This window comes from Levilactobacillus lanxiensis (genome assembly GCF_016861655.1).
Classification (GTDB): Bacteria; Bacillota; Bacilli; order Lactobacillales; family Lactobacillaceae; genus Levilactobacillus; species Levilactobacillus lanxiensis.
The window spans coordinates 1-115,343 of record NZ_BOLN01000007.1; the positions used below are offsets into that span (position 1 = coordinate 1).

87 protein-coding genes, 13 tRNA genes and 1 riboswitch (1 of these 101 running past the window's edge) are annotated in these 115,343 nt (G+C 50.8%); of the genes, 78 read left to right on the forward strand and 22 right to left on the reverse strand.

All coding sequences use genetic code 11. The annotated features are described in order from the left end of the window. Window positions 1–4: 4 nt before the first annotated feature. The 13 genes from JUF22_RS09105 (at window position 5) to JUF22_RS09165 (ending at window position 3,359) form a co-directional block, all read left to right on the forward strand. Window positions 5–77, forward strand: a tRNA-Asn gene (locus JUF22_RS09105). Between the two features lie 9 nt (window positions 78–86). After that, a tRNA-Ser gene (locus JUF22_RS09110) sits at window positions 87–177 on the forward strand. Window positions 178–189: 12 nt separating this feature from the next. Further along, a tRNA-Glu gene (locus JUF22_RS09115) sits at window positions 190–262 on the forward strand. A gap of 5 nt (window positions 263–267) precedes the next feature. Continuing rightward, a tRNA-Val gene (locus tag JUF22_RS09120) sits at window positions 268–340 on the forward strand. 25 nt (window positions 341–365) lie between these two features. Then, window positions 366–439, forward strand: a tRNA-Asp gene (locus JUF22_RS09125). Window positions 440–493: 54 nt separating this feature from the next. Continuing rightward, window positions 494–566 (forward strand) — tRNA-Phe (locus JUF22_RS09130). Window positions 567–571: 5 nt separating this feature from the next. Further along, window positions 572–654, forward strand: a tRNA-Tyr gene (locus tag JUF22_RS09135). Between the two features lie 4 nt (window positions 655–658). Continuing rightward, window positions 659–729, forward strand: a tRNA-Trp gene (locus tag JUF22_RS09140). A gap of 14 nt (window positions 730–743) precedes the next feature. Next, window positions 744–816 (forward strand) — tRNA-His (locus JUF22_RS09145). Window positions 817–874: 58 nt separating this feature from the next. Beyond that, a tRNA-Cys gene (locus tag JUF22_RS09150) sits at window positions 875–945 on the forward strand. A gap of 31 nt (window positions 946–976) precedes the next feature. Continuing rightward, a tRNA-Leu gene (locus JUF22_RS09155) sits at window positions 977–1,061 on the forward strand. Between the two features lie 154 nt (window positions 1,062–1,215). Next, window positions 1,216–2,148, forward strand: a complete 933-nt coding sequence (locus JUF22_RS09160) for a C40 family peptidase (RefSeq protein ID WP_203645838.1) — start codon at window positions 1,216–1,218, stop codon at window positions 2,146–2,148. Between the two features lie 185 nt (window positions 2,149–2,333). Next, entirely contained in the window at window positions 2,334–3,359 is a 1,026-nt protein-coding gene (locus JUF22_RS09165; RefSeq protein ID WP_236000753.1) for a matrixin family metalloprotease, read from the forward strand. A gap of 201 nt (window positions 3,360–3,560) precedes the next feature. Here the strand turns inward: JUF22_RS09165 and JUF22_RS09170 are convergent, their stop codons facing one another. Together JUF22_RS09170 and JUF22_RS09175 are read right to left on the reverse strand one after the other, a co-directional pair. Then, window positions 3,561–4,133 carry a matrixin family metalloprotease gene (locus JUF22_RS09170; RefSeq protein ID WP_203645846.1) on the reverse strand — a complete coding sequence of 191 codons (573 nt, stop codon included), beginning with the start codon at window positions 4,131–4,133 and terminating at the stop codon, window positions 3,561–3,563. 390 nt (window positions 4,134–4,523) lie between these two features. Beyond that, the gene (locus JUF22_RS09175) at window positions 4,524–4,847 is read right to left on the reverse strand and encodes a heavy metal-binding domain-containing protein (RefSeq protein WP_203640171.1); all 324 of its coding nucleotides are present in this window, start codon (window positions 4,845–4,847) and stop codon (window positions 4,524–4,526) included. 317 nt (window positions 4,848–5,164) lie between these two features. Between JUF22_RS09175 and JUF22_RS09180 the strand changes: the two genes are divergently transcribed. After that, entirely contained in the window at window positions 5,165–5,773 is a 609-nt protein-coding gene (locus JUF22_RS09180) for a hypothetical protein (protein WP_203645847.1), read from the forward strand. 89 nt (window positions 5,774–5,862) lie between these two features. Here the strand turns inward: JUF22_RS09180 and JUF22_RS09185 are convergent, their stop codons facing one another. Beyond that, a complete protein-coding gene (locus tag JUF22_RS09185; protein WP_203645849.1) occupies window positions 5,863–6,207 on the reverse strand; it encodes a hypothetical protein in 345 nt (114 codons plus the stop codon). Between the two features lie 125 nt (window positions 6,208–6,332). Further along, window positions 6,333–7,040: a hypothetical protein gene (locus tag JUF22_RS09190; RefSeq protein WP_203645851.1), complete on the reverse strand. Its 708-nt coding sequence runs from the start codon at window positions 7,038–7,040 to the stop codon at window positions 6,333–6,335. 129 nt (window positions 7,041–7,169) lie between these two features. Continuing rightward, a riboswitch (SMK box riboswitch) is annotated at window positions 7,170–7,289 on the forward strand. Here JUF22_RS09190 and metK point away from each other — a divergent pair. From metK to JUF22_RS09205, 3 genes are all read left to right on the forward strand, one after another. Beyond that, complete coding sequence (gene metK, locus JUF22_RS09195; protein ID WP_203645853.1) at window positions 7,287–8,474, forward strand: methionine adenosyltransferase; 1,188 nt, start codon at window positions 7,287–7,289, stop codon at window positions 8,472–8,474. (Overlaps the previous riboswitch by 3 nt.) 217 nt (window positions 8,475–8,691) lie before the next feature. Next, window positions 8,692–10,173, forward strand: a complete 1,482-nt coding sequence (locus JUF22_RS09200) for an MDR family MFS transporter (protein ID WP_203645855.1) — start codon at window positions 8,692–8,694, stop codon at window positions 10,171–10,173. A gap of 66 nt (window positions 10,174–10,239) precedes the next feature. Further along, complete coding sequence (locus tag JUF22_RS09205; RefSeq protein ID WP_125766184.1) at window positions 10,240–10,563, forward strand: DUF960 domain-containing protein; 324 nt, start codon at window positions 10,240–10,242, stop codon at window positions 10,561–10,563. Window positions 10,564–11,065: 502 nt separating this feature from the next. Here the strand turns inward: JUF22_RS09205 and JUF22_RS09210 are convergent. Beyond that, window positions 11,066–11,836 (reverse strand): Cof-type HAD-IIB family hydrolase, encoded by a 771-nt coding sequence (locus tag JUF22_RS09210; protein WP_203645857.1) that lies wholly within the window; start codon window positions 11,834–11,836, stop codon window positions 11,066–11,068. A gap of 153 nt (window positions 11,837–11,989) precedes the next feature. Here JUF22_RS09210 and JUF22_RS09215 point away from each other — a divergent pair, with 153 nt between their 5' ends. Next, complete coding sequence (locus tag JUF22_RS09215) at window positions 11,990–12,637, forward strand: deoxynucleoside kinase (RefSeq protein WP_125766186.1); 648 nt, start codon at window positions 11,990–11,992, stop codon at window positions 12,635–12,637. 429 nt (window positions 12,638–13,066) lie between these two features. Here JUF22_RS09215 and pgmB read toward each other — a convergent pair whose 3' ends face one another. From pgmB to JUF22_RS09230, 3 genes are all read right to left on the reverse strand, one after another. Next, complete coding sequence (gene pgmB, locus JUF22_RS09220) at window positions 13,067–13,738, reverse strand: beta-phosphoglucomutase (protein WP_125766188.1); 672 nt, start codon at window positions 13,736–13,738, stop codon at window positions 13,067–13,069. Window positions 13,739–13,751: 13 nt separating this feature from the next. Next, window positions 13,752–16,466, reverse strand: a complete 2,715-nt coding sequence (locus JUF22_RS09225) for a glycoside hydrolase family 65 protein (RefSeq protein WP_203645859.1) — start codon at window positions 16,464–16,466, stop codon at window positions 13,752–13,754. Between the two features lie 588 nt (window positions 16,467–17,054). Continuing rightward, window positions 17,055–18,014: a 2-hydroxyacid dehydrogenase family protein gene (locus tag JUF22_RS09230; protein ID WP_203645861.1), complete on the reverse strand. Its 960-nt coding sequence runs from the start codon at window positions 18,012–18,014 to the stop codon at window positions 17,055–17,057. 150 nt (window positions 18,015–18,164) lie between these two features. On the opposite strand from JUF22_RS09230, the gene JUF22_RS09235 reads away from it, so the two are divergent. Further along, window positions 18,165–18,371: a hypothetical protein gene (locus tag JUF22_RS09235; protein WP_203645863.1), complete on the forward strand. Its 207-nt coding sequence runs from the start codon at window positions 18,165–18,167 to the stop codon at window positions 18,369–18,371. Window positions 18,372–19,419: 1,048 nt separating this feature from the next. Continuing rightward, window positions 19,420–20,100 carry a type II CAAX endopeptidase family protein gene (locus tag JUF22_RS09240; RefSeq protein ID WP_203645865.1) on the forward strand — a complete coding sequence of 227 codons (681 nt, stop codon included), beginning with the start codon at window positions 19,420–19,422 and terminating at the stop codon, window positions 20,098–20,100. A gap of 151 nt (window positions 20,101–20,251) precedes the next feature. On the opposite strand, the gene JUF22_RS09245 is transcribed toward JUF22_RS09240, so the two are convergent. Further along, a complete protein-coding gene (locus JUF22_RS09245) occupies window positions 20,252–20,731 on the reverse strand; it encodes a MarR family winged helix-turn-helix transcriptional regulator (protein WP_125766193.1) in 480 nt (159 codons plus the stop codon). 812 nt (window positions 20,732–21,543) lie between these two features. On the opposite strand from JUF22_RS09245, the gene JUF22_RS09250 reads away from it, so the two are divergent. From JUF22_RS09250 to JUF22_RS09300, 11 genes are all read left to right on the forward strand, one after another. Continuing rightward, entirely contained in the window at window positions 21,544–23,940 is a 2,397-nt protein-coding gene (locus JUF22_RS09250; protein ID WP_203645867.1) for a MucBP domain-containing protein, read from the forward strand. 331 nt (window positions 23,941–24,271) lie between these two features. Next, a complete protein-coding gene (locus JUF22_RS09255) occupies window positions 24,272–24,775 on the forward strand; it encodes a VanZ family protein (protein ID WP_203645869.1) in 504 nt (167 codons plus the stop codon). A 19-nt stretch (window positions 24,776–24,794) separates the two neighbouring features. Further along, on the forward strand, window positions 24,795–25,082 hold the full coding sequence (locus JUF22_RS09260) for a heavy metal-binding domain-containing protein (protein WP_373306111.1): 288 nt from the start codon (window positions 24,795–24,797) through the stop codon (window positions 25,080–25,082). A 52-nt stretch (window positions 25,083–25,134) separates the two neighbouring features. Beyond that, window positions 25,135–25,218: transfer RNA gene (locus JUF22_RS09265), tRNA-Leu, on the forward strand. A 258-nt stretch (window positions 25,219–25,476) separates the two neighbouring features. Then, window positions 25,477–27,168, forward strand: coding sequence for an arginine--tRNA ligase (argS, locus tag JUF22_RS09270; protein WP_203645874.1), 1,692 nt, complete (start codon window positions 25,477–25,479; stop codon window positions 27,166–27,168). 622 nt (window positions 27,169–27,790) lie between these two features. Further along, the gene (gene arcA / locus JUF22_RS09275; RefSeq protein ID WP_125763242.1) at window positions 27,791–29,029 is read left to right on the forward strand and encodes an arginine deiminase; all 1,239 of its coding nucleotides are present in this window, start codon (window positions 27,791–27,793) and stop codon (window positions 29,027–29,029) included. 37 nt (window positions 29,030–29,066) lie between these two features. Beyond that, entirely contained in the window at window positions 29,067–30,098 is a 1,032-nt protein-coding gene (gene argF, locus JUF22_RS09280; RefSeq protein WP_203637196.1) for an ornithine carbamoyltransferase, read from the forward strand. Window positions 30,099–30,172: 74 nt separating this feature from the next. Then, window positions 30,173–31,585, forward strand: a complete 1,413-nt coding sequence (gene arcD / locus JUF22_RS09285) for an arginine-ornithine antiporter (RefSeq protein WP_203645876.1) — start codon at window positions 30,173–30,175, stop codon at window positions 31,583–31,585. A 12-nt stretch (window positions 31,586–31,597) separates the two neighbouring features. After that, window positions 31,598–32,704 carry an aminotransferase gene (locus JUF22_RS09290; RefSeq protein ID WP_203645877.1) on the forward strand — a complete coding sequence of 369 codons (1,107 nt, stop codon included), beginning with the start codon at window positions 31,598–31,600 and terminating at the stop codon, window positions 32,702–32,704. A gap of 22 nt (window positions 32,705–32,726) precedes the next feature. Then, on the forward strand, window positions 32,727–33,671 hold the full coding sequence (gene arcC, locus JUF22_RS09295; RefSeq protein WP_125763234.1) for a carbamate kinase: 945 nt from the start codon (window positions 32,727–32,729) through the stop codon (window positions 33,669–33,671). 108 nt (window positions 33,672–33,779) lie between these two features. Continuing rightward, window positions 33,780–34,463, forward strand: a complete 684-nt coding sequence (locus JUF22_RS09300) for a Crp/Fnr family transcriptional regulator (RefSeq protein WP_236000754.1) — start codon at window positions 33,780–33,782, stop codon at window positions 34,461–34,463. 98 nt (window positions 34,464–34,561) lie between these two features. Here the strand turns inward: JUF22_RS09300 and arcD (JUF22_RS09305) are convergent, their stop codons facing one another. After that, the gene (gene arcD / locus JUF22_RS09305) at window positions 34,562–36,025 is read right to left on the reverse strand and encodes an arginine-ornithine antiporter (RefSeq protein WP_373306113.1); all 1,464 of its coding nucleotides are present in this window, start codon (window positions 36,023–36,025) and stop codon (window positions 34,562–34,564) included. Between the two features lie 140 nt (window positions 36,026–36,165). After that, window positions 36,166–36,879, reverse strand: coding sequence for a B3/B4 domain-containing protein (locus JUF22_RS09310; RefSeq protein WP_203645881.1), 714 nt, complete (start codon window positions 36,877–36,879; stop codon window positions 36,166–36,168). Between the two features lie 281 nt (window positions 36,880–37,160). Here JUF22_RS09310 and argR point away from each other — a divergent pair, with 281 nt between their 5' ends. Both argR and JUF22_RS09320 read left to right on the forward strand, forming a co-directional pair. Further along, complete coding sequence (argR, locus tag JUF22_RS09315) at window positions 37,161–37,634, forward strand: arginine repressor (protein WP_203645883.1); 474 nt, start codon at window positions 37,161–37,163, stop codon at window positions 37,632–37,634. A gap of 103 nt (window positions 37,635–37,737) precedes the next feature. Then, entirely contained in the window at window positions 37,738–40,242 is a 2,505-nt protein-coding gene (locus tag JUF22_RS09320) for an excinuclease ABC subunit UvrA (RefSeq protein ID WP_203645884.1), read from the forward strand. 53 nt (window positions 40,243–40,295) lie between these two features. On the opposite strand, the gene JUF22_RS09325 is transcribed toward JUF22_RS09320, so the two are convergent. Further along, window positions 40,296–40,532 carry a hypothetical protein gene (locus tag JUF22_RS09325; protein WP_125763224.1) on the reverse strand — a complete coding sequence of 79 codons (237 nt, stop codon included), beginning with the start codon at window positions 40,530–40,532 and terminating at the stop codon, window positions 40,296–40,298. A 68-nt stretch (window positions 40,533–40,600) separates the two neighbouring features. Continuing rightward, complete coding sequence (locus JUF22_RS09330) at window positions 40,601–42,010, reverse strand: C69 family dipeptidase (RefSeq protein ID WP_203645893.1); 1,410 nt, start codon at window positions 42,008–42,010, stop codon at window positions 40,601–40,603. Window positions 42,011–43,152: 1,142 nt separating this feature from the next. Here JUF22_RS09330 and JUF22_RS09335 point away from each other — a divergent pair. The 4 genes from JUF22_RS09335 to JUF22_RS09350 all read left to right on the forward strand — a co-directional run bounded on the left by JUF22_RS09335 (window position 43,153) and on the right by JUF22_RS09350 (window position 48,412). Beyond that, window positions 43,153–43,851: a Crp/Fnr family transcriptional regulator gene (locus JUF22_RS09335; RefSeq protein WP_203645895.1), complete on the forward strand. Its 699-nt coding sequence runs from the start codon at window positions 43,153–43,155 to the stop codon at window positions 43,849–43,851. Between the two features lie 146 nt (window positions 43,852–43,997). Further along, window positions 43,998–45,881 carry an asparagine synthase (glutamine-hydrolyzing) gene (asnB, locus tag JUF22_RS09340; RefSeq protein ID WP_203645897.1) on the forward strand — a complete coding sequence of 628 codons (1,884 nt, stop codon included), beginning with the start codon at window positions 43,998–44,000 and terminating at the stop codon, window positions 45,879–45,881. Window positions 45,882–46,433: 552 nt separating this feature from the next. Next, complete coding sequence (locus JUF22_RS09345; protein ID WP_203645899.1) at window positions 46,434–47,690, forward strand: carboxylate--amine ligase; 1,257 nt, start codon at window positions 46,434–46,436, stop codon at window positions 47,688–47,690. Window positions 47,691–47,695: 5 nt separating this feature from the next. After that, the gene (locus JUF22_RS09350) at window positions 47,696–48,412 is read left to right on the forward strand and encodes an aspartate/glutamate racemase family protein (RefSeq protein ID WP_203645905.1); all 717 of its coding nucleotides are present in this window, start codon (window positions 47,696–47,698) and stop codon (window positions 48,410–48,412) included. A gap of 138 nt (window positions 48,413–48,550) precedes the next feature. On the opposite strand, the gene JUF22_RS09355 is transcribed toward JUF22_RS09350, so the two are convergent. From JUF22_RS09355 to JUF22_RS09365, 3 genes are all read right to left on the reverse strand, one after another. Then, window positions 48,551–48,892: a YisL family protein gene (locus JUF22_RS09355; protein ID WP_203645907.1), complete on the reverse strand. Its 342-nt coding sequence runs from the start codon at window positions 48,890–48,892 to the stop codon at window positions 48,551–48,553. A 62-nt stretch (window positions 48,893–48,954) separates the two neighbouring features. Continuing rightward, the gene (locus JUF22_RS09360; protein ID WP_203645909.1) at window positions 48,955–49,485 is read right to left on the reverse strand and encodes a dihydrofolate reductase family protein; all 531 of its coding nucleotides are present in this window, start codon (window positions 49,483–49,485) and stop codon (window positions 48,955–48,957) included. Window positions 49,486–49,542: 57 nt separating this feature from the next. Further along, window positions 49,543–50,799 (reverse strand): peptidoglycan recognition protein family protein, encoded by a 1,257-nt coding sequence (locus JUF22_RS09365; RefSeq protein WP_203645911.1) that lies wholly within the window; start codon window positions 50,797–50,799, stop codon window positions 49,543–49,545. A gap of 385 nt (window positions 50,800–51,184) precedes the next feature. Here JUF22_RS09365 and JUF22_RS09370 point away from each other — a divergent pair, with 385 nt between their 5' ends. The 19 genes from JUF22_RS09370 (at window position 51,185) to JUF22_RS09460 (ending at window position 71,888) form a co-directional block, all read left to right on the forward strand. Beyond that, on the forward strand, window positions 51,185–51,415 hold the full coding sequence (locus JUF22_RS09370) for a DUF2187 domain-containing protein (protein WP_203645913.1): 231 nt from the start codon (window positions 51,185–51,187) through the stop codon (window positions 51,413–51,415). Window positions 51,416–51,493: 78 nt separating this feature from the next. After that, window positions 51,494–51,564, forward strand: a tRNA-Gly gene (locus tag JUF22_RS09375). 306 nt (window positions 51,565–51,870) lie between these two features. Beyond that, window positions 51,871–53,562 carry an arginine--tRNA ligase gene (gene argS, locus JUF22_RS09380; protein WP_203645916.1) on the forward strand — a complete coding sequence of 564 codons (1,692 nt, stop codon included), beginning with the start codon at window positions 51,871–51,873 and terminating at the stop codon, window positions 53,560–53,562. 257 nt (window positions 53,563–53,819) lie between these two features. Then, window positions 53,820–54,302 carry a 5-(carboxyamino)imidazole ribonucleotide mutase gene (gene purE, locus JUF22_RS09385; protein ID WP_203645917.1) on the forward strand — a complete coding sequence of 161 codons (483 nt, stop codon included), beginning with the start codon at window positions 53,820–53,822 and terminating at the stop codon, window positions 54,300–54,302. Further along, window positions 54,286–55,416: a 5-(carboxyamino)imidazole ribonucleotide synthase gene (gene purK, locus JUF22_RS09390; RefSeq protein WP_203645918.1), complete on the forward strand. Its 1,131-nt coding sequence runs from the start codon at window positions 54,286–54,288 to the stop codon at window positions 55,414–55,416. Before purE ends, purK begins: the two co-directional genes overlap by 17 nt. A 3-nt stretch (window positions 55,417–55,419) precedes the next feature. Next, complete coding sequence (gene purC / locus JUF22_RS09395; RefSeq protein WP_203645919.1) at window positions 55,420–56,160, forward strand: phosphoribosylaminoimidazolesuccinocarboxamide synthase; 741 nt, start codon at window positions 55,420–55,422, stop codon at window positions 56,158–56,160. After that, window positions 56,151–56,402, forward strand: a complete 252-nt coding sequence (purS, locus tag JUF22_RS09400) for a phosphoribosylformylglycinamidine synthase subunit PurS (RefSeq protein ID WP_203645928.1) — start codon at window positions 56,151–56,153, stop codon at window positions 56,400–56,402. The genes purC and purS overlap by 10 nt, the downstream gene beginning before the upstream one ends. 3 nt (window positions 56,403–56,405) lie before the next feature. After that, entirely contained in the window at window positions 56,406–57,095 is a 690-nt protein-coding gene (gene purQ, locus JUF22_RS09405) for a phosphoribosylformylglycinamidine synthase subunit PurQ (protein WP_203645929.1), read from the forward strand. Continuing rightward, window positions 57,079–59,298, forward strand: coding sequence for a phosphoribosylformylglycinamidine synthase subunit PurL (purL, locus tag JUF22_RS09410; protein WP_203645936.1), 2,220 nt, complete (start codon window positions 57,079–57,081; stop codon window positions 59,296–59,298). The genes purQ and purL overlap by 17 nt, the downstream gene beginning before the upstream one ends. Then, on the forward strand, window positions 59,283–60,716 hold the full coding sequence (gene purF / locus JUF22_RS09415; RefSeq protein ID WP_203645938.1) for an amidophosphoribosyltransferase: 1,434 nt from the start codon (window positions 59,283–59,285) through the stop codon (window positions 60,714–60,716). The genes purL and purF overlap by 16 nt, the downstream gene beginning before the upstream one ends. Window positions 60,717–60,729: 13 nt before the next feature. Further along, window positions 60,730–61,755: a phosphoribosylformylglycinamidine cyclo-ligase gene (purM, locus tag JUF22_RS09420; RefSeq protein ID WP_203645940.1), complete on the forward strand. Its 1,026-nt coding sequence runs from the start codon at window positions 60,730–60,732 to the stop codon at window positions 61,753–61,755. Beyond that, window positions 61,748–62,326 carry a phosphoribosylglycinamide formyltransferase gene (gene purN / locus JUF22_RS09425; RefSeq protein ID WP_203645942.1) on the forward strand — a complete coding sequence of 193 codons (579 nt, stop codon included), beginning with the start codon at window positions 61,748–61,750 and terminating at the stop codon, window positions 62,324–62,326. Before purM ends, purN begins: the two co-directional genes overlap by 8 nt. Window positions 62,327–62,349: 23 nt before the next feature. Next, window positions 62,350–63,588, forward strand: coding sequence for a phosphoribosylamine--glycine ligase (purD, locus tag JUF22_RS09430; RefSeq protein WP_203645944.1), 1,239 nt, complete (start codon window positions 62,350–62,352; stop codon window positions 63,586–63,588). 218 nt (window positions 63,589–63,806) lie between these two features. Continuing rightward, complete coding sequence (locus tag JUF22_RS09435; protein WP_125763180.1) at window positions 63,807–64,274, forward strand: arginine repressor; 468 nt, start codon at window positions 63,807–63,809, stop codon at window positions 64,272–64,274. 176 nt (window positions 64,275–64,450) lie between these two features. Then, entirely contained in the window at window positions 64,451–66,544 is a 2,094-nt protein-coding gene (locus tag JUF22_RS09440; RefSeq protein ID WP_203645946.1) for a PBP1A family penicillin-binding protein, read from the forward strand. An 88-nt stretch (window positions 66,545–66,632) separates the two neighbouring features. Next, window positions 66,633–66,977: a YlbF family regulator gene (locus JUF22_RS09445; protein ID WP_203645954.1), complete on the forward strand. Its 345-nt coding sequence runs from the start codon at window positions 66,633–66,635 to the stop codon at window positions 66,975–66,977. A 90-nt stretch (window positions 66,978–67,067) separates the two neighbouring features. Further along, window positions 67,068–68,282, forward strand: a complete 1,215-nt coding sequence (locus JUF22_RS09450) for a metallophosphoesterase family protein (protein WP_203645956.1) — start codon at window positions 67,068–67,070, stop codon at window positions 68,280–68,282. Next, on the forward strand, window positions 68,272–70,899 hold the full coding sequence (locus JUF22_RS09455; protein WP_203645958.1) for an ATP-binding protein: 2,628 nt from the start codon (window positions 68,272–68,274) through the stop codon (window positions 70,897–70,899). Before JUF22_RS09450 ends, JUF22_RS09455 begins: the two co-directional genes overlap by 11 nt. An 11-nt stretch (window positions 70,900–70,910) precedes the next feature. After that, complete coding sequence (locus tag JUF22_RS09460; RefSeq protein WP_203645965.1) at window positions 70,911–71,888, forward strand: 3'-5' exoribonuclease YhaM family protein; 978 nt, start codon at window positions 70,911–70,913, stop codon at window positions 71,886–71,888. Window positions 71,889–72,005: 117 nt separating this feature from the next. On the opposite strand, the gene JUF22_RS09465 is transcribed toward JUF22_RS09460, so the two are convergent. The 3 genes from JUF22_RS09465 to JUF22_RS09475 form a co-directional block, all read right to left on the reverse strand. Further along, window positions 72,006–72,929, reverse strand: coding sequence for a peptidylprolyl isomerase PrsA (locus JUF22_RS09465; protein WP_203645967.1), 924 nt, complete (start codon window positions 72,927–72,929; stop codon window positions 72,006–72,008). A 112-nt stretch (window positions 72,930–73,041) separates the two neighbouring features. Continuing rightward, a complete protein-coding gene (locus tag JUF22_RS09470; protein WP_125763167.1) occupies window positions 73,042–73,362 on the reverse strand; it encodes a hypothetical protein in 321 nt (106 codons plus the stop codon). A 2-nt stretch (window positions 73,363–73,364) separates the two neighbouring features. Then, window positions 73,365–73,823 carry an HIT family protein gene (locus tag JUF22_RS09475; RefSeq protein WP_203637228.1) on the reverse strand — a complete coding sequence of 153 codons (459 nt, stop codon included), beginning with the start codon at window positions 73,821–73,823 and terminating at the stop codon, window positions 73,365–73,367. 1,058 nt (window positions 73,824–74,881) lie between these two features. On the opposite strand from JUF22_RS09475, the gene JUF22_RS09480 reads away from it, so the two are divergent. From JUF22_RS09480 to pepF, 6 genes are all read left to right on the forward strand, one after another. Next, window positions 74,882–75,616, forward strand: a complete 735-nt coding sequence (locus JUF22_RS09480) for an ABC transporter ATP-binding protein (RefSeq protein WP_203645969.1) — start codon at window positions 74,882–74,884, stop codon at window positions 75,614–75,616. Further along, window positions 75,613–76,839, forward strand: coding sequence for an ABC transporter permease (locus tag JUF22_RS09485; protein ID WP_203645971.1), 1,227 nt, complete (start codon window positions 75,613–75,615; stop codon window positions 76,837–76,839). The genes JUF22_RS09480 and JUF22_RS09485 overlap by 4 nt, the downstream gene beginning before the upstream one ends. A 61-nt stretch (window positions 76,840–76,900) precedes the next feature. Continuing rightward, window positions 76,901–77,692 (forward strand): phosphotransferase family protein, encoded by a 792-nt coding sequence (locus JUF22_RS09490; protein WP_125763159.1) that lies wholly within the window; start codon window positions 76,901–76,903, stop codon window positions 77,690–77,692. Between the two features lie 65 nt (window positions 77,693–77,757). Then, window positions 77,758–78,405 carry a tRNA (guanosine(46)-N7)-methyltransferase TrmB gene (trmB, locus tag JUF22_RS09495; RefSeq protein WP_203645973.1) on the forward strand — a complete coding sequence of 216 codons (648 nt, stop codon included), beginning with the start codon at window positions 77,758–77,760 and terminating at the stop codon, window positions 78,403–78,405. A 642-nt stretch (window positions 78,406–79,047) separates the two neighbouring features. Continuing rightward, on the forward strand, window positions 79,048–80,142 hold the full coding sequence (locus JUF22_RS09500) for a competence protein CoiA (protein ID WP_203645975.1): 1,095 nt from the start codon (window positions 79,048–79,050) through the stop codon (window positions 80,140–80,142). A gap of 56 nt (window positions 80,143–80,198) precedes the next feature. Continuing rightward, complete coding sequence (pepF, locus tag JUF22_RS09505; RefSeq protein WP_203645983.1) at window positions 80,199–82,016, forward strand: oligoendopeptidase F; 1,818 nt, start codon at window positions 80,199–80,201, stop codon at window positions 82,014–82,016. A gap of 76 nt (window positions 82,017–82,092) precedes the next feature. Here pepF and JUF22_RS09510 read toward each other — a convergent pair whose 3' ends face one another. Further along, the gene (locus JUF22_RS09510; protein WP_203645985.1) at window positions 82,093–82,953 is read right to left on the reverse strand and encodes a DegV family protein; all 861 of its coding nucleotides are present in this window, start codon (window positions 82,951–82,953) and stop codon (window positions 82,093–82,095) included. 250 nt (window positions 82,954–83,203) lie between these two features. Continuing rightward, window positions 83,204–83,854: a DsbA family protein gene (locus tag JUF22_RS09515; RefSeq protein ID WP_203645987.1), complete on the reverse strand. Its 651-nt coding sequence runs from the start codon at window positions 83,852–83,854 to the stop codon at window positions 83,204–83,206. Window positions 83,855–84,212: 358 nt separating this feature from the next. Here JUF22_RS09515 and yjbM point away from each other — a divergent pair, with 358 nt between their 5' ends. The 15 genes from yjbM to JUF22_RS09590 all read left to right on the forward strand — a co-directional run bounded on the left by yjbM (window position 84,213) and on the right by JUF22_RS09590 (window position 112,751). After that, complete coding sequence (yjbM, locus tag JUF22_RS09520) at window positions 84,213–84,869, forward strand: GTP diphosphokinase (protein WP_125763147.1); 657 nt, start codon at window positions 84,213–84,215, stop codon at window positions 84,867–84,869. Window positions 84,870–84,871: 2 nt separating this feature from the next. Next, a complete protein-coding gene (locus tag JUF22_RS09525; RefSeq protein ID WP_203645989.1) occupies window positions 84,872–85,675 on the forward strand; it encodes an NAD kinase in 804 nt (267 codons plus the stop codon). Further along, entirely contained in the window at window positions 85,672–86,571 is a 900-nt protein-coding gene (locus JUF22_RS09530) for an RluA family pseudouridine synthase (RefSeq protein WP_203645991.1), read from the forward strand. The genes JUF22_RS09525 and JUF22_RS09530 overlap by 4 nt, the downstream gene beginning before the upstream one ends. 858 nt (window positions 86,572–87,429) lie before the next feature. Beyond that, the gene (locus tag JUF22_RS09535; RefSeq protein ID WP_308439806.1) at window positions 87,430–98,136 is read left to right on the forward strand and encodes a KxYKxGKxW signal peptide domain-containing protein; all 10,707 of its coding nucleotides are present in this window, start codon (window positions 87,430–87,432) and stop codon (window positions 98,134–98,136) included. Between the two features lie 519 nt (window positions 98,137–98,655). Further along, the gene (locus JUF22_RS09540; RefSeq protein WP_203645993.1) at window positions 98,656–100,296 is read left to right on the forward strand and encodes a glycosyl transferase family 1; all 1,641 of its coding nucleotides are present in this window, start codon (window positions 98,656–98,658) and stop codon (window positions 100,294–100,296) included. 15 nt (window positions 100,297–100,311) lie between these two features. Next, window positions 100,312–100,518 (forward strand): hypothetical protein, encoded by a 207-nt coding sequence (locus tag JUF22_RS09545; protein WP_236000756.1) that lies wholly within the window; start codon window positions 100,312–100,314, stop codon window positions 100,516–100,518. A 31-nt stretch (window positions 100,519–100,549) separates the two neighbouring features. Then, window positions 100,550–102,022, forward strand: a complete 1,473-nt coding sequence (locus JUF22_RS09550; protein WP_203645995.1) for a Mur ligase family protein — start codon at window positions 100,550–100,552, stop codon at window positions 102,020–102,022. A gap of 53 nt (window positions 102,023–102,075) precedes the next feature. Beyond that, on the forward strand, window positions 102,076–103,872 hold the full coding sequence (locus tag JUF22_RS09555; RefSeq protein WP_203645997.1) for a hypothetical protein: 1,797 nt from the start codon (window positions 102,076–102,078) through the stop codon (window positions 103,870–103,872). A 156-nt stretch (window positions 103,873–104,028) separates the two neighbouring features. Then, window positions 104,029–105,546: an accessory Sec system glycosyltransferase Asp1 gene (asp1, locus tag JUF22_RS09560; protein ID WP_203645999.1), complete on the forward strand. Its 1,518-nt coding sequence runs from the start codon at window positions 104,029–104,031 to the stop codon at window positions 105,544–105,546. Between the two features lie 12 nt (window positions 105,547–105,558). Then, window positions 105,559–107,091 (forward strand): glycosyltransferase family 4 protein, encoded by a 1,533-nt coding sequence (locus JUF22_RS09565; protein WP_203646001.1) that lies wholly within the window; start codon window positions 105,559–105,561, stop codon window positions 107,089–107,091. Between the two features lie 20 nt (window positions 107,092–107,111). Then, window positions 107,112–107,507 carry an HAD family hydrolase gene (locus tag JUF22_RS09570; RefSeq protein WP_125763131.1) on the forward strand — a complete coding sequence of 132 codons (396 nt, stop codon included), beginning with the start codon at window positions 107,112–107,114 and terminating at the stop codon, window positions 107,505–107,507. Further along, window positions 107,504–109,147 carry an aminoglycoside phosphotransferase family protein gene (locus JUF22_RS09575; RefSeq protein ID WP_203646003.1) on the forward strand — a complete coding sequence of 548 codons (1,644 nt, stop codon included), beginning with the start codon at window positions 107,504–107,506 and terminating at the stop codon, window positions 109,145–109,147. The genes JUF22_RS09570 and JUF22_RS09575 overlap by 4 nt, the downstream gene beginning before the upstream one ends. Window positions 109,148–109,158: 11 nt before the next feature. Then, window positions 109,159–109,878, forward strand: coding sequence for a glycosyltransferase family 2 protein (locus JUF22_RS09580; protein ID WP_236000758.1), 720 nt, complete (start codon window positions 109,159–109,161; stop codon window positions 109,876–109,878). Window positions 109,879–110,006: 128 nt separating this feature from the next. Continuing rightward, window positions 110,007–111,857, forward strand: a complete 1,851-nt coding sequence (locus tag JUF22_RS09585) for a hypothetical protein (protein ID WP_203646007.1) — start codon at window positions 110,007–110,009, stop codon at window positions 111,855–111,857. 21 nt (window positions 111,858–111,878) lie between these two features. Then, window positions 111,879–112,751 carry a zinc metalloprotease gene (locus JUF22_RS09590; RefSeq protein ID WP_203646009.1) on the forward strand — a complete coding sequence of 291 codons (873 nt, stop codon included), beginning with the start codon at window positions 111,879–111,881 and terminating at the stop codon, window positions 112,749–112,751. Between the two features lie 188 nt (window positions 112,752–112,939). Here JUF22_RS09590 and JUF22_RS09595 read toward each other — a convergent pair whose 3' ends face one another. Beyond that, on the reverse strand, window positions 112,940–113,575 hold the full coding sequence (locus tag JUF22_RS09595) for a copper homeostasis protein CutC (protein ID WP_236000757.1): 636 nt from the start codon (window positions 113,573–113,575) through the stop codon (window positions 112,940–112,942). 710 nt (window positions 113,576–114,285) lie between these two features. Between JUF22_RS09595 and JUF22_RS09600 the strand changes: the two genes are divergently transcribed. After that, on the forward strand, window positions 114,286–115,343 hold the 5' portion of the coding sequence (locus JUF22_RS09600) for an AI-2E family transporter (protein ID WP_203646011.1). The gene runs 127 nt beyond the window's last position; the window shows 1,058 of its 1,185 coding nt (coding positions 1–1,058); the start codon lies at window positions 114,286–114,288; its stop codon lies beyond the right edge, outside the window.

Below are 115,343 nucleotides of genomic sequence, written 5' to 3' on the forward strand. Positions count from 1 at the left end.
TTATTCCGGCATAGCTCAGTTGGTAGAGCACCTGACTGTTAATCAGGTTGTCGACGGTTCGAGCCCGCCTGCCGGAGCTTTATAATGGAGAGTTGTCCGAGTGGCTGAAGGAGCAGCATTGGAAATGCTGTAAACGGGTACTAACCTGTTTCGAGGGTTCGAATCCCTCACTCTCCGTTTAAATAGTATGACCCGTTGGTCAAGTGGTTTAAGACACCGCCCTTTCACGGCGGTAACATGGGTTCGAATCCCGTACGGGTCATTTTTGGAGGATTAGCTCAGTTGGGAGAGCGTCTGCCTTACAAGCAGAGGGTCACAGGTTCGAGCCCTGTATCCTCCATTAGATAACATAACACTTTAATTATGGTCCGTTGGTCCAGTTGGTTAGGACGCCTCCCTGTCACGGAGGAGATCACGAGTTCGAGTCTCGTACGGACCGTTGTTATGTTATTAACAATTTAATACACAGCAAACATATATTACATGATGGTATGGCTCGGTAGCTCAGTTGGTAGAGCAATGGATTGAAGCTCCATGTGTCGGCGGTTCGATTCCGTCCCGCGCCATTCATGGTGGGGTAGCGAAGTCTGGCTAAACGCGGCGGACTGTAAATCCGCTCCTTCGGGTTCGGTGGTTCGAATCCACTCCCCACCATCATAGGGATATAGTTCAATGGTAGAACAACGGTCTCCAAAACCGTCGATGTGGGTTCAACTCCTACTATCCCTGTTTGTAATGTAATGGCGGTATTGGTGAAGTGGTTAACACACCGGATTGTGGTTCCGGCACGCGTGGGTTCGATTCCCACATACCGCCCTAGATTGGGGCATCTTGATTTATTCAGCTGGTCCAATCAGATTGGATAGGCGATTATGGTGGTATAGCCAAGTGGTAAGGCAGAGGTCTGCAAAACCTTCATCGTCGGTTCAAATCCGATTACCACCTTTGACTGGGTGTATCCAATCAGCATTTTTTTGCCGGAGTGGCGGAACTGGCAGACGCGCTGGACTCAAAATCCAGTGACCGTTGAGGTCGTGTGGGTTCGAACCCCACCTCCGGTATAAGAAGATTCATCTCGGGAGTCATCGCATTAGGCGATGGCTTTTTTTGTGCAGTTTTTAAGGCGTTTTGCAAGGCATTCTCTGTTTGTTCCCACTTTTGATTGGCAATATCCTTAAACCTGAAGTCAAAATTCAGATGTTAGGGATGTTAGTTGTGCAAAAAAGATGGTGGCAAGCGGCCTTGGTTCTTGCAGGGTGTTTCGTTGGTTGGCAATTGGCTCAGGTGGGGGCTCAGGCGAGCTACAACTCCATGTTTGCCCGGGAAGGGTACTTCTCAACGCATGAGCGGTTAGATGCGACCAAGACCTATGACCGGAAGATTAGCCGCTACAAGTCCGTTTACGTGACGCAAACAGCTAAGGGTAAGATTCGTAATGCGAGCTTGATGTTCTATGCTAAACCACAAGGGAAGCATTTTACGCATTATGCGAGTCACTGGATCAATGTCCGGACCTTACGCAATGGAAAACTTTATGCGTACAATGATCAGACCGTTTATGGCAACTACTTGGTTGCCTATCATGAGTTTGGTCGGGGACATGGGACGACAATCTATGCCGGTAAGCGGCCAGTGAAGCTGCATTACTCCAAGAAGGGGAATCTGCTCTTTACTTATCAGAAGCAGACGCTGACGGTTCATATGAGCTCGGGTCAGGTAAATCTGAACGGTAAGGCAACGAGTGCGAAGGCTAACCGGACGTTTAAACGGGCTGTACCCACTAAGGGGAAGCGAACTAGTCGTCTGATTGCGGATGCTAAGCGCTATCTCGGGGTACCTTACCGGTATGCTGGTCGTGATGCCTTCGGTGGCTTAGATTGTGCGTCATTCGTTGATCAGGTCTACCTGGATGTTGAGCACCGTGACATTGGTGGCATGACTGGTGTGCAGCAGAAGTTAGGTAAACACGTTGCTGTTCGGCATGCTAAGAAGGGTGATTTGTTGTTCTGGCAGATTGCTGGGCAGAAATATACGTATCACGTTGCCATGGCCATTGGCAAGGGCAAGCTGATTGAAGAGGCTGGCAAGTCCGTTCACGTTTCAAAGATTGCGAACCGGCACCCACAGTTTGCAATTCATATGAAGTAAATAGCTAAGGGAACCACGTCCGTGTCTGTTGGACGTGGTTTTTGCTTGTCTGAAAGTAGTAGACAGGTGTGATTGAGGTGACTATCGCACAAAATAATTTAGATGTATAATTTAAATGACGGTTTATTATTAATCGAGGAAATAAAATGATGTGCCGTTAAACTAATGAATTGGGGTTAAGTCTATTGAATATACATAAGTTAAAGCCAGTCGTATTGCTAACCTTGTTGTTGGCAGCGACTACGGTTGGCAATAGTACGGCTAGGGCGGCCAAGCGTCAGTCGGTTGCAAGTAAGGCTAAGATTAGTCGGTTGATTAAGCAGTCGCCGGATTTAAAACCGACTGGGAAAATTCTGCGTCAGAATCACCGGACCTATCTTAAGCGTGAAGATATGATTTCCAAAAATTATAATTTGGAAAATTTTGCGGATAGTGGCGTGTTTAACCACAAGCACCAAGCAAGAATCTATGTCGCTTCGCCAGTGCTGAAATCTTACGTACGGACGGCCGTTAAGCGTTGGAACACTGCGTTGGGGCGGCAGGTCTTTAAGGTGACGACAAAACGGTCACGAGGGACGCTGCGAGTAAGTCTAAAGACTAGTGATGCTCAATGGGACGGTCTCTTTGATGGAAATCGAATCTACGTCAATCGGGCAGATTTTAATACGCCGAATACAGCACGTTATTTAGAGGACAGCCAGTACCAGGCTTATATTCAACACATGACAGACTTACAAAACGAAGCTGCTAAGAAAGTGCAAAAATTAGCAGCTGATCATGCTGTCCGACATGAGACGTTGGAAGATTCACGGGCCAGTAAAAATGGTGATGAACAGGGTGCTATTCAGGCAGAAGTAGATGCTGAGATGACACAGTACTTTCAGTCAGAGCATCAGATTCAAGATAGCTATCGGGCCAAGCTTAAAGCGTACCGGCAGAGCAAACACACTTGGCTCGTTAAATTAAAGGCGCGGTACCAGCGGATGTACTGGAACTCAGTGGTTGAACATGAGTTGGGACATGGTTTGGGGTTAGATCATACGCCTTATCTGGCCGACGTGATGTTTGCGGCATCTAACGATGAGGGCGAGTACAAGAGCTTAAACGTTAAGTATCCCTGGGTCAAGGATATCGCGGTCGCGACCCGTGATAAATTATCCGCACGGGACATTGACCGGGCAAAATTAGCGCGGAAATTAAACTATTGGTGAGTTTGAAGCAGATAAACGAAATAAGCGGGCTAGGATTGCGTGTTGGCAATCTTGGCTCGCTTTTCGTCTACGGATTAAGCTGGGACGTAGGGCGCTTAGACGGGCGCCTAGTGCCTTAATTTTAGTCAAAAGAAAAACCCTAGCTGGACCGGCGGCTAGGGTTTTGCAGGTATTCGTCAATGTTAAGATAGTTGCGAATGATTAATCGTTGTAAGCGTCTTGTAAACCGACCTTGTCTTGGTGGTCGATGGAGGCGTAACGATCGGAAGCGTACATCACGCTGGCTTTACTTGCAGAGTGGCTTAAGCCAAGTGCATGGCCAATTTCGTGGGTGGCAACGTTCGTTCGTTGGTTCTTGGTGTAACCGTACTTGGTTAATAAGCTACGGTTCAAAGTAGACTTAGCGGAAACGATTTTGTTATCGTCGTTACCCTTGTTTAAGTAAGAGTAGTTGGTGTAACCGGCTAACTTGCCGCTCTTAGTGCTTAAGGATTGGGAAGAGGTCAAGGTGATGTCGGCCTTTTCGTCGCCCTTAGCAGCTTTTAATTGAACAACGCCAACTTTGTTCCAACGCTTAACGGCGTTCTTCCAAACACTCTTGTAGTAAGAAGACGTGTTGCTCGTTTTGTATGTAATAGTGGTTTGGTCCCAACTACCCCAAGAAGGTGTTGGTTCGCTGGTAGCTGCGGCGAAGATGGTTGAGCTGCAAGTGGCTAAGGTGACAACCAGAGTGGCGATAACTAAGACGGTCCATTTAACAATTTTCTTTAACATTTTGAATACCTGCTTTCTTTTAAATCCGAATGATTTGCATTTCAATTGCTTACTATCTTATTGACTATGGTTAGTATAGAACGAGAACCAAAAGAGTTGGACGGACACATCTGGTGGGGTGGACAGTTTCTAGGGGACAATATTGTTAATGTGGCTAGGACTTGTACCATTTAGGCCATTGTGTGGCGACAAATGGTTACACAATGGGCTTTGTGGCCACAAACGCTATTGCGATTTGGTTGGTCATTGACCGAATTGCGCGCAAAAAAAGAGCCCGGTAGAAGCAATCGTTTTCAACGACTGTTCTACCGGGCTTTGTTGGATATCTCAACAAAAATATGGAAGTGTAACGAACATTGCGTACAAGATAACCGTTATACTAGTCAGAAATCACAAATATTTGACCGCCGTACCGTATGCTGCGACTGATTGCATATCGGTGCCAATGGACCCAGAATCAAACCGCATCATGACCACCGCATCTGCCCCCATGTTGGCGGCATTTTGCTTTAACCGATCAACCGCGACGTTCCGTGCTTCGTCCAACATCTTCGTGTAGTCCTTGATTTCACCACCGACCACGTTCTTCAGGGATGCCCCAATGTTACGAATTACGTTCTTGGACTGCGTGGTTAACCCAAAGACTTCGCCGATGACCTGGTACTCCTGGCCAGGGATGCGTTCCGTTGTTGTAACTAAAATATCTGCCATAATAAATTCCTCCTCTGTGACTGCTTTCACTATACCTAGCGGGGCACGAAAAGGCAAGGTCGATTGCTTGGATGATCTAGATGGTGGTTTGCGAGAATAAACAACTAGGTCCGGGTAAACGTGAAATAGCTAAAAACGACTGGACTCACTGGTACGACTAGTGTTTAGACTGTTTTTCATTAAATGACAAGTCAAATTTCGAAGGATTTGGCTTAAATTACGGCTTATTAATAATAAAGACTGTTAATCTGGAAACGCACGTGTTACATTAATAGGCGTGGAAAGCCTGTGTCTAGAGGTGCCACGGGGAGAGTAATGATATGCAATTGTTCGATGAAAATAAAGCGTCACAAAAGTACCAAGAAATTTGTGACCTCGGTAATGCCGAATTAGATTGGCCGTTGGACAACGCTAAACGTGACCTCGTTGAAACATTCTTTGTAGCACAGCACGCCTACCAGGCAATTTCCAAGCAAATCGACAAAACCTTTCACGTTTCATTAGCCTTTTATCAACAGCATCATAGGTTCTATGTTGATATCAGCGACCTAACCCACTACCGCATGGATTTCCTGAGCACGACGGGGCGGTTCCTCCGAGACGCGGTCGATGCGACCTACCAGTTAGAAATTTGGGACCGTGAGTCTCACAGAAAGCACGCCTATTCTAGCGACGAACTGACGCGGATGGATTGCGAAGACCTTAAAAAGGGGACCGTCGTGGAGACATTGACGTATGGTCGCTTGGATTGCCGGGTGCGACGGACGTTTAGCCTGCAAAACGGCCACCTCTTCTGGGATAAGGAGCAGTTCTACGTGGCGGGTAAGCCGGTTGAGTTGACCGATGGCCTCATGACGTTGCAGAAACGCTTGGAAGAGGAAACGGTTTGGTTTAGTCAAAAATTATTCAGGATTCGCGACTTTACCTAATCATCAGAGCTCTGGAGAAACTTCCAGGCGCTTACATAGTAGTAGAAAGGCAACAAAAAATGCCCAATCACAGGTTGTGGTTGGACAAGCTAGTTTGCGGTCGAGTGTAGTGACAAACGATTGGTGAGTGCTTGCTGTGTCGCCGCGATTTGGCCCCGTAAGAGGTCCTTATGGGCGACGGCAATCACATTATTCAGGCCCCGGAGATGCGTGGTGACGGCTAAGATTTGGTCGTCAACCAGGTAGATGGGTTCTGGCGCAATCGTGAGGTCCCAATGGTGTTCTGCGTGCACGGCAGTCTGGGACAGGCCCAAAGCCACCGCTAAGTTTTGACAAAAGTGATCAATCAGAGCTGCATCCACGATTCGGTTACCGGTGAGGGCGGGTTGAAACTTGCCACTCAGGATGTCGCCAATCACTTTGATTTCTGTCATTTTGGTTCCTCCATTACTAGATGATGCCTCATTCTAGCACGGTTTAATCGGCAAACGGTAGTGTGTTTGCTTGGGTTTAGCGAAACTTTAAAACTCTGTGGCTAAACAGTCAAGTCAACAAACAGTTAACGAAGAATCAAAATGCCGGCGAGCAACTGACACAGTCCCGAGAAGACTAGCCGGTAACGTACGCTGAGGCGGGGCTGTAGCCACCAATGGGCAGCCACGATAAGAATAAGGGGCACTAGGCGCCAGGTGAAGCCGAGAACCACTAGTGAGAGCACAAAAATCACCGGTGTAATCAGGGTCAACCGCCAATCCCGTTCGCCCGTTAAATAATAAGGCTCGAAGAAGGTCAAGTAACTGGCCATCAGGGGGATCAGTGGGGTGAGAAATTGCACGGCGAGGTAGTGGTTACGCAGGAAGAAGAGCAGAACGGGCACCCCGTAGCCGGCGAGAACACTGAAGACAATCAGGCCGTACGTCGATTGCAGGCCCAACTGGGGGATGCAGGCGAGGACTAGGAAGACGCACAACAAGAGAGCGAAGGCCTGGACCAAGTGATCGTTAGGTGCCGCTAAGATGCCCAGGGTCGCCGCGGCGACCACCAGAATTGGACCGATGTGTGACTGAAAGTGGCGTTTCAATAATAGGAAGATACCCGCAGCGACCAGAATCCCGTAGCCGGCAAGATAGAGCTTAACATCCGTGCCCAAAGGCGTGCCGGTACTGGTGGTTGCGCCGGCTAACCACCAAAGAATATTTTGACAAATTGTGAAGCAGAACAGCTGTTGGACCGTTCGGTTTTTGAAGAAGGCCATGAGAGTGGTCATGGAATCGCTCCGTTTCGACTGGTTATAGTATTGCCTTTTATCTTAGTGATAAATGGGCCGTTGGTCAACGATTGTTTACGGATTTTTTGGCGGCTTCCTTTTAAGTCGGCCGGATTTGTGTTAAAATTCTTGAGTTATGAGTCAATTCCCGATAGGATTCACGGACCTTGTGAAGCTGCCTTGTAACCGAATGGCGTCGAGATTATCGGTCAACTCGCCGTCAACACTATCTAGGGGGAATATCAATTGCAAGAAAGACATTTATTTACTTCGGAATCCGTTTCTGAGGGCCATCCCGACAAAATCGCCGATCAAATCAGTGACGCTATCTTAGATGCGATGCTGCAACAAGATCCAGATTCACGGGTTGCCTGCGAAACGTCCGTCACGACTGGCCTCGTCCTGGTCTTTGGTGAAATTTCAACCAAGGCCTACGTTGATATCCAAAAGGTGGTTCGTCAAACCATCAAGGAAATCGGCTACACGGACGGTCAATACGGGTTTGACGGCGATAACTGTGCCGTCCTCGTGGCCATCGATGAACAATCACCTGACATTGCGCAAGGGGTCGATGACTCTTTGGAAACGCGTGAAGGTGACGAAGATCCATTAGACAAGATTGGTGCCGGTGACCAGGGGTTAATGTTCGGCTATGCCGTTAACGAAACGCCTGAATTGATGCCTTTACCAATTGAACTGAGTCATGCGTTGATGCGGCGGATTGCCATGCTGCGGAAGACCAACGTCATTGACTACCTGCGGCCAGATGCCAAGGCTGAAGTGACGGTTGAATACGATGACAACGAACGCCCACTGCGGGTCGACACCGTTGTGCTGAGTACCCAACACGATCCTGACGTGACCTTGGACCAAATTCGCCAAGACGTTATCGACCAAGTCATCAAGCCAGTGATTCCAGCTGAGTTGTTGGATGACAAGACGAAGTACTTCATCAACCCAACCGGTCGTTTCGTTATCGGGGGTCCTCAAGGGGATGCCGGGTTGACGGGTCGGAAGATCATCGTTGATACCTATGGTGGGGCTGCTCATCATGGTGGTGGGGCTTTCTCTGGGAAGGATGCCACCAAGGTTGACCGTTCAGCTAGTTACGCTGCACGGTACATTGCCAAGAACATCGTGGCTGCTGACCTAGCGACTAAGTGTGAAGTCCAGATTGCCTACGCCATTGGGGTAGCGGAACCCGTTTCCGTTTACATCAACACGTTTGGCACCGGGACCGTTGCTGAAAGCAAGCTGAACGCTGCGGTGCGTGACTTGTTTGACCTGCGTCCAGCCGGTATCATTCGGATGCTCGACTTGAAGCGGCCAATCTACAAGCAAACCGCTGCGTACGGTCACTTTGGTCGGACGGACATTGACTTGCCATGGGAACACCTTGACAAGGTCGACGCCTTGAAGGCTGCCGTTAAATAAACCACTGAAGGGCTTGGGATAACTTCCTAGGCTCTTTTTTTGCGCAAATTTATGGGTGGCCAGTACCTGAGCTTTTTCGTTATTTTGAGTCGTGCCCCTTGTATTTTCAAGACGAACCCGCGATAATTGGTGTATTACTGAAAAATCAGAAATTGGGCAGTAGCAGCAATTGGCTACGTAAAACCGTTGGTGGTGGGGCCAGCGTTAGGAGGAAATTATGAATAAGAAACAAACGAACGTTGCCGTTGTGACGGGGGCTGTCTTCGTGGCAACCTTCATGTCCGCCATTGAGGGGACCATCGTCTCCACCGCAATGCCCACCATTGTCGGTGATTTACACGGGGTGGCCCTGATGAACTGGGTCTTCTCGATTTTCCTGTTGACCAGTGCACTGGCGACGCCCATCTATGGCAAATTGGCCGATACGGTTGGCCGAAAATTGGTGTTCCTGGTCGGCCTGTTTATCTTTGTCCTGGGCTCAACGCTGTCGGGGATGTCCCACAGCATGGAAACGCTGATTGCCTGGCGCGCCTTACAGGGTATCGGGGCCGGGGCGATTATGCCCGTCTCCTTTACGATTCTAGCCGATATCTATCCCGTCGAACAACGGGCCCGGGTGATGGGCTTAAACGGCTCAGCGTGGGGCATAGCGGCCGTGGTGGCACCCCTGTTGGGTGGGTTCATCGTTGACCAGTTGAGTTGGCACTGGATTTTCTTCATTAACATCCCAATCGGTATCATCACCATGGGACTCATTTGGTTCTACTTAAATGAATCGACCGAGCGCAAGGCCTTCTCAATGGACTGGTTTGGCTCACTCTGGCTGTCCGTTGGCTTGTTAGCGATGATGCTGACGTTCCAGCTGTTAGGTGAGGGTGAAATCAACGTTCTGTGGGTCATCACCGGTTTTGTGGTAGCGGTCGTGGCCTTCTGGCTGTTTATTCGCCAGGAAAAGCGCACGGCCGACCCGCTGATTCCCATGACGCTGTTTGCCAATCGGACCTTTGTCATCCAAAACCTGATTGCGGCGCTGTTGAGTGGCTTCATCATGGGTTTTGAAGTGTATCTGCCAACCTGGACACAAGGGTTGTTAGGCCTGTTGGCGTCCCAAGCCGGGTTTGCCATCACGCCCAGTTCACTGATGTGGATTGTGGGGTCATTTATTGCGGGTAAACTCCTATTGAACCGTTCCCCCTATAATATCGTTAATATTGCGTTGACGCTGGTTCTGATTGGAGCGGTCACCATGGCCCTGATTCCTGCTAGCACGCCATTCTGGTGCTTCTTCGTGATTGCCGCCATCTGTGGGACCGGCTTTGGGATTACCATTACCACCACGACCGTCACGGTGCAAAGTAAAGTGGCCGTTGACGAGGTGGGGGTCGCAACCTCATTTAACACGCTATCCCGGACGCTGGGTCAGACCATCATGGTTTCCGTCTTCGGTATCATCATGAACCTGGAAATGGCACGTGGGGTGGCGAGTCATCCCGGCACGACCATGGGGATGATGAATAAGTTAATTAACCCCCAAACGGCTAAAGCGTTGCCAGCGCACCTGCTGCCAACGCTACATGGTATCCTGTACCAAGGCCTCCACGTGATCTTTATCGCGGGTGCTATTCTGATTCTCGTGTCCTTTGCCGTGAACTTTTTCGACCGCAAAGACACAGAACAGGTTACCGGTCACCAGGGGTAATTAGTCCCGTTTTTAATTAATTTACGGTATAATAATGCTAAACGACCAAAAAGTGGAGGCGATAAGATGTTTGAAAGTAATCACGCGCGGTATGCCAGTTATGGCACAGTTGCGGCCTTGCCAGGCGATATGATCGACGCTGTCTGGCAGATTATTGATCACGACCTCCAGGGGTTATTTCCGTTAGATAATCTGTTAACGTTTAGACTGCATAATAATCAGGGCAACACGACCTTTGAGTACGTCCAAACGGATGATGACGATGTCACGTTGCGGGCCGGGTTCGACACGCAGTTTGGCTATACGCCGGAGTTGCCGGAGACGGTTCTGGCTTACGATGACGGCGACAGCCAAATCATTCTGTTACCATCCGAAACAAACGAACATTAGGGCTTGGGCCAAACGAGTCGTTGTCAGCGCCTCCGGGCTGGTGAAAACTGGGCCTGGTCGCGTCCGTTCCCGGCGGCGCGCTCAAGGCGCCCTGCTGTGGGGCCGGTTCCAGCCGAAGGGCGGGCTTCCGCCTCAACTTTGAGCCAAAAAGCGGTCTCAAAGGTTGTCCCGTGCTCTAAGCTGAGAAAAATCGCTCAGCTAAGACCATCGACACAGCCGGGCACCTTGGCTCGCCTCTGGTCACTCCCACGACCGGCCCATTTTCACCAGCCCTGCGGCTGACACGGGTTTAGCCCGCGTAATATTCGTTGATTGTTCGTTGGTTCCGTCAGTTAGTTGGCGGCTTGGTTAGACTGTCATAAATGTCTATCGAATTTTCATTGAATCTGTGGCGTTTTGCTGCAGATTCTATTTTTTTGCCATGCAGATGGCAACTGTCCGACGACAAAAAACACCAACACGTGTCGGCTGGCCGACGGTGCTGGTGAAGAGTTAAATGACGTTATTGAATTAAACCGAAGTGGCGTAGGCCGTGGACGATGCCGTCCGTAGTGTTGCTGGTGGTGACGTAGGCTGCCTTGGCTTTTGCTTCGGGGACGCCGTTGCCCATGGAGATGGGGACGTCGACCTCGTCAAACATTTGCAGGTCGTTGTAGCCGTCACCAAACGCGTACGTTTTAACGCCCTGTAAGCCGGCCTCGGTGATTAGTTGTTGAATCCCGGATTGCTTGCTGACGCCGTGGACCATGGTGTCTAGGCAGCGGGGATTGTTCCGAACCAAGTCGAGCTGGTTGGCAAATTTTTCTTGATACGCCTGATCCTTATCGCGGTTAAAGACGTTAATGAAGTTAATGTCTTGGTGTTGGTACCAATCGGCGTCGACGACTGGATTCAGTCGTAACAACTGAAAGTTTTCGACCGTGTCAGCGTTGGCCTGGCTCAACCGAAAGCCTTGGCTGGTGTAGTAGGCCAGGGGGTCACCCTGAGCCTTAGCGAAGGCTGTGATGGCTGCCAGCGTGGGTTGGTCAATGACCGAAGCTGTCAGTCGCCTGCCTTCGAATTGGACGTAACTCCCGTTGGCACCGACGACGGAATCGATTCCCGTGGCGTCCAACACATATTGAATCTCAAAAATGTTTCTTCCTGTCGCAATAACTGGTAAAATATGATGTTGTTGCATTTCGTGAATGGCAGCGATACTTGCCGGCAAAACATTCTTGTGATCGTCAAATAACGTGCTATCCAAGTCAAAAAAGACGATTGCTTGATACATATTTAGCCTCCTAAATGCTGATTCTCTACGGTTCTATTATACAGCAAGAGCCAAAGTTAGCGAAATGAGGGAAATTTTTTTGCCGCATAAATGTAGTAGTCGCCATTTTTATGTTACACTATATCTTGTATTTTTAATTAAAGAGGGGCTATCATGGTGATAATTACAGCTGGAATGATCGGTGTCGGTAAAACGACCCTTACTGGAAAGATTGCGTCGCACTTGGAAACTCAAGCATTTTTTGAACCGGTTGGTGATAACCCGGTTTTACCACTTTACTACCGGGATCCAAAGCAATACGGATTTTTATTGCAAATTTACTTTTTAAACAAACGGTTTAGCATGATTAAGCGGGCCCTAGCCGACGATAACAACGTCCTGGACCGTTCCATCTACGAAGATGCCCTATTTACGCGGGAAAACAACGCGGAAGGCAACATCACGGATACTGAGCTCGAAGTTTACTTGAACTTGCTCGACAACATGATGAATGAACTGAGCGAATTGCCAAAGAAGGCCCCAGATCTGTTGGTCTACGCCGACGCTGACTTCGATACGATTTTACACCGGATCAAGAAGCGTGGTCGTGACTACGAACAATTCGATGACAACCCAGAGTTGGAATCTTACTACAAGAAGATGTGGACTGCTTACCAAGGCTGGTTCGCCGACTACGATGTTAGTCCTAAGATCAAAATTGACTTACAAAAATATGACTTGGACGTTCCGGGCAACACGGAATTAGTTCTGGGCCAAATCGATGACGCCTTGAAGGAAATTCGGAGCGACGCCACGGTTTAATGATTAATTGAACGTAATGCCAACTCGTTAGGAGTGGGTGTTGCGTTTTTTTCGTCGCAAAAATTGCGGGTAATAAAAAAATCCAATCATCCGTAATGAAAGGGGATGATTGGATCTGAGTTTCTAGTATTAACGTATCACTAGCTGTTTTTGCCGATTGCCAGAATCCTTGGCAACAAAAACGAGCAAATCTCAATTATAGATAGGACTAGCGAAAGGGAACTGGCAAGGTCAGTGTGAGTGACCAGAGGCGGATCAACCTGACCAGCTGTGTCGGTGGTCTTAACTGAGTGATTTGCTCAGTTTAGACCATGGGACAACCTTTGAGACCGTTTCTCAGGCTCAAAGTTGAGGTGGAAGACCGAACTTTGTCTGGAACCGGCCCCACAGCAGGGCAGGTTGAATCCGCCGCCGGGAACGGCAGTGACTTTAGCCCAGCTTCTTTTCAATGTTGGCTAAGGTGACTTCTGCCGTGTCTGCGAAGACCATGTCAGCGGCACCCAGTTCAGTTGAATCACCGATACCCAGTGAAACTTCGCCGGCAGCGTTGATGGCTTGGACCCCAGCAGCGGCGTCTTCAACCCCGATACACTGGTTAGCTGGCAAGTTCAGTAATTCCGCACCCTTGGTGTAGATTTCTGGGTCTGGCTTGCCGTGGGTCAAGCTGGCTGGGTCAACGATCTTAGGGAAGTAGTCGGCCAGTTCCAATTTGCCCAAGACACGAGGAGCGTTCTTGGAGGCAGAAGCTAAGGAAAGTTGGTAGCCCTTGGCGCGTAAGTCATCCAGGAAGGCCTTCATGCCGGGTAAAATGTTAGCGGGCGTCATCTTGTCCACTTCGGCCACGTAGTTCGTGTTCTTTTGGGCGGCCAATTTTTCCTTTTCGGCTTCGGTGTAGTCATTTTCCTTGCCACCGGCCTTTAAAATCATTTCCAGGGAATCCATCCGGCTAATGCCCTTTAAGCCGTTACCCAGTTCTTCGCTCCAAGCAACGCCCAGTGAGTCGGCGAGTTGGTGCCAAGCGGTCCCGTGCAAGATAGAGGTGTCGGTGATGACACCATCGAGGTCAAAGACGAATCCTTTAATATCAGCAAACTTTGTCATGAAAAAACACTCCTTAATCGGTTATGGTTTGTGAAACGTTAGGTTTTAGTGAAACTGTTTGTTGCCCAATTTGAATGGTAGCGGCGTGGTCGGCTTGCACGGTGACGTGATGATGATCGATGTCAAAGGTGTAGCGCGTGCCACGTAACAGGTGTTGGAACTTAACGGCTTGCCAGGCCTCGGGGAGGTGCGGGTTGACCGTTAAATGGTCGCCCAGGGCATCGACCCCGGCATAGTAGCGCGTGGACATCAGGGTCACGGCGCCCATGACGCCAAGGTGAATGCCCTCGGCCGTGGTGCCGCCCTGAATGTCAAAGTAGTCGGAGAACAAGGCCTGCGAGAACAATTGCCAGGATTGGTCCATGTTGCCGGCCATGGCGGTCAGCGCCGCGTACACGATGCGTGACAGGGTGGAGCCGTGAGTGGTCCGGTCGAGGTAGAATTGCAGGTTCTTCTGCAGCGCCTGTTGGGGCAACTCGTAACCCAGTTGCTTGAGTAACCCCAGTACTTGTGGGGCATCCAAGTTGTAAAAGGCCATGAGCGCGTCGGCTTGCTTGGCAACCTGGTAGGCGTCAGGCGTCTTGCCCTCGGCCTTTAAAATGCGGTCCATCCGCGAGATATCGCCGTACTTAGCCCGGTACTTGGTAAAGTCGAGCTTCGGCAGCTTGAAGTATCCCTCGAACTGACCGATGATACCCTCCGAGTTGATATCCAGCTTAAGGTGGTGGCTCACATCGTTAAATTGTTGTCGGACAGCCGCGGTGACGCCCGTCTTGGCATCCACTGTTTTCAGGGTGGCGGCTGGTAAGTCTTGCCGTAACTGGTCGAGCTGGTTAAATAACCAGGTCACCATTAAATTGGTGTAGGCATTATTTGCCAGTCCAGTCGTATCGGCATTGGGATAGTTCTCGTGGAATTCATCGGGACCCATCACACGGTCGATGGTGTAGCGGTGGTCGGCGTTATCCAACTTAGTTTTGCTGAGCCAGAATTGCGCAATTTCTTGTAGCATTTCCAGCCCGTATTTCGCCATGAAATCCGTGTCACCCGTGATGCGATGATACATGATGACATTGTACGCGATGGCCAGGGACACGTGCCGTTGCAGAGACGAGTAGTCCGGGTCCCAGGTGTTGGTCAACGGGTTAAGGTGGGTGACTTGCGATTGCTCGTCGCCGACCTCACCGGATTGCCACGGGTACATGGCGCCAGCATAGCCCGCGTCCTTGGCGTTTTGCTTAGCGGCTGGTAGCCGACGGTAGCGGTACATCAGTAGTTGCCGTGCCAGTTGCGGGTCGTGTAAGGCAAAGACGGGGAGGTCGAACATCTCATCCCAGAAGACGTGGCCGCGGTAGGCTTCACCGTCGAGGCCCCGGGCGTTGATTGATGCGTCAATTTGACCGGAGCGAATGGCCTGGACCGCCGAGAAGAGGTGGTAGAGGTTGACCCGCGTCAATTTTTGCGACGTGATATCGCCAGTAATCTGGAAGTCGGCGTCCGCCCAGCGCTTTTGCCAGTAGGCCGTGCTGCTAGCCAGGGTATCGGCGAAGCTGGCCCGTTGGAGGTCAGCCATCGCCGCCTGGAGCACGTTGCCGGTGGTTTCTCGGCTGGTGAACAGCACGATATTTTTCTCAAAGGTATAGGTCTGTTGCGGTTGCACGTCGACCGACCGCATCTGCCGAACCTGTTGCTCAGCGTTGGGCCGGCCGTCGCTTGGCGTGGCTAGCGCCTGACCGGGACCTGTGAGGTGCGACCCCAGGGCGAGGTCAACGTGACTAGCCCGTGTCTGGGCCTCGAGAAAAATGCTGTCGGGCTGTTGACTGGTGCCGGTCACACGCAGGTGGTGCTGATCAAAGGCGTTGTAGCGCGACACGTTGCCGTTGACGACGCTCCCGTCGATGGTGGAGTAGACCTGCAGGCTGCCCGCAAAGTTTAACGGGGTGATGCTGTAGCGAATCGCCAGGCGGTGCCAGTCCTTAAAGTTGGCGAGCTTGGTTGTCTTGATTTGCAGACTGTGACCGGTGGACAGTTGAACCAGCATGGTGGTCGTCAGCGTCCCGGTGTGGAGGTCCAGGCTCCGGTAGATGTCCTGGATGTCAGCGGCCTTAATTTGAAACGGATTCTGGTGGTCGACGCCAAAGGAGAGGGCCTGCGCATTGGGCAGGTTGACCAAATCTTCATTGGTGACGGCGCGGCCGTTTAAATTGGTCGTCAGCTGGTCATACAACCCGGCCGTATACATGCCAGGATAGTTGTCGGCATCGGCATGGGCTTCGGTATAGGCACCCCGCAGGCCAACAAACCCGTTACCGACCGTCAGCATGGCTTCTTGCCCGTAATTGCGTTTGCCTTGATACTGGCCGTAGTAATCCAGGTGCCAGCTGAGGTAGTCGCGCTTGGCCTGTAGGGCGGCGGTCAATCCCTGTTGGGCAATCGCTTGATTGCTGACGACGGGGATGTTCAGCATGTTGGTAATGGCCAGGCCAATATCAATGCGCTGATGGTTGATGCCGACGACGGTGTCGGAGAAGGGGTAACTCAGAGCGTTATCCACGACCGCGGCGTCCACGTCGAGTCCCGCCAGCTTGAGGCGCAGGTTCTCCAGATTTTCCCCAATGGTCTGGTCAGAGTTGTAGGCAATAATAAACTGCCGCTCGCCAGCAGCGTCCGTCGGGTGGTAGCTCACTTCCAAGGAGTCATCTAAAACGTGCAATGTAATCATTTTCAAAGCTAGATCGTCATCCTTTCTGCTAAATGATAGCGTATTCTTCACTTTCAATCTTAGGCTAACGCTGCGCAATTAGCAATTATTTCCGTCAAAAAATGCGAAATTTGTTAGTCCGGAGAACGCCTAAATGGCGCTATTGCAACCGATTGCAGTGATTGGACGTGGTTGGGTCGCCGCCCGGTCAAACTGACAAAAATGGCCCCAAAAACCGGCTACCCAGAAATTCCAGGTAGTCGGTTGGTTTTTGAATGCATTTAATGATGTGTGCGGTCGGTCAGAATCTGGTATTAGGCTTACAACTAATCAGTGGACCAAATGTTTGAACGATTGGTTAGTTGCAGGGGCGGCGGAAAAGAGCCAGTGAATGCCATGTTAGTGACCAGAGGCGGATCAAAGTGACCAGCTGTGTCGGTGGTCTTGGCTGGAGTCTTGTTCCAGCCTAGTCCACGGGACAACCTTTGAGACCGCTTTTTGGCTCAAAGTTGAGGTGGAAGCCTGTTTCACAGGCTGGAACCGGCCCCACAGCAGGGGGCTTTGAATCCGCCGCCGGGAACGGACACGAATTCAACCAGGTTCATTTTTGGCCGTCTAGTTGACGATGTACAGGGGGTCTTCGCCCTTGTCAACGCGAACCGCGTTCTTGGCAACAATCGAAGCCATGGCGTCCCGTGCTTCAACCGTGGCGTTCCCCACGTGAGGCGTCAGGATAACGTTCTTCAGGCCCTTGAAGCCATCGTCAACGTTAGGTTCTGCTTCGTAAACGTCCAAGGCCGCGCCAGCTAATTCGCCGGTTTGTAAGGCTTCCAGCAGGGCAGCTTCGTCAATGACGGGGCCCCGTGCGGCGTTGATCAGGTAAGCAGACTTCTTCATCTTCTTAAATTGTTGTGCGCCGATCATGTGATGCGTTTGGTCGTTTAATGGGCAATGTAAGGTGAGAACATCGCTCTTTTCCAAGACTTCATCCAAGGTGGCGTAGGTGGCGTTCAAACTACCTTCCGTAGCGGCATCTAGGGGATGACGTTGCGTGTAGATAATCTTCATGTCAAAGGCCGCCATCCGCTTGGCAACGGCTTGGCCAATTTGACCCATACCAACGATCCCTAAGGTCTTGCCGGCCAGTTCGTGGCCCAGGAAGAAGAGTGGGGACCACCCGTCGAAGCCCTCGGTGCGCATCAGTTTGTCACCCTCAACCATCCGGTGAGCCAACGTAATAATCAAGCCAGTCGTGACTTCAGCGGTCGAAACCGTGGAAACCTTGGGCGTGTTGGTGACGGGGATGTTCTTGGAACGGGCGTAGGCGGCGTCAATGTTGTTGAAGCCGGCCCCATAGTTGGCAATAATCTTTAACTGAGGATCGGCATCGATAACGTCCTTGTCCACCTGAGTAGAAAGGGGCGTGATCAAATAATCCTTACCGACAATCCGCTTTAACAACTCGTCCTTCGTGATTAATCCACTGCCAGAATAGCTTTCAACGTCAAGTCCGGCATCGTTTAAAATGTCCAAAGCTGACTGGGGAATTGGTGCAGTTACTAAAACACTGGTCATGAGTGTCACTCCTTCAGTAAAATTTCATTTCACACGTCCATTGTAACCGTTTTCATAAGAGAAAGCATCCTCTGCTGAAATTTTTTTCGAAAAACGCCGCCAAACGTGGTAAGCTGTGAAAAGTAACTGGACCTGAAAGGGGAAGCGACTGTGAAAGTTTTAGCAATTATGTTGATCACCACCCTGACCGCCGGATTAGTGGGCGGCACCATCTGGTTAATGTTGACACTGGCACTGGCCGCCTGGCTGGAGGTGCTGATTGGCGCCGTGGGTTTGGTGTTGGCGACGATGATTAATTTGGCCATCTTCTGGTTTCTCTGGCCCCACCCAGCCCCCAGCGAAGACGACGAGGACTAACTAGTTTGTCCCTCCGGACTGGTGAAAATGAGCGCTGCTACGTTGGCGTGTAAGAGCGTTCCCGACGGCGGATTCAAAGTACCCGGCTATGGGGCCGGTTCCAGCCTTAGAAGCGGGCTTCCACCTCAACTTTGAGCCTGAGGTACGGTCTCAAAGGTTGTCCCGTGGGCTAGGCTGGAAAATGACCCCAGCCAAGGCCACCGACACAGCCGGGCACTTTGATCCGCCTCTGGTCACTGACACGGTCCGTGCTGGTGCCTTTTCACCAGTTCTGCGGCTGACACTGGTTAGCTCCAGTCGGTATGCCGCTGGTCTTCGATGGAAGGTAGGGGTGGGAGCCGTTCTGGATATTTGGTTATTTTCCTTCCTAATTGTGTTGCGTGATACTCAGGCACATTAGTGAGTGGACGAATCGACACTAGTTTAAGTTGATTGTTGTAAGTATGGGTGACTAACTAGATTACCACAAAACATATGTAGAAGAATCAGACAAGTAAAGGTCGATTGACCAAATTTCCGCTGTGTAAGCCGATAGGTCGAGAAAAATGGACTCAGCCGGGGGATTTTCTGAGAGGAACTCTCAGAAAATGGCGACTTTGAGACTCGTTTCTCAGAGGCTCAAAGCGAGTCCGGAGACCGATCTTTGGCTCCGGGCGTCCTGCCCCCAGCGTTCCAGACCATTTTTCTCGGCCGGCAAGGCGCGGCCAACGAGAAATTTGGTCAAAAAAAGACCATTACGATAAGTCGCAATGGCCAAAGAGTAAGGTTACAACATAATTGGGGGATTATGTTGTAAAAAATTTCATCTACTTTGGGGGAGTAAAATGAAATCTGTCTGTTGAATGAGGACAGAAGCCTCACGCGTAAGTAAGGTAAATCCAAACTTACCCGCAACTCTATAGTAGCGCATTCCTCAGAAAATTGCCATTAAAATATAAATATTTTGCTAAATTGATTGGCTAACGGTTGCGGACAACGCTTTGTGGTAGGCCACTGCCGATTACCCAGTTAGTTAGGCGAATCAACAAAAGTGAGAGGATGGTTTTACGTGTCAGAAAAAACGTTAAAAGTGGGTAGTTTCACGGTTTGGCTGTGGGTGATCCTACTCGTCATTATTTTAAATATCGTACAATTGCCGTTGGTTTTCTTGGGTAACGGAACGATAGCTGTACGCCTATTGTGGTCGGTCGTTTACCTGGTTGGGTTCGCGGCAGTCATCATCTTGGGACTGTGGGTCTACCACCGGGTTCATCCGGTTAAATATCAGCGATTGGTGGCGAAGGATTGGTGGTTGATGGTACGGGGCTACGTCTTCGTGATTGTCGCTCAGATTCTCTTGGGATTACTTAACAACCTGTTCTATCATCAAACGAGTACGGCCAATAACCAGGCAATCGCGTCCTTCATGAATCAGGGCCCCTGGACATTGGTTCTGTTGAGTTTGACGGCGGTTCTGGCGAGTCCCATCATTGAAGAGGTGACCTTCCGGGGCCTGCTGGTCGATGGCTGTTTCCCGGCCAACATGTTTTGGGTGCCTATCGTGGTCAGTGGGGTGGCCTTTTCCATCGTGCATATGAGCAGTAACCCCATCAGCTGGCTGATCTACGCGGTCATGGGCGGCACGTTTGCCTACGTTTATAAGCGGACCGGTAAGCTGCAGAGTACGATTATCCTGCACGGGTTCAACAACCTGATTGCCGTGGGCGCCATGTTGCTGTCCTTACATTAGATTGCGTAAGCTAACGTAAAATTAAAGCCGTTCTCGTGACGAAGCTACTTGCTTTGTCGACGGGGACGGCTTTTTTGGTGCATCTACAGATGGGGTTCTTCAGAGATAGAAAAAATCCGGTCAACCTCGTGGGAGGATGATCCGGATTCTGTTAAGCTTGTTTATCGACTTGCTTAGCAATCTTGCGTTCTTGGCTGACCGTATCGAGTTGACTCTTGACGGTGACCAGTTCGCTCATCATGCTATCAATTTCGTCGTTGCTCATACCCAACAACGTTTGGCATTGGCCGATACGTGCATAGACTTCGTCACGTTTTTCTTCGGCCATTTCGGTCAGGTGGATGAGGACTTGACGTTCGTCAGTCCGACTCCGGACCCGTTCGACCCAGCCCTGCTTTTCCAATCGCTTGAGGAGGGGCGTTAACGTCCCACTATCCAGCTCGAGGCGCTCACCTAGTTGGTGGACGGTGAGCGGTGCATCTTCCCACAACACCAGCATCGCGATGTATTGCGGATAAGTTAAACCAAAGGGTGCCAAGGCGCTTTGGTAAAAATGGTTAAACTTCTTGCTGGCAGCATAAATGGAGAAACACAGCTGTTCATCCAGTAGAATTGGGGTAACTTTCGGCATGGCACAGGCCTCCTTTCAATTACTTTCCAGAGTATTGTATACAATTAAATTGCCGCGTGCAAGTAATCGACCTCTCATTTAAGTCAATTGTTGGTATTATCAACCAGAGAAAGTTAGATAACTTGCCCCAGGTTGACAATAACGTAACGCCTAAACAATTATATAGCATATCTACTGGTAAGTTCAATGATTATTGATGAAATAAGTTTTTGCTATTAGTAAATTAGAGTCTAGACAACCAGTTGGTACCAGGTCTCTCTGCCGTTACCAGTAATCAACACGTTCATGCAGAATTGTTTATTTTAAATCGGGACACTGATTTCGTCATGGTGACGAATCGGAAAAAGTGACACGTTTCTTAAATGAAAAACTAAGTTAGTTAATCGAAAAAACTCTATCGCTAAGTATAGCAGAGAATCTGTAAAAGAAAAGTAAAATTAGTGAAATTACTAAATGTAAGCGTGATTAGCTGGGGATGATGAGACGATAAATAATCACAATGTAAACCGGTTATCAGATGATAGTTTGATTGAATATAACGGCTAGTTTATGCTGAGAATGAAACACGACAACATTGGTTTTTCCCCTATACGGTTTACCTTGATATTTACGTAGGATACGTTACAATGTGGGTGTAGAGTTGTTTATCCACATTAGCAGATATGTGAGGAAATGGTTTGGCACCTTTCTCAAAGCAATGGGGTAGATAACCAGAACAGTTTGCGGATGCTGTTCGGGGATTCATGGATAAGATGTGCTTACTAGGGAAGGGCAACTGCTGAGAAGCAGAAACTACAAGGAGGTAGCGAACCATGAAACACGCAGTGATCGGTGAAGCTAAGGAACATTACAAGGCTTATAAGGCAGGCAAACAGTGGATTTACGCTTGTATCACAGTTGTTGCTGTCGGTTTGGGCTTGGCGGGGGCCAACGTTGGTACGGCGCAAGCGGCAACAACTCCAGAAGCTGAACCAGCTGCGAGTCAAGTGGTTGAGACACCAGCGGCGGAAACGCCAGCGGACGACGTGACGGTTCCTGAGAAGCAAAACGAGGAACCGGCGGGTGACAAGCCAGTTGTTCAAGAACCGGTGGATAAAGATGATGTCGAAAATGAAAACGATTCCAACGATGACGTGAATATGCCCAAGACTGACGTGAAGGATGACGTCAAGGCGGGTGAAGAAACTAATGGACAAACGGAACAGGAGAAACCTGCTACTGGGGAGCAGGACGTTAAGACACCTGGGACAACGGTGACTGATCCGACAACGACTGAACCAGATAAGGTTGTAAAGACGGATGACACACATGTTGCTGTCACCCCAAACGATTCCATTAAGCCCGCGACACCGCCAGTACAAAAAAAGATGTTTATGATGGCTCGGGCGGCGGTTGCACCGGTAATCACTCGTTGGCCTAATACCTTGCCGATTGTTCACGTTGACTATACCGCGGAATGGTGGGACAACGTTAACGGGAAAAATGCTGCTGAATGGATGCCAGATGCGAACTTGCGGCAAGCAATTGAGGGGTCAATTAATCAAGCATACAGTCTATATGGAGACTATTTAGTAACTGACGAAAACTTATGGACGTTTGCTGGGTTTGATGGTAATGATTATTACAGCCATGGTGTCGATATTTATAACAGTCAAATTAAGGGGCCAATTGCGACTCTTGAAGGATTGCAGTACTTTACGAACCTGAGACAAATTGAATTGAGCGATGCAGTCCCGCTATCAGGAATGATTGATTTCTCATTCGCCCCTAATTTAAATAACTTCAGAATCTATAACGAGAGCCACACACCTGCAGGTTGGAATGTGTCAGCCGACTATGTTCTGTCGCACTTCTTTAGCAAAAATCAGAACCTACAATACCTTTGGTTGAATAATCTTAACCTTACGGGAAGTTTCCCAGACACGTCTAACAACCCAAACCTTTATTATATTAGTTTGGATGACAATCAGCTCACGGGGAGCATCCCTGATTTAAGTAATTTACGTGATTTAATGGAAGTCAATATTGATAATAATCAGATGAGCGGTCAATTGCCGGATATGACTAATTGGACGATTGATGCCTTACATGCAGGAGGGAATCGTTTTAGCGGGGAATTACCAGATATTAGTATGTTGGGTGCTTTGGACTATTCTAATAATATGATTTCTACTGGGATTACGCCGGGGTCTTATACTGGATTCGTCGTAAGTAGCGGACAAAGTCTGGTCAATAAACACTACACATTAACCAACGGAAATAATAGTTTCGATCCCACCCAAGGAACCTTCTCTAAATTTATCAATTTCTCAACGGGTGAAACTGACAATAACGTTCAGTTAGAACCTGGAACCTTTAAGAACGGTAATATCGTTGTGTACTCCACTGAAGGTACTGAAGGAGTCACGGACCATAATGCCTGGGCGGCGGATAAGGTTGATGCCTCTGACTGGTTTACCATTAAGGCCAATCCAGACAACCCAATGGGATTCCTGTTGGTTGCTAAGCCTGGTGTTAAGACTGGAAACTACGTGATTAAGGTTGTTACAAAAGGTGGAAGTAGCCGGGACACGAGTGCCTGGATTGATTTCTCTGTAACCAATAAGATGACGAATACGGTAACGCCAGTGACACCTAATACGCCGGAACCAGATGCTAAGACCGGGACGATTACGGTTATCAGTGTCAGTGATAAGGGTAAAGTGCTTAAGACCCAAACGATTGCAGGTAACATTGGGGACACCTTCAACATCGACGCCCCAAGTATCGCCGGCTACAAGGTCACGGGCAACGCGACCGCCACCGGGACCTACACGGCGGACGGACAGACGATTACCTTCACCTACACGAGTGATGGCACCGTCCAAAACGGCGGGGACGCCGCCACGATTGACGACACGACGCCAACTGACAAGGTGACGGCCAAGACCACCAAGGGTGGCGCAGCCGATACGCTGACGGGGACTAAACAGGGGACCAAACAAACCCAGCAAGCCGCCAGTCAGAAGCAAGCACCAGTGACGACGCTCAAGGCCAGTGGTCAAGCGGCCACGGTCACCCCAACGGCAACGCCAGCCACTGACAAGCAGGTCAACAAGACCGTCTTACCACAAACGAATGAAAGCAATGGAAACTACGTCTTAGCCGGCATTGCCACCTTGATTGGTGCGCTGGGTCTCGCCGGCCTCAAGTTAAGAAAACGTGGGTAAGTCTCTATAGTCAAAAATGGTATCGCTTTCAAATGAAAGCACTGGCCGTTAAGCCGGTGCTTTTTGGTATGCAGGCACAACGAATTGGGCACTGGTAAGTTAGATAAACGGTTAAACGGCCGTGAAATAGGCCTGAGTAACGCCACTAACAGTTAACTGTGATATTTTAGACTTGTTCCTAATCCTGATGGGGACGGTAATATAAGGCCACCGGCGGTAGGATTGACCGTTGGTGGTTTTGTTTCGGCCAAATTTTGACACGAAATGGGGGATACCCATTGTTCCCGTCGCAATGACCCGGTATACTGGGATTATTGAGGAGGCCTGGTCGATGGGACGTTGGATACCCTACATAGTTGTGAGTCTCATTTGGCTGGCCCTTAGTTGGCACGCCGCGGCGCAGCACCACTACCGGCGCCTGCTTTGGTGGCTGGGGTGCTGGGGCTTAGCGACACTGACCTGGACCCCCGTGGCGTTTTCGTTTGGTAGCGACACGGTGGGCCAGGTCACCACGCACTGGATTGCTGGGGGCATCTGGGTTCTCCGGCCGTTCGAGCGGGCCAGCATGGACACGTCCTTTTGGTTAAATATCGTCATGACGATGCCCCAGGGGATGTTGCTGGGCCTGAATTGGCCGCGTTTGCGTTGGCCGCAGTGGCTGTTAGCGGGACTAGCGACTGGCTTGACCCTGGAAACGGGGCAGGCCATAGGCAATTGGCTGGTGAGTCTGGGCCGGTGGGTCGACATCAATGACGTGTTGACCAACTGTCTAGGCATCGTGTTAGGCGCCGGACTCATGTGGTGGGTGCGTCAACGCACTCAGGTTAGAAAATAAGGGGGAGATAAAAGTGTTTATGACAACTGGTGGGCTCAACCGGGCGCACGCGATTCAAGGAATCTTAACGGCGACGACGAGCACCATGCTCCGGTCGGAAAAACCGGATGAATTTTCATTGTTTGATAAATTATTCGATGAGGCCAAGCAAAAATTAATGCAGCAGGCCCAAGACACGGATGCCGATGGCTTGATCGAGGTTCGCTTCAATACCGAGGTCGTCCGCATGAGCGTGGCCCCGAAGTTTTTGGTCGTTCACGCCTATGGAACCGCAGTAAAATTTCCAAAATCAAAAAAAGTTGAATAAAGGGGTTCCCTTTTATACAACTTTAGTGTAATATATTATTTGTTGTTGAGTTGCCCCGATGGCGGAACTGGCAGACGCGCAGCGTTCAGGTCGCTGTTTGAGTGATCAAGTACAGGTTCGAATCCTGCTCGGGGCATCATGGATAACTTTTAAAAAGCAGTTCGCGAAAGCGAGCTGCTTTTTTGTCGTTCAAAAGCCTAATTCGGCCCCCTAGAGTCCAGTTCACTGGTTATTAGCATAATTATACGCCCCCTGGTAGAAGCGCGCTGAGGCACAACTAGCGGGCATTCAGCATAGGTGGTTTGCGACACAACACCTTTGACGCCCTAGGGAATTAGTGTACACTGAGATTAATCATCTTGATAATTTTTGAACTACAGGGAGGAATTTTCGTATGGACTATAAACAGAAGGTTATTACGGCATTGGCAAACGCTTTAGACGGCCAATTGTCGGCGGAAGAGATTGCGTTGAAGCTTGAAAAGCCCAAGACGTCTGATCTTGGGGACATGGCGTTTCCCACGTTTGCACTAGCTAAGCTCCTGCACCGGGCACCGCAACAGATTGCCCAAGATTTGGCCGAAAAGATTGATTCAAGTGACTTTGAACGTGTCGTGGTTGCCGGTCCATACTTGAATTTCTTCTTTGATAAGGGCCAATACAGTGCCGCAACGCTGGAAAATGTGTTGAATGCCGGCGCTGCTTACGGCCAAAACGATGATGGTAACGGTGGGAAGGTGCCCATCGACATGTCCTCACCAAACATTGCCAAGCCAATGTCCATGGGGCATTTACGGTCGACCGTGATTGGGAACTCGATTGCTGAGATTCTGACCAAGAACGGCTATGCACCCATCAAGGACAATCACTTAGGTGACTGGGGGACCCAATTTGGGAAGCTCATCACGGCCTACAAGTTGTGGGGGAACGAAGCCGACGTTAAGGCTGACCCCATTAACAAATTAGTTGAATATTATGTTCGCTTCCATAAAGAGGACGTGGACAAGCCTGAACTGGACGATGAAGCCCGTGAATGGTTCAGAAAGCTCGAAAATGGTGACCCTGAAGCGCACCGTCTTTGGAAATGGTTCCGGGAAGCTTCCTTGGAAGAGTTCAACGACGTTTACAAGAAGTTGGGTGTGACGTTTGATACCTACAACGGGGAAGCCTTCTACAACGATAAGCTGGAAGAGGTCGTTCAAATCTTAAAGGACAAGCACCTGTTGGTTGAATCACAAGGTGCCCAAGTCGTTGACCTCAGCAAGTATAACCTGAACCCAGCGCTGATTCTGAAGAGTGATGGGGCGTCCCTATACATCACCCGGGATATTGCGACTGCACTGTACCGTGACCGCGAATATGCACCAGCCAAGAACTTATACGTTGTTGGCTCGGAACAAACGTATTACTTCCAGCAGTTAAAGGCCGTTCTGTTAGAAATGGGCCTGAAGTCAGCGCCGAACCTGCAACACGTGCCATTTGGGCTGATCACCGTTGATGGGAAGAAGTTGTCTACCCGTTCCGGCCGAATCATTCTGTTGGCCAAGGTTTTGGAAGAATCCGTTGAGCTGGCTGAAAAGGAAATCAACGAGAAGAACCCTGATCTGGCAAACAAGTCGGCGGTCGCCCAACAAGTTGGGGTCGGCGCCATCGTCTTTGGTGATTTGAAGAATGAACGGACCAACAACATTGACTTCGTTCTGGCAGACCAACTGAAGTTCGAAGGGGAAACCGGTCCTTACGTGCAATACGCCCATGCCCGGGCCGAAAGCATTCTGCGGAAAGCTAAGGCAACTACGATCACGGCGGATGCCAACCAGGTCACCGATCCCGAAGCTTGGGATACGATCAAGGCCCTGGCAGACTTCCCAGCCATGGTCAAGATGGCCTGTGACGAGTTAGAGCCTTCCGTCATTGCCAAGTACGCCATTCGCTTATCCAAGACCTTCAACAAGTACTACGCGCACTCCAAGATTCTCGCGGATGATGCCGGCTTACCAGCCCGGTTGGCTTTGGTTAAGTCCGTCTCAATCGTCGTCAAGGAAAGCCTGCGCTTGTTGGGTGTCAAGGCACCGGACGAGATGTAGTCCGTCCCTAAATAGTAGAATTAACTTAGCAAAGAGCGTTCAAGTCCTCGTGACTTGAACGCTCTTTTACTAGTCGTAGGAGCTGACAAACGCTGAGAAAAGAGGCCCAGCGTTTGTTTGTGATTAAATTACTAGCAACAGGGGTGCCACGGCCGGTCTGGGACGTTTTACCTGAATAATACTCAGTTTATACATTATCTTTACAATGAAAAAGCCAAGGCCATTTTACAGGGAAAACGGACGGAAATTCCCGGAATCAGGAAAACCATGGAAGGGGCAACACGGCTGTGAACGACTCGCAAATATTTAGAAAGCCTTTAACAGCAACGTTATAAATCGAAAAAGATTGTCTTTTCGTCAATGACGTTGTCCCTGAAAAGTGATGCAAATAAATGATCTGCAAAAAAATGTAAGAAAAAGTCAAATTAATTTTATGTAAAAAAGTCTATTTTTACTAATTTTTACCAGTCAAAATGAATGAATAATGTATATTTTGGCCTGAATATACATTTCACTCTTAAAATGTGAAATTCTTCGCATTTTGAATGCTAACCATTTAATGTTAGCGGTTTCATTTCAAGATTATACTCTGTCTTGTAGTTAAGCAAGGGAGGAAATAATGATGACAACACCTATCCATGTAACATCTGAAATCGGTAAACTGAAAACGGTTATGCTGAAGCGTCCGGACGTTGAAGTAGAAAACTTCACGCCAGATATGATGTCACGGTTACTGTTTGATGACATTCCATATTTACCAATCGCCCAACAAGAACACGACAACTTCGCTAAGGTTCTTCGCGAAAACGGGACTGAAGTTCTGTACTTAGAAAAATTATCCGCCGAAGCCTTAGACGATGGTGGCGAAGAAGTTAAATTAAATTTCTTGCAACAGATGTTAACTGAAAGCGGCTACATGGCCGGCACGATTCATGATGTTCTGAAGGAATACTTACTTTCCCTCGACACACAAGCAATGGTTAACAAGATCATGGGTGGGGTTCGTAAAGACGAACTGGACTTCACACCTAGCGACCTGGTTAGTGCCGCTGAAGACAGCGACTACCCATTCTTTATGGACCCAATGCCTAACCTGTACTTCACTCGTGACCCAGCGGCTTCAATCGGGGATGGTTTAAGCATTAACCACATGACGTTCGCTGCTCGCCAACGCGAATCACTCTTTATGGAAACCATTATCAAGTACCATCACCGGTTTGCTAACAAGGGCTTGAACGTTTGGCGCGACCGGAACCACACCACCCGTATTGAAGGTGGGGACGAACTGGTTCTGTCCGATCACGTGATGGCCATCGGAGTTTCACAACGGACTTCTGCCAATGCCATTGAAGACATTGCCCGGAACCTGTTCAAGGACAGCAACTTTGATACTGTCATTGCTATCCGGATTCCACATAACCACGCAATGATGCATTTGGACACGGTGTTCACCATGATCAACACCGACCAATTCACGGTTCACCCAGGTATCTTAGGTGAAGGCGGTCACATCGACACCTGGACTATCACACCTGGTAAGGGCACTGAAGACTTACACCTCGAACACAAGACGGACTTGAAGCAAGTTCTGAAAGACGCCTTAGGTTTGGATGATTTAGACTTAATCCCAACCGGTAACGGTGACCCAATCGTCGCTGGCCGTGAACAATGGAATGATGGTTCTAACACCTTAGCCATTGCCCCTGGTGTCGTGGTTACCTACAACCGGAACTATGTTTCTAACGAATTACTTCGTAAGCATGGCTTAAAGGTTATTGACATTCTCTCAAGTGAATTATCCCGCGGTCGTGGGGGTCCTCGTTGCATGAGTATGCCATTGGTACGTGAAGACTTAAAGTAAACAATTAATTTTTAAAATTAGAGGAGATTGATTAATCATGGCACAAGATTTCAAGCAAAATGTCTTTCAAGGTCGCAGCGTTTTAGCTGAAAAGGACTTTACCGCAGAAGAACTCGAATACTTGATCGACTTCGGTTTACATTTGAAGGCTTTGAAGAAGGCCGGCGTTCCTCACCACTACTTGGAAGGCAAGAACATCGCCTTACTCTTTGAAAAGTCCTCAACTCGGACCCGTTCAGCATTCACCACTGCTGCTATCGACTTAGGTGCTCACCCAGAATACTTGGGCCAAAACGACATCCAATTAGGTAAGAAGGAATCAACTTCTGACACTGCCAAGGTCTTAGGCGGTATGTTCGATGGGATTGAATTCCGTGGGTTCAAGCAAAGCGATGCTGAAATCTTAGCTCGCGACTCAGGTGTGCCGGTTTGGAACGGTTTAACCGACGAATGGCACCCAACCCAAATGCTGGCTGACTTCATGACCGTTAAGGAAAACTTCGGTACCTTAAAGGGCTTGACCTTAACCTTCATGGGTGATGGCCGGAACAACGTTGCCAACTCTCTGCTGGTTACTGGTGCTATCTTAGGTGTCAACGTGCACATCGTTGCCCCTAAGGAACTGTTCCCAACTAAGGAAACCCAAGACTTGGCTCAAGGCTTTGCTAAGAAGTCTGGCGCTAAGCTGCTGGTTACCGACGACTTGGATGAAGGTTTAGCAGGTTCCAACGTGGTTTACACCGACGTTTGGGTATCCATGGGCGAAAGCAACTGGGAAGAACGGGTCAAGTTATTGAAGCCATACCAAGTTAACATGGCTGCTCTTAAGAAGACTGGTACCCCAGATGATCAACTCATCTTCCTGCACTGCTTACCAGCATTCCACAACACCGAAACCCAATACGGTCAAGATGTTGAAAAGAAGTACGGCATTACTGAAATGGAAGTTACTGAAGAAGTCTTCACTAGTAAGTATGGGCGTCAATTCGAAGAAGCTGAAAACCGGATGCACTCCATCAAAGCGATGATGGCCGCAACTTTAGGTAACTTGTTTATTCCTAAAGCTTAACGAGTGATTAAAGACGGGCTAATCAGAGCGATTAGTCCGTTTTTTATTGCAAACACGAGGAAAAGAGTGAGAATATGGATGAAAATAAAGGATTATCTCTGGGCGCGTTAACGGCGGCCGTCGTCACTAGTTCAATCGGTTCAGGGGTCTTTACCTTGACCAGTTCACTGGCTGGCGGCGCTGCACCTGGCCCCGTTTTGTTAGCGTGGTTAGTGGTTGGATTCGGGATTTTAATGTTAGCGTTGTCACTAAACAACTTATTGTTAAAGAAGCCCGACGCTGAAGGGATCCATGCCTATGCGCAAGAAGGATTCGGGAACTTTGCCGGGTTCGTGAGTGGCTGGGGTTACTGGCTGAGTGCTTGGCTGGGGAACGTGGCCTTTGCCACCGTCCTCATGAGTTCTCTGGGGTACTTCCTGCCAATGTTCAAGGGTGGCCAAAATGTGGCTTCCGTGATCTTGGCCAGTGTGGTTTCCTGGGTGCTGACGTTCATCGTTAACCGCGGGGTTGAATCCGCTGCGGCCGTGAACACGATTATTACGATTTGCAAATTGATTCCACTGTTTGCCTTCATCGTTGTCGGCATCTTCGTCTTCAAGGGTGGCATGTTCACCGCTCACTTCTGGACGAACGTGACCTCTGGCGTTGCCGGTGGTAGCGGTATCTGGACCCAATTTAAGTCTTGCTTAATGATCATGATGTGGGTCTTCGTTGGGGTTGAAGGGGCAAGTATGCTGTCTTCTCGTGCCAAGAGCAAGAACGATGCCGGCCGCGCAACCATCATCGGGATCATTTCCTTACTGGTTATCTACGTTTTGGCTTCCGTCTTACCTTATGGTTACCTGTCACAAAACGAATTAGCTAAAATCAACCAACCTGCCATGCTCTACATTTTCCAAGACATGGTCGGCAAATGGGGCGGGGCCTTCATCAGTGTTGGTTTAATCATTGCCATTTTAGGGGCATGGTTATCCTGGACGATGTTGCCAGCCGATACCACCATGTTAATGGCTGAAGAAAAACTCTTGCCTAGTTACTTTGGTAAGAAGAATAAAAACGGTGCACCAACGTTCTCACTGGTGCTGACTGCTGCCTTAATTCAAGTCTTCCTGTTAGTGCTGTTATTCTCTGAAGAAGCTTACAACTTCGCGCTTTCCCTGTGTACCGCCGCTATCGTGGTGTGCTACATTTTCGTGGGGATGTACCAAGTGAAATTCTCTGCGCAAAATAAAGATACGAAACAGATGTGGATCGGGATCTTTGCCTTAGCCTTCCAAGTTATTGCCATTACCTTAGCTGGGTTACATTTCCTGTTACTCTGCTGTATCGGTTACATTCCAGGGCTGTACTTCTACTACCGTGCCAAGAAAGAGTTCGATATTGATGATGGGAAGCTGACCAAAGCTGAAATCATCTACTCGACCTTAATCGTCATCGGTGCAATCGCTGGGGTCGTCCTGGTTGCAATGGGACTCATCACGATTTAGGAGGAACGGCACATGGATATCGATGGATTTGGTGTTGAGGAATGGTTGAACGTTCACGAACGCGAGGCGACCTATGATTTGGCCCAGAGCACGATCACGTCGTTTTCAATGAATGAACTGGTCAAACTGACCAAAGATAACACCTATGATGCATTAGACCAACAAAAAATGAATTACGGCTGGATCGAAGGCTCACCGACCTTTAAAAAAGAGGTCAGCAAGCTGTACGATCACGTTGATGCCGATAACATCCTGCAAACGAATGGGGCCACCGGGGCGAACTTGTTAGCGCTGTACGCCTTGATCAAACCGGGCGACCACGTCATCAGTGTTTACCCAAGTTACCAACAACTGTACGATATTCCGCGGTCACTGGGTGCGGACGTCAGCTTCTGGAAGTTACAGGAAAGTGAAAACTGGTATCCGGACATTGAAGAGCTGAAACGCTTGATTCGCCCTGACACCAAGATGATCTGTATCAACAACGCCAACAACCCGACCGGGACGATTCTGAACCGGGACTTCATGGAACAGGTCGTTGCCATTGCCCGTGAAGTGGGCGCCTACGTGCTGGTGGATGAGGTTTACCTGCCATTCGATGAAAGCGTTGACTTCGCGCCAATCGCGGACCTCTATGAAAAGGGGATTTCCACCAATTCGTTGTCAAAGACCTACTCGATGCCGGGTATCCGGGTCGGCTGGACGGCCACCAATGCCGAACTAGCCGAAACGTTCCGCAAGTACCGGGACTACACCATGATTTGTGCCGGGGTCTTCAGTGATCAGGCGGCTTGCCTGGTGCTCCAGAACCGCGACAAGGTGTTGGCTCGGAACCGTGAGATTGTTCAAAACAACCTGAAGATTTTCAAGGATTGGGTTGCCAAGACGCCTAATGTGAGTTGTGTCTTTCCGAATGGGGTCTCAACCTCATTTGTTAAGCTCGAAACCAAGACGTCTAGCCTGGAATTTTGTCAAAACTTACTTCGGGATACCGGTGTTCTGCTGGTTCCTGGGGAAGCCTTCGATGTGCCGGGTCACGCCCGCTTAGGGTACTGTGCCCCAACGGAAACGTTGAAGAAGGGCTTGGCTGTTTTAGCGGATTACTTGAATAAAGATTAAACAAAGACGAGGAGAATTGATTATGACAAAGCGTAAAATTGTTGTCGCACTTGGCGGTAACGCCATCTTATCAAAGGATGCTTCTTCGGAAGCCCAACAAGCTGCTCTGCGGACGACTGCAAAGTACTTGGTGAAGTTCGTTGAACAAGGGGATGACTTGATCATTTCCCACGGGAATGGTCCCCAAGTTGGGAACTTGTTGTTGCAACAGGCTGCTGGTAGTACTGAAAAGAACCCAGCAATGCCACTGGATACGGCCGTTGCCATGACGCAAGGGAGCATCGGTTACTGGATGCAAAACGCGTTGGACGAAGAACTGGCCGCAGCCGGGATCACCAAGGATGTTGCCACGGTGGTTACCCAAGTTGAGGTTGACCCTAAGGATGGCGCATTCACGTCACCAACTAAGCCAATCGGCCCCTTCTACAACCAAGCCGAAGCTGAAAAGTTACAAAAGGATCACCCGGAATACACCTACGTTGAAGATGCAGGCCGGGGTTACCGTCGCGTTGTGCCATCACCAAAGCCAATCGGTGTGAACGAATACCGGGTCGTGGACACCTTAGTTGGCGCCGGCGTCATTCCTATCTCCGTTGGGGGTGGTGGAGTTCCCGTTGTCCGTGAAGGCAACCGCCTCGTCGGTCGCGAAGCCGTTATCGACAAAGACTTTGCCTCAGAAAAATTAGCTGAATTGGTTCACGCCGACCTGCTGATCATCCTGACGGCCGTTGATAACATTTACGTGAACTTCAACAAGCCAGATCAAAAGAAGCTGGAACATGTCAGCATCCAAGAACTGGAAGACTACGAAAAGGATAACCAATTTGCCAAGGGGAGCATGCTACCTAAGGTCCAAGCCGCTGTCGACTTTGTTAAGAACAGCAGCCATGGCCAAGCGGTTGTGACCTCACTGGAAAATATCGGTGAATTCCTCGAAAACGGTCAAGGGACCATTATTTCTAAATAGTTAGCGCACGTCGGTGGTCAAACTAGAAATTTTTTGATCATCAGTGCTGATAATCCGCTCAAATTACGTTATGATGAAATAAGTCGTAATGCGTTTGGGAGGATTATTTTGATTATACGAAAGAATGAATATCCACAATATTTACAGCTTTTGAAAAAAAATCCCGAGTTTAAAGATTTTACCAGTGAAGAGTTTGCGGTGATCCAGGCAAAAATGCGGGTTCGCAGCTATCCCAAGGGTCAGTTGTTGTTCAATCAGGCCGATCCGCGCGCAAACTTCTATTTTTTGGCGAAAGGCTTGTTGAAGACTGAGCGAACCGATGAATCTGGGAATGAGTTTTTCTACGAATTCATCAATGAAACGAAGGGCTTTCCCTACCGGGGGATGTTCCACGACCATGACTATTCCTATTCGGTCACGGGTATGACGGCCACTGAAATCATTTCGATTCCCATGGCAGACTTCGAAAGTCTGTTACTGAAGAATAAGAAAATGATGCGAAACGTCATCCTGGAAATGGGCCAGATCATCAATGAAAACGAAAATCAGCTACAGTTAATGGTGAACTCCAGTGCCAGCAGTCGCGTGCGTAACGGGCTTAAGGTTCTCGGCCAGTCCATTGGTAAGCCGGGGGCTGACGGGACGCGCCTGATTCCCTATCCCATTACGTTGATTGAACTCTCCCAAATTTCTGGGACCACCCGCGAGACCGCCAGCCAGGTGGTCAAAGAACTGGTTGCCGGTGGGCAAATTACCTATGAGCGCAAGTATTTCACCTTATTGAATAATTAAAGCCATTATTGGCAACACAATTGTTGCTAGCAAAAAGCGCTGCCACATCAACCTTTAAACGGTTAATGTGACAGCGCTTTGTTTTATATTCGATTAGACTAGAGGCGAAGAGACCCATTGAAGAGGCTGATTAAGGCCAATACGGCACAGCCCAGGATGATGGCCATCCCGGCCCATTCCTTGTGGGAGAGCATTTTGCCGCCCTGGGTGCGGTGTTTACGCGCCATCAGGAAGAGGATGCTCCCGGGGATGTAGGCGATGGAACAGAAGATTAAATATTTGATTCCAGAGAAGTAGACGGCCGTGCTTTCGAAGAGCAGGGCGCCAATCCCAATCCACAACTGTAACTTGCTGCCAGCTTCCTGCCGGTGATGCCAGGAAAACTTGATTTGATAAGCCGCCACCAGAATGTAGCAGATGGTGATGGCAACGGTACACATCGAGTAGGCGATTTGGTAAGCGCGGTCCGTGAAGATTAAGGTTAAGAGGAAGAATTGAATCAGGGCACTACTGGTAATCAAGGAAATAGTTGCGGTGCCGTTTTTGTTCTTGCGACTGAAAATTTTGGGTAAGAGTTCTTGTCGGGACATTAAGCGAATCGTTTCTGCGGGGAGCATGGTCCAGGATAACCAGGAGCCCAGGGTTGAAATAATCAGACCTAAGCTGATCATCGCGCCACCCCAGGAGCCAACCATGTCCCTGAAAATGTAAACCATGGCGGGTTGCTTCATGGCGGCCAACGTTTGCCGGTCGAAGTAGCCGTAGGGGAGAACGGAAGCTAGGATGTAAATGACTACCAGGCCACACAGCCCAATCAACGTGGCCTTACCAGCATCGGATTTTTTATTTGCTCGGGAGGAGAGCATTGTGGCGCCCTCAATTCCGACGAAGACCCACATCATGATGATGAAGCAGCTCTTGATCTGTGACCCGATGGAACTGGGGGCGATGGCGCCCTGAACGTTGGACTGCACGTTACCCCAGAAGTTCACCGTGAAAATTTGGCCTTTGAACAGGATAATGGCAATCACGATGAAGACAAACAGGGGAATCAGCTTGCAGACGGTAATCAGAGAATTAATGACGGCGGCACTTTCAATCCCGTGATTGACCAGCAGCGTCAGTAACCAGAGGATAATACTGGTGACAATGACGGATGGAATCTTATTGCTGCTGTTAAACAGGGGGATGAAGTAGCCGACCGCGTTCATCATCACGGTGGCAAAGGCCACGTTACCCATCCAGGCAGAAATCCAGTAGCCCCAGCCACTAACGAATCCCGTGTATTTACCAAACCCCTCCTCGGCGTAAGAGAAGATGCCTTCGAGGTCGGGGCGTTTAGTAACGAGGTTGTTGAGTGAGAGGGCCAGCATCAGGGTTCCAAAACCCACGATTCCCCAGGCAATGAGGGCGGGTCCAGGTGAAGCAGCGACCGCCAAGTCAGAAGTTAGGGCGAAGATTCCCCCACCAATTGAAGAGGAGATAACGGTTGAGATTAGTGCAGTGAGGCCTAGTCCGTGACTCGGCCTGGCAGGGGATTCAGGTTCTGACAGCGTTGACATTTTCATAATAGAAACGATCCTTTCAGCCCGACGAGACTCTCGCCAGACTCCTATGGGGAATAAAGACACTTACGATAAATAATGCGCTTACATTTTCGTTGAAGCAGGTGCCGGATTGGCTGCCGGTCGTTGTGGACAGTCTAGTCGGCGAACGTGATGGTCGGGTGTTCCTTGGTGACCAACGTATAGGTCGTGTCCAACCCGAGGTAGTCCTTCAGCCGTTGTTGCAGGGCTTGGACGGCTTGGGCGTGATCGTCTTGTCGTTCAGGATTGACATTTTCCATGTAGAACAAGAGGTTCTTGGAGTCCTCGGTGGCTTCAACCCGGGCACTATCGCGCCAAGCCCAGCAACGAGAAATGACATCGTGGGCGTCATGGTAGATGACTTCGCCGGGCAGGGCGGTTTCAACCTCATCCTCACCGATTGGCCGGAAGGGTTCGCCACCTTGCGCGACCGTCAAGTGGATGTTGCCTTGAATCTGGTCCATATCCTCCGCCGCAACGGGGAAGGCCCATTCGAGCGAAACGGAATTGTAGATGTCCACAACCGGATTGATGTTACCAACGCCCTTACCGTTTTTGGCCCGCTTCAACAGGCTTTCAACGGCACAGCGCGCCCCTTTTTTCGTCTTGAATTGTTGAAAGGCGTTACGCCAGTCTTGAATCACGGCATTCTTACTGATGGGATCATTGGGAACCCAATGGTTGGCAGCCGTTTCATTGGCAGTCGATAAGAGTGTTGCCGGAACTTGACCGGTATCGTGGTTATCCACATTGTGCGCCGTTAAAAAAGCAATTTTAACTTCGGGAAAGATTTCCCAAAACGAGTCGTCAACAATAAATTTTTGTGACATCCTGAATGCCTCCTAAACATGAATAAATTACACTTCTAAGTATACAGTTTTTACCCGGCGGTACCAGTGATTTCGGCGATTTTTCCAAAATTTAATTTTTCTTTTCTACTACTATAATTCATTAAAAATGTTATTTAAAAATGAAGCCGTTTGGGTGGTAAATAATTTTGCGTTTACCCCCGTTTTTTGCTACAATGTGGCTAATCATTATGCATAAAAACCGGTAGTTTATACATTTATTTCTAGTGCAAGGTAACGTTTATACAATGGGGGCGGATTTAGTGAAAAAGAGCATGCGACAGGCACACATTGAACGATTAATTAATCAGTATCCAATTGGGACGCAAGAAGAACTAATGACCCGTTTGGAAGAGGTGGGCATTCAAGCCACCCAAACCACTATTTCCCGAGATATTCGGGAGATGCAGATCGTTAAATCACAGGATGGTCACGGTCATTTGCGCTACACCATTTTTAAGGCCGGCAATCGGAGTGAGGAAGAGCACCTGCGAGAAACCATCAACGAAGTCGTTGTTGGTATCACGCGGGTAGAATTTGTGAACGTGATCAAGACGCAACCCAGCAATGGGAATCTGCTGGCCGCCATTTTTGACGACCTCGACCTGCCGGAAATTACGGGGACCTTGGCGGGGCACGATACCATTTTCATTATTAGTCCGACTGAGGACGTGGCAAAAAAATTGCATGAGCAGATTTTAAAGGACGTCAATCCGGACATCATTAGTCATTTGTGAGTGTGAGGGTTGTGTGACAGCAATTGGTAAGTGGCTGAACCAACGGAATTCCGATGATAATGGTATAGTGAAATCAGAGTCCATTTTCAGAAAGGAGTTTTCCATGCCAACTAATTTACCAACACACATCAAGGTCCGCGGCGCCAAGGTCAACAATCTTAAGGACCTAGACGTCGACATCCCTTTGAACCAATTCGTCGCCATTACCGGGCGGAGTGGGTCCGGCAAGTCATCACTGGCGATGGGCGTGCTCTACGCAGAAGGGGCCCGGCGCTACTTGAATGCGCTCTCGACCTTTACGCGGCGACGCATCAACCAAATGGGAAAGGCCGCGGTCGAATCCGTGGAGTACCTGCCCTCGGCCTTAGCATTGCGGCAACGGCCGCAGGTGCCCGGGGTCCGTTCGACCGTCGGCACCATGTCCGAGAGCCTCAACATTTTACGGTTAGTCTTTTCTCGCCTGGGGTCGCCAGTTTGTCCCAACGGCCATCAGGTACCGTCCACACTGGCGGTTGCGGAAAATGATGGCTACGTGACCTGTCCGACCTGTGGCGTCACGTTCCGAGCACCTGGCGCGGAAGACTTTGCGTTTAACTCCGGTGGCGCTTGTCCCACCTGCGAGGGCCTCGGTGAGGTCCGGCAACTGGATGCGTCCCTGATTATTGGCAACGAGGATCAGACGCTGCAAGAGGGGGCCGTGGCTTCCTGGCATCTGCCCGGCCGAAACTTCATGCCCATCGTGGCCAACGCCATTGGCATTCCCATTGACGTGCCCTATAAGGACCTGAGCGACGCGGATAAACAGCGTGTGCTCCATGGAAAGAAACAGTTTGTGGCCATCGACATCCCCAGCAGCAAGGGAAAAATCTTCCACATGGACAAGGCCGTTTATGAAAACGCCTTTGCCGCGGTGGAGGACAGCATGGCCACCAGTAAGAATGAACGGACGATTGCCAAATTAAATAAATTTTACACGTTCGATACCTGCCCGACCTGTCACGGCACCCGGCTGAATCCGGCACTGCTCAAGCAGAAATTAGTCGGCAAGACTATCGCCGAAGTGTGCGACCTGCCCGTCAATGAGCTGCGGCAATTTGCTGGGACCATTGTGGACTGGTTGCCCGCTAAGATGCAGGGTATCGGCCAGAACCTGGTCGATGAATTACTGTTGAGCCTGCAGCCAATGGTGGATTTGGGCTTGGATTACCTCACCCTGAGTCGGCCCGGCGCTACCTTGTCGACCGGGGAACTCCAACGAATTCAACTGGGACGCACGCTGCGGAGTGCTACGACCGGCGTGCTCTACGTGTTGGACGAACCCTCCGTGGGGTTGCATCCCGCCAACGTCACCGGATTGATCAAAGCCTTCCGGGGGTTGGTGGCCCAAGGCAACTCCGTGGTCGTGGTTGACCATGATACGCGGATCATTGGCGCAGCCGATTACGTGATTGAAATTGGCCCCGGTGCCGGCAAAACGGGTGGGACCGTCGTTGACCAGGGGACCGTGGCCGAGGTCGCCCACAGTCAGCAGTCACTGATTGCGCCATTTCTAAACGGGACCGCGCAACTGCGGGAGCGGCCACAGCTCGATGACCAGGCACTCTGGCAAAAGGGCAGTCTGAGCCTCGAGGTGCAGCACCGGTTCAACATTGACGATGTTGCCGTGAAGTTCCCGAAGAACCGCTTGACCACGGTCACGGGGATGAGTGGGGCCGGCAAGACGACGTTGGTGCTCGACAGCCTGATTCCCGCCATTGAGGCGGACGTGGCCCATCGCACGTTGCCCAAGCACGTCACCCAGTTAGACCGTGCGGGCATTCGTCACGTGGTCAAGGTGGATTCCGTCCCCGTTGGCAAGAATGTGCGGTCGACGGTGGCCACCTATACCGATATTTTGGATCGGTTGCGGAAGCTGTTCGCGGCGACGCCAGCGGCGAAGGAGCAGGGATATACCAACAGTCGCTTCTCGTATAACGTTAAGGCGGGGGCTTGTCCCACGTGTAACGGGACCGGTCAGATTTCCCTCGATGTCCAGTATTTGCCAGACATCACGGAGGTTTGTCCCCAGTGCCACGGGCAACGCTACAATCCAGAAACGCTGGCCGTGACCTGGAATGGGTACAGCATTGCGGACATTTTAGACCTGTCCGTCGATGAGGCGTTACCGATCTTTGCGACGGAGAGTGGGATTGCACAAACCCTGCAGACGCTACATGACATGGGACTGGGCTACCTCCTGTTAGGGGAGAGCACGCCCGCGTTATCCGGGGGTGAGGCGCAGCGGTTGAAGCTGGTCTCGCGGATTGGCAAGCGTCAGACCGGGACGCTGTTTATCTTCGATGAACCCACGGTCGGCCTGCACCCGTTAGACATCCAACAGCTGGTCAAGGTCTTTGACCAATTGCTTCAGCAAGGCGCCACGGTCATTGCGATTGAACATGACCTGGACCTGATTGCCAACGCGGATTACGTGATTGACATGGGACCCGGTGGCGGTATCAATGGAGGCCACTTGGTCGCAACCGGTACACCCGCGGATATTAGTCAGGCGGCAGATAGTGTGACCGGTAAATATCTAAAGGATCAATTAAACTTATTTGAAAAATAGACCGCAAAAAAGCGCATCGCCAGAACTCTTGGCGGTGCGCTTATTTTAGCAAATTAAAGTTTTTTTGAAACGGTGTAACGTTTAGTCGTTGACGGTTCTGTTCGATCAGTCAACTGTTGTTCCGCCAAAAAGATATCGAACGATGGCTCCCCGTGTTCGCTCTTGACGACCAGGACGTGACCGGACTCATCATGCCGTTCCTGGTAAATCTGGGCCGTTTGCACGGCTTCGTGATAATCGTGAAAATTACCAATTGAATCTCCTGGGTTGAAAAGGACTACTTCATCCATCTAATCATTCCTTTCGAGGCTAGCTGCTAATTTCATTATAGCGCATTCCCTCTGAAAACGATACCAATTTACAAGCCGGCATCCATGGTAAAGGTCAGGGCTGAGAGGTCGGCGTTGGCCTGGACTAATTTGCCGGTCTGGACTTGAATGGCTTGGGCCAAGGCATCGGCCGTTTCGGCGTTGAACTGACCGAGCGAGGCGGCTGAGACGGTGGCCTGTTGGTCGCCTAAATGTAAGCGTTGGTAGCCAGCCGCTTGCGTTTCGTTAAGGAAGTTGGCAAGTAATTTCCGGTTTTGGTGGTAGTGGGCCTCACTCAAAACATCGAGCAACTTGTTGGCCCAGTAAGGGTTCTCCCCATTGTAGGCGGCGTTGTCCTCGCCATAGGCCAGACCCACTTGATCACCCTGTGCATAGAAAGGTAGGTAGGGACTGAAGGCGGGGTTGCCGAGACACTGCCAAACGACACCGGCCAGGACGGGCGCCACGTTGCGGCGAATCTGCAGAATGTGTGAGTTCTGGGTCCGTGACAGGCCGACCGCTCGGAATTGGTGCTTGGCCTCGTCACTACCGGAGCCCAACGGATCAAAGGGCGTTTCTTGGTAGTGGGAACCGAGAAATTCTTCAACGGCACCGACGCTGATCTTACGTTCGGCGTGCCGGATGAAGGGGAGATCTTGACTGCTGGGGTTTTCCAGGGCACTCGGGGTGAACAGCTTGTGGCCGTACCAGACCCGCGGTGTGTTGTAGTGGGCGTCGTCAATCGTTTGCGTGCCAAAGATGTGGCGGGAGTTGAAGCGATTGCCGTCGGGGTTCAAGCGATTTTCCTGAACAAATTGGCGGATACCAGGGGAGGTCAAGAAATTCTTGGTGTCAATGAAGTCGACGTCCTCGATGGCCAATTGGTTGGCCACCACGGCGTAGGCGTCATCGGGGATGCGCTGGGCGACCCAGTGATGTCCACTGACGATTTCCATGTACCAAACTTCTTCGGCATCACTGAAGAGGACCCCGTTGGTTTCGGCGGCCCCGTTTTCCGTGACCAGTTGGCCCAACCGTTGGATACCGGCCTGAGCGGAGTCGACGTAAGGCAGGACGACCGTTAACATGGCGTCTTCAGCGATACCGTCCGTGACCAGTGGATCAATGCCTAAGACGCGGCTATTGGTATAGGCGCTTTCAGTCGCGCTCATGGCCACGTTTTGATTGTTGATGCCGCTCTCTTCAAAGTAGCCCTCGCTAGGATCAGTGTCGGGCATGGCTGTGTAGTGGTAAGCCTGTTCCGGCAACGTCGTGGTAAACGCGTTACCTTTCGAAACAAAGTGGCGGTCGCGGTCCTCGTTAGCGGGATGGACGATGGCCCGTTTTGGCCAGATGGCCACGAAGTTATCTTCGTTGCGGGCAATCAGTGTGCTACCATCCAAGGTGGCGAGTTTACCGGCTAAAAATGAGGTGCAAGCCTGATGGGTATGACGGTTCATAATAATTCCTCCTCTTAGAGTATCGTTAAGCACACTATAACACACGCGTGGCGCGGGATAAACCGCTATCATTGTGAAAGAGATGGGGCATTTCGCCAAGAGTGAGGCGTCAGCCACCGGTAACCGCGGATAGTTTGATAGAATGGACTTAACATTGCCGTTGGTTTCGCCTCCGGGCTGGTGAAAACTGAGCCGGGACGCTGTGGGCGCGCGCCTGGAGCCAAAGAGCGGTCTCCAGACTTACTTTGAGCCTCTGAGATACGAGTCTCAAAGATAGCAGTTGCCTAAGCGGGAAACCCGCTAAGGTAACTCCCACGGCTGAGCTCATTTTCACCAGCCCTGCGGCTGACACTGGTTTAGCCCATGATCAAACGGATTATCAGCGGTTGCTGGTGGCTGACAGTGGGGGTAATCGATCCGTTCCCGGCGGCAGATTCAAAGTGCCCGGCTATGGGGTCGGTTACAGCCAAAGGACGGGCTTCCACCTCAACTTTGCGCCTGAGAAGCGGTCGCAAAGGTTGTCCCATGGGCTAGGCTGGAAAAGAACTCCAGCCAAGACCATCGACACAGCCGGGGTGGTTGATCTGCCTCTGGTCACTAACACTGTCCTCGCTGGCTCATTTTCACCAGCCCTGCGGCTGACACTGGTTAAGTCCATGATCAAACGGGTTATCATTGTTTGTCGGTGGCTGACAGGTTGGCAGTGGAGTGGTTGGGTAATTTGTCCGCGACGACTTATTCTCGCTAGATTTGCAGGTAACACACAGCGGGGCACGGTATTAGTAACTTTCGGTAATTTGTAATTGTGAGAATTAGCAATAATGCAGCATGTAAAGTATGGTGTCATTCCAGACCAGACGGATTGGCATTGGTCTAGTGAAAAATGGTGATCAATGTCAGTGACCAGAGGCGGGCCAAGGTGGCCAGCTGTGTCGGTGCTCTTAGCTGAGTGATTTTCTCAGGTTAGAGCACGGGACGACCTTGGAAACTCGCGGTTTTAGCGAGGTTTCAAGGCGAGGCGGAGGACCGCTCCACAGGCCGGAGCCGTTCCCAACAGCAGGGCACCTTGAAGCCCGCCGCCGGGAACGGAATCATCCGCCATTTTTCACTAGACCAATAGAAAAAATTAAGGAGATGCCGAAATGGTACATGAACATCATCATGAATCAATCGAACAAGAACTGGAATGTGTTTCCCAGGTGCCCATTTTTCAGCGCTTGTCGGCGGATCAACTGACGTCGGTGGCCCAGGTGACCCGGCCCGTCATGGCCAAAAAGGGCGGGACGGTATTTAGTACGGGGGAAGTTTCACAAACCCTGTACATCGTCAACGTGGGTCAGGTGCGGCTGTACCATTTGGGCGAGGACGGGCGCGAACAGGTCTTGCGGGTGCTGAATCCGGGAGACTTCATTGGTGAAATCGCGCTGTTTACGGATGAAATTCACAGTTCATACGCCGAAGCCACCAAGGACAGCGAACTGTGTACCATTTCGCGAGTCTCTCTGACGGCCTTGATCAAGCAGATGCCACCGCTGTCCATGGCCTTGCTGGGAGCGCTGGCGGACCGGCTGAAGACGGCGGAACGGCAGGCAACCTTGCTGGCCATTCCGGACGCGCTGCCACGGCTAGCCGGCTATTTACAAGAAATTAGCGGGCACCAATCCGGCGTCATTGATTTACCGATGAGCAAGCAGGACCTGGCCGCCTACCTGGGTATGACGCCAGAGTCCTTGAGCCGCAAGCTGCGACAGCTGGTCAAGGACGGCGTGATCGAGACAATTGGTCGTCGTCAGGTCAAAGTGATCAACACGGATCAATTGGCTGAAGTGGCGCCAGAGTAACCGGAGTTTTAGCTATCCATTAAGAATCCTTAATATTATGGTATTCCCGAAATAAATTTGCTAAAATGATGGGTGTTGTGTTTCATTTAATTTTTAATGAACGACTAAATTAGGCGATAAGAATAAAGGAAAAAGGGGATACGCACATGTGTGGATTCGTTGGCTATGTGAATCAAAAAGATGTTCCGACTAATACCATCAACAGTATGGCAGATCGGATTAAGCACCGGGGGCCGGATGACGAGGCTTTCTTCCACGACGAACAAGCCGTGATGGGGTTCCGCCGGCTGTCGATCATCGACTTAGCCCATGGTAAACAACCCATGTATAACCGGGATCAAACCAAGGTTTTGACCTTTAACGGTGAAATTTATAACTATCAAGAAATTCGGGCCGACTTACAAAAGTTGGGTTACGAATTCCAAACTGACGTGGACTCAGAAGTCTTGATCCACGGGTACGATGCTTGGGGTCCTAAGCTGTTGGACCGCCTGCGGGGGATGTACGCCTTCGCCATTTATGACAAGACGAAGAACGAAGTCTTTGGCGCACGGGACCACTTTGGTATCAAGCCAATGTACTACTACGATGACGGTGAGACCTTCCTGTGGGCCTCTGAAATTAAGGCGTTTCTCGAACACCCTAACTTCAAGAAGGAATTCAACGAAGCCCTCTTACCCATCCATTTGAGTTTTGAATTTATCCCATCACGGGACACGATGTTCAAGAACGTCTACAAGGTATTGCCTGGGCAATACTTCATTCACCATGCCAATGGCGAGACGGAAACGCACCGTTACTACAAGTTTAACTATGATCACATCGACAACAGTCAGACGGTTGAAGAGGATGCCAAGAAGATTCGCGGTATCGTTGATGAATCCGTTAAGACCCACATGATTGCCGACGTTGAAGTTGGGAGCTTCCTGTCCAGTGGGATTGATTCTTCCTACGTGTTGAACGAAGCTTCTAAATTAAAGCCAATCCAATCCTTCTCCTTAGGGTTCAAGAACTCTAAGTACAGTGAATTGAGCTGGTCAACCGAATTTGCCAAGGAAATCAAGCAAAAGAACACGCCACTCTACATGACGGGTGACGATTACTTTGACATTTTGCCAACGATTATGTACTACATGGATGAACCTTTATCCAACCCATCTGCGATGCAACTGTACTACCTGTCCAAGGGGACGCGTGAATCCGTTAAGGTGGCGCTGTCTGGTGAAGGGGCCGACGAATTCTTCGGTGGCTACAACACTTACTTGGAAGCTATTCCATTCGAACGTTACCAGAAGTGGGTGCCTAAGGGCATTCGGAAGATGCTGGGTGGCATCGCTGAAAAATTCCCTCGCTTCCATGGTCGGCGGTTCCTGGTCCGTGGGGCACAGCCATTGAGCGAACGCTACTACCGGGTCAACTACGTCTTCGATTACCATGACCGGAACAAGATTCTGAAGAACCCAAGTCTGAACCAAGATGCTGGGGCTTACACCAAGCACTTCTTCGATGACGTTAAGGGCCTGGATGAAATGACGCAGATGCAGTACTTTGATATCAACACCTGGTTACCTTATGACATTCTGCACAAGGCTGACCGGATGAGTATGGCGAACTCACTTGAAGTGCGGACACCATTGGTTGATAAGGAAGTTGCGAAGTTTGCCGCAACCATGCCAGTGAAGACGCGGATCCATACGGATGAGACCAAGGTTTCTCTGCGGGCCGCTGCCGAGGCTGAATTGCCAGAACGGGTGGCTAAGAAGGAAAAGATGGGCTTCCCATCTCCAATCGCTACCTGGATCAAGACGGAACCTTACAAGTCACGGATCATCGAAGCATTTAACTCCGACGTGGCCCAAAAGTTCTTTAACACGGACGCCCTGATGGATATCTTACACGAACACATCAACGGTAAGTCCAGCATGCAAAAGATCTTCACCATTTACACGTTTATCTTGTGGTACGAAGTTTACTTCCCAGAAGACACGACGGCTAAGACGGTGGACCTGGTTCACCGCACGCAAATTTAATTTAGAACGGCATAGCTTTTTGGCTGGCCGATAACGATCAAGGTTGCTATTGGACTCGTCCGCTAACAACCTTGATTGTGTTTACTTAGCTTTTTTCCGGTCCGGCAACTCGTTTGCCCCGGTCTGGTGAAAATGGACCGGAACGCTGTGGGCAGTTGCCGTTTCCGGCGGCGGATTCAAGATACCCTGCTGTGGGGTCGGTTCCAGCCGAAGGGCAGGCTTCCACCTCAACTTTGAGCCTGAAAAGCGGTCTCAAAGGTTGCCCCATGCTCTAAGCTGAGAAAAATCTCTCAGCTAAGACCATCGACACAGCTGGTCATCTTGATCCGCCTCTGGTCACTGAGACTGACCACGTTTGGTCCATTTTCACCAGCCCTGCGGCTGACACTAGTTGCGGACCGGGAATCGCCTGTAACACGGGTGTTCATGGCGGTAATTGTGAACACCCGTGGTGCTGGCTGGAATAATTATTGCCAGAAATTGTGTAATAAAATAAATAGTTGAACATTCAATGAGAGATATAAGTACGTTGTGAAGGGACTTTAATTTGTTATGGAAACCAATGGAGCAAAATTCACGCCCGTTCTGTTAGGGAGCGATTTTAACGTATACGGGATGGCCCGGTCGTTTTATCAGCTGTACCATGAACCCGTTCAGGCCTTTGCCAGCATTCAGTTGGCACCGACCCGTTACACCAAAGTCGTCAACTTGGAATTGATTCCAGGATTTGATGAGGATCCCGTTTGGATTGAAACCATGCGGAAACTGAAGGAACGTTACGCGGATCATCCAGAACCCGTGATTTTGATCGGGTGTGGGGATGGTTATGCGGAACTGATCAGTAAGCATAAGGCTGAACTGGAAGATGTGTTCATTTGCCCATACATCGATTACGATAAGCTGCGGCACCTGAACAACAAGGAAAACTTCTACAAGGTCTGTGACCAGTACGGGTTACCTTACCCCGCAACGCGGATCATCACCAAGGCCGATGCCACGGCGGCGGAACCCGTTGAACAACCGTTTGATTACCCGGTAGCCCTGAAGCCGGCCAACAGTGTGGAATGGTTAGACGTCCACTTTGAAGGTCGGAAGAAGGCCTTTCGGATTCAGTCCGAGGCAGAATTCCGCGACATTTTACAGAAAATCTACGCTAACGGGTACCAATCTGACCTGATTTTACAGGACTTTGTGCCCGGCGATGACAGTAACATGCGGGTGTTGAACGCCTACGTGGACCGCAACCATCACGTTAAAATGATGTGCCTGGGTCACCCCTTACTGGAAGACCCAGCGCCATCCGCGATTGGCAATTACGTGGCCATCATTCCGGAATACAACGAAACGATTTACCACAACATCCAGAAGTTCCTGGAAGCCATTGAATTTACTGGTTACGCCAACTTTGATATGAAGTATGACGTGCGGGACCAATCCTTCAAGCTGTTTGAAATCAACTTGCGGCAGGGTCGGAGCAGTTTCTTTGTTACCTTAAACGGCTACAACTTGGCCGATTGGGTGGTCAAGGATTACGTTCAGGATAGCTTAGCAGATGCCCCAACGGTGTACGGCAACAAGGACGAAAGCCAACACGCGCTCTGGTTAGGCGTGCCGGTCAAGGTCTTCAAGCAATATACCCGGGAAAATGCCGACAAGGACCGTGCGCTGAAGCTGATTGCGGCGGGCAAGTACGGGACCACCTACCGTTACGACGAGGACATGAACCTGAAGCGGTGGGCGTTGATTCAATGGATGCAACACAATTACACGGTTAACTTTAAGAAGTATTTCGCAGAAAATAAGGGGTAACCACCATGAAAAAATTCTTTACGATTATTGGCGGCATGGGGACCATGGCAACCGAGAGCTATCTTCATTTGTTAAATGCTCGGACGCCCGCCCACGCCGATCAAGATTATTTGAATTATATTTTGGTCAACCACGCGACGGTACCGGATCGGACAGCCTACATTTTGGATCACAGTCAGCCCAATCCGTTACCCAGTCTGCTAGATGATATTCGGCAGCAGAGTCAACTGGGCCCAGCCTTTTTCACGTTGCCATGTAACACGGCGCATTACTTTTACGATGACCTGAAGGCGGCAACCGATGTGCCCATCCTACACATGCCGTGGGAAACGGTGAATGAAATCAAGCGCAAGTACCCGAATGCCAAGCGCATTGGGATTACTGGAACGCAGGGAACCATCACCGATAAGGTCTACGAAGATGAGGTTAACGCGGCCGGGTTGACGCCCGTGCTGCCAACGCCGGAAATCGAAGCGGAAACGATGACGCTGATCTACGACCACATTAAGCAAAATAATGACGTGGATGCCGATTTATTCCATCGCATTATTCGCGAAATGATTGAAGACCAACACGCCGATGTCGTGATTCTGGGCTGCACGGAATTGTCCTTAGCCCAGGAACGCGAACCGGAAAAGACGTACCCAATCGTCGACAGCCAATCCGTTTTGGTTGACCGGACGATTGAGATGGCCTTGTCCAAGCTACGCAATAAAGACTAAGCCATTTGAAAAGGAATCACTCAGCTTCTCCGCATGGAGGGTGAGTGATTCCTTTTTTAGTGGCGCTAATGGAAAAAGCAAACAACGACCAAAAAGGACCCAGCCAGTCGGCCAGGTCCCAAACGTTAACAGTTAAATTTAGTGAAGGCCCAGTGTGAGTCCCAGACCAATCGTTGCGAGGGCAACTACGCCCAGAATCCAATAGACTAAGTGGGGGGTGTTACGCTCCATCTTCCGGCCGAAGCTGATTTCAATGAGGGCAATCGTGCCGATGCCCAGCAGAAACTTCAGGCTGATGAGCAAGGGGGCGTGGCTAAAGGTCCGAATGCTTAAGACGACCCCACTGATGATCATGACTAAGTACGCAATCCGCGCCAAAATCAAGAATTGCGTGGCCCGTTTCTCTGAATGGCGGGTCAAGCCACCGACAACTAAAATTGTTAAAACTATCCAGGTCCAAAAATGTAGGCCTAACCACATACCGACCGCTCCTTCGCGTAAAAACTAAATTAAGCGTACCATACTCGCGCGGTCAAGCGTTACTAATTTCTGCGTTGATAGACCAATTCGGCCAGTGGCCCGAGCGTGTGGGCCTGCATCAAGGTGAATTGATGGGGCGCCGCGAGTTCTCCCCACAGACGTTTACCCTGGCCCAATACGATGGGGGCGAGCTGTAGGTAGAGTTCATCGACGAGGTCGGCAGCTAGTAAGGGGGTCAAAACGCTGGAACCGCCCACAATCCACACATTGCCATCCGCATGCTTGAGCTGGCGGGCAAGGGTGACCACGTCAGTATCGGTGAAGGTCGTTAACGGCAAATTCTGCCGGTTTTCCCGGGTTAAAACGTAATTGTGCATTCCTGGGTTGGCAGGGTTAAACGGGGCGTCAGGCGCCATTTTAGCCACGAAATCGTAGGTCACGCGACCCATGATGGCGCTGGTCATCTGAGAAAGCACCTGGACACCGGCATCGGCGGGGATGTCAGGTAATTGGGTGAGCCAGTCGATATTGTCCTCGGGGGTGGCCAGATAGCCGTCGAGGGAGGTGGCACCGTAGAAAATAATTTTATTCATCGGGAACGATCCTTTCAAAAAAGGCGCGGAACAGATGCGTTCCGCGCCTTAGGTAAGTTAAGCGTTGCCGTTCAAGCCGGCTGCTGGAATCCAGTAAGCTTTATCGTTTAAGGTGACGCGGTACCAGGTCGAACCGTCGCTGGCCTTAAGACCAGACTTGTTCACTTTAACCTTGGTGCCAGCAGGGAAGTCCTGCGTGTACGCCGTCGTCTTGGACAGGTAATTTGAGTTTAACACGTGATTGGTCATCTTGTAGTTGGTGTCGGTGTTCAGGGTGTAAGTCCCGCTGGCATCACTGTAGGTGACCTTTGGGAAGTTCAAGGTCTTACTGTAGACCCAGTATTTCGCTGTTGAATTCTTGCCAAAGCGAATCCGGTACCAGGTACCACTCCAGCCGCCTTTTTTCACGCCACGAGAGTCAACGTAGACCTTCGCGCCACGGTGGTCCGCACTCAGGCGACCCCAACCGATCTTGTAGGCACCGCTCGTGCCCTTGACGTGATTGTAGACGGTCCACTTGGTGTAGTTGTTAGCCAGGGTAGCCGTTTCATTGTTGCCACCGTGGTTGTACTTGACCGTCTTCTTAGGCGTCGTCACGGTATGATCCGTCGAGGTGTCAGTCGTATCGGTCGTATCCGTGCTGTCAGTGGTCGTGCCACCGAGGTTAGCGTATTGGGTGTTGACCAGCGTCATGAAGTCATTCATGGTGTAGGTCGTGCCGAAGTAGGCGCTGGCATTGGCCTTCCAGTAACCATCAGGGTCGGTATGGTTCGTGCCACCGAGGTTATTGGAAACATCGTGGTGGGAGAGAACCGTCACGTTACGCTTTGGTGACAGGCCGTACTGGTTAAGGATGTAAGCCGTGTAGTAGGCGGCGTTGTTCAATTCAGATGCGAAGGCCGCCTTGCTGTGGACTTCTACTTGTTCGAATTGGACGTAGCGGGCGTTGGCAATGGGGCCAGCTCCCCAGCATAAGTAATTTGTGTTGGCGATGTTGATGATACTGCTAGCATCCACGAAGGTGTGGACGAAAGCCGATTGATAATTATTCTTCATATAAGAAATTTCACCGTAAATCGTCGAGTTGGGGTTGGCCGTTTCGTGGACCACGACCCCTTCAGGCTTTCCGTTCCGGTAGCTATTCTTAGGAAAAGTCGGCCAGATATTCTTCGTGATTTTGGGTGTTGCATATTGCTGATTGGCAATATAAGTATTAATTGCATTGGCGCTGGCCGTTGTTGTTGACCAGAAAAGGCCTAAACAGCCCGCCGTAAGAGCGATTCCCCGAACCGCCCAACGTTGCCATTTCTTCATAATGTCTTCTCCTCCTATGAAAATTTCCTACTGAATAAAAACGAACTAACACAACGACTAGATTATAACTTATTTAGACCAATTTGAGTATGGTTTAGGAATTCGCCGAAATATCCTGTTGTTCGGCAATTTGTGGTTGAAAATGACATTGGAGTTAAAAATGAAATTATTGTTCGTTCTTTAACGAATACATTTGCTAAATAACAGATAAAGTTCGGCTTTCTCATTTTGTTTCAATCACCTTACAATTAGATTGCAAGCCACGAGAAAGCGGGCGTAAACAGTGGCACTAGGGGAAATCCTCAGGCCTGGGAGGGAACTTTACTTGCTTCACTGCTTAAACATGGCTATAATATTACTTTGCATACGAAAGGAGCGACGAACAATGGCTGAGACTCAAGAGATTAAGATTGGCGATTACGTTGCGGCGAAAAAATTTGGTCCTCTGGAACACGATTTCACTGGGGAAGTTACCAAAGTGTATGATAATTCAGTTTTAGTTGAGATTCGGGACTACGATCCTGCCGATAAAACTGCCGTTGGCGACATGAACAACCGCGCTGTTGTGCGGAAGTCTGCTGCTAAAATTACGGGAAACAGTGCGGATGAAAATTAGTTTTTCAAAACTTTTTTGAATTTATTTGCAAAAAACGATGACAACTCACAAATGGTATGCTATACTCATTTGTGTTGTGCGGGTGTAGTTTAGTGGTAAAATTCAAGCTTCCCAAGCTTGCGTCGCGGGTCCGATTCCCGTCACCCGCTTTCGAATGTTGGGCGGCCAGTCTTGGTCGTCTTTCTTATTATTCGAAGGCATTTATCGCCATTGAAATAGTACGTTGTGGAAATCCTTTTCAGCGAGTCCGGAGTGCTGCGAGCCGGACAAGGACCCTAACGGAACGGAGCAATTGGTGTCATTTAAACAGAATTTTAAAGTGGACTTTAAAGTCAATCAGAGTGGTACCGCGGGTCATCTCGTCTCTTACAATTTATTTTGTAGGGGACTTTTTTTATCCCGTGAATCGCCTGAGATTGACGATGCTCTTGAGAAGAATACGAGGAGGAACTAGTGTGGATTACAAACAAACAGTTACCAATGCCTTAGCTACCGCGTTGGACGGCCAATTATCCGCAGAAGATATTGCGGCTAAGTTAGAACGTCCTAAGACGTCAGACAAAGGGGACATGGCGTTCCCAACCTTTACCTTGGCTAAGTTGTTGCACCAAGCACCCCAACAAATTGCCCAGGATTTGGCGGACAAGCTAGATAAGACGGGCTTTGAAAAGGTTGAAGTCGTGGGTCCTTACCTGAACTTCTTCTTTGATAAGAGCGCTTATAGTGAAGAAACGTTGAACACGGTCTTAACGGCCGGCGCCAGCTACGGTCAGAACGATGATGGTAACGGTGGTAACGTGCCAATCGATATGTCCTCACCAAACATTGCTAAGCCAATGTCCATGGGTCACTTGCGGTCAACGGTGATTGGGAACTCCATCGCTGAAATTTTGACCAAGAACGGTTACAACCCGATCAAAGACAATCACTTGGGTGACTGGGGAACACAATTCGGGAAGCTCATCACGGCCTACAAGCTGTGGGGGAACGAAGCCGACGTTAAAGCTGACCCAATTAACAAATTAGTCGAATACTACGTTCGTTTCCATAAAGAAGACGTGGACAAGCCAGAACTGGACGATGAAGCCCGGGAATGGTTCAGAAAGCTAGAAAATGGCGATCCTGAAGCCCACCGTCTCTGGGATTGGTTCCGGAAGGCCTCATTGCAAGAATTCAACGACGTTTATGACAAGTTGGGTGTTACCTTTGATACCTACAATGGGGAAGCCTTCTACAACGACAAGTTAGCAGAAGTCGTTCAAATTTTGAAGGACAAGCATTTACTGGTTGAATCACAAGGTGCGCAAGTGGTTGACCTGAGCAAGCACGACTTGAACCCAGCCTTGATCCTGAAGAGTGATGGCGCTTCACTGTACATCACCCGGGACATCGCCACGGCCCTGTACCGTGACCGGACTTACAAGCCAGCCAAGAACTTGTACGTGGTCGGTTCAGAACAGACCTACTACTTCAAGCAATTGAAGGCTGTCTTGCAAGAAATGGGCGTGCCATCTGCTGATGCCGTTCAACACGTGCCATTTGGGCTGATCACCGTTGATGGGAAGAAACTTTCCACGCGTTCTGGTCGGATCATCTTGCTGGACAAGGTTCTTGAAGAATCTGTTAAGCTGGCCGGCGAAGAAATCAACGAAAAGAACCCTAACTTGGCTAACAAGGAAGAAGTTGCCAAGCAGGTTGGGGTTGGGGCCATCGTCTTCGGTGATTTGAAGAACGAACGGACCAACAACATTGACTTCGTGCTCGCTGATCAATTGAAGTTCGAAGGGGAAACCGGTCCTTACGTCCAATACTCACGGGTACGGGCCGAAAGTATCTTACGTAAGGCTGGCAACGTGGCAGTCAAGGCTGATGGCAACCAAGTTTCTGATCCAGAAGCCTGGGATACGATCAAGACCTTGGCCGACTTCCCAGCCATGGTTAAGATGGCTTGCGATGAATTGGAACCATCTGTCATTGCTAAATACGCGATTCGTTTAGCCAAGACCTTCAACAAGTACTATGCTCACTCCAAGATTTTGGCGGACGATGCGGGCTTGCCAGCACGTTTAGCTCTGGTCAAGGCAGTGTCAACGGTCTTGAAGGAAAGCTTACGTCTGTTAGGGGTTCAAGCACCTGACGAAATGTAATTAACGGTTTTAAAAAGAGATGCCTGCGGGTGTCTCTTTTTTTATGGAAAAATCTTAGGAAAATTAAATTAGTCCCATCTTAAGAAAAGTTCGCGATTAATAAATATTTAAATAGACAAATGAATTAATTAAGAATATAGTTCCAGTAAAAACGAATATTAAAATAATTATATCGCCTAATTGTTAGTCTTTTAGTTGACAGTCAGGTGGTGAATTGCTAAACTTAGCGAATAAATAGACTAGCAGGAGGAATAGACATGGTGCAGGTTGGTTTAGTCATGGGGTCCATTTCGGATTGGCCCACGATGCAGTTAGCGGCGCAGCAATTGACAACCTTGGGGGTCGACTACGAACGACGCATCATCTCAGCACACCGAATGCCCGATGTCCTGCAAGACTACGGTCAACAGGCGCGGGACCGGGGCCTGCAGGTCATTATTGCCGGTGCTGGCGGGGCAGCGCACTTACCGGGGATGCTCGCAGCTAATACGGTACTCCCGGTTATTGGCGTGCCCATGCAGTCGCACGTGCTGAATGGTATGGATTCGCTCCTGTCCATCGTCCAAATGCCAGCTGGTGTGTCGGTAGCCACCATGGCAATTGGTGCGGCTGGGGCCAAGAACGCGGCGTTATTGGCCGCCCAAATTTTAGGCTTACAGGATCAGCGAATCCAGACGCAGGTCCAGGCCTTTCGACAACGTCAACGGGAGGAGGCGGCGCAAAGTGAACAGCAATTCTGAGACACCGATTTTACCGCCAGCAACAATCGGCATCGTTGGCGGCGGCCAGTTGGGTCAAATGCTAGCGCTGAGTGCGAAAGCCATGGGTTATCACGTGGGCATTCTAGACCCCACGCCTCAGTCACCGGCGGGGCAGGTCGCCGACTTTCAAATCGTCGCGGACTATCAGGAGGCCACAGCGCTGGAGCAATTAGCTCAGCGAAGTGATGTGCTGACCTACGAGTTTGAAAATGTTGATGTGGTGGCTCTAGATAGCGTTCAGTCGCTGACCCGACTCCCCCAGGGGACGGACCTGTTGCGGTTAACCCGCAATCGTTTGGCGGAAAAGCAATTTTTACATAGTCAAGGGATTCCGGTCACACCGTTCGCAGCGGTTCAGGGAACGGTCGCGTTAGAAACGGCCGTTGAACAGTTGGGGACACCAGCAATTTTGAAAACGTTAGAAGGCGGCTACGACGGGCACGGCCAGGTCGATATCAACCAGCCAGAATTGTCGGCAGCTAGTCGGGAACTTTGCCAACAGCCTTGTATCCTAGAGCGCCGACAGGATTTTAAATTAGAGGTCGCCATGATGGTGACCCGTGATGCGACGGGAAACGTGGTGGCCTTTCCACTGGTGGAGAATCGTCATCAAAACCATATTTTGCATACCACGATAGCACCAGCCCAGGTTGCGTCGGCTGTGCATCAGCGCGCAAAAATATTGGCCACAAAGATTGCGGCGGCATTGCATTTACGCGGGGTCTTGGGGATTGAATTCTTTGTCTTGCCAGATGGCGAGCTCTTAGTGAATGAATTAGCACCGCGACCGCACAATTCTGGGCATTACAGCATTGAGGCGTGCAACATTTCACAATTCGAGGCGCACATCCGCAGTATTTGTGGGTTGCCAATCCCCCAGATTACGCAGACGACCCCAGCGGTCATGCGGAATCTATTGGGGGCAGACCTTCAGGTTGCGCGCGACTTGCTCAGTCAACATCCGGAGTGGCATTTTCATGATTACGGCAAGGCAGAAATTAAAAAGCAACGCAAGATGGGGCACGTAACGGTTTTAGATGCGGATATACAGGCTGCCTTAGCAGCTGTAGCGGCGTTGAAAGGGGAACAATAACCGATGACAGAGATTACCAAGCAAGGTCTGATTTACACGGGGAAGGCCAAGGCCATGTACGAAACTAACGACCCAGAAGTGTTGTGGGTGGAGTATTTAGATCAAGCAACGGCCTTAAATGGCAAGCGCAAAGTCGCCATTGCCCAAAAGGGCCTGCTCAACAATCGGATTGCCAGCCTAATCTTCCAAGACCTAGCAAAACATGGGATTGCCAATCACTTTATCACACAGCAGTCGGCATACGTTCAGCTGGTTCGCCGAGTGACCATGATTCCCTTGGAAACGGTGGTTCGGAACGCGGCATCCGGGAGTTTTGAACGAAAATTTGGGGTTGATCATTTGAGGCTTTTTAAAGAACCAGTCATGGAATTTTTCTATAAAAGTGATCAGTTAGATGATCCATTCATCAATGACTCCCAAATTGTGGCGTTGAACGTGGCTAGTGCTGACACGTTAGCTGAAATGCGACGGCAAGCGCAATTGGTCAATCATCGGTTGCAAGAAATCTTTGGGGCGATGCAGGTCCAGCTAGTCGATTTTAAAATTGAATTTGGCGTAACGACAGATGGAAAGATTCTATTAGCCGATGAAATCTCACCGGATAGTTGTCGACTGGTTGATCAAACAACTCATGAGTCATTGGACAAAGATGTCTTCCGCAAAAGTTCTGGGGATTTGACCCAGGTCTACACAGAGGTGCTCAAGCGATTGGCTGCGGTGGAGGAGGAGAAACCATGTATTTAGCAAAGGTCTACGTGACGTATAAACCATCGATTTTAGATCCGAAGGGTGAGGCCATCAAGGACGCGCTTCATCGGCTAGATTATGAAAATGTGGCGGCGGTTACCCTGGGGAAATACTTTGAAATTAAATTGACTCCCGGAGAAAAGCCATTAGCCGAACAGGTCGATGAAATGTGCGACCGCTTACTGGCTAACGTGAACATGGAGACTTATCGTTACGAAATCACAGAGTTGGAGGCTTAAACCATGAAGTTTGCCATCCCCGTTTTTCCGGGTTCTAATTGTGACTATGATTTATTGAATGCCCTGCGTGATTGTTTACACACGCCGGCCGATTTAGTGCCCGCAACCACCACTGATTTGAGCGGCTATGATGCGGTCATTCTACCTGGCGGATTTTCATATGGGGATTACCTTCGGAGCGGGGCGATTGCCCGCTTTGCACCAGTGATGACGGCGGTAAAAGAATTTGCCAATGCCGGCAAGCCAGTGATGGGAATCTGCAATGGCTTTCAAATTTTGACGGAGGCGGGCCTGCTACCAGGTGCCCTACAGGCAAATGAATCATCCAAGTTTATTTGCCAGGTCAGCCCCCTTCACGTCAGCAACACCCAGACCCGGTTCACTACCGCGTATGCGCGTCATCAAGACATCAAATTACCGATTGCGCATGGCGAAGGGAACTATTATTGCGATGCCGCTACGTTGGCCGAACTAAAAGCACACAATCAGATTGTCTTTGAATATGTCGATAATCCTAACGGTAGTGTGGCGAATATTGCTGGGATTGTGAATCGTCGCGGCAACGTGCTGGGGATGATGCCCCATCCAGAACGGGCAGTTGAAACAATTTTGGGTTCCGTTGATGGGTTGGGTATCTTTGACTCATTGTTAATGAATCATGTACAGGGGGATGCGCATGTTGAAAACCGCTAAATTAACGCCGGAAGCCATCCGGGATACGCAAGCCTACCAGCAGCTGGGCCTCACGGCGGATGAGTATCACCTCATTTGTGAACAAGTCCTCCATCGATTACCCAACTATACTGAAGTCGGTCTTTTCTCGGGGATGTGGAGTGAACACTGTTCCTACAAAAATTCTAAGCCAGTGCTGAAAAAGTTTTGGACCCAGGGAGATCACGTCCTAGCGGGCCCGGGCGAAGGCGCCGGCATCATTGATATTGGTGATGGCCAGGCCGTGGTCTTTAAGGCAGAAAGTCATAACCATCCGTCGGCGGTAGAGCCTTATGAGGGGGCCGCAACCGGCGTGGGGGGCATCATCCGCGATATCTTCTCAATGGGGGCCAAGCCAGTCGCGCTGCTCGATAGCCTACGTTTCGGCGAGCCCACGGATTCGGCAACGACCTATTTGATTTCACAAGTAGTGGCCGGAATTGGGGGCTATGGCAACTGTATTGGGATTCCCACAATTGGTGGGGATATGGCATTTGATGCGTGTTACCAGAAGAATCCGCTAGTGAATGCGATGTGCATTGGCCTCCTAAATCATTCAGATATGCAGAAGGGTCAGGCGACCGGGGTCGGCAACCAGATTATCTATGTGGGCGCCAAGACCGGGCGGGATGGTATCAACGGCGCATCCTTTGCGTCGGCAGAATTCAACGATGCCAAGGAAACGCAGCGTTCGGCGGTGCAGGTTGGTGATCCATTCATGGAAAAACTGTTGATGGATGCCTGCCTAGAAGTGATTCACGAACATCATGCTAGCCTAGTGGGTATTCAGGATATGGGCGCGGCTGGCTTGGTTTCGTCTTCGGCGGAAATGGCGTCCAAAGCGGGAAGTGGTCTTAAGCTCAATTTGGATTTAGTTCCCCAACGTGAAGCCGATATGACAGCGTTTGAGTTAATGCTTTCGGAATCACAAGAACGCATGCTGTTATGTATTAAGCAAGGATCAGCGGCGGAAATTCGTGAAGTCTTTGATAAATACGGGTTGGATGCGGTGGTCATTGGTGAAGTAATCCCGGGACATCAATACCAGTTGGTGCATCACGGGGTGATGGAAGCTGATGTACCAGTAGATGCGTTGGCGACGCAAGCACCGGTCTATCAACGAGAAAAGCGCCGCCCACAGCGACTGGACCAACAGTCCGCCACACAATTTGTGCCGGCAATCACGGATGTGACGGCAACACTAAAGCAGTTATTACAGCAGCCCACAATCGCTTCCAAGCGCTCGCTGTTTGAAACGTACGATTCCCAAGTTCAGACTAACACGGTTGTTCGACCGGGTTCAGATGCTGGAGTGATTCGAATTCGCCAAACAGACAAGGCACTTGCCATGACGACGGATGTGAATGGGCGTTACCTTCATCTCAATCCGCGTGTCGGTGGTGAAATGGCCGTGGCAGAGGCCGCTAGAAATATCGTCGCCTCAGGGGGCTTACCCCTGGGAATCACGGACTGCTTGAACTTTGGTAATCCAGAAAAGCCCGAACAGTTTTATGACTTGGATGAAGCCGCTCAAGGAATTAGTCGGGCATGTCAGTTGTTTAATACGCCAGTCATTTCGGGAAACGTGTCGTTGAACAATGAGTCAAATGGTGAACCGATTTATCCAACCCCGATGATTGGGATGGTCGGGTTGATTAAGCATTTACGTGATGTGACAACGCAAGACTTCAAGCAGGCTGGCGATAAGGTTTATGTGGTGGGGGCGACGCATGCTGATTTCAATGGAAGTGAGTGCCAGAAGATGTTGACGGGCCAAGTCAGCGGCAATCTGTTTGACTTTGACCTGGCGACGGAGCATCACCATCAAAAGCTTGTCCTGGAAGCTATCCAAGCAGGGCTAGTTGCCAGTGCCCACGATGTCTCTGAGGGGGGACTGATCACGACGATTGCCGAATCATGTTTTGGCGGCGACTTAGGAGTGGCATTGACCAGTCAATTACCAGCCGTTCAGTTCTTTGCGGAAACGCAATCACGCTTTGTGGTTTCGGTAGAACCGGAACATCAGGCGGCGTTTGAGGCCTTGATGCAAGAGACAGTCACTTATTTGGGTGTCACCACAGTGGCAGACCGGCTATGGGTCAAGACGGCTGATCAGACCTTTGATTTGCCCGTCAGTGAAGCGAAAAAGTTATGGGAAGGAGCGTTACCGTGTCTGTTGAAATAAAAGGCCTGAATGAAGAGTGCGGCGTCTTTGGCGTCTGGGGCTCACCGGATGCGGCCAAGCTCACTTACTTTGGGCTACATGCGCTACAGCATCGAGGGCAAGAAGGGGCTGGCATTACCGCAAATAATGGGGGCCAGCTCCGGTCGGAACGGGGATTAGGTTTGCTAGCTGATGTTTTTCGGGAACCACGGCGCTTAGAGCAGTTGACTGGAACGGCTGCGGTTGGCCATGTGCGGTACGCCACTGCCGGCAACCATGGCATTGAAAACATCCAGCCACTGGAATTCAATTTCAGCGACGCCCAGTTTGCTTTAGCGCACAATGGTAATTTAACCAATGCCAAGACGTTACGGCATCGTTTAGAGGCTGCCGGGGCAATCTTTCATGCGAGTTCTGATAGTGAAATTCTCATGCATCTAGTTCGCCGGAGCCAATCACCAACCCTGACTGGCCAGTTAAAAGAGGCATTACGCCAGGTCCATGGCGGCTTTGCTTACCTGCTATTAACAAATGATCGGTTGTTTGCGGCGTTAGATCCGAATGGTTTGCGGCCATTGGTCGTGGGGCAATTGCCTACCGGAGGCTACGTAGTTTGTAGCGAGACGTGTGCGCTGGATGCCGTGGGTGCCAAGTTCATCCAGGATGTCCATCCGGGTGAGCTCCTAACGATTGATGATCAGGGACTGACCGTTGATCACTACACCACAGCAGGAAATTTAGCCATTTGTTCAATGGAATTCGTTTACTTTGCGCGCCCGGATTCTAATATTTATGGGGTCAACGTGCACTCGGCCCGGAAACGCATGGGCGCTCAACTAGCTAAAGAGCAACCAGTCGATGCGGATATTGTGGTGGGGGTGCCTAATTCTTCGCTGTCCGCCGCAACGGGGTACGCAGAAGCTAGTGGGTTGCCATACGAAATGGGCTTGATCAAAAACCAATATTCTTCGCGGACCTTCATTCAGCCGACCCAAGCACTGCGAGAACAGGGGGTCCGGATGAAGTTGTCCGCCGTCCAAGGGGTGGTAGCCGGGAAACGGGTCGTTTTAATTGATGATTCCATTGTTCGTGGGACCACTTGTCGGCGAATTGTGAAGTTATTGAAGGATGCTGGGGCAAGCGCCGTGCACTTGCGGATTGCGTCACCGCCACTACGTTTCCCTTGTTTCTATGGGATTGATATTCAGACAACCAAGGAATTAGTGGCAGCACAGAAGACGATTCCTGAGATGTGTACCTCATTTGGGGCAGATTCCCTGAGCTTCTTGAGTGAACAGGGTGTGATTGATTCAGTGGGTCTGGACGTGGCTGCCCCCTATGGTGGGCTGTGTATGGCCTACTTCAACGGGGACTATCCGACACCCTTGTACGATTACCAGGCGGAATTTGACGAAGAAATGCAGTGGCTAAAGAAGTAAGGAGGAAGCAGGCATGAGTGAGGCCTACAAAAAGGCAGGTGTGGATCTAAATGCTGGCTATGAAGTGCTGAAGACCGTGAAGGCATTAAGTGGTAATCGCCAACTGGGGGCCTTTGGGGGTCTCTTTCCGTTGGCTGCCGAGACCGTCATGAACGAGCCAGTGCTGGTTGCTGGCACGGATGGCGTGGGAACCAAATTACTGGTGGCAATTGCTGCCCAGCAGCACGAGACCATTGGCATCGATTTAGTCGCGATGTGTGTGAATGATATTCTTGCTCAGGGCGCGCAACCCCAATTTTTCTTGGATTATTTGGGCTTGGGTCATACTGATCAAGATCAGGTAGCAGCCATCATGAAGGGCGTGGTCGCGGGGTGTCAGGAGGCTGGCGTCGCACTGATTGGCGGCGAGACAGCAGAAATGCCGGACATGTATGCGCATGGTCATTACGACCTCGCGGGTTTTGCGGTTGGAATTGCGGACCGGTCGGCCTTGCTCGATTCGAGTCAAGTTCGGGCAGGTGATGTGTTGATTGGGTTGCCAGCCAATGGCTTACACGCCAACGGGTTCAGTCTGGTGCGGGACATCTTATTTAAACAGCATCATTTTTCACTCGACCATGTCTTTCCGACGGTGGGTCATCCCCTTGGTGAAGAATTGTTACGGCCAACTAAAATCTATGTCAGCAGCGTCTTACCGCTGTTACAACAAAAACTGGTTGCCAGCATCGCCCACATTACGGGCGGGGGGCTGATTGAAAACGTGGCCCGAGCGCTGCCGGAGAAGTTAAGCGCCCAATTTGAGGTGGGAAGCTGGCCAGTGCCGCCAATCATGACCGTCTTAGCTGATTTGGGACAACTGACGCCTACGGATGTCCGCTCGACGTTTAACCTAGGTCTGGGGATGGTCCTGGTCGTTCATCCAGAACAGGTTGCACCAGTTCTTGCCAGCTTGGCCGCGGTTGATCAAGTCGCCTACCAAGTTGGGCAGGTCGTCACCGGTGAAAAGCCAGTGACTTTTCGGGAGGCGACGGATGGTTAAACGACTTGCCATTTTTGCCTCAGGAACGGGGACCAACTTCAGTGCGCTCCAGTCAGCCATCGGGCAACGGAAAATTCCAGCAGAAATCGTGCTACTGGTTTGTGATCAGGCCAATGCCCCAGTTATTGAGCGGGCCGAAGCGGTCGGCGTCCCAGTGTTTATGATTAACTACAAGGATTTTGCCACGAAGGCGGCTGCCGAGACGGCTATTTTAACCAGTTTACGTGCGCACCAGGTAGCGGCCATTTTGCTGGCGGGCTACATGCGTATCGTGGGGAAGACACTGCTGACGGCGTATCCGCACCGCATTATTAATCTACATCCGGCATTATTACCCAAGTTTCCGGGCAGACAGGGAATCGCGGATGCCTTTGCGGCTGGCGTACCAGAGACCGGGGTGACGGTCCATTTTATTGATGCGGGAATCGACACGGGGCAAATTATCCGCCAACGGCGGGTTTCCGTGGCGTCCAATGACACCTTGGCTAGCCTAACCGAACGTATTCATCAGGCCGAACATGACCTGTACCCAGAGGTTTTAGCAGAGTTGATTGCCACGAAGAAAATCTAAGTAAAGATGGAGGAGAGTCAACTATGGCAGAAGTTTTCGTAATCGGTAGCGGTGGCCGCGAGCATGCCATTGCCAAGGCACTGTTGCGGAGTCCCCAGGTCACGACTGTTTTTTGTGCACCGGGCAATCCGGGGATGCGATTGGACCAGATTGAAACGGTTGCCATTGCTGAACTTGATTTTGCCAAATTGGTTGCCTTTGCCCAGCAACATCAGGTTGCGTTAACGGTCGTGGGTCCGGAAGTCCCGCTGGCCGCGGGTATTGTGGATTATTTCCAGGCGGCGAGGCTCCAAGTGTTTGGGCCCAAACAGCAAACGGCACGGTTAGAGAGCTCCAAAGTCTTTGCCAAGACGTTTATGCGGCGCCACGGGATTCCGACCGCTGATTACCAGTTGTTTGAGGACGTGGCGACCGCAATCACTTACAGTGATCAGGCCAGTTTGCCTCAGGTCATTAAGGTGGATGGCTTGGCGGCGGGCAAGGGTGTCACGGTGGCGACAACGCATCAGATGGCGCAACAAGCCTTGCAAGCGGCCTTTTCAGCTGGTGGGCCGGTATTGATTGAAGCCCATTTGACGGGTTTTGAATTCTCTCAGATGGTGTTTGTCGGGGGCGACCAGTACGGTCTATTGCCGACTGCGCAAGACCATAAACGCCTGTTGAATCAGGATAAAGGACCCAATACCGGGGGCATGGGGGCGTATTCGCCAGTGCCCCAAGTGACCGCCGATATCCTTCAAGAAACGGTTGAGAAGATTATTCAGCCAACAATTGATGGGCTGATTGCTGATGGCTTGGCATTTGCTGGAATTCTGTACGTCGGCGGTATCGTGACGCCAACGGGGGTGCAGGTCATTGAATATAATTTGCGACTAGGCGACCCAGAAACTCAAATTTTACTCCCGCAATTACAAAGTGACTTCTACCAGGTCATCGTTGACCTCTTACAGGGCAAACAACCGACCTTAGACTGGCAAACGACGGACACGTATCTAGGTGTGGTCTTAGCGGCACCAGGCTATCCTAGCAAGCCACAGCTTGGCGTACCCGTGCCAACAGTAGCCGGGGCAGATTATGCCAGCGTGGGTGGGACGCCCGACCAACTGACCAGCACCGGTGGTCGGGTCATGCTGGTAGCTGATCACGCCGCCGATTTAAAGACGGCACAACAACGTGTCTACCACCAGCTTGATCAGTTAGCACTGGGCGCTTTGATCTACCGCACTGACATTGGTGACCATGGGTTGAAGGCGTCAGATTAGGGGCAACATTATGATAGAGAGCATGCGAAGTTCCGGGTCGGCTAATAGCGGCCCGAAACTTTTTCGTTTACCCAAAAGTCGGCAAATGAAATAAGCAAGGTTCTTTGCGTTAAAAACGAATATTTGGTACACTTACTTTATAAATATGCAGAGACATGTGGCTAAATTCCGCATCCTTTGTTATACTTAATGCAATTTTATGCGGGAGGGTCGTCGCCATGAAAAAAAGTATTCGCCAAGCGCGCATCGAGCAACTCATCAATCAGTATCCCATTGGGACTCAAGAAGAATTAATGGAACACCTGGAAGAGGTGGGTATTCAGGCGACTCAGGCCACCATCTCGCGGGATATCCGGGAAATGCAAATTGTTAAGGCCCAAGATGGGCACGGTCATTTGCGTTACACCATCTTCAAGGCGGGAAACCGAAGTGAAGAAGAGCATTTGCGGGAAACCATTAATGAAGTCGTGACCGGCTTAACTCGGGTAGAATTTGTCAACATTTTGAAAACGCTGCCGAGTAACGGGAACCTGCTGGCAGCCATCTTTGATGATTTGAACATGCCAGAGATTGCCGGCACCTTGGCGGGGCATGATACCATCTTCATCATTAGTCCGAACGCCGAGATTGCTGAAAAATTGCATGATGAAATCGCCGGTGAAATGAATCCAGAAATTGTTCACTAAATTTAGAAATAAAACGAGCGGCACCGGTCGAATTTGTTGGCTGAGTGCTGCTTTTTTGTTGCGCTGAGTCGGTTAAGCTAATTTAAAGCTTGCTAAAGATTCAACTGAATGTCGGCTGATTGGCTGGACTATGCTAAAATAGGTCTATTACAATTGAGATAAGAAGAGGCTATTTTATGAATAACCAAGAACCTAATCAGAATTTTTGGTCGGGCTTCAGAGCTCGCTTCAAACGCTTCTGGCGGCGATTCCAGCTGACACGTTGGTTAATCGTGATTTTTCTAACCATCATTTTGGTGGGGAGCGGCTACCTGACCTTTATGGCCAAGACTGCCAACGTTGGTGATCTAAAGGCTGCACTGGAAAATCCAACGCAGATTTATGACCGTAAAAATAATAAGGCGGGGACCCTGTATTCACAGAAGGGAACCTACGTGCCATTGAAGAAAATTTCACCCAACGTTCAGAGCGCGGTGATTTCGACCGAAGACCGTAATTTCTACAAGGAGTACGGTTTTTCCTTCAAGGGGTATGCCCGGGCCTTCTACCTGTTCGCCAAGAATAAAGTGCTTCGGCGCGGCTACATTAGTGGTGGGGGGAGTACGTTGACCCAGCAACTGGTGAAGAACGCCTACCTGACGCAGGAGCAAACGTTCACCCGGAAGTTTAAGGAACTGTTCCTCTCCATTGAGGTTGAAAATGTTTATAGCAAAAAAGACATCCTCTCAATGTATTTGAACAACGCTTACTTTGGCAACGGGGTCTGGGGCGTTCAGGACGCTGCCAAACGCTACTTTGGCACGTCAGCGGCCAATTTGACCGTACCCGAATCGGCCGTTTTGGCGGGGATGTTGACGTCACCGAGTGGCTACAATCCCGTTGACCATCCCCAAGCTTCCCGGGCACGGCGAAACGTGGTTCTGGGACTGATGGCGGACACCGGCAGTATTTCGAGCGCCCAGGCCAAGCAGTATCAGGCCACCGCGTTGACCACCAGCGACACCTATAACTACAAGAATAGTTATAAGTACCCGTATTACTTCGATGCCGTTATCAATGAGGCCGTTAGTAAGTATGGGTTGACCGAGTCGGAAATCATGAACAAAGGGTATAAGATCTACACGTCCTTGGACCAGGCCAACCAGTCGCAAATGCAGACGCTCTTCAAGAATCCAAGTTATTTCCCAGCCAACGCTAGTGACGGGACCAAGGTCCAGGCCGCTAGCATTGCGATTGATCCCAACACAGGTGGGGTCGAGGCCGTCGTCGGTGGTCGGGGCCAGCACGTGTTCCGGGGCTACAACCGGGCCACGCAGATGCGGCGCCAACCCGGATCGACCATCAAGCCGCTGGCCGTTTACACGCCGGCCTTGGAGAATGGCTATTACTACGATTCCGAATTGACCGATAAGAAACAGTCCTATGGGACCAACAAATATTCACCACACAACTATGGCAACCAGTACAGCGGCAAGGTGCCAATGTATCAGGCACTTGCGCAGAGTAAGAATGCGCCGGCTGTTTGGTTACTGAACAAGATTGGCGTGGACAAGGGGTATGACTCCGTGAAGAAGTTTGGTCTCCCCGTTACCAAGTCCGATAAGAACCTGGCGCTCGCGTTGGGTGGCTTGAAGACCGGGGTGTCCCCGCAACAGTTGGCCCAAGCCTACACGGCCTTTGCCAACAACGGGACCATGTCCACGGCCCATTACATCCGCAAGATTGTTGATGCGTCCGGTAATGTGGTCGTGGATACATCGGATTCCGCGGCCAAGAAGACCAAAGTCATGTCCAGCAAGACGGCCAAGCAGATGACCAGCATGATGATGGGCGTCTTCAACTACGGAACCGGGGTCAGCGCCAAGCCTTACGGGTACACGATTGCCGGGAAGACTGGGAGCACCGAAGCCGATGGTGACTCCGATGCGACCCGGGACAAATGGATCGTCGGCTATACGCCGGACGTGGTCGTGGCCACCTGGGAAGGCTTTGACAACACCAGCAGCAAGCACCATTTGGAAAACGTCAGTGGCACCGGTGAAGGACCCCTTTACCAAGCCGAAATGCAGAGCATCCTACCGAATACGAAGGGCACTGCCTTCAACACCAAGGACGCCTCGACGATTGCCAAGGCCGAAAACAGTGGCAGCAGTTCTAGTGACGGCAGTGACGTTTGGGATTCCGTGCAAAAGGGGATCGATAACGCCGGCAAGTCCTTCAGCGACGCCGCCAATACGGTGAAGTCATGGTGGAATTCCATCGTGAATTAGCCAAATGTGGGTGGGATGAAAGCGCCTAACATGTTACAATAGATTCTGTATTGTAAATGGGCGTCACGCCCACTGAGGAGGAAACGTAATGGCTGACAAGATGGTAGAGTTGGGCGAACAAGTGACCCAAGCTCTCAAAGATTCAGATCAATTCAAAGCCCTGGAAACGGCATTTAACGAGATGAAGGCAGACGCCGACACCTACAAGCTGTTCAAAGACTTTCAAAAGATTCAACTGGACTTGCAACAAAAGCAAATGGCTGGTCAACAATTAACGGACGATGAAATGAAGCATGCCCGTGAGGTTGCCGACCAAGTTGGTAAGATCGACGCCATTAAGAACTTAATGGAAGCCGAACGCGGTGTGAACTCCATGTTGAACCAATTAAACAAAACGATTACGCAACCCATTCAAGATATTTACGCGGGTTAAGCATCAGTCAATCGTCGGCGCAACCACTCACTTTGGGAGGTCGGTGCGCCGACGATTTTTTGTTCGACCCAGTTAACCGGGAGGAAACTCATGAAATTTATTCACGCAGCTGATTTACATTTAGATAGTCCCTTTCTGGGATTGACGACCCTCCCCAGTAGCTTACTGACGACCGTGCGGCAATCAACTTTTACGGCGGCGACGCGGGTCTTTGACCGGGCTATTGCCGAGCAGGTCGACTTTGTGTTACTCGCGGGAGACTTGTTTGACCGCGCAGAACAAAGCGTGGCGGCGCAGGCCTATCTTTTTCAACAATTTGACCGTTTAAACGACCAACATATTCCAGTCATTATTAGTTTTGGGAATCATGATTACTTGGCCGACCAGCATCAGACCGTGGCCTATCCGGCTAATGTGACGGTTTTGGGGCCGGACGTGACCACCCACACGTTGACGCTGGCTTCCGGTGAGACCGTGGCGGTGAGTGGTTTCAGCTACCCTGAGCGGTGGGTGCCCACGGATCAGGTGGCCGATTTTCCGGCCCACGCTGAAACGCAGTGGCATATTGGCATGCTACACGGTGCCGTCGCCACGGGAACCAGCGACCATTATGCCCCGTTTCACGTGGCCGACTTATTGGCCAAACGCTATGATTACTGGGCGTTGGGCCACATTCACCATCGGCAATTTCTGGCGGAACAGCCACCGATTCTGTACGCCGGCAACACCCAGGGGCGCAGCATCAATGAGACGGGGGAGAAGGGCGCCTATCTGGTGACCAGTCAAGCCGGTAAATTAGTGCCGGAATTCTTCCCGACCGCCGAAATCCTCTGGGAGGCCGCCACGTTACCGTCGACGGCCACTGATTTGCCCCAGCTGACGACCGACCTGACGGATTGGCTCACCGCCAACACCGCTACGCAAGCCACGTTGACCGCGGTAACCGTGAGCAGCGCGGCACTGACCGGGGCCGATTTGACCAGTTTCAAAAATGGCGAATGGTTAGCCCTGTATCAGCGGACCCACGCCCGCCAGTTGAAGGCGGCCCAACGTTATTTGATTGGCGCCAAGCTCGCAACCAATCAAGCTCAACCAGTCGCGCCCCAGTTGGATCAATCCTACTGGGAGCAGGGGGCGGCGATAATCTTTACCACGGATAATCTACAAACAACCTTTGGTAAATTAGCCCAGGACCCGGCCCTAGCCGAGTGGTTTGCTCAGCCCGACACGGCCACGCAAGTCCACGAGCAGGCCGAGCAACTTTTGGCAGAATTGATGGGAGAGGAGGCACACGATGAAGCTTAAGCGTTTGACGATTTACGGCTTCGGCCATTTTCACGACCGGACCTTTGACTTGACGGACGGTCTCAACTTTCTGGTGGGCCCCAACGAGGCCGGCAAGTCGACCCTGACCCAATTCATCACGGCCATCCTCTTTGGCTTCCCAACCAAGAAGCATCCCGAGTTACGTTACGAACCCCTTGACGGCAGTCGTTTCGGCGGCGAAATGCAGTTCGTTCAGGCAGACGTCACTTACACCGTCACTCGGACGGCCGGACCCCATGGTGGCAAGGTGACGCTACACAACGACACCACGGATCTGGCGTTGCCGGCCAACAACCTGGCTGGTCTGCTAGCGCCGGTGGACCAACAACTGTTCACCAGCGTATACGCCATCAACGAGCCGCGACTCGGCCAGGTCTTCGCGGCCTCCAAACAGGAGCTGATCGACCGCCTGCGGCACGTGGGCGCGGTCGGCAGTGACTTTTGGCTGACACAGGCCCACCAATTGGACCAACAGGCCGATAGTCGCTACAAGCCACAGGGCCGCAATCCCATTTTGAATCAACAATTACAGGCCCACCGCGAGCTGACGGACAAATTAGCCAAGGCGGATGCGGCCTATGGGACCTACTGGCAATTGTTACAGGAACAACAGGACCTACGCCAGCAGCAGGCGCAAACACAAGACCAGTTGGCACAGCAACGACAAGTTACGGCCCAGCTGACGCAGCAGGCGGCTAGTTGGCCCGCCTTTGCGGAATGGCAACGACTCGGCCAATTGGCAGACCAACCCGTGCCGAGTGGCTTTAGTGCCGATGATGCCACGCAGCTCGAACAATTGCGGGGGCAGGTCACGGCAACGGAAAAGGCCCTGACCGCTGATCAACAACGGGTCCAGGACCTTCAGCAAACGGCGCAATTGCCGCCGCTGTTTCAGGAATACTTACCGGTCGCGGCTCAGGTCGATCCGTTACTGACGCAACTGCCGGCCGTGCAACAGGCGGCCCAGATGCAACAGCAGTTAGCCGCACAGCAACGTGACCTCCAACAACGGTCGACGGCCCTGGAAACCCAGTATGCGGTCGGTGGGCAGATGCCGCGGCCATTTTCACTGGCGACCCTGCAGCAAGTCAAGGACCTGCAGGAACGCTTGACCGCCGCCAATCAGAAACGCCGGCGTATCCAGCAACACCTCAATCAGCTGAATGAACGCTACCAGCAACAACAGCCGACCCGCCAGCAGCAACGCAACCCGCTGGCCGACAAGCAACTGATCTGGTTGGCCGTGGGACTGGTGGTCCTGGTGGGTTCACTGCTCTTGCCGGGGACGCTGTTCAAGCTGGTGGGGGCCCTGTGTGGGGTCGCCGTCGGGTATTACGGCGTCTTTCAAGTCGACAGCAGCACACCCGCCAGTCGGGAGCTGGAGGACTTAACGGCTGACATTCGTGACAACCAGGCGCAACTGCGCGAGGGGGGCCACCTCGTCGATGACCTGACCACGCAATTGGACGTTATTGGCGAAGCCCACGGCCTAGGCAACGTGCCGTTAGCCCAGTGGTCGGCCGCCCAGACTGCGATTGCGGAGTGGGAACGCTTATCGCGGCAAATGGAAGAGCAGGGCGCCCAACTGGCCAAGGCCAAGCAGACGATTGCGGAGTTTCTCACAGCCGTTGGCCAGGTCTTACCCTCACTGGCGACCAGCGATTTCGCCACGGTCGCCACGCAACTGGCTGATCTGCAGGCACGCCAACAGGCCAGCCAGACCCAATCGGGTGAGCTGGCCAGTCTGACGGAACGCCTCCGCACGGATCAACGCGCCGCGGACGAGGCTAGTCACGCGCTGGCTATCTTCTTGAGCACGCGGAATCTCCGGAGTGTCGCCGCCTTTTATGACCGCTACCAAACGCAACGCGAACGACAAAACCAGGCGCAACAACGGACGACGCTGGCGCAACAAATTGGGCCGGCCAACCTGGCAGCCCTGCAACAAGTCGCTGATCAGGCGTCACTGACCCAATCCGTGCAACAGGCACAAACGCAACAGGCCCAGCTGCAACAGACGCTGGACCAAACCACGACACGGTTGGCGACCTTGGCCGGGCAACTGGCCCATTTGACGGCCAGCGGGACCCAAGCCACGTTGCGCCAACGCCTGGCTAATTTGGAAACGCAAATGGTGGCCACGACCCAGGAATGGCTGGTGCAACGCCTAACCAGTCAGTGGATCAGTGCGACCTTGGCCGCGGCTTCCGGCGACCGGCTTCCACAAATTGTGGCCCAGGCCAGCAAATTATATGGCAAATTAACGGAAAACCGGTATACTGAAATTGAACTGACCGCGACGACTTTACGGGTACGGCGGGCTGACGGGGCATGGCGCAACGTCGGCCAGCTTTCCCGGGGAACCGCGGAACAGCTAGATTTGGCCGTGAAACTGGCATTTGCCATCGTCATGCAGCAACAGGTTGCCATGCCATTGCTGATTGACGACGGGTTCGTCAACTTTGATGCGGACCGGCGCCAAGCCGCGTATGCCTTATTGGCGGAAATCAGTCAGACCGTTCAAATTATTTTCTTGACGGCAGATACGGCCGTTGAACGGTTAAACACGGGAAACTTAATTCGGTTAAATGACTAGGAGGGACACATATGGCGGCAACGAAACAACTAATGGACTATGGGGTCGACGAAGCCGTTGACCTTTTCGTCCTCCTGAAGTCGGCGGACGTCCGCACGGCCAAGAACGGGAAGCAATACATTGCACTGGTCTTTGAGGACCAGTCGGGTGAAATTTCTGGAAAATACTGGGACGCCTCACCGGACGACACGGAAAACTATGTTGCCGGACGGGTCGTACACTTACAGGGGAAGCGCGAGAATTACCAAACACACCCACAGATCAAGATTTTCCATCTCCGCTTGACCCATCCGGGCGAGCCCAGCGACCCCAACGCCTTCATTGAACAGGCGCCGATGACGCGGGCCGAAATGGAGGAGTACATCACCCAGACCATTTTTGAAATCACGCAGCCAACCTGGAATCGGCTTGTGCGCAAGTTGATTGCGGAGTACGCCGATAAATTTTACACGTACCCGGCCGCCAAGAGTAACCACCACGCGTTCCAAGGTGGCTTGGCGTACCACACGATTTCCATTTTGAAATTAGCGCACGCGGTCGTGAAGCAGTATTCAGACCTGAACGCGCCGTTGCTATTCGCCGGAGCCATTCTGCATGACCTGGGTAAGACGATTGAACTGTCCGGACCCAAGTCGACGGTCTACACGCTGGCCGGTAACCTGGTTGGGCACATCGTGTTGATCGATGGGGAACTGGTCCGGGCCTGCGACACGTTAAAGCTTGATCCACAAGCCGAAGACGTGCTGCTGCTCCGGCACATGATTCTCAGTCACCACGGCTTGCTCGAATACGGCTCACCGGTGCGACCAGCCTTGCGAGAGGCGGACGTCTTACATCAATTGGACGAACTCGATGCCTCCATCATGATGCTCGACACGGTCGTGGCCCACACGGAACCCGGTGAATTCTCCGAGCGGGTCTTCGCCATGGACGGCCGGCGATTCTACCGGCCATCCAGCACCACGCCGCAACCACCAACTGAAGACTAATGCCAAATAGGGCGTCGCCAATCTCTCACGAGAGACTGGCGGCGTCCTTTTTAAGTTGTCAGGGCAAACAAAAAGGGCGCCGACCAAATGATCGGTGCCCCAAACGGAAACGTTTAATTATTTAGATGAAGCTGATGATGACGTCTTAGAACTTGAGCTAGTTGAGAGGTAGTCGGAAAGGATGTTCTTCAAGTCGTTATCCTTGATAGAAACGTTACCCTTCTTCAAGACCTTGGCAACCACGTTGTGCAGAACGGTGCTATCGTTCATGTCGTTGTCAATGATTTGCTTCTTCAATTCAGCCTTGTGTTCGTTGATCGTGCCCTTACCAGGGTTCTTCAACATCAAGATGACGTGGTAACCGTATTGCGTCTTAACAGGCGTAGCGGTGTATTCGTCAGTTGATAACTTGAAGGCAGCCTTCTTAAAGGTTGAGTCCAGGGAAGTGTCGGTGCTATCGAAGGCACTCAACTTACCACCCTTGTTCTTGGTAGCCGTATCAGTGGAGTACTTCTTAGCTAACTTCGTGAATTCGCTAGTCAAGTTGCTCTTCTTGGTACCCTTTAAGTCGCTGATAACGGTGTTAGCAGTGGACTTCTTAGATACTAAGATGTGGGCAACAGTGACCTTTGGTTGGTAACTCTTGAATTGCTTCTTGAGTTGCGCGTCACTAACCGTCACATTATCCTTAACGGCTTCCTTCAAAAGTAAGTTCGAACGGATTTCAGTCTTTAAGCTGGATTCCGTCATCCCACTTTGGGAAAGAACGCTCTTGAATGATGAACCGTATTGTGATTTGTAGGTATTGAATTGCTTGGTAACAGCAGACTTGCTGACCTTGCTACCGTATTGCTTTTCCAAGACCTTGTTCAAAATCATTTGTTGCAAGACTTGCTTACCAGAAGAGGTACCCTTTAAACTGCTGTAGTACGCACTTTCGGTAATCTTACCACCGTTAGTGGTGGCAACGGTTTGGCTGCCGCAACCGGCAAGCGTTACAGTCAGTAACAAGCCAGCGAAGGCGATAAACCATTTCTTCATATTCCTCAACACATCCATTCATCAAAATTGGTGCAAGCACCATACTCAAACATCATAACACAAATAGTGGCAAACCGAAAAAGGTCGGCAAAGCTTTACAAAAAGTTCAAAATTACTCGCCAGCGTGTTCATCCAAAATTTCTTGAATCGCTGATACCCGCGGGGCAATCTTAAACGCAAACTTATCGACGTCGGTCTGAATGTCATCCAAAACGGGTTGGGCAGCGGTCAGGGCTGCCGTCAATCCGGTTGCGCGTTGTGCCACGCGGTCCTTGGCTTGACGAATATCGTCAATTTGTGCGGCCGTGTGTTGCGCCTGTTGTTTGACATTTTTGCCCCAGGTAAGGGGATCCTGCTTTGTGAGGGTTAGGTAGGCTGCCAAACCAACGCCGACAGCGAGGGTGGTGCCCGTTAGAAAACGACCAAGTCCCATAATTAACCCTCCAATTGTGCTTTGATTTTTTCTTGAATCGCAGCGTAGTCGGCGGGGGTGTAATTGCCGGAGTTGTCTTTGAAAATCATCTTGAAGTCATCCTGGTCAGTGTAACGAGGAACCAGGTGAATGTGGGAGTGGAAAACGGATTGGTAAGCCACTTTCCCATTATTGTTTAAAATGTTCATCCCAGTGATGGCCGGGTCGGAAGCCTTAACGGCGCGCGCAATCTTAGGAATCCGCGAGAAGACGGCGGCAGCGAGGTCGGCGTCGTAAGCAAAGATATCTTGAACGTGGGTCTTCGGAATCACCAACGTGTGGCCGGGCGTCCCTTGCGAGATATCCAGAAATGCCTTGACGATGTTGTCTTCGTAAACGGTGTAGCTGGGGATGTCCCCGGTTAAGATTTTGCAAAAGATACAGTCGTCAGCGTAGTGTGGTTCTAGGGTCATTTGATCCATGAAAACTCCTTCTTTCACTTCGATTTCCCTCATTATACACCATTGCTCCGGGGACCCCAACCAACGACCCAAGCGTGGAGCCGCTCCGGACAGGCTAACTCCACCTGCGTCAGTTCAGACCCGCTCCAGACAGGTCAACTCCACCTACGTCAGTTCAGACCCGCCCCCCTGTGGGGACCGACTGAAGCCAAGGGACGGTCTTCAGTCTTGCTTTTGAGCCTGAGGCCCGGTCTCAAAAGGCATCCCGTGCTGTAAGCCCGAGAAAAATCGCTCGGGCTAACACCACCGACACAGGGGGGCGGGTCTGACTGACTCCGGCTCCGTTGTCCTGTCCGAAGCTGACGCTGGTGTGGGTTGTGGTGTATATATGGTTGAGGTGTGCGATGACTGGGGAGCAACGGAGTGTTAGTGATTGCCTTTGCAGCGAAGTGGGAACAGTTCGTCAGATGAAAGCGGTTCGACGCTGTCTAATCTGTTGATGCACTCTCGTAGAGAAATAGTGGCGTCAAGCAGCGGTTCTCACCCTACGCAAGACAACATAAAGTGGTGAAGGGAACTATAAGTTAAGTGAAGCAGAGACAAAAATATGCCAAACAGAAACTGACCAATTATCCCATCCGTGGCCGGCTCTACGCCCAACGAGTTGGCGGGGTGGGCCTCGCCCTTGACCTTGACCCTAAGACCCGAACCAAAAGAAAGGGCAACGCACAATCAGAGCCGGAGGAAGCCAGGTACGGAGACGGCTGTGTCGGTGGTGTTGGCTGAGGGGCTTTCTCAGCCTACAGCACGGGACGACTTTGGAAACTCGCGATTTCTGCGAGGTTTCAAAGCGAGGTGCAGGACCGCTCCTCAGGCCGGAACCGTTCCCCACAGCAGGCGTAGTACCTGGAAGCCGCAGGCGGCCAATGTCAGGTGTCCTTAATCTTTTGACTTACGGGCTTAGGCGCCAAACAAGTCAAGCGGACGAAGGCCCACCCCGCCAACAAAGATAAAAGCAACCCTAAGGCCACGTATGGTATAATAGGGCGGTTAATTCAAAGGAAATGAAGGGATGCATAATGGCACTAGAAGTCAGCCATGTCGTGGGTGGTTACTCACAAATTCCCGTCTTAAAAGATATCAGTTTTGACGTTAAAGACGGTGAATTAGTTGGGCTCATTGGATTGAACGGGGCCGGGAAGTCGACTACGATTAATCACGTGATTGGCCTACTGACCCCCCACAAGGGGAAAATCAGTCTGAACGGCGTGACTATCGATCAGGATAGCCAAGCCTACAAACAACAGATTGCTTACATTCCCGAAACGCCGGTGCTCTATCAGGAGCTCACGTTGCGAGAACATTTGGAAATGACCATGATGGCCTATGATCTGGACCAGGAGAAGGCCTGGGTCACGGCGCATGACTTGTTGAAGACGTTCCGATTAGACAACAAGCTTGACTGGTTCCCCGCCAACTTTTCCAAGGGAATGAAGCAAAAGGTCATGATTGTCTGTGCCTTTTTGACCCAAGCCAAGCTGTTTATCATCGATGAACCCTTCTTGGGCCTGGACCCATTGGCCGTCAACGACCTCTTAAACTTAATCGAAGCCCGTAAGAAGACCGGGGCCAGCATCTTGATGTCGACCCACGTGTTGGACACGGCCCAACGGTACTGTGACCGCTTCGTGCTCTTGCACGATGGCCAGGTCAAGACCGAAGGCACTCTCAGCGAATTGCAAGCCGCTCTTCCGGAAGCGGGGGAATCGCTGAATGATATTTACCTGTCGATGACCAAGGTCGACCGCGCATGAAAGATTTATTCAAGAACCGGCTGCAGCGCCATCTCCGGGAAATGGCCAAGTATTTGCGGCTGGTGTTCAATGATTTCTTCGTCTTTGCGTTGCTGTTCTTCATGGGTGGCCTGGGATTGGGCTACTCCAACATTTTAAAATCGTTAAAGCCGGGCCTGTGGTGGGCGCCGGTGGTGGCGTTACTGGTCCTGGTCATCGTGGCTCAGATTGGCCGGTTCGCAACGCTGATTGAGGATGCCGACCGCGTCTTCCTCCTGCCAAAGGAGCGGGCCATGCACGATTACTTCGTGGCCGCGCGGCGCTACAGCCAGTTTCTGGCGCAGTGTACGCAGGTCATCACGCTGTTTATTCTGGCACCATTTCTGAGCGTGGCTTTGCACTGGACCGTGGCTCAGATTCTGATCCTGGCGGTGGCTCAAATCGTCTTGAAGGATAGCCTTCTACGGTTGGATCTAGCCAGTGCCTACCAGGTGACCGGTCAACGCCGGATGAACCAGTGGGGATTCAAGTGGCTTCTGGCCATCATCGTGATTGCCACCGGCCTATGGGTCACGCCTTACGTGGCCTTGGTACTGGCTCTCGTCGTTGACGGGGCAGTGGCCGTTTGGTTCCAACAACACTGGCAAAAGCAACAGATTCGTTGGCGTGAGCAGATCAAGCTCGAAGACAACCGGATGCTGGGGATTTACCGCTTCTTCAATCTCTTTACGGAGGTACCCATGGTTTCGGGCACCATCAAGCGGCGGCGTTACCTGGACTGGCTGTTTACCGGGATCAAACCCAAGCACAGCCAAACGTACCTGTACCTGTTTAGCCGCGGGATGGTCCGGGGCACCGATTTCAGTGGGTTGGTCGTTCGACTGACGGTTATCGGCATGCTCCTGCTGTACTTCGTGCGGGGACAGTGGTTGCCCGTTTTTCTGGCGGCGCTGTTCATCTATCTGATTGGTTTCCAGCTCCTGCCATTCTTCCAGCAGTACGACGACGTGGTCTTCACGCACGTCTATCCCGTCCTGCCAGAGTTTCGGCTCAAGAGTTTCGTCAAATTGGTTACGCTGATTCTCAGCACGACGGCGCTCCTGTTGTGGGTGGTCGTCGTGATTGCCAACCGGCAGTTGGAAACAGCGGGGATCACCTTGTTGGTCGAGGCTGTCGAAGTTTGGTATCTTGCTAGAATCTACACGCCGCAACGGTTAGCGCGCGCCGATAAAAATAAGGCTTGACGTGGCTGCCATTTCCCCATAGAATTAATAATAGCTGACAAATCGAGGAGGGGTGGCACGCATGGCACTAGATATTAGTGACGGCTGGAGTTTGTATCCGCTGGGCGGTAATACGGGCACAGCGTACATGGGAACCAAGGCGTCACAAAAGGTGTTCTTAAAACAAAACGCGTCACCGTTTCTAGCGGCTCTCTCCATGGAGGGCATTACGCCGCGGCTCGTCTGGACCAAACGCTTGGCCACGGGCGACGTCATGACGGCCCAGGAATGGTTAAACGGCCGGACGTTGCGGCGCAGTGAAATGCGTGAAGAGCGGGTTGCCCGCTTGCTCCACCGGGTCCATCATTCCCATCTGCTTCATGATATGTTATTAAAAGTCGGCGGACGATTTACCACGCCCGCCCAGTTGTTAACTCGCTTACAGCCAGCCTTAGCCGCTGACCTGCGCCAACATCCGCTGATCCAATCAGCCTTTGCGACCTTGCAAAACGAGCAACCGCAACTGCCCAAGACGCATTATGAAGTTTGTCATGGTGATTTGAATCATAAGAACTGGTTGTTATCCGACCGCCAACGGCTTTACCTGGTGGATTGGGACGCAGCCACGTTCGCTGATCCCGCCTTCGACCTGGGCGCACTGCTCTGTGAGTACGTGCCCCTGGAAGAGTGGCAGCGCTGGTTACAGGATTACGGCGAGACGACAACGCCGGACCTGACCGCACGGGTCAACTGGTATGCGCGGGTGCACTGCTTGAGCGTTATCGCGGAGAGCTTCCACCAACAGCGTTTTCAAATCATGAATCAACATTTAATTTTACTCGAAAAGCTGACGCGTGAGTCAGTAACTGATTAAATAACGTCGGCGGGAGCGGGGACAAACCTCGCGCCCGCCGTTGTGCTAACAAGGAGGATTTTACATTGCGTGTACGTAATAAACCGTGGGCCAAGGACTATGTGGCCGAACATACCGAACGATTGGTGGCCGAACCAGAACCCTTGAAGGGCAACTGGCAGAGTCGCTTCCCGAAGAACCAACCCTTATTCGTTGAAATTGGGACCGGGAAGGGGCAGTTCATCGTTGAAATGGCCAAAGCGCACCCCGACCACAACTTTATCGGCATCGAAATCCAATTTTCTGTGATTGCGGCCGCCCTGAAAAAGGTCGTGGCTAGTGAACTGACGAACATCCAATTGGTTCACACGGATGGTGAAGCCATCAACACGTTCTTCGCCGCTGGTGAAGTTGCGGGACTTTACCTGAATTTCTCTGATCCATGGCCTAAGACGCGTCATGAGAAACGCCGGTTAACCTCACCGGTCTTCTTGGCCCACTACGCCGACGTCCTTCAGCCAGAAGGGTCCGTTCAGTTCAAGACCGACAACCGCGGCTTGTTTGAGTATTCCTTAGGGAGCTTGAACAACTTCGGGATGGTCTTCGATGGCGTCTGGCTCGACCTGCACGCCGCAACCGATGACGTGGAAGATATCCAGACGGAGTACGAGCAAAAGTTCTCGGCTAAGGGACCCATCTACCAAGTCATCGCCCATTTTCCAGCCAAGGCCTAACCCGAGCTAGTCATGCGTTCCCGGCGGCGGGTTCAACCTGCTCTGCTGTGGGAAACGACCCCAGCCTGAGAGGCGGTCTGGGTCCTCGCCTTGAAACCTCGCTGTGAATCGCGAGTTTCCAAGGCTTAACTGCTAAGTATGGTGAAAACGCAGGTTGGTTTTGCCGTTCCCGACGGTGGGCTCAAGGTGGCCTGCTATGGGGCCCGGCTCCAGCCTGAGAGGCGGGCTTACGCCTCGACTTTGAGCCTGAGGAGCGGTCTCAAAGGTCGGCCCATGGTCTAAGCTGAGAAAATCATTCAGCTAAGACCATCGACACAGCCGGCCACCTTGGCCCACCTCTGGTCACTGACATCACGTGCGTTGTTCACTATCCCTGCAATTGTCCAGGTGTTGTCTGGATAGTCGTTATTGGCGAGTTCAATCTGACTATCCTGTGGTCACTCAGACTGGTTAGGCGCATTTTCACTGTCTGCACGTAAATCCGTTTCTAATTTAGCTGTGTGATTGGTGCGCATTTGCCTCAACGACTACTTAAAATATAAATCTCCAATCCGAATCCCATTCCAAGGATTCGGATTTTTTTATTTTTCTACGAACATTTGGCCGTCCTTTACGGAGTTAACCTGTGAGGAGGGATGTTTGATGTTGATTGCGGCGCGAGAAAAACAGTTGGTGGATGCGAAGAATGCTGGGCGGGGGCGGTCGTACGTGTGTCCGGCGTGTCAGCAACAGGTGGTCTTACACCATGGGACGCGGGTGCAGCCGTATTTTGCCCACCGTCCACAGTCGCCGTGCACGGTTAAGGGGGAAGGGGAGACGGCCCAGCACGTGCTGGGGAAACGCCAATTGGCTGAGTTCTTTGCGCCCTGGGGAGCCATCACCTTGGAGCGAATCTTGCCCAGCATTGCCCAGCGGGCCGACTGTTGGATTGCCCACCAGCCGCGGCCGATTGCCCTGGAATTTCAGTGTAGCCCCATCAATCGTGACGAGGTCGCCGAACGGACGCGAGGCTATCAAGGCTTGGGCGTGTATCCACTCTGGTTGCTGGGGAGCCGGTTCGCCAAGCAAAAATTGGGGTGGCACCTGATCGACCGCTTTGCCAGCTGGTTAAACGGGTGGGGGCTTTGCCTGTTATTCTGGGATGTGGACCGCCACCAACTACGGGTCGACCATCACATCTGTCAGGCGATTACCGGTGAGTACCAGTGTCAGTCGGTTTGGCTTACGAACGTGACTGACTTGTCGGCCGGGTCGCAGCGCCGCTTGTGGTGGGCGCAACCGAATCTGGCGCGATTTCGGTGGGAACTGGATCGCGATTTGCACCGGTCGTCCACCGCACTTAAGCCCTTACAGACGGCGGTTTATTTGACCGGGCATCATCTGGCCGGGTTCCCTCAGGTGTTGGCAACGGTGACAGTTACGGCGCCTATCTTTGGCCGTGGGCTGTTACTTTGGCGCATCATTTTGGCGGCATGGCTGTTTGAACGGTCGAACGTGCTGACGGATACTTTGGAGCGCTTAGCGTGGACCGCCTTTCAGCTAGTGGGTGGCGAGGTCACGGCCGTCCGGTTTACGGGGCAGACGGCTTATTTGACCGCCATTGACGATTTATTAGCCGATTTGACCCAAGCCGACCTGATCAAACGCACCACGACCGGTTGGCAAGTTATCTCGGAACCGCATTGGGATGCAGATTATACCGCCTGGTTAGAAAATGATGAGAAAATTTTGGGCTGATTTCCCAATGGTACGGGTGAAAGTGGTAAAATATTGCTATGCAATGTTAAAGGAGGATGAGAAATTTGAAACAAATTCCCAAACGTTCCGCAGTTCCCACGGCCCTGACCTGGGACTTAACCACGATTTACCCCGATGATGCGGCCTTTAAAGCTGCCGTGAAGGACGTCCAAGCCGAAGCGACGAAGATGGCCGCCATGAAAGGGCAATTATCCCAGAGCGGTGCCGACCTGTACCGCGTGACCAAGGCCAACTTTGACCTGGAACGCCAGTTAGAACGCGTTTACGTTTACGCCTCCCTGAAGAATGATCAGGATACCGGCGATGCGGCCGCTCAAGCCTTAATGGGTCAGGCGGAAGGCCTCTTGGCAACCGTTGGGGCAGCAGCGTCCTGGTTCGAGCCAGAAGTCTTGGCCTTGGACCCAGCTGACCTACAAAAGCTGATCGATGCTGAGCCGAAATTAGCGGCGTATCAACACATCTTTGACGTCTTAGGGCAACAACGGGCCCACACACTGTCCGTTCAAGAAGAAAAGCTCTTGGCGGGGGCCAGCGACATTTTCGCCGCCTCATCGAAGACCTACAGCGTGCTGAGCGATGCCGACTTGAAGTTCCCCGTCGTTCAGGACGAAAAGGGTGATGACGTTCGGCTCTCCGAAGGCCTCTATGGGGTCCTGCTGGAATCCACCACGCCAGCCGTTCGTGAACAGGCCTTTAAGGCCCTGTACAGCGTCTATCAACAATTCCGGCACACCTTTGCCTCCACGCTGGCTAGCGAAGTTAAAACGCATAATTTTAACGCTGACGTTCGTCATTATGCCAGTGCCCGTGAAGCCGCGATGAGTGCCAACAACGTGCCCGCCGTGGTTTACGATACGCTGGTCAAGACGGTCAACGATCACTTGGATTCCCTGCACCAGTACGTGAACCTGCGTAAGGAAATCCTGGGCCTGCCCGAACTGCACATGTACGACCTGTACACGCCAATCACCGGGGAACCTAGCCTGAGCTACACCTACGAGGAAGCCCAACAGGAAGCCTTGAAGGCGCTGAGCGTGCTCGGTCCCGATTACGTGGCCAACGTGCAGAAGATGTTCGATACCCGCGCGATTGACGTCGTGGAAAACGAAGGCAAGCGCACGGGGGCCTATTCCGGTGGGATGTACGACACCAAACCTTACATCCTGTTGAACTGGCAGGACAGCTTGGAAAGCCTGTTCACGCTGGTCCACGAAATGGGTCACAGCATGCACAGTCACTACACCCGGACGAACCAACCCTACCAGTACGGGGAATACTCCATCTTTGTGGCCGAAATTGCATCGACGACGAACGAAAACCTCTTAACGGATTACCTGCTGAAGACGCAAACGGATCCCCAGGTACGGGCTTACGTGTTGAACCACTACCTGGATGGGTTCAAGGGGACCGTTTACCGGCAGACCCAGTTCGCTGAATTTGAAGATTACATTCACACGCAAGCCGCTGCCGGGGAGACTCTGACGGCCGACTTCATGAGTAAATTCTACGGTGACCTGAACCGGCGTTACTACGGCGACGGGGTCGTGTCCGATCCCCAAATCGCTGACGAGTGGACGCGGATTCCACATTTCTACTACAACTACTACGTTTACCAGTATTCCACTGGTTTCGCGGCCGCAACAACCTTGGCCCAACGCGTGTTGAGTGGGGATGACGCCAAGCGCGAGGCTTATCTGAACTACCTGAAGTCTGGGAGCTCCGACTTGCCACTGAACGTGATGAAGAAGGCCGGCGTCGATATGACGCAGCCAGATTACCTGCAGACGGCGTTTAAGACGTTTGATGACCGCTTAGCTGAATTCAGCCAACTGGCCCATGAATTAAAGAAATAACGCGTAAAAAAAGAGACTGATCACCCACCCGTAATTGGGCAGTGATCAGTCTCTTTGGGTTGCATGCAGATTAAATTTAGTAGGATTGCCAGTCGCGTTGCCAAATCAGGCCCATGGTCTTTTCACCGGTGTGGACGCTGATGGCGGGGCCGAGTTGACTCTGGACCACACGGACTTCTGGAAATTGGTCGGTGAGCGCGGCGTCCCAGTCGTCGGCTAGGTCAGCGTTGTTGGCGTTGATGACCGTGACCAACAGAGGATAGTCGACCTGGGTCAACGTCTCCTGGAGCTTATCGGTCATGTAGTGGAAGGCTTTCTTCATGGTTCGTTCCTTGCCAATGGCGATGATCTTGCCCTCGTCGTTGAACGTCAGGAGGGGCTTGATGTTGAGCAGGTTACCAATGATGGCCGAACGGTTACTGAGGCGACCGGTCCGGGCCAAATGGCTCAGGTTGTCCACGGCAAAGTACACGTTCATGGTATCGCGCAAGTCTTCGAGTTGCGGGACGATGTCGGCGGCTGCGTTGCCGTTAGCGACCAATTGGCCCGCTAACAGGCACAGGTTGGCCTCGCCGGCACTGGCGACCAGGGAATCGACCGGGTAGATGTGGGCCTTGGTGTAAGTCCGGCAGAACATCTTGAGGTTGCTCATGAACGAGGTGATTCCACTGGATAGGTGAATCGAAATAATTTCGTCATAGCCTTCGTCGGCCAGCCGGTCGTAGGCTTCTTCAATCTGGCCCAGGGAGACCTGCGCCGTGGTGGGAAGCTCCTGATCCGTCTTTAGGTAGTCGTAGAACGTCTTCAGACTTAACTTGGATTCGGCGTACTGCTGGCCACCCAAAATCACGGTGATGGGCAGAACCACGATATGAAATTGCTTGATCTGTTCAGGGGTGAGGTAGGAGGCGGTGTCCGTAACGATAGCTGTTCGCATAAGTTTTCCCTTCAGTTCAACAAAATAGTTGGGTCAATCATACCATATTGCATTCTAATTCGGTAGTGGAATGTATCACTTACATTTACAATTAAGCGGATGATTCGTGAGTTGGAGACACCCCGGACCAGTCAAAATTTAGATGGCCTGCCCACAACGTGCTGACCGAGATTACCCGCACGAAAAAACTGGCCCCGTAAAATCACGCAGATTTTACGAAGCCAGTTTTTAAGTTGAACAAGCTACGAAACTACAACACACGTAGGTTGGGTTGATTGTTCCCCAGCATTAATGAAGTCGCCTGTTCATTAGTTTGATAATTAGGTTCAGCCATTAACATTTCTTTCGTGGCAACGCCTTGGCTTTCACAGACGTCGCAGAGGGCATCATAAGTCACGTCGTTTAAGAGCAACCCACAGTCGGAAACATCACAGTTAAAAATCACAGCGGATGAGGATTGTTCGATCTTCATTTCAGCCGCTAACTTTTGATCCGTCTTGAAGGCTTGTTTCGCCAGATCAGATTGACAGTCTTCCGTGAACATGTCGAGGTCCAGGTGGCACTTCTTGGCCATTTCTAAAGTCAGTTCTTCCGTAAAACTTTGGTGCTGACTGACAACGGCATCCTGCATGTTGAGCAGGAATTTGCGCCCCTTACGCTTTCCTTGAAAAAGGGCGGCCTTATAAGCCAAAATTGCTTGGTAGGTGACGTTGAAGCGCGCGTTTCTCTCAGCGAGCGTTGGCCGCGAAGAGAGGGATTGCGCGATGATCTGTTGGTTAAGCAACGGAACAAACTGGAACGACACCTTGCTATTAAGATGATCGGCCAACCGCATGATATTTCGTTCAGAACGCATACAACGCGCACCGAGCGGGTTGACGAACAAATAGACTTCTAACACATTGCTTCCTCCTATACCTGTCCTAGTTGGCAATCAGCAAGGGTCGCCAAACAAAAAGTAACAATACCACTACATTACCAAAATTTCAAAAAATAGCAATTGGAACGTTTGTTTGAGGTGAAGACCGTTCGTTTAAAACGCAACCCTATCATGCAACATTTTTGCGCGGACGTAAAGCTAAACGCCTCGTAAAAGGGAGGCGGTCCTTTCGTCAAACGATAAGTGAAATGTTTAACAAATTAATGAGGTAATTACTCTCAGTTGCTGAAGAAATATGGTAAAATCGAGAGATGAGTCATGTTTTACCCGAGAGAAAATCACCGGGTAGACGTGGAATTAAGGTTGGGGGATAGTCATTATGGTAACGAACTGGGATCAATTTTTATTGCCCTATCAACAGGCCGTGAGTGAGCTCAAGGTGAAGCTCCGCGGTATCCGCAAGCAATTTGAAAATAAAAATGAGCGGCCGCCGATTGAGTTCGTGACGGGTCGGGTCAAGCCAGTCCCCAGCATCAAGGAAAAGATGTCCCGGCGCCACGTGGCCGAGGAACGGCTGGAACAGGATATGCAAGACATTGCGGGCTTGCGGATCATGTGTCAGTTCGTGGAAGACATTTACCAAGTCGTCGACCTGTTACGGCGGCGGACCGACCTGACGATTCTAGAGGAACGGGATTACATCCATAATGAGAAGCCGAGTGGTTATCGGTCTTACCATATTGTGGTGGAATATCCAGTTCAGCTGGTTTCCGGTGAGAAGAAGATTCTGGCCGAGATTCAGGTGCGGACGCTGGCCATGAACTTTTGGGCCACCATCGAGCATTCATTAAATTACAAATACCAGGGCGCCTTTCCTGAGGAACTCAGCGACCGCCTGCAACGGGCAGCCGAGGCCGCCTTTAAGTTGGACACGGAAATGTCCGAGATTCGTGAAGAAATTCAAGAGGCCCAGCAATATACGCCGAAGCATGAGAGCGATGTGGATGGAACGCCTCACCAGAATAAGGAAGATTAGTTATGAAGGTTTCCATTTTTAGTAATAACGGCCCGTCCTCACAGAAGGTGGCGACGGCGCTGCACCGTGGCTTAGAGGCTGCGGGGGTGACCATCGATAGTCTGAACCCAGATATCGTGGTCACGGTCGGCGGGGATGGCACGCTGCTGTCCGCGTTCCACCATTACAATGACCGACTCGACAAGGTCCGCTTTGTCGGGATTCATACCGGCCACCTGGGCTTTTACACCGACTGGCGGGACTTCGAGGTCCAGGAGCTGGTCGACAGTTTGGCCGACGACAACGGCCAAAGCGTGAGCTATCCACTATTGTCGATTCAGGTCGACTACGCGGATGGCACGCACTCGGATCAGGCACTGGCCTTAAACGAATCCACCATTAAAAAGGTCTCTGGGACCATGGTCGCGGACGTGTACATCAAGGACGAACTCTTCGAAAGTTTTCGGGGGGATGGCCTGTGCATTTCGACGCCGACCGGTTCCACGGCCTACAACAAGTCGGTGGGCGGGGCAGTGCTCAACCCGCGGTTCAACGCGATTCAAATGGCAGAGATTGCGTCCATTAACAATTTAGTCTTCCGGACATTGGGGTCCCCCCTGATTATCCCAGCGGACGAATGGATTCGCATCGAACCCACGGACCCGACCGACAACGTCTTAATGTGTGATCAGCTTGGCATCGAAGGCCGGCCTATCAAGGCCATCTCGTACCGCATTGCGCGGCAACGCATCGCCTTCGCTGAGTATCGCCATACCCATTTCTGGCAACGGGTCGAGGCTTCCTTCATCGGAAGGGAGAACGCATGATCAATTTTAAATGGACAGTGACCGGTGAGAGCCCGGTCCACGTACGCACGGTGCTGATGGCCCACGGGGTCACCCGCACCTTTTTGAAACGCGTGAAATTTCACGGCGGCATCATCACGCTGGATGGGGTCGAGGTCCGGGTGATTGCGATGGCTCAGCCGGGGCAAACGGTGGGGCTACAGCTGCCACCGGAGCAGGCCAACGACCACGTGGCAACCTCGTTTAAGCCGCTGGACATCCTCTATGAGGACCCGCACTTCTTGGTCGTCAATAAGCCGGCTGAGATGGCCTCTGTGCCGTCGCACCTGTATCCAGATGATACGTTAGCTAATCGGGTCAAAGGGCACCTGACGGCGATTCACGCGCCCAGCACGGTCACCCATATTGTGACGCGCTTGGATCGGGAGACTAGTGGGGCGGTGCTGTTTGCCAAGCATCACTTTGCCCATTCCATCCTGGATAAGCAGCTGAAGGATCACGCACTGGACAAACGCTACATTGCGCTGGCAACTGGCCGAATCTCCGTGGATCACCAGCTGATCGACGAACCAATTGGGCGGGCGGCGGACTCCTTTATCAAACGAACCGTTCGGCCAGATGGGCGCGCGGCCCAGACAGAGTTCTGGGTCCGGGGTCGGTCTCGTTCGGCCACCTTACTAGCCCTCAAGCTCCATACCGGGCGGACCCATCAAATTCGGGTCCATTGCCAGTCAATTGGGCACCCGCTAGTGGGAGATTGGTTGTACGGCAAACAAACCAACCCCTGGATTCACCGCCAAGCCCTGCACTGCGCACGTTTGCGCTTCTATCAGCCGTTCCTAGGCAAGTGGATCACCTGCTACGCACCATTGCCAGATGACATGGCAGCGGTTATCACTAACGAGCTTGTAAACTGAATAATCTAGATAAAAGGTCCCGTCAACGCAGTCTGTTGGCGGGATTTTTGTGTCGATAAATATCCAATTGTTGGTGGTTTATACGGGGATGACTAGCCGAAATTTGACAAGTTGGCAATGAAAACGGTTTCTGAAAGCTGATGACCTGAGGCGATATCGGCCGAGTCAAAATATAAATGGATTAATAGACGGATGAATAAAATAGTTAAAATTGCGAAGAATATTAATGTTACACATTTAGAAATGTGTGTGCACAGTAAACTGATTTACGTGAAAAGTTAAGGATTTCTAAACTAAATGCTTGATTTTTGAGCGTAAAAATGGCCAATAACCATTTGCGCATAAATCGTCGTATGGACAATATTTTCATCAAAATATAATTTTTCGAAACTATGAATATGTTTTTACGAATTTAGAACAGTTAATGGTATAACCCCTGTATTTATCGCACGATAGAAAGGTAACAATTAATTAACACTTCATAAACCCTAATTTAACGCGATTTATAAACTGAACTAATCAGGAAAAAGGCTGATTATTGGCTTAATAATTCTAACTTTGCAGATAAAATGACGGCAAAAAGTTTGATGTGATAGTTTTAACAATTAACATAGTTTTAGCGAAATCTTAGAAATATTATCAATAAATTTATCTTTAAAACAGTGCGTAGAGTAAATCTATGCTAGAATAGCAATTGTCAGGGGATGGTTTATAGGGGAGACCCTTTATTAGGGAAATGTGTATAGACCATTCAATGTAAGCTAATTAATTTATGGGAAACTCAATCACTAGGAGTAGCGATTGTCACTCATCTATCACAAAGACAACTTTTAAGGAGGACGATTAAAAGTGAAATTCATGCGGAATAAAGCTTTTAACGGCGACCCTAAATTACGGTACAAGATGTACAAGGTAGGGAAGACCTGGGTCTTCGCTGCATTGGCATCCTTTTCGTTATTAGGTGCAGGAACGATGTCAGCTAGTGCGGATGCAACGAGCACGGATGACGCAACCAATAGTAGTAAAGTCGCCACATCAGCTGCCAGCTCAACGAGTTCGGGAGCAGATCAGCAGGAACAGAAGAGTGCATCAACAGCCAGTAGTGCAGGTGCGAGCAGCGAGACTAGCGCTGCCAGCTCAGCAGCCTCAAGCGAATCATCTAAAGCGGTAGTTGAATCTGCATCGGTTTCCGACGCCAGCAGTTCAGCCGCTTCATCTTCAAGCAACACTAGTAGTGCCACCACGGCAACCGCCACTAGCGCGGTCACGACTAGTGCAGCAACGTCAACGACGGACGCTGCAAGTGTTGCTTCTAGTGCCGCTGCCAACGTTAAGACGGACGTCACACTGAGTACCAACGTGACCAAGACAGTTGCGAAGGTTGCGACGACTAAGAAGGCCGTTGTCACGCCCGTAGCTGAAAACGATACCGTGACGGTGGGGACATCTGATGAGACTAAGGTCACCACGGATGCTGACAACGATGCGAGTGCCGCCGCCAGTGCAGCCGCTGCTGCCAAGGCCAGTGCCACGACCGCTAGTAGTTATGCAGCGCTGGTGCCAACGAGTGACGTGAATAACGCCTACACGGCAACCAGTAGCTACGCAGCAAAGACGGACACGGCTTCTGAGTTAACGCATTACTACAGCAGTTTAGCTTCTGGTTACAAACAAGCGGTTGCTGATGGCATGGGCGATTCAGACAGCTTAATGAACAATTATGTATCCGCTTTGACCGCAGCCAAATCGGCCGCAAGTAACGCAACGTCATACGCCAACCTGGCTTCTAGTACCGCGGCAATTGCCAAATCAGCCGCTGCTGTTGGTTTGAAAGACATGGTTAGCAGCGCTAATTTGCCAACGTTCTCAGCCGCTGCTGCAGCTAGCGAAGCAGCCATTGCTGCCGCCGCTGCCGCAAGTAGCGCCTACAACGCCACGCAATACGATACCAGTAACGCGGCGGCAGTTGCGGCCTACGCAACGGCTAACAGTGCCGCTTCAGACGCAGCCAACGCTTCATCCTTAGCAACATCCTTAGCTGGCGACGCCCAAGCCCAATACAGTGTAGCCAACAGCGCTGCCCTGAGTGGGGACTACGAAGCAGCTAGTGCCGCGCTGATCTCAGCCAATGGGATTTCTAGTCAAGCACTAGATGCTTACAATGCGGCCAGCACGGCGAACTCAACTGCCCAATCCGCTGCCCTGACGGCAACGTCTCTGGCAGTTAGTGATTCAGCAGTGAAGGCATCTTCAAGCGCAGTTTTGGCCGCTGGTTACGCCAGCACAGCCAACTCGTTTGCGTCAGAAGCTAGTGGCTACAAAGGGGACCAATCCAAGCAATACGCGGAAAGCGCTGCGTCATTTGCAGCAGCAGTTACCTCTTCCGCTAACCTGGCCAGCTCAGCCGCTTCAACGGCTGCCGCTGCAACTAGTGCCGCCGACGCTGCTTCATTAGCTCGGGTGGCTAGTTCGGCTGCTTCCGACGCTGCTTTGAACTTGGAAGGTGCTTCTAGTGCCGCTTCCTTGGCCGCAGCTTATGAAACGGACGCCCAAGGCATTGATGAAAATGAAGAAGAAGATACGAGTGCCATTGGTGGAACGACCAACACACTGACGAGTTCATCGACAGCAGTGAGCGTGGGCCAGAGCGTTACGCTGACTAACGCCATGACATTGGGCTCATATGCCTTCCCACTTCAAATTGGATCATCATCCTACAAAATTTCTTCAGCTACTTATACTTGGTATGAATCTACCGATGGTAAGAACTGGACGGTTGCTTCAACTAGTTCGTCCACGGCGACCTCACAGAAATTTACACCAACTTATACTTCAGCGGGGACGTACTACTACTACTTGAAGGTTAGTGGGACAAAAAAGGCAACTTACCTCACTATAAATACGCACTCGTCTACCTTCTCAACGTCGTCCAACGTTATCACGGTTGTCGTTTCTGACGTCAATGGTAATTACACGGATCAAGCTTCGAGTGCCGCCGCTGCTGCAGATGCGACCGCAGCGTTAGCTTCCTCAATGGCTAGTTCAGCCAATGCGGCTTACGACCTGTTGGCCAGCACGACGGATCTTGTTTCCGACGTTACGGTTCAAGATTACGCTAGAAGTGCGGCTAACTACACGAAGAACACGGCTAGTTACGCGACGTTAGCTGTGAAGGCCGCTACTGCAGCCAACAGCGCTAGCAGCTTGGCAGCCTCTTATGAAGCAGAAAATAATTACTCCGCTGCCCAATCCGCAGCACTTGATGCGATTGCTGCACAAGCAGATGCCGATTCATACGGCGTCTTGACGACTTCCGCCGCTGCGGATGCAACGAGATTAGTGGCAGATACCTACACGGCTGCTCAAAAGCAAGAAGCCGCTGCTAATTACTTGGCTTCCAGTTATGCTGCCGCTGCCGCTGGTGCAGCCAGTCAGGCACTTGATCAAGCCAACATTGCCAACTCTAATGCTGCTGATGCGGCCAACGCATTTGCTTCAGCACCGCTGTATCAAGATGCAGCCTCTGCAGCTAATGCGGCTGCAATCGCTGCCAATACGGATGCGGCAAGCAACGCGTCAATGGCTGCCGTTAAAGCAACGGAAGCGGCTTCCCATGCGGCAGCCGGTAGCTTAGCCGATGCCTCAACCGCCGCAGCTAACGCCAAAACGTATCTCAAATGGGCGACCGAAGCCGCTAGTTCTGGTGCTTCCGCAGCTGCTGAAGCAACCAAGATCATTGTGGATGGCCAATCTTCAGCAGTTAGTGTTAATGCAGCTTCAACGGCTGTCATTGATGCTGCCGCTGCTACCAGTGCACAAGCAGCAGGATCCATCGCTGCTTCCTTAGCCGCTACGATGACACAAAATACCAGTCTGGGTGGTTCTTACACGGCTGCCGCTGCTGCGTACGCACAGGACGCACAGTACGCCGCCGCTGCTGCCGATGCAGCCACCAACGACGCCAACAGTTACATGGCAGCGGCCTCATCCGCAGTTGCTGCAGGTAGTTTCGCCGCAGCCAGTGAATACTCCACTGCCGCTGATGCAGAATTGGTTTCTGCCAGCCAGTTAGCCTCTGAAGCCACAGTAGCCGCCGCTGCTGCGACTGAAGCTGCTAGTTACGCGGTGCTTTACTCCAATAACCTGGGTAAGTATAAAGGAAAACCATCAGGGGATGCCTTTGTTCTGTTAGGAATGGTTGTCTCTGGCGGGTTTACACAACAGCCGACTGCCGTTACCTCAACCACTTCTGGCAAGACGATTAGCTTAACTTCGACTGCCAAAACAGGTCTGGGTGCCATTAACATCAGTCACTCAACGACTTGGTATACGCAGATCAATGGTAAGTGGGTAACGCTTAAAGGGTCATCAGGTAGTATCAACGATGCTAGTGGAAAAGAAATTGCCACTTATACGATCAAAGATAACACGCCGTGGTACGCTGGGCTAGCAACCGCTTCCAGCACGCTGACGGTGACAACGAGCGAAGACTTTACTGGTTCGTTGCTGTTCCAATCAGGTGCTGGTTTCTTAGGAACCAATACGGTGACTGGGGACTTTTACAGTAACTTAGCCCAGGTCGACGTTTACGACAGTGAAATTGCTGCCACGGGTATCACCATTGCCGGGGATGATTACATCCTGAATGGCTCAGATACGCAAACTGAAGGGGTCTTCACGGCAACGACCAATCCTGGCAACGCCACTGGGGACATCACTTGGACTAGTAGCGACGAATCCATTGCCACAGTCAGTGCTGATGGGACGGTAACGCCAACGTCCGCAGCCTCCGCTGGGAAAATTACGATTACAGCGACAATCACCAATGCTGATGGGACTTCATTCTCAGCCAGCAAAGATGTGACCATCGGTAATGGTTTAGCTGATCATGCGGTTAACGCCGGCGACGATTTGACCTGGTCACCAGAAATGGATACGACAAGTGATGGTACAAAGGTTTCATACCAGTGGTACTACTCCGCAACGGCCGGTAGCCAAGGCCAGAAGCTAACTGGTCAAACCAGTGAAACTCTGAACTTGACGGGTGCGACGGCTGGTAACCAAGGGTACTACACACTGGTTGTGACCAGTGGTAGCACGACCATGTCTCTGGGTCAGGCTTACCTGACAGTTAACACGACGCAAACTGATGCGGCTTCATCATCAGCAAGCTTAGCCGCTGATGCCGCAAACGAAGCTGGTCAATACGCAAGTGTGGCTAACTCCTACGCAGATCTGTCTACGGATTACGCGGTGAAGGGGTCAACGGCTTCTAGCTACGCTGCTGAAGCTGCAACGGCCGCCTCGACAGCAACTTCTGCTGCAGCCGAAGCTTCATCAGCCGCAGCCGCTGCTTCAACGGCCCACGCCAATGCTTCATCAGCTGAAGCAGCTAGTGATAACGCTGCAGCATCAAGTTATGCAGCTGAAGCTTCGTCAGCCGCCGCTGCCGCTCAGACTGCTAAGGATCACGCTTCTAGCGCCGCTTCTGACGCACAGTCATATGCAAACATGGCTATTGCTGCAGATACGGATTCAGATAGTGACTCCGATTCCGACAGTGATTCTGATAGCGACAGCGATTCAGATTCCGACAGCGATTCAGACTCTGACAGCGATTCAGACTCCGACAGCGACAGCGATTCTGACAGCGACAGCGATTCTGACAGCGACAGCGATTCTGACAGCGACAACGATTCAGACTCCGATAGTGACTCTGATTCCGATAGCGACTCAGACTCCGACAGTGACTCTGACAGCGACAGCGATTCAGACTCCGACAGTGACTCAGACTCCGACAGTGACTCAGACTCCGACAGTGATTCTGATTCCGATAGTGACTCAGATAGCGACAGTGATTCTGACAGCGACAGTGACTCGGATAGCGACAGCGACTCGGACTCCGACAGTGATTCAGACTCCGACAGTGATTCTGACAGCGACAGTGACTCCGATTCCGACAGTGATTCCGATAGCGACAGCGACTCCGATAGCGACAGTGACTCCGACAGCGACTCCGACAGCGACAGTGATTCTGACAGCGACGGTGATTCTGACAGCGACAGCGACTCAGACAGCGACAGTGACTCAGACAGCGACAGTGACTCCGACAGCGACTCCGACTCCGACTCCGACAGCGATAGTGATTCGGATTCCGACAGTGACTCAGACTCCGACAGCGATTCTGACAGCGACAGTGACTCAGACAGCGACAGTGATTCCGACTCCGACAGTGATTCAGATAGCGACAGCGACTCCGATTCCGATAGTGATTCGGATTCCGACAGTGATTCAGACAGCGACAGTGACTCCGACTCCGACAGCGATTCTGATTCCGATAGCGACTCCGACTCAGACAGCGACAGTGATTCCGACTCCGACAGCGACTCAGATAGCGACAGTGACTCAGACAGCGACAGCGACTCCGATTCCGATAGCGACTCAGACTCCGATAGTGATTCTGACTCTGACAGCGACTCAGACTCCGATAGCGATTCTGACAGCGACAGTGACTCCGATTCCGATAGTGACTCAGACAGCGACAGCGATTCGGATTCCGACAGTGATTCTGATTCCGACAGCGACTCCGATTCCGACAGTGACTCCGATTCCGACAGTGATTCAGATAGCGACAGCGATTCCGACTCCGACAGTGATTCCGATAGCGACAGCGATTCCGACTCCGACAGTGATTCAGATAGCGACAGCGATTCCGACTCCGACAGTGACTCAGATAGCGACAGTGATTCAGATTCCGATAGTGATTCGGATTCCGACAGTGATTCAGACAGCGACAGTGACTCCGACTCCGACAGCGATTCTGATTCCGATAGCGACTCCGACTCAGACAGCGACAGTGATTCTGATTCCGATAGCGATTCGGATTCCGACAGCGACTCCGACTCAGACAGTGACTCCGACTCCGACAGTGATTCCGACTCCGACAGCGATTCTGATAGCGACAGTGACTCCGATTCTGACAGCGACTCAGATTCCGACAGTGACTCCGACTCCGACAGCGATTCAGACTCTGATTCCGATTCTGACAGCGACTCAGATTCCGACAGTGACTCAGACTCCGACAGCGATTCAGACTCTGATTCCGATTCTGACAGCGACTCAGATTCCGACAGTGACTCCGACTCCGACAGCGATTCAGACTCTGATTCCGATTCCGACAGTGACTCCGACTCCGACAGCGATTCCGACTCCGACAGTGACTCAGATAGCGACAGTGATTCAGATTCCGATAGTGACTCTGACAGCGACAGTGACTCTGACAGCGACAGTGACTCTGATTCCGACAGTGATTCGGACTCCGATAGCGATTCCGACTCCGACAGTGATTCTGATTCCGATAGCGATTCGGATTCCGACAGCGACTCCGACTCAGACAGTGACTCCGACTCCGACAGTGATTCAGACTCCGACAGCGATTCTGATAGCGACAGTGACTCCGATTCTGACAGCGACTCAGATTCCGACAGTGACTCAGACTCCGACAGCGATTCAGACTCTGATTCCGATTCCGACAGTGACTCCGACTCCGACAGCGATTCCGATTCCGACAGTGATTCTGATTCCGACAGCGACTCAGATTCCGACAGTGATTCCGATAGCGACAGCGACTCAGACTCCGACAGTGATTCGGATTCCGACAGTGATTCAGATAGCGACAGCGATTCCGACTCCGACAGTGATTCAGATAGCGACAGTGATTCAGATTCCGATAGTGACTCTGACAGCGACAGTGACTCTGACAGCGACAGTGATTCGGACTCCGATAGCGATTCAGACTCCGACAGCGACTCAGATTCCGACAGCGACTCCGACTCAGACAGTGATTCAGATTCCGACAGCGATTCAGACTCTGATTCCGATAGTGATTCAGATTCCGACAGTGACTCTGACAGCGACAGCGATTCCGATTCCGATAGCGACTCAGATTCCGACAGTGATTCTGACAGTGACAGTGATTCTGATTCCGACAGCGACTCAGATAGCGACAGTGACTCAGATAGCGACAGTGATTCGGACTCCGACAGTGATTCCGATTCCGACAGTGACTCAGACTCCGATAGTGATTCCGATAGCGACAGTGACTCCGATTCCGATAGTGATTCGGACTCCGACAGCGATTCAGACTCCGACAGTGACTCTGATTCCGACAGTGATTCCGACAGCGACTCCGACTCCGACAGTGACTCAGATAGCGACAGTGATTCCGATTCCGACAGCGACTCAGACTCCGACAGTGACTCTGATTCCGACAGTGATTCCGACTCCGATAGTGACTCAGACTCCGACAGCGACTCCGATTCCGACAGTGATTCCGATTCCGACAGTGACTCAGACTCCGACAGCGACTCAGATTCCGACAGTGACTCAGATAGCGACAGCGACTCAGATTCCGATAGCGATTCTGACAGCGACAGTGATTCCGATTCCGACAGCGACTCTGATTCCGACAGCGACTCTGATTCCGACAGTGATTCTGACAGCGACAGTGATTCCGACTCCGATAGTGATTCGGATTCCGACAGTGACTCAGATTCCGACAGTGATTCAGATAGCGACAGCGATTCCGACTCCGACAGCGACAGTGATTCCGACTCCGACAGTGACTCAGATAGCGACAGCGATTCCGACTCCGACAGTGACTCAGATAGCGACAGCGATTCAGACTCCGACAGTGATTCAGATAGCGACAGTGATTCAGACTCCGATAGTGACTCAGATTCCGACAGTGACTCAGATAGCGACAGCGACTCAGATTCCGATAGTGACTCTGACAGCGATTCCGACAGCGATTCCGATTCCGACAGCGACTCCGACTCCGACAGCGATTCCGACAGCGACAGCGATTCCGATTCCGACAGCGACTCAGATTCCGACAGTGACTCCGACTCCGACAGTGACTCAGATAGCGACAGCGACAGCGACTCCGATAGTGATTCAGACTCCGACAGTGACTCCGATAGCGACAGTGACTCAGACTCCGATAGCGATTCAGATTCCGACAGTGACTCTGACAGCGACTCCGATTCCGATAGCGATTCTGACAGCGACAGTGATTCCGATTCCGATAGTGACTCAGACTCCGACAGCGACTCAGATTCCGACAGTGATTCAGATAGCGACAGTGATTCAGACTCCGACAGCGACTCAGATTCCGACAGCGATTCTGACAGCGACAGTGATTCCGACTCCGACAGCGACTCAGATAGCGACAGCGATTCCGATTCCGACGCCGACAGTGACTCAGACTCTGACAGTGATTCTGACTCCGACAGTGATTCCGATAGCGACAGCGACTCAGATAGCGACAGTGATTCTGACTCCGACAGTGATTCCGATAGCGACAGCGACTCAGATAGCGACAGTGATTCCGACTCCGATAGTGACTCAGATTCCGACAGCGATTCTGACAGCGACAGTGACTCAGATAGCGACAGTGATTCCGATTCCGACAGTGACTCAGACTCCGACAGCGACTCTGATTCCGATAGTGATTCCGACTCCGACAGCGACTCAGATAGCGACAGTGATTCAGATTCCGACAGTGACTCAGATAGCGACAGCGACTCAGATTCTGACAGTGATTCCGATAGCGACAGCGACTCAGATAGCGACAGTGACTCTGACAGCGACAGTGATTCCGACTCCGACAGTGACTCAGATAGCGACAGCGACTCAGATTCCGACTCAGACTCCGACAGTGATTCTGACAGCGACAGTGACTCAGACTCCGATAGTGATTCAGATAGCGACAGCGATTCAGATAGCGATAGTGATTCCGACTCCGACAGTGACTCTGATTCCGACAGTGACTCCGACTCCGACAGTGACTCCGACTCCGACAGTGACTCTGACAGCGACAGTGATTCAGATTCCGACAGCGATTCCGACTCCGACAGTGACTCAGATAGCGACAGTGATTCAGATTCCGACAGCGATTCCGACTCCGACAGTGACTCAGATAGCGACAGTGATTCAGATTCCGACAGCGATTCCGACTCCGACAGTGACTCAGATAGCGACAGTGATTCAGATTCCGACAGCGATTCCGACTCCGACAGTGACTCAGATAGCGACAGTGATTCAGATTCCGACAGCGATTCCGACTCCGACAGTGACTCAGATAGCGACAGTGATTCAGATTCCGACAGCGATTCTGATTCCGACAGTGACTCAGATAGCGACAGTGATTCAGACAGCGACAGTGACTCAGACTCCGACAGCGATTCCGATTCCGACAGTGATTCCGATAGCGACAGCGATTCTGATTCCGACAGTGACTCAGATAGCGACAGCGACTCAGATTCTGACAGTGATTCTGATTCCGACAGCGATTCCGACTCCGATAGTGACTCAGATAGCGACAGCGATTCCGACTCCGACAGCGACTCAGATAGCGACAGTGACTCCGACTCCGACAGCGATTCTGACAGCGACTCAGATTCTGACAGTGATTCCGATTCCGACAGTGACTCCGACTCCGACAGTGATTCTGATTCCGACAGTGACTCCGACAGCGACTCAGACTCCGACAGTGACTCAGATAGCGACAGCGATTCCGACTCCGACAGCGATTCTGACAGCGACAGTGACTCAGATAGCGACAGCGATTCTGACTCTGACAGTGATTCCGATAGCGACAGCGACTCAGATTCCGACAGCGATTCAGATAGCGATAGTGATTCAGACTCCGACAGTGACTCTGATTCCGACAGTGACTCAGACTCTGACAGTGATTCCGATAGCGACAGCGATTCAGACTCCGACAGTGATTCTGACAGCGACAGTGACTCAGATTCCGACAGTGACTCAGATAGCGACAGCGATTCCGATTCCGACAGTGATTCTGACAGCGACAGTGATTCAGACTCCGACAGTGACTCAGATAGCGACAGTGACTCAGGTTCTGGCGGTGGTGATGGATCCAACAACGGTGGCGACTCCGACTCCGATAGCGGTTCCGATTCTGACAGCGACTCTGACAGTGATAGCGACTCTGATTCTGAACAAACTGGAAACGAGGGCGACTCTGGAAATGGTTCAGGTTCCGGTAGCGGCTCAGGTTCCGGAAGTGGATCAGGCTCAGGCTCAGGTAGCGGTTCTGGCACTGGAACGGGTTCAGGTTCTGGTAGTGGTGCTGGCGCAACTGGCACAACGACTAACACTGGTTCAGGCACGACGCCAGTTGCAGCAACGACCTTGAACTACGGTGGTGCTGCGAACACGGCTGCTGGCACTGCACCAATGGTTGATCTGACTGCTAGTTCACCAGCTACGGTAGCTGACACAGCAGCAAGTCCAGCGGACAACAGCGACAAGTCTGCCAGTGACAAGTCTGCTACTGATAAATCAGCTAGCGACAAGACGAGTGACAAGTCTGGGACCACGAGTGGCAACGCCGCAGACTCAGCGACTGATGGAGATTCCGCAGTTAAATCAGCGGATAGCAACCACACGACTCTCTGGGGAGCAATTGCCGCTGCCATCGCCGCAGTAACTGGTGGCTCATGGTGGTACTTCGGCAAGCGTGGCAAGCACGACAATTAACAAAAAGTAGGGTGACTGATTTAAAAATAAATCTGCCGCACTACTGATCAGCAAAGGCACGCCTAGAAAATTAGGCGTGCCTTTTTGCTGTCTAAGAAAGTTTGAATTCATCAATTAAATGGTCCTCACACAAATTAAAATGTGGATAATTAAGCGCAAATCAAGCCTCACAACAAATGTTGCGGTATAATAAAACTTATCATCGCAGTTTGTTCGTAAAGTGAGCAATCAATGACACTGAAAATACTGTTCGGAAATCAGACAAACACTGATATATCGGCATCTTGTTTACCGCTCTATCAGTTGATTAATAAATGATGATAAGATAATGTAATTTGAATGAAAATTGTAAAAAAACAATAGTGTGTATGGTGAAATTGTGTTAACATGAATTTGTACAGAGAATAAACCAAACAAGCTATAATTCAATGATAATTATCTAACCAGGTAATGGTTATCGCCTTGATTGATTAAACCATTTAGCGATAAAAATAAGTGATGAAGGAGGCTTCCTTACCAATGAAAAAAGCAATGATTAAAAACTTTAAAGAGGCCATGCAAAACTTAGGAAATTTGCAGGATCATGCGACGGGATTAATAACTTTAGCTGTATCGATTTCAGATCAACGACACCGGGCCGATGTTCAGTTTATTCAAGGGACAAGCTTTAACCGTGCTTGGGAAACTATAGAGAGTGTGTTGGCTGGTGTTCCACAGAATTCATGGGTCAGAATTGAAAGCGTTCACTCAATTCAAAAACGTCAACTGGCCTCAATTGAGCAGAATCTTATAGATATGTTCCGAATGAATTATTGGAGAAAGGGAATTAGCTTTGACGCTGATTTTCAAACAGCCTTATTAGAAATGGAAATTAACGGACATGAATTTATTAAGCCAAGTGAGAAACACATTGTTGGAAAAAATCAGTCTGAATCATGGATAGATTTCCCTCATGTAAAAAAGTATCTAGAGCGGCGTAATGGGAGTCTAGCAGTTGATATTGAACGTGCGGACTATGTTTGGACTTTCACCACATCAGGAATTTTTACAGATGGTGATAGAATCTGGCGTCTTAATGATTCTGAGACGGGCGAAAAAGGAATTCGTGAGCTTGCCAATCCTAAGCGTGAATTACATGAATATTTAGGTGCTGGTGAACAATTTTTGGCAAATCAGATTCAGGATGATGGTAAGTTTATCTATGGTTACTATCCAGGACGGCAACGAATTTTGAACAGCTATAACAGTGTCCGTCACTTCTCGTCAGTCTATGCACTGCTTGAAGCCGTGGACTTCACGGAAAATTCAAATGATCAGAACAAGGCTAAGAAAGCTCTTAAATGGGGATTAGATAATTTAACGGTAGCTGAAGGCGAGACACTGTTTGCCATTGAACGACCAAAGAAGGGGACTCCAGAACTTAAACTAGGTGCTCAGGCAATGCTTATCCTGGCTTTATGTAAGTACCAAGAGGTCACACATGATGAGACCTTTTCATCTGAAATGATGAAGGCCTTTAACGGTGTTATTGCGTTTCGTCAGCCATCTGGTCGTTATAATCATGTCTTGAATCCTGACTTGACGGTAAAAGATGAATTCCGAATCATTTACTACGAGGGTGAAATAACTTTTGCTTTAACTCGTCTCTATGAATTAACAAAGGACGACCAGGTATTACAGATGATTAAGCAATCACTAGATTTCATGGTGAATAACGATTATGGCAAGTACCACGATCATTGGATTGCGTACGCCGTAAATGAAGCTTTACAGATTTTTCCGAAAAATCGTGCGTACATGCAACTAGGCTTAACGAATGTATTCAGTCATTTGGACTTTATTGAAAAACGAGATACTGCATATCCAACACTGTTAGAGTTGATGAATGCCGCGGTTAAAATGACTGATATTATCAAGAATACGAGTAATGATGACTTGTTAGAGCCGTATGATTTGATTCGATTACGGCAGGTTTGGAAGCAACGTGCGGAGCATGAACTTGTTACGGGTGGTTTTGAACCAGAACTAGCCATGTATTTTTACGCACCATATAAGTTTGTGGGTGGATTTTTTGCCCGACACGACCATTTCCGAACACGGATTGATGATTGTGAACACTTCCTGTCTGGGCTAATTAATTATTATAACTACACCTACTAACAAGGAGGCCTTCAAATGGTGACTATTGCTGCTGCGGTGTTTGCATCCAAAAAAGTTCAACTATTTTTACGGATGTCAATCTATGTCGTTGTTGGAATTGTCGTTTTAGTTGTTCGACGAATAAACAGAAAAAAAACTCGAAAACGCCTTGATGAACGAACGAAACATATGATGAAAAATACGAAAACGGATGAGAATGGAAAATATCCTTGGGAAAAATAGAGTAACCGATACTGAGGGGGCAGTTTAGACGATGAAATTAGATCAAAATGATTTTCGATTGCTAAAGGGAAGACTTTATGGAAAGAATGCCAATGTGGCTGTAGATTATTTTGGACATAAGCCAGGGAGCTTTGCGAAATATGAAGGAACACAAGGCGGATATATTAACCTCTCTGACGAACGGCGAGATTACCTACACATGGGACATCTTGCTAAAAGTTTTCAGCCTATCGAATGGCTCAAAACCCATCAGAATGAAATCAGCCTCTTGGTAATCGAAAAGCCAATCCCAGAGTTAGCTGATAGTATTTCCCAGTTTATTGTGAACAATACTTGGGAGTTTTATAAAGAAGTTGCTGCGTATGTTCGTGCCATGTATCAAGGACAGGTCATAGCGATTACGGGGTCTGTTGGGAAATCCACGACGCGACTAATGATTAAGAAGTTGCTTGACGATACCCACGCAAAGGTTCTGAGTAATTTTCGAAATGACAACACACGGCAAACAGTTCCGCAATTGCTGACGAGTCTACTTGAAGCTCCAGATGTGTTAGTTGCAGAGATTTCAATCAATGCTTTGAATGGTCGTGATCATGGGCCTATCTCGCCTATGCTGAAGTCTAATGTGGCTGTCATCACGCAAATTGGTGGTGCTCATTTGGAGGAATTGCAAAATCAAGAAGATCCCACGATGTTTTTAGCCGAGCGGAAGACTCGTATTTTTAGAGGCATGTCTGCGGATGGAGCGGCCATTATTAACCGAGATATGGAACCACGTATTTATCGCTATGTCCGTCGACGAGCTTTAGAAAAGGTTCAGCGAATTTATACTTTTAGCTTTCACGATGAACAAGCGGACGCCTATGTATTATCGACGGAAAACTTTCGGGATTATACAGAACTGACGCTTAATATTTTGGATGAAACTGTGCAGGTCAACCTTTCTATGCCGGGTACAGGTGTCATTATGGATCTGTTGGCAAGTGCACTTGCTGTAAAAAGTTTAAACCGAGAGTTACCAGAGAGTCTGGCACAGTCATTTGCAGATTTCCAAGCCTTGAATAGTGAGTTGAAATTTCAGCGGGTGACGACGCCAAATGGAACGGTTACAGTTGTTGATGATACTCATGGGTCAACGCTACATTCAGTTAATAATGTTATTTCTGTTTTCAAGGAGCGGGGCGCGTTCTACGCAGGTGACAAGGTCCTCGTTATGGAGACAGGGGAGGACTTGGGTGAGCAAGCTTCAGAGTATAATATGAAGTTTAAAGACGGTATTGTTGCAAGTGGAATTGATACTTTCATTGGCTATCGTGATGAGTATATTCGACCATTGGAACAGGCGCTGACAGATGAAATCAAAACTGACTTTTACCAGGAGCTACCACCTGTGATTTCTAAAATTGAGGCACTCCCAGATGATTCTTTGGTGATTGTTAAGGCATCAGATGGCCGGAAATACGGTTCTGACTTGTGGACCTTACCAACAAAATTTGCCAAGTAAAGGCAGTTCATGAAATAAATCTTGCTTGTAGTGGTTGAGGGGGCAGATGAAGAATGATATCACCAGTTTGGGCCGCAATTTGTGGCACAATTCGTAATGAAGTCGATTTTAGCTTGATGTTAGATTATCTTCTTCGTTGTCGGGCAGAGGGGGAAATTCAAGGAATTGTTTTTTCGACCTGGCAACGTGAACTGGACAATTTTCCGAAGTTTAAGGAACAGTTACAACGTAATGGTATTCAAATAGTTTTGAGTACGCCAGTGGAAGATCTCGTAAAGGATATGAAAAGTGAATCGGTTAATTATTGGCGACAGACCGTTCAACTTCAAGCCGCATTAAACGTGATTCCAGACGATGCGGTTGTCATTAAGACTAGAACGGACCGTGCAATACCGGTGACCCGAAAATTAGTAGCGATGTTAGCTGAAGATGATCCCTTACCTGATGTATCAATTGTGCAGAAAAAATTGGGGTTGCTAGCATTTCCACAAGAGTTTACGCATCAGATTGCTATTTTTCATGCTCGTACGGGTCGGGCCTTTCAGTTTACGGACTTTGCTTTCATGGGATATAGCGTGGATTTAAGAAAATTGTTGAACTTTGATGTGTCAGAGCTTTATTATTCTCGGGGAATGGTTGCTAACATGCAATTCTTTGTCTATCCCTTTATACGAGATTATCCAATCATTAAGGATTACTATAGACGGATTAATTTTCGGTTTTTGATTAATGATAATGCTGCTTACATTAAGGCCGGAGGTACCGATTTCCCCCAATTTTTGGAGAGATTCAACGCCGTTTATTTTGGTATTTTAGCGAGTCATTTTCGAGTAGGTATGATGAATTCTAAAGCAGTTGGGGAAATAACGTTGCCGATAGAATTTACGGACTTTTTCCACACTTCTCACAAACATCAGACGGTCTTCAATGGTTTGGGAACAATTATTAATTCATCAGCGTTTCTGGATGAATTCTTAACACAATCTACTGCGACTGTTAAACCAACGACACAACATGTGTTAGATATCGTTAGGACAGCAACGACGAAAACCTTTGAACGAGCGACTAATCAAGAGTTACAAGAATTACATCAGTATGCCAATGAGAATCGGGCTTTTTCGAACCGACATTGGCTTCGACGCTTGCCTTTTATCAGCTCATCACAGGAGAAGACGTATAAGAGTCCAATTAAGTACCGGTTTCCAGGAATTTCGGCGTCAGAACAAGCTGATCTCTGGCGTACTTGTCAGGATACCGATTGGATTGGGGTTGTGATTTTTGACTTTTGGTTGAAGCATGATATAGCGCCCAAAGATTCGGCCGTTTATCTAATGGGGTCAGCAAGAGATGGTGATCCGTTTAGTCTCTTGATTCTCACTAGAATGCTACGGCGGGGCGAGATACTCGATGAAAGCACCGCAAAGGAAGCATTGAAGCTAGCACAATTTAATGGTCGAATGATTGCGCACCATGACACGGGGAACATTCAAGCAGTTTGCTATATCTTGAACTACTACCTTTACATGAAGGCGAATGGCATGGCAGTTTCAAAAGGCATGAATTTTCAGGTGGATTATGTATTTAAGCGATACATGAAGACTGAAAAAGCCCAGCTATTTCGGAAGACCATGGATAGTCATGATACTAAAGAACTTCATAATCTCTTTGATGCAGAAATTATGCGACTGAAAAGAGCGGGAAATAAGGTCATTCAACGTCGTTTGACTGAAATGGCGTTAGAAATTACGCATGACAAAGCCTATTGGCCTCAGCTTGTGCCGCTCATTGAAGAACAGAAGATTCGACAGCTTTATGAATATAGCAATCGAAATGGGTTATTAACCAATTGAGTGAATCAATTCAGGAAAAGCTGATTCGATCGAATAATGCTTATCGATTAGTTGATTGTGGACATTAGTTCCAGGCAGTTTGATTTAGAAGAATAATTAGATATTGACGGCAAGTACCCCTGGGAAGAGTAAGCAAAAACAGATTGGAGTGGAACGATGTTCTATTTTATTAATGAATACCTCTTACAAAAGAATTCAAGCGTGGAGCACACGGCGATGAACCGCGTGAAGCTGTTTAACCATTACAAGCGGCCCGCTAAGATTGTGACCAAGACCTACGACCGGTTGATCCATCAAACCATCAAGACGTTTGACGTGGCCGATAATGAAATCGTTAACATGTTTGATTTCTTCCAGGAAGCCACGGATTTAACTACCGAAAAGGTCTTGCACACGGATGATTTGAACCTGCCACTGGCCTCCGAAGTCATGGTTGGCGCGAACTTCAGTCAGGTGTTGGAAGGCGACACGCCCACCAGCAACGTCGGCTTCATTCCCGGCACCGTTGGCCGGGTCTTCTACCAAGAGTTCTTCGATGGTCAGGGCAACGTGATTGAAACCAACCTCTGGGACTGGCGCGGCTTCAAGTCAGCTACCCAGTACTTCGGGCAGAATGGCAAATTGATCTTGCAACGCTACTACACGCCAACCGGCAAGACGACGTTGGAACAATTCTTTGTGCCCGATACCAACGGGAACCCATTGACCTCCCGGATGATTTTGAAGGATTACCGGGGTCGCGGCGACCTGTTCTTCCAGAACATCGACGACCTCTTCGTCTTCTTCCTGGCCGAACTCAGCAACCAAGACAGCGAGACGACCACCTTTATCAGTGACCGTCCTGGGACCGGGGTACAACCCTTACTGGCGCTCAACGACAGCTCCCACAAGTACGTCTACATTCCCATCAACCACGCCGTTGACCCGAATGATCCGATTCACGGCAAACTGGATGGCTTCCTAGAACCAGCCTTTGAACACTTCAACCACTTCGATGGGTTCATTACCCCAACGGAACAACAGGCCGAGCACCTGCGGCAACGTTATGCCCAGGCCCGGGTCACGGCGATTCCAGCCGTGACGACGGTGCCACTTTCCAAGGAACGCGAGGCAACTGTGGCCCAGATTCAACGGCGGCCACACAACCTGCTCTACGTCGGGCGGATTGCCCCGGACAAGCAGATCGAACAACTATTACGGATGTTTGCGCTGGTTAAGAACCAGATTAAGGATGCGACCTTTGACCTGTACGGCTACGGCGCACCAGAGTTCATGCAACAGATGGCCGGGGTCGTCGCTGAGCTGAAACTCAACGACAGCGTGTCCTTTAAGGATTACGACCCGCGGATGGCGGACCACTACGACCAGTACCAACTGTTGGTCAACATGTCCTATGCCGATGGGGCTCCGATGGCGATGCAAGAAGCCATGGATCACGCGATTCCCGTTATCAGTTATCCGTTCAATTACGGGCCAAGCGCGTTCATCAAGGACGGCGTTAATGGTTGCCTGATTGACCGCGGCAACTCATTGGCTATAGCCGACAAGATTCGGGAACTCTTCACGGACGACACCAAGCTAGCGGACTTGAGCCAAGCAGCCTATGACAGTGCTCATCAGAACTGGACGCAACGGAAAGTTTGGAACCGCTGGCAACGCTTATTACAGGCGTAGGAGGGAGCAGCTATGTATTACTTTTTAAACGACAATATGCAGTACTCAAAATCAGGAATCGAACACGCTGAAATCAATCGGCTCCACCTCTTTGAGAAGAATGGGGTGCCCGCTAAAATCGTGACGCGGGTCTTCTCCATGGAACTCTCCAAGATTATCGACCAAGCGGGGATTGATCCGGCCGGATTTGTGAATCTTTTCCAATACTTCTGTGGCAGCGCAGACGTGCCAACGCAGCGATTCTCTTTGAATGAATTTTCACTGCCAAGTAACACGACGCAGACCCGTAAGGACAACCAGATTCAGGTGTTTGCCCAAGGGAAAATGTTAATGATCATTTACCTGCGGCAGGGGTCCGATGACATCAGTAACATCCAGTACTTCGACGTGAATGGGCGGACGCTCAAGATGGTCTGGTGGGACGTCCGGGGCTTTAAGTGTCTCGAACAGCTCTTTGACTGGGATGGCAAAATTGTTCAGGAACAGTACTATGGGCCGGATGGACTGGTACACATCGAAAAGTGTCACCTGTTGAACCGGGCTGGCAAGGAACATCTCAGCTGGCGCGTCCTGAACTACCGGAACCGTGATTGGGTCTTCAACGGCATGAGCGCCTTGACCCGGTTCTTCTACGATGAGTTGAACGACAACGGCGAGCAGAACGTGTACATCTGTGACCGGACCGTGGAATGTGACTGGGCGCTCTTCAACATGCAGACGCCAGCGTTCCGAGTCCTGCATCTGCACAACGACCACGTGACGGACCCTAGTGACATGCTGCATTCACCCCTGAACAACAATTACCAAAATGCCCTGATGAACTGGGACAAGTGGGACGCCGTGATTTCCTCGACGCCGGAACAATCACAGGACATCGAGGACCGGTTCGGCAAGGCGATTCCGGCCTTTACGATTCCCGTGGGCTTCGTGACGGATGAACAGTTGGCAGAGACCCATCAAGCCTTTGACCAACGCCAGAAGCATCTGGTCGTTCACGTGGCACGGCTGGCCCCCGAAAAGCAACAAAACCATTCGATTCAGGCGTTTGCCCAGGTTCACCAGAAGTTCCCGGATGCACGGTTGGAGCTCTGGGGTTATGCCAACGGTGACATTGGGAAGACCTTCAAGCAGGAGGCGGCGGACCTCGGCTTGACCAACGTGGTGAGCTTCAAGGGCTACACTCACGATATTGCGGCCATTTATGACCGGGCACAGTTAGGGCTACTGCCAAGTCGGGCAGAAGGGTTCTCCTTGATGCTACTGGAAGCCCAGTCACACGGATTGCCGATGGTGGCCAACGACGTGAAGTACGGTCCCAGCGACATCATCGACAACAACGTCAGTGGCCGCTTGACGACCGACGGCGATGTGCAGGGCCTGGCAGACGCCATGCTGGATCTATTAGGCAATCAGGATGAATTGGCGGCTTACAGTGAAGCTGCTTATGAAAATGCCAAGCGTTACTCCGAGGAGGCGGTGTTTAAGCAGTGGCAAGCCTTGTTGACTTACTTTAAGGAAAAGACTCAGGCGCAAGTAACCGTTTAAATTTTTAGGGGGAGATTGTGATGGATAAAACAACGAGTTTAGTGGTTGATATCGATGGCACCTTGTGTGATTTGAAGACTGCGGAACAGACGTATTTAGACGTGACGCCCAAGGCCAGCATGATTGAGAAAATGCGGGAGTATCAAGCAGCTGGCTATCACATCATCTTGTTCACCTCGCGGCAAATGCGGACGTACGCGGGGAACCTCGGCAAGATCAACAAGTACACGGCACCCATGACCCAAGAGTGGCTCGCCAAGTACGACGTGCCTTACGACGAAATCATTTTCGGTAAGCCGTGGGCGGGACGTGGTGGCTACTACATTGACGACCGGGCCTTTCGTCCAAGCGAATTGTTAAAGCATTCACCAGAAGAGCTGGCAGATTTGGTTGAAAAGGAGCGTGACATCCATTGACTAAAACTTTGTTAATGCTTTCCGCAGCTGAAATCGCGGATGATATGCAGACGACGTTCGGGACGATTTATCCAGCCATGATTCCGGTAACGGATGGTCAACGGATCATTGACCGGACCGTGGCCCAGTATCAGGCGGACTATGACTTGTACGTGGCGGTCAGTGCCAGTGATGACTCGGTCGCAGCTTATATTGATCAAAAAAACTTGCCAGTCACGCCCATCAAGGTGGCCAGTGGACTGAACCTGAGTGAAGCCGTGGCTCAAGCCTTTCACAGCTTACAAGATCAAACAACGGTGGACGAACTGACCATCATCTTCGGTGACACGGTGGTCAAGGCCCAAAACCTCTCACGACCGGATACAATCTTTACGCACGCGGTCAGCGATGCCGGACGGTGGACCACGGTGGCCTACGATGACCAGCAACACGTGGTCTTCGCGGACAAGGTGGTTCAGGACTCAACCCAGGCAAACTTTGACGCGGCCGTTGGGGTGTTCAACTTCAGCGCCGGTCAGGAACTGGTTGAGCAGTGGCAGGGCGCCAAGTCCTTCTACGAAAACTTACGGATCTACGATGAACAACGTCCATTAACGGTGGCCGAGACCGACCAGTGGCTGGACTTTGGGCACAGTGATAAGTATGTGGAAGCTAAGCAGGTCGAAGCGCGGTTCTTTAACAAGACCAACATTGACTTTAAACGGGGAATCATTCGCAAGGAAAGTACCGACGTGGATAAGTTCTTGGGCGAGGTCAAGTGGTACCTGAAGTTGCCTAAACGGCTCTCCTACATTGCGCCGCGAATCTTCGACTACTCGTTGAACTACAACGCACCGTTCGTAGAGATGGAATATTTCTCCTACGAAAGCCTGCACAACCTCTTTCTCTATGGGAACTTTGAGCTAGGGTTCTGGCGGGAAATCATCGACGAGCTCTTCTTCCTGCGCTCAGAAATGAATGACTATCAGGTCGAGGTCAACCAGGATGAATACCAGGCGACGGTCAGCGACATGTACCTGGACAAGACGGTCAATCGGCTTCATCGCCTGATTGATGAGGACGATTTCTACGCCACGATTGCGGACAAGCCGCTGGTCATTAACGGCGAGACCTATCCCAGCATCAATGAGCTCATTGCGGCATTGCCAACGGTTCTTGACCAGAGTGGTGTGCTGCAGGGCAATACGTTTGCGGTGATTCATGGCGACTTCTGTATGACCAACATTTTGTACGACAACACCAAGCACGTGATGCGGTTGATCGATCCACGGGGCAAGTTTGGCAAGTTCGACATCTATGGGGATGCCAAGTACGACTACGCCAAGCTGATGCACAGCTTCTCCGGCAAGTACGACTGCATCATCTCGGATATGTTCAACGTGGATGCCGATGAGACCGGGCGGCTGGACTATGGTCTGAACGTTACCGGAAACGAAGAGGCGATTGGGCATTTATTTGAGGAAAAATTACAAGAGCATCTTGGGGATGCCCACGCTTACCAGCAGATTCAGTTGATCGAGTCCTTGCTATTCCTGAGTATGATTCCGTTGCACAAGGATAAGCCGGAACGGCAGAAGGCCATGTTGGCGGTTGGGGTCACCAAGTTTGCCCCATTTATGGCAAAAGTAATGGAGGGATGAAGTTGCAGGTTGTGATTACGATGGCGGGACAGGGCTCACGCTTTAGAAAGGTGGGTTACACCGTTCCCAAACATGAAATCGAGGTCCGGGGCAAGAGTCTCTTCGAGTGGGCCATGCTCTCCTTAAAGGATTTCGTGAATGAAAAATTTGTCTTCGTCGTACGGGAAGGCCAGTATCAGCCGGATAATCTCCGCAAGCTGATTCAAAAGGCCGGCATTCACCGTTACAAGATTGTGACGGTCGCCGAAGTGACCCGTGGGCAGGCGGCGACCGTGATGGCGGCGGCGTCCGTCTTGAATCCCAAGGATAGCCTGGCGGTTTACAACATCGACACGTATGTCTTGCCCGGCCACATTCTCCGTGAGGACTTACGAGACTGCGACGGCAACCTGACAACCTTTACGGCCCCCGGTGACCACTGGTCCTTCGTGGAACTGGACGACGCGGGTAAGGTTACGGACGTGGTGGAAAAGCGGCGCGTCTCAGAGCACGCGTCGGTGGGCTTCTACTACTTCAATACCTTCGGCGACTTCGTAGAGATTTATCGACACTACGGGGATGCCATCCAGGCGGAGTACGGCGAGATCTACGTGGCACCAATGTATCACTACCTGCTCAAGCAACAGGCGAAAATCACCTATACGGACATCCCGTTTAACACGGTGCATGTTCTGGGGACGCCAGAGGAACTAGCAGTGTTTAAGGAACAATCAGTGACTGAATCTATTTAGGGTGAACGTGATTGATTAGAATATTAATTGGTAATTGGAAAGTATAGCGGGATGAACGAGCCCTGCTGACCCGAGCAGAGATGCTGAGTTAGTGGGGCTTGTCGCTAAGAGATAGTGGGGGCGAAAATATGCGTTCTGTCTGGGCAATGGTGTGTGGCACCGTTCGAGACCAAGTGGATTTTAGTTTAATGATGGACTACCTGTTACAGTGTCGGGAACAAGGGATTATTCAAGGTATCGTTGTCAGTACCTGGGTCCATGAGTTTGATGAATTAAGTGATCTACAAATGAAACTGGCGATGAACAATGTTGAGGTGATTATGTCACCTACCAATGACCAGTTGGTCGGCGATATGGGAGCCAATTCAGTTAATTACTGGCGTCAGGCGAAACAGATGCAGGCGGCCTTGGATGTTATTCCAACTGATGCCATTGTCTTGAAGACCCGGACAGATCGGGCACTTCCGGCGACACGGAAGTTGATTGCGATGCTAGACGAGGCTGACGCGTTACCATCCGTGGCGGAACAAGCTGAAGAGCGGCAATTAACGGGGATTCCCCAGGTCTTTGACCATCAGATTGCGATTTTTAAGGCTCGTACGGGAAGACTGCTACAGTTTACGGATTTTGCGTTCATGGGGTATAGCAAAGATATTCGTAAGCTGATCAATTTTGACATCGCGGACTTTGCCTTCACTCGGTCCATTGTGGCCAACATTCAATTCTTCATCTACCCTTTCATTCGAGATTATCCGGTGATTCGGGATTACTATCGGGTCATTGATTTCTATCCTTTGTTGAAGGATTTGGCCCACTACACGGAGAATGGCGGCACTCAGTTTCCAAAGTTTTTGGAACGGGTTTACGCGGCTTACTTCGGCCTGTTAGCGCTTCACTTTCGAATTGGGACGTTGGGTGATCCGGAAAGATTGGGCGAAGTGACCATGCCAATTGAGTTCCCAGACTTGTTTCACTCAGGGCAACATCGACATTTGGTTCACGATGCGTTGGGGGTGACGCTTAATTCGCAAGCAGTTTTGGATCAATTTATGAAGCAAGCGGATTCTTTGGACGAAGAGCAGCCGACTAAACGGTGGTGGCAACGTAAGCAGGACGTGGCTGAAGAACAGCCAACGGTTCAGCTAGAATCGACCAAGCAAGTTCTATATGGCATTAAACATCTGTCTGCTGACATGCTTGACCGGGTAACTGAGCCCGAATTGAATGAGCTAAAGGTCTTTGCGGAAAACAAAGATTTTTCAACTCACCATTGGCTGCGCATCAGTCGTGCCACATTGACGGAACAACCACAGGCCTATCAACAGTCGGTGCGCTACGAACTGCCGGGAATCAGTAAGGCAGAGCAAGTGGCGTTGTGGGAAAAATGTGAGGACAGCGAAAACCCTAGTCGCGAGCTCTACCGGTATTGGCAGCATCATGATATTCAACCGCGTGATACGCCAGCTTACCTGTTGAATAGTGCCCGAACGGATAATCGGTTTAGTATTTTAACGTTGTCACGTTTATTACGGCAGGGTGTTTTGAACGAGAAGACGGCGGCAGAGGCGCTACGCATCAATAATTTCTTTGCCAGTTTCCATGTGCGACATGGCCAGATGAATGCGGAAACGGCCTGTTACGTGTTGGCACGGTATTTGTACCTGGTTGAAAACGGGTTAAAGATTCCAGCAATGGCGACGGAACAAACCAAGTATGTCTTTAAACGTTACTTGCCTGGAAAGTTTGACACCTTTAAATCATTGGTCACACAGCCAGAAAAAATGGTTGTCTTCTTCGACGAGGCCATTGCCGCACGTCAAGGTAAAGGCCAGACAGCCGCTAGACAACGGGTACTTGAAATGGCGTTAGAGGTCACGCACGAGCACAAGTATTGGTCGCTGCTGGAACCGATGTTTAATGGGAAGTACAAGGGTTATGAGTATGCTTATCAGTATGGGATTAAGTGGGAACTACTTTAATGATGAAGGCGGGGCTGACAGATGAAAATTATTAAACGGGTCGTCCTACTCGTCCTCCTAGCGGCCGTTGTCGGCACCGCCATGTGGGGGATGACCAAGATGTACCGGGCCATGTTTGGCAATAATCACTATTACCAGCGGTCACGCGCATACACGACGCAGGATAGTCTGCTTAACCAGAAAATGATTTCACGGTCCAAGATGGTACAGCTGACCAACCTGACGCATGGCACGCAGTACACGGGCAACACGAGCCTGGACCAAGCGGCGAAGACCTATCGTTACCAGGTAGGCAAGGAGAAAATTAGTAACTTTATGGGAACGGATGCGACTCTCCAGCTCTACACGGAGTCCAAGCTCATGACCAAGTCAATGGTGCAGGATGCGGCGACCTTTTGGAACACCTTAGCTGGTCAAAAAATTGTGACGGTGGTGGCTAGTGCCAAGCAGAGTGACGAGGTCATTCACGACACGAAGACCGATGACAAATCGCTAGGGGGCCAGACCTATGACCGCCAGGGGATGGTCTTCCACCCGGCCAATTGGAAATCGGCGGGTCTGTCCACTGCTGAAGAACAAGATTGGCGCGAAGCCGTTTTGATTCGTGAAATTGGACACGCGTTGGGACTACCGAGTTTAGGTGGTGGTAAGTTGGGGAATAATGCCTTTGTTCACGGGAAGATTGGCTCAGAAGTCATGAGCTACTGGTCCGTGGGCAGTGCGGCTCCCGCCATCAATAAGCAGGGGGTCAAGAGCACGGCCATGGATGGTGCGGCCTTGGCGTTAGCCGGATTAAGTTGGAAACGGCCCCAACGTCTAGCGCAATGGGTATACACGGATCAAACGCCATTCGTGCTGTATCATGATGGCAAAATCAGTTCCACGTTCAAATAAAAGAGTTTGGGAAAGCGGACGAAGCGGGTCGAGCAGCGACCATGAAGATAAACTCCCGGGAAAATGCGGTTTCTCGGTTGAGATAAATGCATGCGGCAACTCATGGTCGAAGGGCGTTCGTGAGACAAAAAAGAGACGGTAGCGGTGAACACTAAGTTCACAACTACTGTCTCTTTGAATGTCACAAGCTAAAATTTTAAAATCTGTTGGCCATAAACCAGGTTCACGTGTAAGTCATCCGCAACCTGTTGGGCATCCGCAGCGGTGACATCGGCCGGAACCAATGTCACGCCATCTGCGTCGGCCAAACGTTTGCTGGCAACCCAGTCGGCTTGACGGTCATCGCTGGCTGTGCCGGCACTCAAGACGCGGTCGACACCTTGGCTGGCTAACCAGTCTAGTGCCGTGCCCCGGTCTTGGGGCCGAATCTGGTCGAAGGCTTGGCCAAACGTCAGCGTCATTCCACCAGCGGCGGCAATCAACGTGCTGAGCACCTCGACGTCCAGCTGGTGTTGATCGGTGAGGGCACCAAAGATGGCGCCGTCCACACCCAATTGTTGGGCTTCCAACAGGTCGGCTTCCATCATCTTGATTTCCACGCCGTTGTAGGGCGTGTTGCCACCACGAGGGGCGATGATCAGGTCTAAGGACACCTGGTGTTCGTGGGCGTAACGGACGGCTTCGGCCATGACCCCCTTGCTAACGGTCGTGCCACCCACGGCCAAATTGTCGGCTAGCGCCACGTGTTTGGCGCCGGCGCGAATGGCAGCGGGGAGGTCAGTATAATTTTCTAGTAACGGTTCAACTAAGAGCAAAATCGTCATCCTTTCTCTGCTTGCTCTGCGCAAGCGGCTAACAGTATGGTACAATATATCCACTCTGGTTAAGCTTATAGGCCGTTCCCGACGGCGGGTTCAAAACGCCCTGCTATGGGGCCGGTTCCAGCCTGGAAAGCGGGCTTCCACCTCGACTTTGAGCCACAAAGTGGTCTCAAAGGTCGTCCCGTGGGCTAGGTCGGACAAAAACTCCGACCAAGACCACCGCCACAGCTGGGCATTTTGCCCCGCCTCTGGTCACTGACGCTGGCACCTCGCGGCTTTTTTATCATCCTTAAGGTGGGTCCTGCCAGTTGGATTGGGAACAATCGCTGCCGTTCCCGGCGGCGGATTCAAGCCACCCTGCTGTGGGGCCGGTCCCAGCCTGAGAGGCGGGCTGGGACCTCGACTTTGAGCCAAAAGGCGGTCTCAAAGGTCGTCCCATGCTCTAAGCTGTGGAAAACGCTCAGCTAAGACCATCGACACAGCTGTGTGGCTTGATCCGCCTCTGGTCACTCAGACTGGCCACGCATTTTCCCGTCCTCGGAGCTGCTTAGCGGTTGACCGGGAACGGCCAGTAACCAACTGAAAACGTTAGCTAGCTGACTAGTGGTGGCCCTTAATGGGTTTAACCAGTCGGACTTACCTAATCATCACAGCTAACCAATGAATCACAGCTTAATCTCAAAGCTCATTTAATCATTCAAGGAGTGACGCATTTGAAATCGGAATCCAAACAACACCGGTCGTGGTTTTGGAGCTGGGTCGTGAACAATCGGCTAGTTTCCATTCTAACAATCACGCTCCTTATTTTACTCATTTTACTGGTCCTAAGTAAAGTCCCTTGGCTCGCGACGCCGTTTATTTTAGTGGGACAGATTCTGGGACTGCCTATCATCCTGGCCGGCATCGGGTATTACCTGATGAATCCGGTGGTGGATCGGCTGGAAAAGCGGGGCGTTCACCGGAGTTGGTCGATCATTGGCCTCTTCATTGTCGTGGCGCTTCTGCTGGCCTGGGGCGTCGTTAGTCTGATTCCCATGGTACAACGGCAAACCACGACGCTAATCACCGAGTGGCCGCATTACTGGAATCAGCTCACACGGACCAGTATGCAGTGGCTCCAGGATGACCGGCTCGACGGGGTACGCAAGCAGTTGGATCAGTTTAACCAACAGCTGTCGGACAGTTCATCGTCCGCCTTGTCCAGTCTAGCCAAGAATACGGTCAGCTCGGTCGGCGGGATCGTCAGTCGCGTGGTGTCCATTGTGGTCGCCATCGTGACGGCGCCGTTCATTTTATTTTATCTCTTGCGCGACGGGCACCAGTTGCCCGACTATTTAGCCCGCCTGTTACCGGTGAGCCGGCGCAAGTCCGTGGTCACGTTACTGCGGGAAATGAACCGCCAAGTCAGTAACTACGTGCGGGGCCAGCTGGTCGTGGCGTTTATCGTGGCCGTGCTGTTCTACATTGGGTTCCTAATCGTGGGGTTAAAATTTGCGCTGCTATTGGGCATCGTCGCTGGGGTGCTGAACCTGATCCCTTACCTGGGGTCGTTTCTCGCCATGATTCCAGCGGTGGTGGTCGCGGCGTTCGTGTCACCATGGATGCTGGTGAAGGTCCTCATCGTCTTTATCGTTGAACAAACGTTGGAAGGTCGAATCATTTCGCCACTAGTCCTGGGGAGCTCCCTGAAAATTCATCCGTTAACGATTATTTTTATCTTACTGATTGCCGGTAAGGCCTTTGGCGTGGTCGGTGTGGTCCTGGGGATTCC

Bases quoted from the DNA above. Each gene is read 5' to 3' on its own strand.
- JUF22_RS09170 (WP_203645846.1), bottom strand. From the start codon at position 4,133: ATGTTAAAGAAAATTGTTAAATGGACCGTCTTAGTTATCGCCACTCTG.
- JUF22_RS09180 (WP_203645847.1), top strand. From the start codon at position 5,165: ATGCAATTGTTCGATGAAAATAAAGCGTCACAAAAGTACCAAGAAATT.
- JUF22_RS09185 (WP_203645849.1), bottom strand. From the start codon at position 6,207: ATGACAGAAATCAAAGTGATTGGCGACATCCTGAGTGGCAAGTTTCAA.
- JUF22_RS09190 (WP_203645851.1), bottom strand. From the start codon at position 7,040: ATGACCACTCTCATGGCCTTCTTCAAAAACCGAACGGTCCAACAGCTG.
- JUF22_RS09200 (WP_203645855.1), top strand. From the start codon at position 8,692: ATGAATAAGAAACAAACGAACGTTGCCGTTGTGACGGGGGCTGTCTTC.
- JUF22_RS09205 (WP_125766184.1), top strand. From the start codon at position 10,240: ATGTTTGAAAGTAATCACGCGCGGTATGCCAGTTATGGCACAGTTGCG.
- JUF22_RS09210 (WP_203645857.1), bottom strand. From the start codon at position 11,836: ATGTATCAAGCAATCGTCTTTTTTGACTTGGATAGCACGTTATTTGAC.
- JUF22_RS09215 (WP_125766186.1), top strand. From the start codon at position 11,990: ATGGTGATAATTACAGCTGGAATGATCGGTGTCGGTAAAACGACCCTT.
- pgmB (WP_125766188.1), bottom strand. From the start codon at position 13,738: ATGACAAAGTTTGCTGATATTAAAGGATTCGTCTTTGACCTCGATGGT.
- JUF22_RS09230 (WP_203645861.1), bottom strand. From the start codon at position 18,014: ATGACCAGTGTTTTAGTAACTGCACCAATTCCCCAGTCAGCTTTGGAC.
- JUF22_RS09245 (WP_125766193.1), bottom strand. From the start codon at position 20,731: ATGCCGAAAGTTACCCCAATTCTACTGGATGAACAGCTGTGTTTCTCC.
- JUF22_RS09250 (WP_203645867.1), top strand. From the start codon at position 21,544: ATGAAACACGCAGTGATCGGTGAAGCTAAGGAACATTACAAGGCTTAT.
- JUF22_RS09255 (WP_203645869.1), top strand. From the start codon at position 24,272: ATGGGACGTTGGATACCCTACATAGTTGTGAGTCTCATTTGGCTGGCC.
- JUF22_RS09260 (WP_373306111.1), top strand. From the start codon at position 24,795: ATGACAACTGGTGGGCTCAACCGGGCGCACGCGATTCAAGGAATCTTA.
- argS (WP_203645874.1), top strand. From the start codon at position 25,477: ATGGACTATAAACAGAAGGTTATTACGGCATTGGCAAACGCTTTAGAC.
- arcA (WP_125763242.1), top strand. From the start codon at position 27,791: ATGACAACACCTATCCATGTAACATCTGAAATCGGTAAACTGAAAACG.
- argF (WP_203637196.1), top strand. From the start codon at position 29,067: ATGGCACAAGATTTCAAGCAAAATGTCTTTCAAGGTCGCAGCGTTTTA.
- arcD (WP_203645876.1), top strand. From the start codon at position 30,173: ATGGATGAAAATAAAGGATTATCTCTGGGCGCGTTAACGGCGGCCGTC.
- JUF22_RS09290 (WP_203645877.1), top strand. From the start codon at position 31,598: ATGGATATCGATGGATTTGGTGTTGAGGAATGGTTGAACGTTCACGAA.
- arcC (WP_125763234.1), top strand. From the start codon at position 32,727: ATGACAAAGCGTAAAATTGTTGTCGCACTTGGCGGTAACGCCATCTTA.
- arcD (WP_373306113.1), bottom strand. From the start codon at position 36,025: ATGTCAACGCTGTCAGAACCTGAATCCCCTGCCAGGCCGAGTCACGGA.
- JUF22_RS09310 (WP_203645881.1), bottom strand. From the start codon at position 36,879: ATGTCACAAAAATTTATTGTTGACGACTCGTTTTGGGAAATCTTTCCC.
- JUF22_RS09320 (WP_203645884.1), top strand. From the start codon at position 37,738: ATGCCAACTAATTTACCAACACACATCAAGGTCCGCGGCGCCAAGGTC.
- JUF22_RS09325 (WP_125763224.1), bottom strand. From the start codon at position 40,532: ATGGATGAAGTAGTCCTTTTCAACCCAGGAGATTCAATTGGTAATTTT.
- JUF22_RS09330 (WP_203645893.1), bottom strand. From the start codon at position 42,010: ATGAACCGTCATACCCATCAGGCTTGCACCTCATTTTTAGCCGGTAAA.
- JUF22_RS09335 (WP_203645895.1), top strand. From the start codon at position 43,153: ATGGTACATGAACATCATCATGAATCAATCGAACAAGAACTGGAATGT.
- asnB (WP_203645897.1), top strand. From the start codon at position 43,998: ATGTGTGGATTCGTTGGCTATGTGAATCAAAAAGATGTTCCGACTAAT.
- JUF22_RS09345 (WP_203645899.1), top strand. From the start codon at position 46,434: ATGGAAACCAATGGAGCAAAATTCACGCCCGTTCTGTTAGGGAGCGAT.
- JUF22_RS09350 (WP_203645905.1), top strand. From the start codon at position 47,696: ATGAAAAAATTCTTTACGATTATTGGCGGCATGGGGACCATGGCAACC.
- JUF22_RS09355 (WP_203645907.1), bottom strand. From the start codon at position 48,892: ATGTGGTTAGGCCTACATTTTTGGACCTGGATAGTTTTAACAATTTTA.
- JUF22_RS09360 (WP_203645909.1), bottom strand. From the start codon at position 49,485: ATGAATAAAATTATTTTCTACGGTGCCACCTCCCTCGACGGCTATCTG.
- JUF22_RS09365 (WP_203645911.1), bottom strand. From the start codon at position 50,799: ATGAAGAAATGGCAACGTTGGGCGGTTCGGGGAATCGCTCTTACGGCG.
- JUF22_RS09370 (WP_203645913.1), top strand. From the start codon at position 51,185: ATGGCTGAGACTCAAGAGATTAAGATTGGCGATTACGTTGCGGCGAAA.
- purE (WP_203645917.1), top strand. From the start codon at position 53,820: ATGGTGCAGGTTGGTTTAGTCATGGGGTCCATTTCGGATTGGCCCACG.
- purC (WP_203645919.1), top strand. From the start codon at position 55,420: ATGACAGAGATTACCAAGCAAGGTCTGATTTACACGGGGAAGGCCAAG.
- purS (WP_203645928.1), top strand. From the start codon at position 56,151: ATGTATTTAGCAAAGGTCTACGTGACGTATAAACCATCGATTTTAGAT.
- purQ (WP_203645929.1), top strand. From the start codon at position 56,406: ATGAAGTTTGCCATCCCCGTTTTTCCGGGTTCTAATTGTGACTATGAT.
- purL (WP_203645936.1), top strand. From the start codon at position 57,079: ATGTTGAAAACCGCTAAATTAACGCCGGAAGCCATCCGGGATACGCAA.
- purM (WP_203645940.1), top strand. From the start codon at position 60,730: ATGAGTGAGGCCTACAAAAAGGCAGGTGTGGATCTAAATGCTGGCTAT.
- purN (WP_203645942.1), top strand. From the start codon at position 61,748: ATGGTTAAACGACTTGCCATTTTTGCCTCAGGAACGGGGACCAACTTC.
- purD (WP_203645944.1), top strand. From the start codon at position 62,350: ATGGCAGAAGTTTTCGTAATCGGTAGCGGTGGCCGCGAGCATGCCATT.
- JUF22_RS09435 (WP_125763180.1), top strand. From the start codon at position 63,807: ATGAAAAAAAGTATTCGCCAAGCGCGCATCGAGCAACTCATCAATCAG.
- JUF22_RS09440 (WP_203645946.1), top strand. From the start codon at position 64,451: ATGAATAACCAAGAACCTAATCAGAATTTTTGGTCGGGCTTCAGAGCT.
- JUF22_RS09445 (WP_203645954.1), top strand. From the start codon at position 66,633: ATGGCTGACAAGATGGTAGAGTTGGGCGAACAAGTGACCCAAGCTCTC.
- JUF22_RS09450 (WP_203645956.1), top strand. From the start codon at position 67,068: ATGAAATTTATTCACGCAGCTGATTTACATTTAGATAGTCCCTTTCTG.
- JUF22_RS09455 (WP_203645958.1), top strand. From the start codon at position 68,272: ATGAAGCTTAAGCGTTTGACGATTTACGGCTTCGGCCATTTTCACGAC.
- JUF22_RS09460 (WP_203645965.1), top strand. From the start codon at position 70,911: ATGGCGGCAACGAAACAACTAATGGACTATGGGGTCGACGAAGCCGTT.
- JUF22_RS09465 (WP_203645967.1), bottom strand. From the start codon at position 72,929: ATGAAGAAATGGTTTATCGCCTTCGCTGGCTTGTTACTGACTGTAACG.
- JUF22_RS09470 (WP_125763167.1), bottom strand. From the start codon at position 73,362: ATGGGACTTGGTCGTTTTCTAACGGGCACCACCCTCGCTGTCGGCGTT.
- JUF22_RS09475 (WP_203637228.1), bottom strand. From the start codon at position 73,823: ATGGATCAAATGACCCTAGAACCACACTACGCTGACGACTGTATCTTT.
- JUF22_RS09480 (WP_203645969.1), top strand. From the start codon at position 74,882: ATGGCACTAGAAGTCAGCCATGTCGTGGGTGGTTACTCACAAATTCCC.
- JUF22_RS09485 (WP_203645971.1), top strand. From the start codon at position 75,613: ATGAAAGATTTATTCAAGAACCGGCTGCAGCGCCATCTCCGGGAAATG.
- JUF22_RS09490 (WP_125763159.1), top strand. From the start codon at position 76,901: ATGGCACTAGATATTAGTGACGGCTGGAGTTTGTATCCGCTGGGCGGT.
- JUF22_RS09500 (WP_203645975.1), top strand. From the start codon at position 79,048: ATGTTGATTGCGGCGCGAGAAAAACAGTTGGTGGATGCGAAGAATGCT.
- pepF (WP_203645983.1), top strand. From the start codon at position 80,199: ATGAGAAATTTGAAACAAATTCCCAAACGTTCCGCAGTTCCCACGGCC.
- JUF22_RS09510 (WP_203645985.1), bottom strand. From the start codon at position 82,953: ATGCGAACAGCTATCGTTACGGACACCGCCTCCTACCTCACCCCTGAA.
- yjbM (WP_125763147.1), top strand. From the start codon at position 84,213: ATGGTAACGAACTGGGATCAATTTTTATTGCCCTATCAACAGGCCGTG.
- JUF22_RS09525 (WP_203645989.1), top strand. From the start codon at position 84,872: ATGAAGGTTTCCATTTTTAGTAATAACGGCCCGTCCTCACAGAAGGTG.
- JUF22_RS09530 (WP_203645991.1), top strand. From the start codon at position 85,672: ATGATCAATTTTAAATGGACAGTGACCGGTGAGAGCCCGGTCCACGTA.
- JUF22_RS09535 (WP_308439806.1), top strand. From the start codon at position 87,430: ATGCGGAATAAAGCTTTTAACGGCGACCCTAAATTACGGTACAAGATG.
- JUF22_RS09540 (WP_203645993.1), top strand. From the start codon at position 98,656: ATGAAAAAAGCAATGATTAAAAACTTTAAAGAGGCCATGCAAAACTTA.
- JUF22_RS09545 (WP_236000756.1), top strand. From the start codon at position 100,312: ATGGTGACTATTGCTGCTGCGGTGTTTGCATCCAAAAAAGTTCAACTA.
- JUF22_RS09550 (WP_203645995.1), top strand. From the start codon at position 100,550: ATGAAATTAGATCAAAATGATTTTCGATTGCTAAAGGGAAGACTTTAT.
- JUF22_RS09555 (WP_203645997.1), top strand. From the start codon at position 102,076: ATGATATCACCAGTTTGGGCCGCAATTTGTGGCACAATTCGTAATGAA.
- asp1 (WP_203645999.1), top strand. From the start codon at position 104,029: ATGTTCTATTTTATTAATGAATACCTCTTACAAAAGAATTCAAGCGTG.
- JUF22_RS09565 (WP_203646001.1), top strand. From the start codon at position 105,559: ATGTATTACTTTTTAAACGACAATATGCAGTACTCAAAATCAGGAATC.
- JUF22_RS09570 (WP_125763131.1), top strand. From the start codon at position 107,112: ATGGATAAAACAACGAGTTTAGTGGTTGATATCGATGGCACCTTGTGT.
- JUF22_RS09585 (WP_203646007.1), top strand. From the start codon at position 110,007: ATGCGTTCTGTCTGGGCAATGGTGTGTGGCACCGTTCGAGACCAAGTG.
- JUF22_RS09590 (WP_203646009.1), top strand. From the start codon at position 111,879: ATGAAAATTATTAAACGGGTCGTCCTACTCGTCCTCCTAGCGGCCGTT.
- JUF22_RS09595 (WP_236000757.1), bottom strand. From the start codon at position 113,575: ATGACGATTTTGCTCTTAGTTGAACCGTTACTAGAAAATTATACTGAC.